Here is an 84,788-nt window from a genome sequence, read left to right as displayed (position 1 = left end):
CAGGGGCCGTCCAGCCGGGCGTGGAGGGCGGCCAGGGCGGCGCGCGTCCGCTCCCCCAGCTCCCGTCCGCGGCGGCCGGCGGGCAGCCGGGCGACGCCCGCGCCGAAGCCGGGCCCCCGGGCGGAGGCGGGGCCGGCGGCTTCGGCGGTGAGCACCACGACGGCGTGGGTCTCCTCGGCGGCGCGGGCGGGCGCGGCCGGGGTGCGCGGCCCGGTGCCGCGGACGTCCCCGGGGTGGGTGCCCGCGTCCGCCGCGCGGCCCGCGCAGTGCAGGATCTCGGCGGGGCCGACGAGCACCGTGTCCTGGGGGTCGTGGACGGTGTCGCGCCAGGTCTCGTCGCTGACGATCATCAGCCCCTCCTGCGCCGCCGCCTCGCACACCTCGCTCAGCAGCTCGGGCGGCGCGGTGGTGCCGGTGACGTCGTCGGCCACGGACAGCAGCAGCACCCGCGGGTCGCCGCCGGCGGCGCGGGCCCGGCCCACGGCCTCCAGCAGCGCGAAGGGGTCGGGCACCCCGCCGCACTCGGCGGGCACGGGGACGGGGTGGAGGGGGCGGCCGAGCAGCCGGACCTGCTCGGCGTGCCAGGCGGCGCCGGGCCGGGGCAGCACCACGCCGGCGCTCGCGTCGTCCCCGCAGGCGGCGGCGAGCAGCGCCAGGAGCAGCAGGGGCGCGGTGGGCGCCGCCACGACCTGGCCGGGGGCGGTGGGCAGGCCGCGCCGGTGCCAGTAGCCGCCGGCCGCGTCGGCCACGGCGGCGGGCACGGCGCCGGGTGCGGTGCCGGGTGCGGTGCCGGGTGGGGGGGTGTGGGTCCGCTGCATCCGTGCCTCCGCCTCAGGTGTGCCGCCGGAACCGCTGGAGTTCCTGCTCTATGCCGTGCCCCCGGGTGCGCACCAGGGCCCGCGCCAGGTCGGAGAGCTTGCGGTTGGTGTGCTGGGAGATCCTGCGCAGCAGGGCGAAGGCCTCCTCCGCGTCGCAGCCGAGCACGTACATCACGATGCCGCAGGCCTGGTCGACGACGGGCCTGCTGCGCAGGGCGCTCTCCAGGTGCTCGACCTCCGCCAGCGCCTCGCGGTAGCGCAGGTCCCGGGCCAGTCCGGTGGCGGCCAGGTCGCCCAGCAGCGCCGCCGAGCCGCGCACGGTCTCCGTCAGGGGCCGGGGGCGGAACGCGAAGACGGTGATGGCGAGCGTGAGGGCGTCGCGGCGGTAGGGCAGGGTGGCGCTGGCACGCAGGCCCATGTCCAGGGCCCTGGCGCGGTAGCGCGGCCAGCGCTCCTCCAGCAGCAGGTCGTCCGCCCCGGTGGGGCGGCCGGTGCGGAGGGCGTGGAGGACCGGCCCGTCCCCGGTCTCCCACTCCACGGCCAGGAGCGCCGACAGGTCCGGGTGGGTGACGGCGGCGGGCGCCTCGGGGTCCTCGCCGCCGGTGTGGGCGGTCGCGGCGGCGCCGCAGCAGCCGGGGACGCAGCGGACGATCTGCTCGGCCAGCCGGGCGAGGCTCCGGGCGGAGGAGGCGGCGTCGAGCACCGGCTCCGGCCGTTCCGGAGCGGGCTCGAACGGGATCGCTTCGCATCGGTCCGGCATGGTGGTGCTCGGTCCTTTCCCTGGGCTCCGGCCGGGGCCGGGCGTCCGGTTCCGAGGTTCGGCTGCCCCGGACGGCGACGGGGAAACGGCCTGGTCGGGGCGGGGTCTCCCGAACGGCTCCCACCGCCCCGGGCGTCCTTCCCCGGTGTCATCTTCTCGACAAAGAGTGACGAGTCATACTTTTCCGCGTGACCAACGAGACCTGCGGCGGTTCGCGGGTTACGTTGATCGCATGGCGCAGGCCGAGGAATTCGGAGCCGAACTGGCGGACTTCCGCCGACGGGTGGAGGAGCTGCGTTCGGCGCGTGCCCTGCCCGACGCGGACCAGCTCCCCGCCCTGGACGCGGCCCTCTTCGAACTCCAGCACGTGGCCGAGGTGCTGTGGCCGCGGTACGAGGAGCTGGCGGCGGCCGGGCGGCACCGGGGCGGCCGCCAGGAGCACCACGAGCACCAGTTGCTGCGCGCCCTGTTCCAGCGGCTGCCGGTGGCGGTGGCCCTGCTGGACCGGGACGGGGTGGTGCGGCGGTTCAACTTCGCCGCGACCCAGCTGTTCGGGGTGCGCGCCGGGTACGCCACCGGGCGGTCGCTGACCGGCTCGCTGGCCCACGACTCGCGGGCGGTCTTCCGCTCCCAGGTCGCCGCGGTCGCCCGGGGCGAGGCCGTCCTCAGCCTGGCCGTCCACCTGCTGCGCCCGCCGGACCGCGGGCGGGCCGGCGGGGAACTGCGGGCCACGCTGACGGCGCTGCGGCCCCCGCACGAGCCGCGCACGATCGTCCTCGCCGTCTTCCAGCGGGCCGCGGCCCCCGCCCCGGTGCCGCCCGCGCCCGGCGCGGGGGCGGCGGAGCGCGCCGAGCCCCGCCCCGACCTGGCCGAGGCCACCCGCAACGCCGAGCTGATGGACCTGCTGGACGCGGTGACGGCGGCGCTGATCCTGGCGGACTCCCCCAAGGAGGTGCCGCAGCGGGCGGCCGGCGCGCTCTACGGGCGGTTCGCCGACTGGGTGGTCGTCGACGTCGTCGTGCCCGGCGGGACCCTGCGGCGGGCCGCCGTCCTGGCCCCGGCCGGGCGGCTGCGGGAGGAGGTCGCCGAGCAGGACCCGGCCTCGTGCCCGCTGGTGGTGGACGCGATACGGCGGGGCGGCGAGACCCTGCGGGTGCGGCTGGAGGACTCCGCCGGGTTCGGCCGGGACGCCGCGGGCGCCCCCGTGCTGGTGCGGGCCGGGGCGACCTCCCTGCTGTGCGTGCCGCTGGCCGACGGCGAGGGCGGACCGGCGCTGGGCGCGCTGACGCTGCTGCGCACCGGTGGGCGCCGCCCGTTCGAGCTGGCGGAGGCCGGCGCCGTGGACCGGATCGCGCGGCACCTCGCCCTGGCGCTGCGCGGCCTGTGACGCGCCCCCGGGACGCGCGGGGCGGACCGGGGACGCCGGGCGCGGGGAGCGCCGGGAACGCGGGAGCCGCCGGCCTGCACGGGCCGGCGGCTCCCTTCTCCCCTCATCCCCCTACGCGGCCCGCGAGCCGGCGTAGGCCTTCTCCTGCTCCCGCTCCTGGTCGGCCTCCACCTCCGCGTGGAGGCGGTTGCAGGTGCGGCTGATCAGCCGGGAGACGTGCATCTGGGAGATGCCGAGCTGCTCGGCGATCCTGCTCTGCGTCATGTCGCAGAAGAACCGCAGGTAGAGGATCTTGCGCTCGCGCTCCGGCAGCTTGCGCAGCCGGGGCTTGAGCGACTCCCGGTAGACGACGAGGTCGAAGCCGGGCTCGGAGCTGCCGAGGGTGTCGACGAGGGCGTAGCCGTCGTCGGCGCCGGGCAGTTCGGCGTCCAGCGAGAGGGTGCTGTAGCTCTCCAGGGCCTCGGAGCCGATCCGCACCTCCTCCTCGGTGAGGCCGCTGTGCTCGGCTATCTCCTTGATCCCGGGGGCGCGTCCGTCGAGGGAGTGGCTGAGCTGGCGGGCGGAGGCGCGGACGCGGTTGCGCAGCTCCTGCACCCGGCGCGGCACGTGCAGCCCCCACATGTGGTCGCGGAAGTGGCGCTTGATCTCGCCGACGATGGTCGGCACCGCGAAGCTCTCGAACGCGCTGCCGCGCGCCGGGTCGTAGCGGGTGACCGCCTTCACCAGGCCGAGGGCCGCCACCTGCTCCAGGTCCTCCAGGGACTCCCCCCGGTTGCGGAAGTGCCGGGCGAGCCGCTCGGCCATGGGCATCCAGGCCCGCACGACCTGTTGCCGCAGCTCGTCGCGTTCCGGGCCGTCAGGGAGTTCGGCTATGCGCCGGAATTGGGCGGTGGTGTCAGGGGCGTCGTCGTGAGGGTGCCGCGCGTGCTTGGCTCGTGCTCGTACGGGGGTCATGTGCGGTCTCTCCCGAACTGTGGACTGGGCTGTGGGGGATACCGCGGGAACGGGCACAGGCGGGCCGAGGCTCGATCACCCGGGGCGGGGAGGTCATGCTGCTCACGCCGCTCCCGCGGATGTGCCTGCGGTCCGAAGCACGAGGGTTCGGATGCCCGGGCCCCACCCCTTCAAACGATGTTTTTCGCACCGGCACCCGGTTACCCGGTGTCCGGAGCACCCGGTCATGCGGAAGGGCACCCCAGATGGCACCCGAGGCGACGGAGTACGGCTACTTCCTGGCCTGTGAGGACCACGGTCCGGAGGCGCTGGTGGAGCAGGCGCGGATGGCCGAGGAGGCGGGGTTCACCTCGCTGTGGATCTCCGACCACTACCACCCGTGGAACGACGTCCAGGGGCACAGCCCGTTCGTGTGGTCCGTCATCGGCGCGGTCTCCCGGGTCACCTCGCTGCCGGTGCAGACCGCGGTCACCTGCCCGACCGTGCGCGTCCACCCGGCGGTGGTCGCCCAGGCCGCGGCCACCAGTGCCGTGCTGCTGCGGGGCCGCTTCCGGCTGGGCGTGGGGACCGGAGAGGCGCTGAACGAGCACATCCTGGGGGATCCCTGGCCGCGGGCGTCGGTGCGGATGGAGATGCTGGAGGAGGCCGTCGAGGTCATCCGGCGGCTGCTGACCGGCGAGGAGGTCAGCCACCGCGGCCGGTACTACACGGTGGAGAACGCCCGGCTGTACGACGTGCCCGACGAGCCGGTCCCCATCGACGTCTCGGGCTTCGGCCCGGCCGCGATCGAGCTGGCGGGGCGGATCGCGGACGGATTCGTCACCACGATGCCGGACGCCGAGGGGCTGGAGCGCTTCCGCCGCGGCGGCGGGGAGCGCGGTGGGCGGCGGCCGGCGTTCGCCGGGACCAAGGTCTGCTACACCCGCGACCGGGACGAGGCCGTCCGCATCGTCCACCGGCGCTGGCCCAACATGTTCCTGCCGGGCGAGCTGGGGCAGATCCTCCCCACCCCCGCCCACTTCGAGCAGGCGTCCCGGCTGGTGACCGAGGAGACGGTGGCCTCCTCCGGGCTGCCCTTCGGGGACGACCCCGAGGAGCACGTGCGCGCCCTGCGGGCCTTCGCCGACGCCGGGTTCGACGTGGTGCACGTCAACCAGATCGGACCGGACCTGGAGGGGTTCTTCGCCTTCTACCGGGACGAGGTCCTGCCGCGGCTCAGGGGCTGACGAGCGGGGCCGGGGGCCGGACGGCCGGAGGGGGCCGGACGGCCGGGCACGGGGGAACACCGAGGAACCGCAGGACCGAGAGGAGCCGCCCGATGAGCCGGAAAGTGTCCGACCACGTGCTCTCCAGGCTGCGCGAGTGGGGGGTGGAGTACGTCTTCGGCTACGCCGGCGACGGCATCAACGGCCTCCTCGCCGCCTGGGCGCGCGCCGGGGACCGGCCCCGGTTCGTCCAGTCCCGGCACGAGGAGATGTCCGCGTTCGAGGCCGTGGGCTACGCCAAGTTCAGCGGGCGGGTCGGGGTGTGCGCCGCGACGTCCGGCCCCGGGGCGATCCACCTGCTCAACGGCCTGTACGACGCCAAGCTGGACCACGTGCCGGTGGTGGCGGTCGTCGGGCAGACCGACCGCAGCGCGATGGGCGGCTCCTACCAGCAGGAGGTGGACCTCCACACCCTCTTCAAGGACGTGGCCTCGGAGTTCGTCGAGACCGTCACCGTCCCCCAGCAGCTCCCGGGTGTGCTGGACCGGGCGATCCGCACCGCGTACGGCCGGCGCTGCCCCACCGCCGTGATCATCCCGGCGGACGTCCAGGAGCTGGACCACACCCCGCCCGCCCACGCCTTCAAGATGGTGCCCTCCAGCCTCGGCATGAGCGACTTCTCGGCCGTCCCGTCCGACGAGGCGCTGGAGCGCGCCGCGGAGGTCCTCAACGCCGGCGAGCGGGTCGCCCTGCTGGTCGGCCAGGGCGCCGCCGGGGCGCGGGCGGAGGTGGAGCGGGTCGCCGACGTCCTCGGCGCCGGGGTGGCCAAGGCCCTGCTCGGCAAGGACGTCCTGCCCGACACCCTGCCGTATGTGACCGGCGCCGTCGGGCTGCTGGGCACCCGGCCCTCCTACGAGCTGATGCGCGACTGCGACACGCTGCTGACGGTCGGCTCCAGCTTCCCCTACTCCCAGTTCATGCCGGAGTACGGGCAGGCACGGGCGGTGCAGATCGACATCGACCCGCACATGGTCGGGCTGCGCTACCCGTACGAGGTGAACCTGGTCGGCGACGCCCGCGCCACGCTCCGAAGGCTGCTGCCGATGCTGCGCCGCAAGGAGGACCGCTCCTGGCGGGAGGGGATCGAGGCGGCGGTCCGGCGCTGGTGGGAGGTGATGGAGCGGCAGGCCCGGCTCTCCTCCGACCCGGTCAATCCGCAGTACGTGATGCACGCCCTGGACCCGCTGCTGCCCGACGACGCGATCATCAGCGTCGACTCGGGTTCGGCCACCGACTGGTACGCCCGCCACATCCGGATGCGCGGCACCATGCGCGGCTCGCTGTCGGGGACGCTGGCCACCATGGGCTGCGGGGTGCCGTACGCCATCGGCGCGAAGTTCGCCCACCCCGGCCGTCCGGCGGTCGCGCTGGTGGGGGACGGCGCGATGCAGATGAACGGGCTGGCCGAGCTGATCACGATCGCCAGGTACCGCTCCGAGTGGGAGGACCCGCGGCTGGTCGTGGGGGTGTGGAACAACCGGGACCTGAACCAGGTGACCTGGGAGATGCGCGCGATGAGCGGGTCGCCGCAGTTCCTGCCGTCGCAGGAGCTCCCCGACGTCTCCTACGCCGGCTTCGCGTCCTCCCTGGGCCTGACCGGCATCCGGGTGGAGCGCCCGGAGGACGTCGAGGACGCCTGGCGGCGGGCGCTGGAGGCCGACGGTCCGGCGGTCGTGGAGTTCGTGACCGATCCGGCGATGCCGCCGATCCCGCCGCACGCCACCTGGGACCAGGTCGAGGCCATGGTGTCGGCGATCGCCAAGGGCGACCCCGACCGCCTGTCGGTGATCAGGCAGGGCGTGAAGGCCAAGGCGCAGGAGTTCCTGCCGGGGGGCGCCGGCGGGAGCGCGCCGCGGCGCGGGTGAGGCGGCCCGCGCCGTCCGGGGACGGGGGTGTGGAGAGGGTGCGGCTCTCCACACCCCCTCTTCTCCCGCTCCTTACGGCTTCTCCCGCTCTCCCCGCTCTCCCGCCGGCTCCCGGGGCCGTGGTGGCCCCCGGGTCCGGCCCTCAGTCCAGCAGGGCGGCGAAGCCGCCGGAGCGGGCCAGGTCCTCCAGTTCGTCCAGCGCCCGCCGGGCGTGTCCGGCGGCCTCCGGGTCGCGTCCGGCCAGTCCCTCGGCCTCGAACTCGTCCTCGTCCAGGCGCAGCACGGCGGACCGGTCGGCCGACACCCACAGGTCCAGCTCCAGGTCCCAGGTGGTCAGCGTCCCGCCCTCGACGCGGGCCGGGCGGGTGACGTCGCAGTACCAGCCCTTGAGGGAGCCGTCCGCGGCCCGCACCTCCTTCACCGAGAACCAGCGGTCGCGCCAGTAGTGCTCGGTGAACACGTCGCCCCGCTCGAAGCGGACGAAGCCGAAGTCGCGGACCGGCGGCCCGGCCCAGGGCGCCCGCACCACCGCGTGGACGCCGTCGTCGCGCAGCGCCTCCGCCGGGTAACTCACCCGCCTGTCACGGGATTTGAGGAGGACGACGGTCACTTCGCCGCCCGGTTCCAGGGGGCGGCCGGCCGGGGATCCGCGGTCCGGGGATCCGTGGTTCGGGGATCCGTGGTTCGGGGACTGGGTGTTCGGCTGGGTGCTCACGGTCCCACCCTTTCCCGCCGCGCCCGGGGAGCGCACGCGTTTTTCGGCGCGCGGACGGGCCCCGGCGGTTCCCGGTCCCGGCGCGGAGCGGCTCCGGGCACGGTCCCTGACCTCCGTGCCCGGAGCCTTCTCACTCCCCCACAGGGCCGCTCGCTCGGCCGCGGTCCGGGTGCCCCCGCCCGCGAAGGGCAAACACCCGTCCCGTTGTCCTCCCGTCTCTCACTCGGTCCGCGCCCGGGCGCCCTCCCGGGTGCGGCCCGCCGAGACCGAACGTTCCGGGTGGCGCCTCAGGTACTCGTTCTCCAGCTGCTCCGTGCGCCTGGTGTGCGCGGCGAGCGCGTCGGACGACCCGTGCAGCAGGGTGTCGTGCCGGGTGCGGTGCAGGGACTGCAGTTCCTCCAGCAGCTCGGCGTCCGACAGCCTTCCCGGATCGATTCCCATGTCCCAGCTCCCCGGGTCGCTTCCCATCTCGCGTGCCATGTGCCGGTGACCTCCTGGCTCGGTCCTGTTCGGTGGCCTCTGTGCGGCCTTCCGCGTCGTCTTCCGTGTCGTTTGCACCGGTTCGGGTACCCGAAACTCCCCATTCAAGGAGGGAGCCCATGGAACTCGGATTCCTCAGCCCGATCCTCGACCGGCCCGGCCCCTGGGCCTCGGTCTACTTCGACACCCCGCTGGCGACCGAGGACGCGGCCACCCGCCACGAACTCAGCGCCCGCGAGGCGTGCGAGCAGCTCAGGAGTCAGGGCGCGGACGACCTCACCTGCCGCGCGGTGTACGAGACGCTCGCCGCCCTGCCCCGCACCTCGCAGCCGTCGGGGCGGGCGGTGTTCGCCACCGGGGGCGAGGTGGTGCTCACCCGGGACCTGGCCGCGCCGCCGCCCGGCGGCGCGGAGGTCACCTGGGGCCCGCTGCCGCACACCACCCCTCTGCTGGACCTGATGGACGCGGCGCCGCCCTGCCTGGTGGCCCATGTGGACCGCACCGGCGCGGACCTGGAACTGCGCGACTCCTCCGGCCGGCACCAGGTGGGCCAGGTGCAGGGCGAGGAGTACCAGCTGCACATCTCCCCGTCGATCTCCTGGCACGAGCGGCACTTCCAGAACTCGGTGGAGAACACCTGGGACCGCAACGCCGCCCTCATCGCGGAGGAGCTGCGCCGGCGCCGCAGCGAGACCGGCGCCGAACTGCTGGTGCTCGCCGGGGACGGCCGCGAGTGCCACGCCGTCCAGGACCGGCTGGCGCCCGAGCTGCGGGAGGTGTCCGTGCTCGCCGAGCACGGGGTCCGCGGCGCGGGCCGCAACCAGGCCAAGAGCGAGCGCCTGCTGGACGAGGAGGTGGAGTCGGTCCGCGCCGAGCGGCTGCGCCGCCACGCCTCCGAGGTCATGGAGCGGTTCCAGGCCAGGCGGGTGCCGACCGACGACGGCCGGGTGGGAGCCGCCGAAGGCGTGCCGGCGCTCGTCGACGCGGCGCGCGAGCACCGCATCGACACGCTGCTGGTCCGCCCCGACGGGCCCGACCTGCACCGCGAGGTGTGGGTGGGCGACGAGCCGGACCAGGTGGCGGTGCGCCGCAGCGACGTGCGGTACCTGGGCCACTCCCGTCCCGTCAGCGTCCGTGCCGACGACGCGCTGGTGCGGGCGGCGGTGGCCACCGGCGCCGAGGTGGTCTCCGTGAGCCCGCTCGCGGACGAGCCCGGCGCCCCCGGAGGACTGCCCGTGGGCGGGCTCGGCGCACTGCTGCGCTGGCCCTACGGCGGACCCCCGGCGGAGGGCGCGACGGGAGGCCGGCCGGTGACGGGCTAGACGCGCGGGCTCCCTCCCATGTCCATCATGCGAAACGGTTCTGCTCGGATGGCGAGACAGACCGCTACAGTGCGGCCATGACCGAAGCGAACGCCGTCTACACCCACGGCCACCACGAGTCCGTACTGCGCTCCCACCGGTGGCGCACCGCCGCCAACTCCGCGGCCCACCTCCTGCCCGAACTGGCCCCCGGCCGGTCGGTGCTGGACGTGGGCTGCGGCCCGGGCACCATCACCGCGGACCTGGCCGCGCTGGTGGCGCCCGGCGAGGTGACGGCGGTGGACGCCTCCGGGGACGTCCTGGAGGAGGCGCGGGCCACCGCCGCCGGGCGCGGCCTGACCAACGTCCGCTTCGCGCGCGCCGACGTCCTCGCCCTGGACTTCCCGGACGGCTCCTTCGACGTCGTCCACGCCCACCAGCTCCTCCAGCACGTGGCCGACCCGGTGGCGGCGCTGCGCGAGATGCGCCGGGTGTGCCGTCCGGGCGGGGTGGTCGCGGCACGGGACTCCGACTACGCGGCCATGGCCTGGTACCCCGAGGTGCCCGGGCTGGACGGCTGGCTCGACCTGTACCGCCGGGTGGCCCGGGGGAACGGCGGCGAACCGGACGCGGGCCGCAGGCTGCTGTCGTGGGCCCGCGCGGCGGGCTTCCCCGACTCCGACATCACCGCCTCCGCGAGCGCCTGGTGCTTCGCCGACGGCGCCGACCGCGCCTGGTGGAGCGACCTGTGGGCGGAACGCACCGTCGCCTCCTCCTACGCCTCCCTCGCCGTCGGCGGCGGGCACGCGGAGCGGGAGGAGCTGGAGCGGATCGCCGCCGCGTGGCGCGAGTGGGGCACGCGGGAGGACGGCTGGTTCATGGTGCCCCACGGGGAGATCCTGTGCCGGGTCCGGTAGCGGGCCGGGCGGGGCGCCGGACGCGCCGCGCGGACGCGCCTGACATCGCGCACGTCCCCAACTAGGCTCGCCCGTATGGAGATTCTGGGGGCTTCGCTGCGCGTGTGTGTCGACGACCTCGACGCGGCGGTCGGGGTGTACGAGCGGATCACCGGCTCCGAGGCCGCGCGGTTCTCACAGGGGCCCGTCTCGGCGGCGGCCGTCGGCCCCTTCCTGCTGCTGAGCGGACCGCCCGGCCCCATGGAGATCCTGCGGAAGGTCACCGCCACCCTGGCGGTGCCGGACGTGGACGAGGCCGCGGCCACGCTCGCGGAGGTCGGCGCGGAGGTCGTCGCCGGGCCGTCGCCCACCCCCATCGGCCGGAACCTGGTGGCCCGTCATCCGGACGGCTCGGTCTTCGAGTACGTCGACCGCCGGGAGGCGGGCCGGTAGCGGATCCCCGCACCGGCCGCGGCGCGGGGATCCGCGAGAACGCCCCCGGGACGTCCCGAAGGAGTGCCGGGGGCGTCCGGGGCGCCTCAGGAGACGTCGATCACGATCTTCCCCCGGGCGCGGCCGGACTGGCTGAGCCGCCACGCCTCGGCGGCCTCGGCCAGCGGCACCGCCTCGTCCACGGCGACCGTCAGCTTCCCGGCGTCGGCGAGGTCCGCCAGCGCCGTGAGGTCGTCCCGGTCGGGCCGTACGAACAGGTAGCGCCCGCCCTTGGCCGCCACGTCGTGGTCGATGATGGACAGCACCCGGGAGGAGTCGCGCAGCACCTGCTGCGAGACCTCCACCGCGCCGTCGCCGACGAAGTCGAACGCCGCGTCCACGCCGTCGGGCGCCAGGGCGCGGACCCGGTCCGCCAGTCCCTCCCCGTACACCACCGGCTCGGCCCCCAGCTCCCGCAGGAAGCCGTGGTTGCGCTCGCTGGCGGTGCCGATGACCCGGGCGCCGCGGGCGACCGCGATCTGCACGGCCAGCGAGCCCACACCGCCGGCCGCGGCGTGGACCAGCACCGTGTCGCCCTCGCCGACGTCCAGCCGCTTCAGCGACTGGTACGCGGTGAGCCCGGCCAGCGGCAGCCCCGCCGCCTGCCGCCAGTCCAGCGCGGCGGGCTTGCGGGCCAGGGTCCGCACCGGCGCGGCGACCAGCTCGGCGTACGTGCCGTTCTGCGCCCAGTCCTTGCGGAGGTAGCCGATCACCTCGTCGCCGGGGGCGAACTCGTGCACCTCCGGCCCGGTCCGCTCCACGACGCCCGCCACGTCCCAGCCGGGGATCAGCGGGAAGTGGGCGTCGAGGATCGCGTCGAGGTAGCCGGCGCCGACCTTCCAGTCCACCGGGTTCACCCCGGCCGCCTTCACCCGCACCAGGATCGCGTCCGGCCCGAGTCTGGGCTCGGGGAGGTCCATGAGCGTCAGGTCGTCCGGTCCGCCGTATTTCTTCAGAGCGATTGCCTTCATGCCCTGCACAACTCCCCCGGCGGGGGTGATCATTCCTGCCGCCGCTCCGCAGGACCGCGGTCCCGTCCCGCCCTACGGGGCGCCCGGCGCGGACGGGCGGGGCACCGCGACGGCGACGGCCGCCGCGTAGCCCTCCGGGGCCCCGACGTCGGTGAGCGTCCAGCCGGGGACCTCCGCGGGCACCGCCAGACTGCCGACGTAGGTGACCGACGGGTCCTCGCCCAGGCCCGTCCCGGTCCCCTTGAGGTACGCCTCCTTCCGGGTCCAGCAGCGGGCGAAGGCGGCCGGACGGTCGGCGGACGGCAGCCTGCCGATCTCGGCGCGCTCGCGCGGGTGGAGGGCGCCCGCGGTCTCGGCGACGACGGCCGCCGTGGGATACACCTCGACATCGGCTCCCACGGGGGCGTCGTCGAAGGCGATCAGCACCACGTCACCCGCGTGCGACAGCGAGAAGTACACCGGGTTGCCGGGCACGGCGGGACGGCCGTGCGGTCCGCCGCACAGCGGGCACGCCTCGCGCGTCAGCGGGACGGCGGCCGGGTCGGTGCCCAGGAGCGCGGCGAGTTCGCGGCGCAGGGCCGTGTGGGCGACCCGGTAGCGGTCGCGGTCGGTCTCGCGGAGGAACGCCGCGCACCGGGCCCGCTCCTCCTCGGACAGGACCGCGCCGTCGCGTACGTCGGCCGCGTGCTCGGACACCCTCAGTACGTGCAGCTTCACGGCTTCCTCCAGTGCGCGGCGGGACGGCTCGGACGGTTCAGGGGCGCCTGAGGCAGGTGTAGGTGCCGAAGAGGCGTCCCTCGTACTCCGTCTCCACTATCTCGAACCCGGCCGCGTCCAGCATCGGCTCCAGCAGCCACCGGAAGGTGCTGTACTCGGTGCGCAGGTGCTCGGCGTAGTCCTGTCGGGTGTATCCCCGCGCGGGGTCGTCGGCCGCGCCCGCCATCCACTCCTCCAGAACGGCCCCGGCCTCGGCCGGCCGGAAGTCGAAGACGAGGTCGCGCAGGCGCAGCACTCCGCCGGGCCGCAGCAGGCGGGCGATCCGGTCCAGGGCCACGGCCTTCCAGAAGTCGGGCAGTTGGTGGAGGGCGTGGCGGGTGTGCACGGCGTCGGCGGGCGGGCCCGGGTGCTCGTAGCCGAGGAAGCCGGCCCGCACGCACTCCAGGTTCGCCGTCCCCTCCTCGGCGGCCCGGGCCCGCAGGTGCTCCAGCATCGCGGGCGAGACGTCCACGGCCACCACCCGTGCGAACTCCCGCGCCGCCGCCAGGGCGAACCGCCCGGTTCCGGCGCCCAGGTCGACCACGGTGGCGTCCTTCCCCGCGCCGTGGCGGCGCAGCGCGGCGATGTCCGGCGCGGGGTCGGGGTACCCCTGCTTGCGGTCGAACCCCGCCACGAGGGCGGGGTCCAGGTGCTCGGGGCCGGCGTGCTCCAACTCGTCGATCACCCAGGGCTCGTGGGCGGCGGACGGGGCGCCGGGAGTGTCGGTCATGAGGCCGATCGTGGCACGGCCGCCACAGGGCCGCCCACCGTTCATCCGGACCGGCCGGGCGCGTGACGGGCCGTGTACCGGGCGAAGGGCTCGATGCCGGCCTCGGCGCGCCGTTCGTCCATCCGGCCGGGGTCGGCGCACGGCCAGGGGACGGGGGCCCCGTCGCGGACGCCCGCGATCTGAGTGCCGCAGATCTGCGGGCGGCCCTCGTTGACCAGGACGCGGTCGCGGAGGAACGCCAGCCGGTAGGCGCTGTCCTCGCCCCGCTCCACGGCCTCCGCCATGAGGGCCAGGGCCCGGCGCTGGACGCCGAGGTCGCGGTCGGCGTGCTGGGCGACGAGCCAGGCGGCGGTGGCCGCCTCCTCGCCGACCGCCGCGGCGCTCGGCCAGCCGTACTCGTCCATGATCTCCGCCAGGCGGTCGCCGTGTTCGGCCGTCAGCCGCCGCCACGCCAGCTGCTCGGCGAAGTCCTCGCTGAGGCCCAGGTGGGTCGAGCGGCCGTCCTTCTCGGCCATCGCGCGCAGTTCCGCCGCCACCTCGGCCCGGGCGTCGCCGGGCGCCTGTCCCGCCTGTCTCGTCTGTTTCGTCTGCGCCGACTGCTCTGTCCGCGCCGACTGCGCCGTCTCCGCCATCTCCGTCTCTCCCTCCGGTCGGCCGGCCTCAACGATAGGCGCCGGAAACGGCGGAGAGATCGTTCCGAAGGGCGGTGACAGAGGGGGCCGGAGCCGCGAGAATGGATCCACGCGCTCCGGCCCCCGCTCCGTTCCGCGGCCCCCGGTTCAGGCGGTGAAGCCGCCGTCCACGGCGATGGAGGCCCCGGTGACGTACCGGCCGCCGGGTCCGGCCAGATGCGCCACCGTCGCGGCGACCTCCTCCGGCCTCCCGTAGCGCCCCAGCGCCGTGAGGCCGCTCTGGTACTCGGCGTTCGGCCCGTCCGCCGGGTTCATCTCGGTGTCGATCGGGCCGGGGTGGACGAGGTTGGCGGTGATGCCGCGCGGGCCGAGTTCTCTGGCCAGGGCTTTGGTCAGGCCGGTCAGGGCGGCCTTGCCGGTGGCGTAGAGGGACGCGCCGGGGAAGGCGACGCGCTCGGCCATGCAGCTCCCGATCGTGACGATCCGTCCGCCCTCCCCCATGTGGGCGACGGCGGTCTGGCAGGCCAGGTAGGGGGCGCGGACGTTGACGTGGAGCACCCGGTCGACGTCCTCGGCCGCGATCTCCCCGATCGGGGCCATGACTCCGGTCCCGGCGTTGTTCACCAGGATGTCCAGGCGCCCGAACTCCGCCACGGTGGTCTCCACGGCGGCGCGGACGGCGGCCGGGTCGGCGCTGTCCGCGTGGATCGCCCGGGCCCGGCGGCCGGCGGCCTTGATCCGCTCCACCACCCGCTCCGCGCGCTCCCGGGAGTGCTGGTAGGTCAGTGCCACGTCGGCGCCGTCCCGGGCGAGCCGCAGCGCCACGGCCTCTCCGATGCCGCGGCTGCCGCCGGTCACCAGTGCCGCCTTGCCGTACAGGTCGTTCGTTCCGGTCGTGTCGTTCGCTGTCTCGGACATGACTCGATCGTCGTGCGGCGCGGGCCCGGAGTCCGGCGGCATTCGGACCCGGCGTTCGGGCACGTCGTTCGGCTGCGGGTCGCGGGCCACGTCGGATGTGGGGGCGGCAGTGGCCGTCACCGTGCCTCCGCGGGCGGGAGTGGGCGGGAGCGGTTGGCTGTCCGGGGCGGTGACAACCTGCACGTTCACGCCGTACCGGCGGTGCTTGTGGGAGTAGTCGGCCCGTCCGTCACCGCCCCGGTCGCACTCGGCGAGCGTGCCGTCCAGCAGAACGAGTCGGGGTCGCGCGCCGTACAGCATGAGCGTCATGTCGTGCGAGAACCGCCTGGCCTGCCGGACGCGGCGCAGGCTGGTCGCGGAGTAGGCGTCGAGCAGCTCGTCGGAGCCGGTTTCGGTGTGGTGGGCCAGGGCCCGCGCGAAGGTGACCACGTCGCCGACGGCGAGGTTGGGGCCCTTGGCACCGGTGGGCGGCACGATGTGTGCGGCGTCACCGGCGAGGAAGAGGCGGCCGTGCCGCATGGCTCGGGGACGTAGAAGCGGCGTCCCGTAATCACGACAGGAGTGTCATGACACCGTAACCGCGCTTCCCCGGGGGTCGCCGCACCGTTCAGGATGGTGATGGACAAGGCAGAGACCAGCCGGAATGACCAATCCGGCCCGGCCACATCACCATCAGCAGGGGGAGTCCCACTATGCTTCGCACGCACCGCCGCAAGTCCGTCCTCGCCGCCGCGGCCCTGGTGGCCACGACGATGCTGCTGACCGCCTGTCAGGGAGAGGGCACGGAGAACGGCGGCAAGTCGACCGCGGCCACGACCGCGGCCACGGCCTCGGCCGCCAAGGGGAAGTCCGACGACGGCGGGAGCGGCACCGGTGCCGACAGCAAGTCCCCGTCGGGCGAGAGGGGCTCGAAGAGCGGCATGGTGTCGGGCAAGTGGGTCGGCACGGTCTCCTACCTCGCCCCCGGCAAATACACCGTCACGGGCGCGAACGGCGTGGAGCAGGCGTTCTTCACCTCCGAGGACACCGACATCGAGGGCGCGGGCAAGATCTGCGGTGACGCGGACGGCCAGGCCGCCACGCCGTGCACCGAGGAAGAGCTCGAAGCCGCGGCCAAGAAGGGGTTCAAAGCGACGGTCGACGTCAAGAACGGAGTGGCTGTCAGCATCATCGAGGAGCACACCGACAGCGGCACCGGTACCAGCGGCGGCAACGGTATGGGCGAGGGGGAGAGGTCGGGGCTCTTCTCCGGCACGCTCGGGTACATGGCCCCGGGCAAGTACTCCCTCAGCCGCGACGGTGACGAGCGTGCGTTCTTCACCGCCACCGACACCGTCATCAACGGCGCCGGCTGGATCTGCGGTGACGCGGAGACCATCACGCCGTGCACCGAGGAGGAGCTCGAAGCCGCGGCCAAGAAGGGCAGCGTCGCCGTCGTCGTCCAGGTCGAGAACGGGGTCGCCGTCACCATCGACGAGGAGCACAACTGATCGCGGACCCGAGCGGGGCAACGGGTCGACGTGCTCTCCACGACGCTCCGCGACGGCACCTTCCGCGAACTCCGAATTCCACGTCCCGCCCGACGGGAACGCGGCCCGTCCTTCCCGTTTACAGATCCGGTGCCGTCCCTGATCCCTTCGGCACTTCTTTGCTGAACCGTTTTCATCCTGAGTAGTTGCAGGTCAGCAGGGTGTGGACGGCTTGGACTGCCGTGCCGATGCGGCGGGTGGAACAGCGGGCTCGCCGCAACAGCCGCCAGGTTTTGAGCTGGGTGGAGGCGCGTTCTCCCGGAGCTCGGAGTCGGGCGTGGTCACGATTGAGCCTTTTCAGCGTGGCCACCGGATGGATGACGAGGCCGCTGCCCGCAACGCACGAGGCTCCTGTGCCGTTGAGAGAGGTGTTCGACATCTCAACTCATCAGCGCAGGAGCCTCGTTGGTTCCCTGTCCTGCCGCACTCGACCTGCCTCACGCCCTGGTCGAGCGGGCCACCCTGCTCATCGTCACCCGTGAGGGTGACCGCCGCTGCAAGCTCCCACCGCACCAGCGTGCTCTCGTCGCCCTGGTCCACCTCCGGCGGCACGACACCCTCGCGCAGACCGCCGCGGGCTTCGGCATATCCGTCGGCACCGCCCACGCCCACGTCACCACCGTCGTCCGGCACCTGGCGGACACAGCGCCGGGACCGCTGAAAACACTGCGGGAGACCGACCCCGACCACGCCCTGGTGGACGGCTCCCCCGCCGAGCGCGACCGGATCGGCGACGGACGGGCCGACTACTCCTCCAAGCACCAGCGGCACGGCGTGAACGTGCAGGTCGTCACCGATCCCGCCGGAGAGATCCTCTGGCTGTCGCCGGCACTGCCGGGCCAAACCCACGACCTGACCTCCCCCGGCCTCCGGCCGGGCGGTGCCCCCGGCCCGCACCCACAAGATCATCCGAATCCGTGAACGCCAAGGAGTCCCGGTCCTCGCCGACATGGCCTACACCGGTGCAGGCAACCGGGTCACCACCGCCGAACGCCGCCCGCCCAACGGCGAACTCACCCCCACCGAGCGGACGGTCAACCGAGCCCTGTCCGCCGCCCGGGCACCCGCCGAACGCGGAATCGCCCGCCTGGAGTCCTGGCGGATCTTCCGACACGCCCGCTGCAGCCCCAACCTCATGGCCGTCCTCGCCGAAGCCGTCCTCACCCTGGAGCGACACCGCTGAAAAGACTCACTGGATCCTGAGGATCTGGGAACGGACATCTCGTGGTCATGAAGAACTATCCGCCGCAGTTCAAGGCGGACGCGGTCGCGCTCCACCAGTCGCGGCCCGAAGCGACGATCCGGCAGGCCGCGGCCGAGCTCACCCGCGGCAGCCTCGCCGGAGCGGTCCTGCACACCGATCACGGCGCCCAGTACACCAGCGCCGCCTTCGCCGACGCCCGCCGCGCAGTGGGCGTCCGCCAGTCCATGAGCGCGGTCGGCAGCTCGGCGGACAACGCGCTCGCCGAGTCCTTCAACGCGACGTTCGAACGCGAGACCCTCCAGGGCCGCAAGCACTGGTCCGGCGAGCGCGGGGCCCGCCTCGACGCGTTCCGCCGGCTGCACCGCTACAACACCCGACGCCGCCACTCCCACCTGGGGCGCCGCAGCCCGGTCGCCTACCAGAACACCTTCCGAACGACATCCACTACGCTGACGCCAGCCGCATGACCCGTATTCAGGATTCGGGGACAAGGCCCGCCCGGCGGTCTCCCACGCCTCCGCCCACTGGGCGCGAGCCTCGTCCCCGGAGTGGCTGCGGGCCGCCAGCATCGCCGCGCGCAGCCGCAAGTTGCCCTGGACGCACAGCGCCGACCGATTCCCGCGCCGGGCGTCGTCCTCCACGTCCACCAAGGCGCGTTCCACCAGCCGCAGCCCGACCTCGTGCCGGCCGGTGTTGAAGCACGACTGTCCGCGCAGGTAGGAGGTCAGAATGACCATGTACGGGTCGCCGGACCGCTCCGCGCTGTACTGCATGCGGAACACCAACGGACTCCTGCGCCAGTACTTCCCGAAGGGCACCGACCTGAGCGTCCACAGTCCCGAAGACCTCGAACACGTCGCCCAGGAACTCAACGGCCGCCCACGCAAGACGCTCGGCTGGGATACCCCAGCCGAGCGTCTACGTGATCTACTCACCACCTGAAGCCAAGTGGTGTTGCGACGACCCCTTGAACCCAAGCTCCACGGCGGGGGCCTTGCACGTCTGCGGCGCGGCCGGGGCCTGGTGCCCGCCGAGGGGGATGCGGGTGAACGGGTCGCGGGCCGCCTCCCGATGGGCTGCCGGGCGCGGATGTCGCTCATGTACGTCCTGATGGTGTTCACCTCGAGACCGCGGTCCACCAGGTGCCGGGCGTACTCGGCGAACGTGGCCGTCGTGCACGGCTCGGCGGCCCGCCCCTCGCGCCGGCACCACTTCTCGAACCCGCGCCAGGCGGTGTCCCGCGCGTCTTCGGTGTTCTCCGGCGGGGCCTCGTCCAGCGCGCGGGCGGTCCCCGCGGAGATCCGGAAATCGGCCTCGGTCCACCGCGGTACTTCACCGGCGGTGGGCGGCGTCTCGCCCGGCCGCATCGCCCGGCCGCAGCACCGTGTGCTGATCCAGCACGTACCGCGGTCGCCGCTCCTGCCTCTGCTCGGGAAGCCGGGCCCCGTCGTCGTCCACCGGCTCGGCGTCAACAACCTCGACGGGGTCCGGGGTCCGGTGACGCGGTCCCTATGCTCGGGTCCCATGACGCCCGAGGAGCTGGTGCCGCCCGTGCTGCCCGTCGTCCGCACCGTCTCCGGCTACCCGGGCGGGCCGCAGTGGCTGGACCGGCTGCCGGAACTGGTACGGGAGTTGCTGGAGCGCTGGGAGCTGACACCCGGCAGGCCGTACACCGGGGGAAGCTGCTCGTGGGTGGCGCCGGTGCGGCGGGCCGACGGCTCGGACGCCGTGCTCAAGGTGAGCTGGCCGCACCCGGAGGCGGCCGGGGAGGGCGAGGCGCTGCGGCTGTGGGACGGGCGGGGCGCCGTGCGGCCGTACGAGCACGACGCCGGGCGGTACGCCCTGCTGCTGGAGCGCTGCGTGCCCGGCACCGGGCTGAAGGACGCCGCCGAACTCCCGGTGGAGGAGCGGCTGGTGGCCGGGGCCGGGCTGCTGCGCGAGCTGTGGGACGTGCCCGTGCCGCCGGAGACGGGCCTGGACCGGATGGCGGACGTGACCGCCGAGTGGGCGGTGATCGCCCAGGAGCGCATGGACCGGCTCCGGCCCCCGGGTTTCGATCCCGCCCTGGTGGCGCTGGGGGTGCGGCTGCTACGCGAGCTGCCCGCGACGGCCGGCCGCGAGACCGTGGTGCACGGCGACCTCAACCCCGGCAATGTGCTGGCCGCCGGGCGGCGGTCCTGGCTGGCCATCGACCCCAAGCCGATGGTGGGCGACCCGCTGTACGACCCCTGGCCGCTGATCGAGCAGATCGACGCCCCCTTCGGCCGCCCCGCCCCCCGGTCGGTGGTCGCCGCGCGGTCCGCGCTCGTCGCCGGCGTGCTCGGCGAGGACGTGGTGCGGCTCCGGGCGTGGGCGGTGGCGCGGCGCGTGGAGTCGGCGCTGTGGGCCGCGGCGGAGACGGGCGACCTGGAGGCCGGCGCCGCGATGATGCGTCAGGTGCGGACGCTGGCGGACCTCGCGGGACTGTAGGGCCCGGCGTTCACTCCCCCGCCGTGCCGTCGGCCGGTTCGCGGGCGATGTCGAGGTGGCCGGCGTGGCGGGCGTACTCCTGGAGGACGTGGAAGAGGATCCGGGACAGGGCCGGGGCCTCCTCCTCGGTGGCGAAGCGGCCCCCGACCGCGGCGCGGTCGGCCGGGCCGGCGGAGGCGGCGATCCCGCGGGAGCGGGCGCGCTGGGCGCGGAAGCGCTCCACGACCTGCCCGGCCGTCAGTCCGCCGGGGACGTGCCGGCGGCCGTCGGCGTCCTGGTCGGCCCAGGGGCCCTCGACGGGCTCGGCCGGGAAACCCCGGCCGGGGGCCTCCCGGACGGAGTTCGGGGACAGCGGCGTGCCATGCGCCTCAGGTGCCGGAGCAGCTCCAGCGGCGTCCAGCCGGAGGGCAGCCGGCTGCGGCGCAGCCCGGCCCGGGGAGTTCGTCGAGCTTCCGCAGGACGGTGTCGCGGTGGTAATCGCGGTGGTAATCGAGGTGGGCGAGCAGCAGGCCGCCCGGGTCGGGCGGGGCGGTGTGCTGGGGTTCGGGCAGCGGGTCGCCGCTCGCCGGGGTGCCGGTCATGCCAGGGCCGTCTCCTCCAGGGTCAGGACGCACGCGTCGGCGTCCAGGGTCGCGGGCACGCCCAGCGGGAGGGTGAGGGTCGTCGGGCCGTGGCCGAAGCCCGCCTCCTCCACCATGGGGACGCCCAGCGGGGCGAGCCGGTCCAGCAGCACCGCGCGGACCTCCTCGTAGGGGCCGCAGTCGTGCCAGGAGCCCAGCACGATCCCCGTCACGCCGTCCAGCGCACCGGAGCGCAGCAGGTGGGTGAGGTACCCGTCGATGCGGTACGGCCTCTCCCCGACGTCCTCCAGCAGCAGGATGCCGCCGCCGTCCGGGCAGGCGGGCCGCCGCCCGCGGACGCCGACGTCGCCGGCGAGCAGGGACAGGCAGCCCCCGAAGGTGGTGCCGCGGGCGCGGCCGGGCACCAGGGTGCGCGCGCCGGCCGGGGCGATCGCGGTGGCCGTCTCCGGTTCGAGGAGGGTGCGGCGCAGGTGGTCCTGGGTCGCGGCGTCCTTGAGGAAGGAGACGGTGGCGGGCATCGGGCCGTGCAGGGTGGCCAGGCCCAGCCGGTCGGCGACGGCCGCGTGCAGCGCAGTGAGGTCGCTGTAGCCGACGAACGCCCTGGGGCCGGCCGCCCGCAGCGCCTCCCAGTCCACCAGGTCCGCCATCCGCTGGGCCCCGTAGCCGCCGCGGGCGGCGAGGACGGCCGTGACGGCGGGGTCGCACCAGGCGTCGGTGAAGTCGCGGGCCCGGTCGGCGTCGGCGCCGGCGAGGTGGTCCAGGCGCGGGTGGACGTCGAGGACGTGCGGCATGACGACCGGGTCCAGGTCCCAGCCGCGCAGGACGTCCACCCCGGCGTCCAGCCGTTCGCGGGGCACCGGCCCGCTGGGGGCCACGATCGCCACCCGGTCGCCGGGTCGCAGCCGCGGGGGCCGGACGAGGGCGGTGCGGGAGGGTTCGGCGGGGGTCATCGGGTCAGCTCCAGCGGGGGCACGTCCGGGCGGTCGAAGCCGAATACCTGGGCGTACAGGGCGAGTTCGGCCTCGACGGCCCGGACGACGGTCTCCGCCCGGCGGAAGCCGTGGCTCTCGCCCTCGAAGGCGAGGTACGCGTGGGGCACTCCGCGCCCGGCGACCGCGGCCAGGAAGCGGTCGCACTGGGCGGGCGGGCAGACCGGGTCGTCCAGGCCCTGCAGGAGCAGGAACGGCGCGGTGACGCGGTGGGCGTGGCGGAGGGGGGAGCGGTCGCGGTAGCGGTCGGGGTGCTCCTCGGGGGAGCCGATCAGGGAGACCAGGTACCGCGACTCGAAGTCGTGGGTTCCGCCGGCCGCCCAGTCGTCCAGGTCCAGGACCGGGTAGCTGATCGCCGCGCAGGCGTACAGGCCCTCGGTCCGCGGCGAGGTGAGGGAGACGGCGGCGGTCCAGCCGCCCGCGCTGCCGCCGCGTATGGCGAGCCGGGCGGGGTCGGCGGCGCCCTCCGCGGCCAGGGTCCGCGCGACGGCCGCGCAGTCCTCGACGTCGACCACGCCCCACTGCTCCCGCAGCCGCTCGCGGTAGGCGCGGCCGTAGCCCGTCGAGCCCCCGTAGTCGACCTCCACGACGCCGATGCCGCGCGAGGTGAAGTAGGCGATCTCCAGGTCCAGGGCGAGCCCCGCCCGCCCGGTGGGGCCGCCGTGGGCCCGGACGACGTACGGGGGCAGTTCGCCGTCGGGCGCCCGGTGCGCCGGGTTGCGCGGCGGGTAGAGCTGGGCGTGGATCTCGCGCCCGCCGGGCCCGTGGAAGACCCGCACCTCGGGCTCGGGGTAGTGGGCGGGGTCCACGGGGTCGGTGTGCCGGGAGCCGACCACCAGGGCGTGGCCGGTGCGGGTGTCCAGTTCCACCACCTCGTGGCCGCGGTGCGGGCCGGCGGCGACGCCGATGACGCGGGTGCCCGCGGAGGCCAGCGTCGGGGCCCACTCGGTCCAGGGTCCGGGGGTGTCGGCCAGTTCGCCGGTGCGCGGGTCGAGGACGCCCAGGCGCGGGGACCCGGCGCCGTGGAGGACGGCGACCAGGCCGCTGTCCAGCGGCTCGAACCACTGGAGGCCGATCTTCCACAGCGGTCCGCCGAACTCCTCCGGGCGGGGGCAGAGGGCGGTGCGCTCCCCGCTGTCCGTGTCGAGCCGGTACAGGTTCCACCAGCCGCTCGCGTCGCCGGTGAACAGCAGCGAGCCGTCCGCGGCCCAGCCGGCCTGGGCGACCGACTCCCCGTCCCCGCCGGCGGCGGTCCGCACGCCGGTCAGGGCGCCGTCGCCGGTGACGTCGGCGAGGCGGACGTCCGTGCCGTCCCAGGGCATCCGGGGGTGGTTCCAGGCCAGCCACGCCGCGCGCCGGCCGTCCGGGGAGAGGCGGGGGCCGGTGACGAAGCGGTCGGCGCCGTCGGTCAGCTCCCGCACCCGGGCGCGGTCCTCGGCGGCCGAGCCGTCCAGGGGGACGGCCGCGAGGACACGGCGGACGTCGGTGGGCCGGGCGCCGGTGAACTCCTCCAGGACGCACCACACCTCGCCCCGCTCCGGCAGCAGCACCGGGTCGGCCCAGCGCAGTCCCCCGCCGACCGGGGAGAGGGGGGTGAGGGGGCGGGGCCGGGAGCCGGGGGCGTCCGGCTCGAAGGCGTACAGCCGCTGGTCGGGGTGGTGGACGAAGACGATCAGCGGCCCGTCCCCGGCGCGCGCCGTCCCGGCCCACGGCCGGCCGCCGTACTCGATCACCCGGCTGCGGACGTCCCACGGCCCGGGCAGCGCCGGTTCGGCCGGCCCGGCGCCGTACGGGCGCAGCCGCATCAGGGCCCGGCGTCCGCCCTCGGCGGGGCGGGGCTCGGTCCACCACACCTCCTGGCCGACGGCGCCCGCGTACTCGGGCCGGCCGTCGTGCTCGGCGACCAGGCGGGCGTCGATCGGGGACGTCCAGGTGCCGTACGGGGCGGTGGCGGGCGTCATCGGGCGGCTCCCTCTCTTCCCTGTCTGCGGTTCGTCGGATGCGGGCCGGTTCGTGCCCCGGGCGCGCGTCCGGGGCGGGCGGCCTCAGAGGTTGAACAGGGCCCGGTCGAGGACCCGCACGCCGAAGTGGAGGGCCTCGACGGGGACGCGCTCGTCGACGCCGTGGAACATCGCCTGGTAGTTGATGTCCTCGGGGAGCTTCAGCGGCGAGAAGCCGTAGCCCGCGATGCCCAGCGGGGCGAACTGCTTGGCGTCGGTGCCGCCCGTCATGCAGAACGGGACGACGTGGGCGTCGGGGTCGAAGTGCTCCAGGGACTCGCGCAGCACGGCGAAGGTGCGCGAGTCCACCGGCGCCTCGACGGCCGGGCCCCGGTGGTAGAACGCCCACTCCACGTCCGGGCCGGTCAGCTCGTCCATGGTGGCGGTGAACTCCTCCTCGGTGCCGGGGAGCATCCGCCCGTCCACGTACGCCGTGGCGCTGCCGGGAATGACGTTGATCTTGTAGCCGGCCCTGAGGCCGGTGGGGGCGGCGCTGTTGCGCACGGTCGCCTCGACCAGCCTGGCCGCCGGGCCGAGCTTCCCCAGCAGGGCGTCCACGTCGAAGTCGGGGGCGTCGAAGTCGGGGACGTCCAAGCCGTTGAGGCGGGACAGCTCGGCGAGGGCCGCCCGCACCGTCGGGGAGAGCCGCACGGGCCAGACGTGCTCGCCGATCCGGTGGACCGCGGCGGCGAGGCGGCTCACCGCGTTGGCGTGGTTGATCTTGGAGCCGTGGCCGGCGCGTCCGGTGGCGGTGAGCTCCATCCAGGCGGTGCCGCGCTCCCCGGCCGCGACCGGGTAGAGCCGCAGGCCGTCGCCGGCGTGGAAGGTGTAGGCGCCGGACTCGCCGATGCCCTCGGTGCAGCCCTCGAAGAGCCCGGGGTGCTCCCGGGCGAGGAAGTCGGCGCCGTACTGGCCGGTGTCCTCCTCGTCGGCGGTGAAGGCGAGGACGATGTCGCGGCGGGGGCGCACCCCGGCGCGGGCCCAGGCGCGGACGGTGGCCAGGACCATGGCGTCGGTGTTCTTCATGTCGACCGCGCCGCGGCCCCACACCACCCCGTCGCGGATCTCGCCGGAGAAGGGGTGGACGGCCCAGTCGGCGGGCTCGGCGGGCACCACGTCCAGGTGGCCGTGGACGAGGAGGGCGTCGGCGGACGGGTCGGTGCCCTCGATGCGGGCGACGACGTTGGTGCGTCCCTTGACCTTCTCCAGCAGCCTCGGTTCGAGGCCGGCGTCGGAGAGGCGCTCGGCGACGTACTCGGCGGCCTTCCGCTCCGTGCCGTCGCCGTTGCCGAGGTTGACGGAGTCGATGCGGATCAGCTCGGAGGTGAAGGCGACCGCCTCGTCGAGGGCCTGCCGGTCGATGCGCTCAGCCATACTGCTCCTCCACGGCGGACGAGACGACCGTGGTGACGGCCTTGAACGTGCGGATGCCCTCGTACATGGACGGCGAGGTGTACGCCACGCGGCGCTCGCCCGTCCGCTCCACGCCGGGGACGAGGGTCGCCGCGCCGGTCAGGTGCTCGGCGTCGAACTCCAGCTCCACGGTGCGGGGCCGCGGCCCGGCGGGCTCGCGGCGGACCGCCAGCGCCGCCGCCTCCTTCGCCGCGGCGCGGATGTCGGCGGCGGTGCGGGCGGGAGTGCGGCAGACGGCCGCGTACCGGGAGACGCAGTCCTTGACGGCGACCCCCAGCGCGTCCGGGGCGTAGCCGCGGGCGTCCTCGCAGGTGCGGTCGTCGCCGGTGACGAGGACGACGGGGACGCCGAACTCGGCCGCCACCGCGGCGTTGAGCCGTCCCTCGCTCGCCCGCTCGCCGTCCAGCCACACGCCGGTGACGGTGTTGGCGAGGTAGGTGTGGGCGAGGACCCCCTCGGTGCCGGCGCCGGTGTGGTAGCCGACGAAGGCGACGCCGTCCACGTCGCCGTGCTGGATCCCCTCGACCATGCTGAGCGCCTTGTGGCGGCCGGTGAGCATCCGGGCGCGGTCGTCCAGCCGCTCCAGCAGCAGGTTCCGCATGGTCCAGTGCGCCTCGTTGACCAGCACCTCGTCCGCTCCGCCGTCGAAGAACCCGGCGATCGCCGCGTTGACGTCCGAGGTGAGCATCGGACGGCAGCGTTCCCACTGGGGCGTCCCCGGCAGCACGTCGGCGGGCCAGGTCACCCCCGTGGCGCCCTCCATGTCCGCACTGATGAGGATCTTCGTCATGGCACGCCACGTTACGCGCCGCCCGGGCGAGGTCAAAGCCCCCGGAAGGAGTGCCGCCGCGCCGCGTCCCCGGCCGTCCGGGCCGGGCCGGGACGCCTGCCCGCGCCCGGCCGGTGTCAGCCGTTCCGGCCGACCACCAGCCAGTTCGCCGGGAGGTCCAGCCGCGAGCCGTCCGGTTCGAACTCGGTCGTGGACAGCGGGAGGGAGCCGGCGGCCAGCACCCGCAGCCCGGCCTCGCCGAACGGGGCGGCCAGTTCGGGCGGCCCGCCCTCGGGGCCGTGCTTCCCGGCCAGGTGCGGCAGGTCGGACAGGCCGGGCGCGTCCAGGGGGCCGGGGAGCTCGGTGGGGTCGGCGGCCCCGGCGCTCCGGGCCAGGGCGGCCCGGGCCGTGGGGGCGGCCTCCACCACGAAGGCGCGCCCGCGCTCGCCCACGAGGACGGCGACGGACTCCACGACGCGCGGCCGGCGGTCGGGCTCGCTGCGCTGGAGGACGCCGCGCAGGTAGACGTTGGCGTCCCCCAGCTCCTCGTGCAGGCGCCGCATGGCGCCGGGGTCGGCGGCGTCGAGCTGCCGGAAGTCGGGGGCGGAGCGGTGCCCCTCGCCCTCCCCCACCACGGTCCGGGCCTGCTCCAGGGCGTCGGCCGACCGGTCGATGCCGACGCACGGGTGGAAGCGTCCGGCCAGGAAGACCGTCCGGGCGCCGTTGCCGCAGTCGGCGTCGACCAGCGGCAGGTCCGGGTCGAAGTACTTCTCGAATATCGGCAGGTGGACGGCGGCCGTGATCGCGGGATCGCTGCTCCAGTTGCCGTCCCAGGTGTCGCCTGCGCGGCCGTCTCGGGACGTGGCGTGCACGGGTCTCTCCCTCCACCGTCGTCGTGGGGCCGCTTCGCGGCCGCCGGGACAGCCCTCGTACCCCGTTCGGCGCGGATCGTGCCTCCCTGTCCCGGAGGGTGCCGACGGGTGCCCCGGCGGGTGCGGGGCCCGGTCCGGCCGCCCGGCCGGCGGGGGCGGCCGGGCGCTCATCCCTCCAGTTCGGCGGCGAGGTTGGCGAGGAGTTCGCCGTGGATGCGGGCGAGGCCCCTGGGGGCGAAGGTCCGCTCGAAGAAGCCGCCGATCCCGCCCGCCCCCTGCCAGGTGGTGGTGACGGCGGCCCGCGCGCCGCGTCCGCCCGGTCCGGGGGCGACGGTCCAGGTGTTGACCATGGTGGAGTTGCGGTCGCGTTCGACGAGCCGCCGCCCGCCCGGCTCGTCCACCTCCATCAGGCAGTCCCGCACGCGCTTGGAGGTGGCCTGGAGCCTCCAGTGGACGAGCGTCCCCCTCCCCCTGCCGCCCTCGCGCACCTCGTACTCGCCGTACTGGCCGGGCAGCACCCGGGCGCGGACGCCGCCGTAGTCGGCGAGCGCGGCGAAGACGTCGTCCGGGTCGGCCGCGATGTCGCGCCGTGCGGTGGCCTCGACCTGCGCCATGGCTCCTCCTGGGTGTTCGGGTGACCGGCCGTCAGCCGGTGTGCGGCCGGGGGTCGTCGTGCTCTCCGGCAAGCCAATCACAGGCGCCCCGGCCGCACCGGATCGACGCCCCCGAAGGGAACAGATGTTCTATTCTTGGGGGGCAGAGCGAGGAGGCCGCATGCGCTGGGACAACCTGAACCACGACGGACCGGACGCGAGCGGCACCACAGGCGCCCTCTTCGGCGCCGACGTGGTGACCCGCACGTTCGACACCCCCGAGTTCCGGGGCATCACCTTCCACGAGGTACGGGCGCGTTCGATCATCAACCGGGTGCCCGGCGCCTCCCGGATGCCGTTCGAGTGGACCGTCAACCCCTACCGGGGCTGCTCGCACGCCTGTGTGTACTGCTTCGCGCGCCGCAGCCACGCCTACCTGGACCTGGACACCGGGCTCGGCTTCGACACCCAGATCGTGGTGAAGACCAACGCCGACCGGCTGCTCCGCCGCGAACTGGCCTCGCCCCGCTGGCACGGCCAGCACATCGCGATGGGCACCAACGTCGACTGCTACCAGCGCGCCGAGGGCCGCTACCGGCTGATGCCCGGCATCCTGGCGGCCCTCCGCGACTTCGCCAACCCCTTCTCCATCCTCACCAAGGGCACGCTGATCCTCCGCGACCTGGACCTGCTCCGCTCGGCCCGCGCCGTGGCCGAGGTGGGCATATCGGTGTCGGTGGCGTTCCTGGACGAGGAGCTGTGGCGCGCGGTCGAGCCCGGCGCCCCCGCCCCCGAGCGGCGGCTGGAGGTGGTGCGGACCCTCACCGAGCACGGCATCGGCTGCGGGGTGCTGATGGCCCCGGTGGTCCCGTTCCTCTCCGACAGCCCCGCCGGGCTGCGCGCGACCGTCCGGGCGGTCGCGGCGGCCGGCGCCACCTCCGTCACCCCGCTCGTCCTCCACCTGCGGCCGGGCGCCCGCGAGTGGTTCATGGCCTGGCTGGCCCGCGAGCACCCCGGCCTGGTGCGCCACTACGAGGCGCTGTACGCCGACGGCGCCTACGCCCCCCGGTGGTACCAGCGCCGGATCACCCGGCAGGTGCACGAACTGGCCCAGGAGTACGGCATCGGCCCGGCCGGGCCGGGCGCGCACCGCGCCGTCCCCGTGCGCTGCGCCCCGGAGCCCGGGCCGGGCCCGGTCCAGCTCACCCTGCTGTGACGGGCGCCGGGGGCGCGCACGCCCCCGGCGGTCCCACACGGCGTCAGCCCCCGGCGGGCGTACCGGCGTCCGCCCCTTACGCGCACCGCGCCCCGTGCTTCCGGTGACACCCCGGGACCTCCTTCGAACGGGTTCCGCCATTGGCACCAGCGGACCGGCGGCAACCCTTCCCGCGCGTTAGAGTAAGCGTGCTCGCCGACATGGTCGGCCTGCTTCCACTCGCCACCTCCGGGGCCACCGCTCCGTCGTCGTCCGGCGCCCCGGGGGTGGCACACCCCGAAAACTTCCGTGACCCCTGAAGACCATCCGGGAACCGCCGAGCGGCGGGGACCGCCGGGAGAGAGGCGCGCACGATGGCCGTCTTCAAACTGCAGCTCAAGGACGGGCGGGAGAAGCTGATCGAGGCCGGTCGGGCCGGGCGCACCGCCGACGGCCAGATCGTCATCGAGGACACCGATTCCCTGGGCGTCTGGGACTGCCTGGAGGAGTATCCCGCCGAGGAGGTGAAGGCCGTCTGGCGGCGCGGTCCCGCGGAGAGCGGGATCTACACCTGGATCGCGCAGCCCGTCGAGGGCCGCTGGTGGAGCTACTGACGCCTCACTTCCGGCCGTCGAGCTGCCTCCTGAGGGTGGCGGCGAAGTCCTCGGCGGCCATCAGCCGGGCGCGCAGCGTCTCGCACCGGGCGTCGGCCACCTTGCGGTAGGCGTCCAGCCTCTCCCGCAGCCGCTCGCGCTCGGCGTCCGGCAGCGGCTCGCCGGAGGAGAGCCGGTCGGTGATCCGCAGCAGGTCCCGCATCTCCTCCAGGGAGAAGCCCAGCGGCTTCATCCGCCGGATGACCATCAGCCGGTCGACGTCCGAGTCGGTGTAGAGCCGGAAGCCCCCCTTGCTGCGGGCGGAGGGGACGACCAGACCGACCTCCTCGTAGTGCCGGATGGTGCGCAGGGACAGGCCCGTGCGCTCGGCCACCTCGCCGATCTGCATCCGCCGCTGGGTCATCGCCGCGCTCGTTCCCTTGCCATCTGCCATCGCCTTCCGAAGTGGTGAACGGGAACCGCGCGTGGCGCGGATCACAGGACGCCGGGCGTCGTTCACCTGTGATTCACAGCTCGGCGACCCTACCCATCCCTTACGTCAGGGTAAGGTTGATCCCGCGCACGGGCGGACCGGCCGCCCCTGCGGACCTTCCGGGCAATGATGCCCGACCGGCGGCGCACACCGGCCGCCGGGTTCGTCCGGCCCCGGCCGCCCGGATACGGCGGCGCGGTGCGGCCGCACCCCCTGCCCCGCTCCGGTGACGGAGTCGCGCACGACGCGCGCACGCCGTTGTCCGCGCGCCCGAACGGAAACGGACGCATGCCCGCTGATACCGCCGCGGCCCCCAGGCCGCGCTTCTCCCGCCCCGAGTGGCTGTCCTCGGCGAAGGTGTTCCGCACCGAGGTGCTGGCCGGCCTGGTGGTCGCCCTGGCCCTGATTCCCGAGGCGATCTCGTTCTCGGTCATCGCCGGGGTCGACCCCGCCGTCGGCCTGTTCTCCTCGTTCACCATGGCCGTGGTGGTCTCGGTCGTGGGCGGCCGCAAGGCGATGATCTCCGCCGCCACCGGTGCGGTCGCCCTGGTCATCGCGCCGCTCAACCGCGAGCACGGGCTGGGCCACCTGGTCGCCGCCGTCATCCTGGGCGGCCTGATGCAGATCGCGCTGGGCGCGCTGGGGGTGGCGAAGCTGATGCGCTTCGTGCCGCGCAGCGTGATGGTCGGCTTCGTCAACGCCCTGGCGATCCTGATCTTCATGGCCCAGGTGCCGGAGATCACCGGCGTGCCCTGGCCGGTCTATCCGCTGATGTTCGGCGGCCTGGCCCTGATGGTGCTCCTCCCCAGGATCACCACGGTGGTGCCCGCCCCGCTGGTGGCCATCGTCGTCCTCACCTCGATCACGGTGGCCGCCGGCATCGCGGTGCCCACCGTCGGCGACAAGGGCGAGCTGCCCTCCGCGCTGCCCGCCCCCGGCCTGCCCGACGTGCCGTTCACGGTGGACACCCTGACCACCGTCGCCCCCTACGCCCTGGCGCTGGCGCTGGTCGGGCTGATGGAGTCGCTGATGACGGCCAAGCTGGTGGACGACATCACCGACACCCGCTCCGACAAGACGCGCGAGTCGATCGGCCAGGGCGTCGCCAACGTCGTCACCGGCCTCTTCGGCGGCATGGGCGGCTGCGCGATGATCGGCCAGACCATGATCAACGTGAAGACCTCCGGCGCCCGCACCCGGCTGTCGACCTTCCTCGCCGGGGTCTTCCTGCTGATCCTGGTCGTCGTCCTGGGCCCGGTGGTCTCCACCATCCCGATGGCCGCCCTGGTCGCGGTGATGGTCCTGGTCTCCTTCGCCACCTTCGACTGGCACTCCGTCCACCCGAGGACCCTCAGGCGGATGCCCGTCGGCGAGACCGGCGTGATGGCCGTGACCGTCGCCGTGGTGGTCGCCACGCACAACCTGGCCATCGGCGTGGTGGCCGGCGTCATCACCGCCATGATGGTCTTCGCCCGCCGCGTCGCCCACCTCGCCGAGGTGACCTCCGTCGTCGACCCCGACGGCAGGACCGTCGTCCACGCCGTCACCGGCGAGCTGTTCTTCGCCTCCTCCAACGACCTGGTCCACCGGTTCGACTACGCCGGCGACCCCGGCCACGTCGTCATCGACCTGACCGGCGCCCACATCTGGGACGCCTCGTCCGTGGCCGCCCTGGACGCGATCGAGACCAAGTACGCCGCCCGCGGCAAGAAGGTCACCATCACCGGGCTCAACGAGGCCAGCGCCGAGATGCACGGCAGGCTCGCCGGGCGGCTCGCCGACGCCCACTGATCCCCCGGCGGCACGCCACCGGATGCCCGGCCCCTCCGGGAGGGGCCGGGCATCCGGTGCGTCCGGCGCCGGAACCCACGGCGCGCCGTCCGGCGCGGCAGGGGCTGCGATCCGCCGCGGGCGGGGGCGCCGACCGGGCGCCCCGCGTCACCGGGCCGTACGGAGCGGCGGGTTGACGGCGGTGGCCTTGAAGAAGGTGTAGTGGAAGGTCCCCCCGTCCTCCGCCGTCCGGTACAGGTCGACGATCCCCCGCCGCCAGTCCTCCTCGGTGGCCAGTCCCCTGAGCACCGCCTCGTCCCCGACGCCCTCGAAGAGGGGGATGAAGGTGTCGCGGACGAAGCCGTCGACCGTCTCGGGCAGTGTCCGGTCGGCGTAGACGGTCCGCGGTCGCACCGCGACATCGCCGTATCCGGCGGCGGTCAGCAGCGGCTGGAGCCTCCGGCCGATCAGCGCGTCGCCGCCCGCCGCGGCCTGGAGGCGCACCTGGCAGTCGATCACGGCACGGGCGTGGGGGCTGTCGGGGTGGAAGACGACCGACCCGTGGTCCCCCTCGATCACGGTGGCCGTGCCGCCCGGCCGCAGCAGGCGGCGCAGCCTGCGCAGCGCCCGCTCCGGTTCCGGCAGGTGCTCCAGCACGAAGCAGACGAAGAGGTGGTCGAAGGAGCCGTTCGGGAACGGCAGGTCGTACAGGTCGGCGCGGTGCCACTCCACCCGGGCGCCGGGATGCCGGTCCGCCACCCTGGCCCGGGCCCGCTCCAGGGAGTCGACGTCGACGTCGACCGCGGTGATGCGCGCCCCGGGGCTGTTGGCGACCAGGTGCACCGTCTGGGCGCCGACCCCGCAGCCGACCTCCAGCACCCGGCTGCCGGCGGGGTAGGCCGTGCCCTCGTGGAGCAGAGCCGCCAGGGTGTCCGCCTGGTCGCTCAGCCGGCGGGTCTCCCGCGCGGAGTAGCCGTGCACGTACTCGACCGTCATCTTGCCCTTCTCCTCGTCTCCGGCCCGGACGGCCCGTGCCCGTCCGGTGCCCGCGCGTCCCACTCTGGTTCCACAATGGCCCGGTGGACAGAGCCAATGGAACCTCCATCGACAGGTCCAGAACGGTGCGGGACGAGGCCGTGCGGGACGGTGCCGCCGGAGCCGACTTCCTCCAGCTCGACATCCGCGAGGCGCCGCCCGGCGGGCTGTCCGACTGGCTGGCCCGGCGGCTGCGGCAGGCGATCCTCGACGGTCGTCTGCCGGTGGGCAGCCGCCTGCCCGCCACCCGGGTGCTGGCGGCGGAGCTGCGCGTGTCCCGGGGGGTGGTCACCGACGCCTACCGGCGGCTGGGCGAGGACGGGCACGTCGCCGGGCGCGGGCGCGCCGGGACGGTCGTGGTCGCCGCTCCCGTCCGAATCCCCGCTCCCCCGCCGCCCCCCGGGCCCGCCGGGCCGCCGTCGCCGGAGGAGGTCTTCGCCGCCGCGCCCGGCCCGGACGTCTTCGACCGGCTGCGGGCGGTTCCCGCGCGGCTCGACCTGACCCCCGGCACCCCGGATCTGGCGGCCTTCCCCCGGGCCGCCTGGCAGCGCGCCGAGCGCCGGGCCCTGGACGGGCTGGTCCCCTCCGACCTGGGGTACGGCGACCCGCGCGGGGTGCCCGCGCTGCGGCTGGCCGTCGTGGACTGGCTGGCCCGCAACCGCGGGGTGCGGGCGGATCCCGGCGAGGTGCTGGTCGTCTCCGGCACCGCCCAGGCGCTCACCCTGTTCGCTCAGGTCCTCCACGACGAGGGGGTGCGCGAGATGGCCGTGGAGGACCCCGGGTCGCTCGGTGCGCGGATGCACCTGAACGCCCGCGGGCTCGCCACCCCGCCGGTCCCCGTCGACGGCGGCGGGATCCGCGTCGGCGCGCTGCGCGCCACGGGCGCCCCGGCCGTCCTGCTCACCCCGGCCCACCAGTTCCCCACCGGTGTGGTGCTCGGCGGTGACCGGCGCCGCGAGCTGATGCGGTGGGCCGCCGGGGGCGGGCTGGTCCTGGAGGACGACTACGACGCCGAGCACCGCTACGACCGTCCCCCGGTGCCCGCCCTGAAGTCGATGCTCCCGGACCACGTCGTCTACTCCGGCAGCGTCTCCAAGCTGCTGGCTCCCGCCCTGCGGGTGGGCTGGGTGCTGGCCCCGCCGCGGTACCGGGACGCGCTGGCGGACGCCAAGCGGTACGCCGACCTGGGCAACGCCGCCCTGCCGCAGCTCACCCTGGCGCGGCTGATGGCGTCGGGCGAGCTGGAGCGCCATCTGCGCCTGCTGCGGGGCCGCCACCGCCGGCGCCGGGACGCCATGGTCGCGGCGGTCCGGGCCCACCTGCCGGGTGCGGTCGTCCACGGCGCCGCGGCGGGGCTGCACCTGACGGTCGTCCTGGGCTCCCCTTCCGGATCCGCCGCGGACCCGCCGTTCGCCGACACCGATCTCGCGGCGGCCGCGCTCGCCAGGGGCGTGAAGACGCACCCGCTGTCCTGGCACACCCAGTTGCCGTCCCCGCCGGGGCTCGTGCTGGGATACGCGGCCAGGACGCCGGGCGAGATCGGCGAGGCGGTGGCCGTCCTGGGCGAGGTGGTGCGCGGACTGCGGTGAGGGGCGGGCCGGTTCACAGCCGGCGCAGCGCCTCGTCGGCCGCGGCGCGCAGCTGAGGGTGCTCCCGGGCGGCGAGGAGCACCAGCCGGGCGCGGGCGTCGCCGAGCGTGCCCAGCCCCTCCACGCAGGCGCGGGCCACCGGCCAGTGGTGGACCGGGCCGGCCAGCAGCCGGTCCAGGACGCGGATCAGCACCGGCGCGGAGGAGGGCGCGCGCAGGGCGGCCAGCAGCCTCACGGGGTGGAGGGCGTAGGCGGTGCGCAGTTCGTTGTCGGCGAGCGCCGCCGCGGCGCGGGCGGTGCGCGGGTCGTCCAGGAGGAGCAGGGCGCGGGCGGCGGCGGCGCAGCGGGGCGGGTCGCGGTGGTTGAGGAGGAAGACCAGCGTCTCGAAGGCGCGGCGGTCGCCGGCCCGGCCGAGGGCGCAGGCGGCCAGTTCCCGGGCCCACAACGGGCGTGCGGGGGCGGTGAGTTCGGCGGCGAGCGCGTCGCGGGCGGCGGGGGTGTCCTGCCGGGCCAGGGCCAGGAGCCTCTCGAACTCGGCCGGTTCGGCCTCGGCCCTCAGCCGTGCCGCCTGTTCGCCGTCCACCGCGTCGGCCCGTCCCACGTCCGTGCTCCCTCCCTGTGGCCCGTGCCACATCCCCGGAAGCGGTCTACCCACTGGCGTTCTTGTTACCCCCTGGTTAGCCTGCTCATCGGAGCGGCACCCCCGCTCAGCCGGACGGTCTGGTGACGCGGCCGTCCGTGTGCAGTCGGTTCAGCACGCACGTACGCGGTCCGAGCACGGCCCCGGGACAGGGCCGTCTCCGCCCGGGGCACAGCCCGCGGCACGCCTCGCGTACGGCGCGGGCCGGCGCGGTCGCGCCCGCCCCTTCTTCCTCCTCTGCATCTCCCCGTGCAGTCGTCACCGTCTCTTCCTCCCCTGGAGTCCCGTGATGGACCGTCCCACCTTTCCCACCGTGGCCGTGGTCGGCCTCGGCACCATGGGCACCGGCATCGCCGAGGTCCTGGCCTGCTCGGGCCGCGAGGTCATCGGCATCGACACCGACGAGAACGCCGCCCGCCGGGCCGTCGCCGCCCTGGAGGCGTCCACCGCGCGCGCCGTGGAGCGCGGGCGGATCACCGAGCGGGAGCGGCGGGACGCCCTCGCCCGCTTCCGCGCCTTCGGCGATCTCCAGGCGGCCGCCGAGGCCGACCTGGTCGTCGAGGTCGTCCCGGAGGACTACGGCCTCAAGCACCGGGTGATCACCGCGCTGGACGGCATCGTCAAGCCGTCGGCCGTCATCGCCACCGGCACCAACGCGCTCTCCGTCACCCGGCTCGCCGCCGACTCCGCGCGCCCCGAGCGGGTGCTGGGGATGCACTTCTTCAACCCCGCGCCGGCGATGAGGCTGGTGGAGATCGTCTCCAGCGTGCTGACCTCCCCCGAAGCGGTCGCCGCCGTCACCGACCTCGTCCACGACCTGGGCAAGGAGCCCGTCGCCGTCGGCGACCGGCCCGGTTTCGTCGCCGACGGGCTGCTGTTCGGCTACCTCAACCAGGCCGCGGCGATGTACGAGTCGCGGTACGCCACCCGTGAGGACATCGACGCCGCGATGCGGCTGGGGTGCGGGCTGCCCATGGGTCCGCTCGCCCTGCTGGACCTGATCGGCGTCGACACCGCCCGCACCGTGCTGGAGGCGATGTACGCCGAGTCCCGCGACCGGCTCCACGCTCCCGCGCCGATCCTGGGGCAGCTCAGTGCCGCCGGTCTGACGGGCCGCAAGGCCGGACGCGGCTTCTACACCTACGAGGCGCCCGGCTCGTCCGCCGTCGTGCCGGACGACCTGACGCCCCGTGCGGGCGGGACCTCCGGGACGCCGCGCGAGGTGCGCTCCGTCGGCGTGGCGGGGTCGGGCACCATGGCGAGCGGCATCGCCGAGGTGTTCGCCAAGGCGGGCTACGACGTGGTGCTGGCCGCGCGGAGCGAGGAGAAGGCGGAGAAGGCCAGAGCCCGGATCGCCTCCTCGCTGGAGCGGTCGGTGCGGAAGGGGCGGATGACCGAGGAGGCCCGCGACGCGGCCCTGGCCCGGATCACCCCGGCCGGCTCGCTGTCCGCGCTGGCGGACGTCGACCTCGCGGTCGAGGCGGTGGCCGAGGACCTGGAGGTCAAGAAGGGCCTGTTCGCGGCGCTGGACGGGATGTGCAAGCCGGGCGCCGTGCTGGCCACCACCACCTCCTCGCTGCCCGTGGTCGCCTGCGCCCGCGCCACCTCGCGCCCGCAGGACGTGATCGGCATGCACTTCTTCAACCCCGCGCCGGCGATGAAGCTGGTCGAGGTGGTCCGCACCGTGCTGACCTCCGACGACGTCCACGCCACCGTGCGCGAGGTGTGCGGGAGGATCCGCAAGCACCCGGTGGACTGCGGCGACCGGGCGGGCTTCATCGTCAACGCGCTGCTGTTCCCGTACCTGAACAACGCGGTCAAGATGGTGCAGGAGCACTACGCGAGCATGGACGACGTCGACACCGCCATGAAGCTCGGCGGCGGCTACCCGATGGGCCCGTTCGAACTGCTCGACGTGGTCGGGCTGGACGTGTCCCTGGCGATCGAGCGGGTGCTGCACCGGGAGTTCCGCGAGCCGGGCCTGGCCCCCGCTCCGCTGCTGGAGCACCTGGTGGCGGCGGGCTGCCTGGGGCGCAAGACCGGGCGGGGCTTCCGCGAGTACGCGGGGCGGTGATCCCGGCGGTCCCGGCCTTCCCGCCCCACGCGGACCCCGGGTGGGGCGGGCTGCTGGAGCCCGGTGGAGCGTCCGCGGGACGCAGGGCTCCGTGTAACGTTCCACACATGTCCCAGCCCGTGAAACCCGCCCGTCCGCACGTGCCGAACCAGCGTCTGAAGATGCGTCGGGAGCTGGCCGCCGCCGCGATGGAGCTCTTCGCCACCAAGGGCTACGAGGAGACCACGGTCGACGAGATCGCGGCGGCGGCCGGCGTGGCCCGCCGTACCTTCTTCCGGCACTTCCGCTCCAAGGAAGAGGCGATCTTCCCCGATCACGACGACACCCTGGAGCGCGCCAAGGCGGTGCTGGACGCGGCGCCCGCCCACGAGAACCCCCTGGACACCGTCTGCCGGGGCATCAAGGAAGTCCTGAGGATGTACGCGGACTCCCCGGAGATCTCGGTGGCGCGCTACAAGCTCACCCGCCAGGTGCCCACGCTGCGGGAGCGGGAGATCGCTTCCGTGTCGCGCTACGAGCGGCTGTTCACGCGCTACCTGCTGGGCCACTTCGACGAGGCCGCCTCCCACCGGGAGGGCGACGACGGGTTCGACGAGCCGCTGCTCGCCGAGGTCGCCGCGTCGGCGGTGGTCACCGCGCACAACCACGTGCTGCGGCGCTGGCTGCGCGCGGGCGGCGAGGGCGACGTGGAGGCCCAGCTCGACCGGGCCTTCGCGGTCGTGCGGCGGACCTTCGGCACCGGTTTCGTCGCCGGCCGGCCGGTCTCCCGGGGACGGACGGGCGCCACGGCCGCCGGGGGCGGGGGCGCCGGGGACGAGGTGCTGGTGGCGGTGGCCCGTACCGGCGCTCCGCTGGCGGAGGTCATGCGCACGATCGAGCAGGCCCTGCGGCAGAGCTGAGGGTCCCGCCCAGCGAGCGCCCCGCGAGAGCGGCCGAGCCCGGCACGGGGCGACAGGAAACGACACGGAACAACGGAACACGACAAGCGCGTGCGGCCGTCTCATGACGAGACGGCCGCACGCGCTCATTCGTGCACGGTGAATGCCACCTGAGAGAAATTGTTGGCACGCAGTGTCTTGTCTGCTGGCACGCAGTGCCATAACGTGAGCCGTGTCCGGGCACTGTCCCAGCGGTCACTCCGTACGTCCGGACGCCTGCGTCACAGGCCTTCAGCGCTACCGCGCCGAGCCGCAGCACCACCGCCGAACCGACGGCACCAGCAGCTCACCGAGAACCAGACAGACCCCAGCGACCCCTCAAGCGTCCCGACACGCTCGCCGGAGGCCCACGTGAAGGAAATCCTGGACGCGATCCTCGCGTCGGACAGCACGCCCGCAGACTTCGAGAACCTCCCCCTCCCCGAGTCGTACCGCGCGGTGACCGTCCACAAGGACGAGACCGAGATGTTCGCCGGCCTGACCACCGGCGAGAAGGACCCGCGCAAGTCCCTGCACCTGGACGAGGTGCCGGTGCCGGAACTGGGCCCGGGCGAGGCCCTGGTGGCGGTCATGGCCAGCTCCGTGAACTACAACTCGGTGTGGACCTCGATCTTCGAGCCCCTGCCGACGTTCGCCTTCCTGGAGCGCTACGGGCGCACCTCCCCGCTGGCCAGGCGCCACGACCTGCCGTACCACATCATCGGCTCCGACCTGGCCGGCGTGGTGCTGCGCACCGGCCCCGGCGTCAACGCCTGGCAGCCCGGCGACGAGGTCGTCGCGCACTGCCTGTCGGTGGAGCTGGAGAGCGCCGACGGCCACGACGACACCATGCTCGACCCCGAGCAGCGCATCTGGGGCTTCGAGACCAACTTCGGCGGCCTGGCCGAGATAGCCCTGGTGAAGTCCAACCAGCTCATGCCCAAGCCCGCCCACCTCACCTGGGAGGAGGCCGCCGCGCCGGGCCTGGTGAACTCCACCGCCTACCGGCAGCTCGTCTCCCGCAACGGCGCCGGGATGAAGCAGGGCGACAACGTCCTCGTCTGGGGCGCCTCCGGCGGCCTGGGCTCCTACGCCACCCAGTTCGCGCTGGCCGGCGGCGCCACCCCGATCTGCGTGGTCTCCAGCGAGAAGAAGGCCGGGATCTGCCGCTCCATGGGCGCCGAGGCGATCATCGACCGCTCCGCCGAGGGCTACCGGTTCTGGAAGGACGAGCACACCCAGGACCCGAAGGAGTGGAAGCGCTTCGGGGCGCGCATCCGCGAGCTGACCGGCGGCGAGGACGTCGACATCGTCTTCGAGCACCCCGGCCGCGAGACCTTCGGCGCCTCCGTCTACGTCACCCGCAAGGGCGGCACCATCGTCACCTGCGCCTCCACCTCCGGCTACATGCACAGCTACGACAACCGCTACCTGTGGATGAACCTCAAGCGGATCGTCGGCTCGCACTTCGCCAACTACCGGGAGGCGTGGGAGGCCAACCGCCTCATCGCCAAGGGGAAGATCCACCCCACGCTGTCGAAGACCTACCCGCTGCACGAGACCGGCCAGGCCGCCCACGACGTCCACCGCAACGTCCACCAGGGCAAGGTCGGCGTGCTGTGCCTGGCCCCGCGGGAGGGCCTGGGCGTGCGCGACCCGGAGACGCGCGCCAAGCATCTCCCCGCCATCAACCGCTTCCGGAACGTGTGAGGTCGCCCCATGGCCGAACCCCGTGACGCGAGCGCGTCGAGAAGCTCCACCCCCTCGTCCGGTTCCCCCTCGCCGTCCACCCCCTCGGGCGTGACCGAACCACAGGCCGCCACCCCCGGACGCCCCGCCCCGGCCACCCCGTCGGGCGTGAACGAGCCGAAGGGCGCGCCGGCGTCGAAAGGGGTGAGGAGGAGGGAGCGAGGAACGAGCGACCGTGCGGCGAACCCCGTCGACACCGGATCAATGGGGTCCCCTCCCAGCGGTGGCCGGGGGAGCCCGGAGGCGAGTGAACACAGAAAAAGAGACCGCCCCTGGCTGATGCGGACCTACGCCGGCCACTCCACGGCCGAGGCGTCCAACGAGCTGTACCGGCGCAACCTCGCCAAGGGGCAGACCGGGCTGTCGATCGCGTTCGACCTGCCGACGCAGACCGGCTACGACCCCGACCACGTCCTCGCCCGCGGCGAGGTCGGCCGGGTCGGGGTGCCGGTCTGCCACCTCGGCGACATGCGGCGGCTGCTGAAGGACATCCCCCTGGAGCGGATGAACACCTCGATGACCATCAACGCCACCGCCATGTGGCTGCTGGCGCTGTACCAGGTGGTCGCCGAGGAGCAGGGCGCGGACGTCGCCAGGCTGTCGGGGACGACGCAGAACGACATCGTCAAGGAGTACCTCTCGCGCGGGACGCACGTCTTCCCGCCGGGCCCCTCCCTGCGCCTGACCACCGACGTGATCGCCTACACCGTGACGCACATCCCCAAGTGGAACCCGATCAACATCTGCAGCTACCACCTGCAGGAGGCCGGGGCCACCCCCGTGCAGGAGATCGCGTACGCCATGTCGACGGCCGTCGCGGTCCTCGACGCCGTGCGGGACTCCGGGCAGGTGCCCCCGGAGAGGTTCGGCGACGTGGTCGCCCGCATCTCCTTCTTCGTCAACGCGGGCGTCCGCTTCGTCGAGGAGATGTGCAAGATGCGGGCCTTCACCCGCATCTGGGACCGGATCACCCGTGAGCGGTACGGCGTGGAGGACCCCCGGCAGCGCCGCTTCCGCTACGGCGTCCAGGTCAACTCGCTCGGCCTGACCGAGGCGCAGCCGGAGAACAACGTCCAGCGGATCGTGCTGGAGATGCTGGCCGTCACCCTCTCCAAGGACGCCCGCGCCCGCGCGGTGCAGCTCCCCGCCTGGAACGAGGCGCTGGGTCTGCCCCGGCCCTGGGACCAGCAGTGGTCGCTCCGCATCCAGCAGGTCCTCGCCCACGAGAGCGACCTGCTGGAGTACGACGACCTGTTCGCCGGGTCGCACGTGGTCGAGGCCAAGACCGCCGAGCTCGCCGAGGGCGCGTGGGCCGAGATCGAGCGCATCCAGGAGATGGGCGGCGCCATGGCGGCCGTCGAGTCCGGGTACCTCAAGTCGCGGCTGGTCGCCTCGCACGCCGAGCGCCGGGCCCGCATCGAGTCCGGCGAGGAGAAGATCGTCGGGGTCAACTGCTTCGAGTCCACCGAGCCGAACCCGCTCACCGCCGACCTGGACACGGCCGTCATGACCGTGGACCCGGCCGTCGAGGCCCAGGTGGTGGCCTCGCTCCACCGCTGGCGCGAGACGCGGGACGAGGACCGCGCCCAGCGGGCCCTGGCCGAGTTGAAGCGGGCCGCCGCGGGCGAGGTCAACCTGATGCCGGCCACCCTGGAGTGCGCCCGCGCCGGGGTGACCACCGGGGAGTGGGCCTGGGCGCTGCGGGACGTCTTCGGCGAGTACCGGGCCCCCACCGGGGTGAGCTCGGCGCCGGTGGCGGTCCCCGCCGAGGAGGGCTCCGCGCTCGCCGCCGTGCGCGCGAAGGCGGAGGCCACGGCCGCCGAGCTGGGCTGCGGCAGGCTGCGGCTGCTGGTCGGCAAGCCCGGTCTGGACGGGCACAGCAACGGCGCCGAGCAGATCGCCGTACGGGCGCGCGACGCGGGCTTCGAGGTGGTCTACCAGGGCATCCGGCTCACGCCCGAGCAGATCGTCTCGGCGGCCGTCGCCGAGGACGTGCACTGCGTCGGGCTGTCGATCCTCTCCGGCTCCCACGCGGAGCTGGTGCCCGACGTGCTGGACCGGCTGCGCCGGGCGGGCGCGGGGGACGTGCCCGTCATCGTCGGCGGCATCATCCCGCCCGCCGACGCCGAGGCGCTGCGCTCCATCGGAGTCGCGGCGGTCTTCACCCCGAAGGACTTCGGCATCACGGAGATCGTCGGCCGTATCGTCGACGAGATCCGCACAGCGAACAAGCTCGACCCCCTGGAGGTCCCCGCATGACCACCGACTCCTCCGCAGCGGCCGCCGGCGCGGGCGTGAACCGCCTGCGTCCCCGCCGCTCCTGCCTGGCCGTGCCCGGGAGCAACCCGCGCTTCCTGGAGAAGGCCCAGGGCCTCCCGGCGGACCAGGTCTTCCTGGACCTGGAGGACGCCTGCGCGCCGCTGGCCAAGCCCGAGGCCCGCCACACCGTCGTGAAGTTCCTCAACGAGGGCGACTGGACGGGCAAGACCCGGGTCGTGCGGGTGAACGACTGGACGACCCACTGGACGTACCGCGACGTGGTCACGGTCGTCGAGGGCGCCGGTCCCAACCTGGACTGCATCATGCTGCCGAAGGTGCAGGACGCCTCCCAGGTGAAGGCGCTGGACCTGCTGCTGACCCAGATCGAGAAGACGATGGGCTTCGAGGTCGGCCGCATCGGCATCGAGGCGCAGATCGAGAACGCCAAGGGCCTGGTGAACGTCGACGAGATCGCGGCGGCCTCGCCCCGGCTGGAGACCATCATCTTCGGCCCGGCCGACTTCATGGCCTCGATCAACATGAAGTCCCTGGTCGTGGGCGAGCAGCCGCCGGGCTACCCGGCCGACGCCTACCACTACATCCTGATGCGCATCCTGATGGCGGCACGCGCCCACGACCTCCAGGCGATCGACGGGCCGTACCTCCAGATCCGCAACGTGGACGGGTTCCGCGACGTGGCCCGGCGCGCCGCCGCCCTGGGCTTCGACGGCAAGTGGGTGCTCCACCCGGGCCAGGTCGAGGCCGCCAACGAGATCTTCTCGCCCTCCCAGGAGGACTACGACCACGCCGAGCTGATCCTCGACGCCTACGAGTACTTCACCTCCGAGGCGGGCGGCAGGAAGGGCTCGGCGATGCTCGGCGACGAGATGATCGACGAGGCCAGCCGGAAGATGGCGCTGGTCATCGCGGGCAAGGGCCGGGCCGCCGGCCTGAGGCGGACCTCGAAGTTCGAGCCGCCGGCCGACTGATCCCTCCCCCCTCGGGAACGGGCCGTCCCGCGCCCGCCGCCCCTCCTCGGGAGCTTCCCTGGAAGCTTCCCCGGGAGCGGCCCGGGACCGGGGCGGCCCGCCGCCCGCCGCTTCGTCCACCACACCACCGGAGAGTCACACCATGCAGTTCGGCCGCACCTACGAGGAGTTCGAGGTCGGGGACGTCTACAAGCACTGGCCGGGCAAGACGGTCACGGAGTACGACGACCACCTCTTCTGCCTGCTGACCATGAACCACCACCCGCTCCACATGGACGCCAACTACGCCGAGCGGACGACGGACTTCGGCCGGAACGTGGTGGTCGGCAACTACGTCTACTCCCTGCTGCTGGGCATGTCCGTGCCGGACGTCTCCGGCAAGGCGATAGCCAACCTGGAGGTCGAGTCGCTGCGGCACGTGGCGCCGACCTTCCACGGCGACACGATCTACGGCGAGACCACCGTCCTGGACAAGGTCCCGTCGAAGTCCAAGTCCGACCGCGGCATCGTCCACGTCGAGACCCGGGGCTACAAGCAGGACGGAACGCTGGTGTGCGTCTTCCGCCGCAAGGTGATGGTGCCCACCGCCGAGTACATCGAGAAGCGCGGGGGAGAGCAGCCCGGCCGTCCCGAGCTCCGCGAGGCCGGGAACTCCGAGAAGAAGGGCGGCGAGTGAGATGGGGCGCCTGGCGCGGACCGAGGGACTGACGGACGTCCAGAGGGAGATCGTCTCCACCGTCCGCGACTTCGTCGACAAGGAGATCATCCCCGTCGCCACCGAACTGGAGCACCGGGACGAGTACCCGACCCAGATCGTGGAGGGCCTGAAGGACCTGGGGATCTTCGGCCTGATGATCCCCGAGGAGTACGGCGGTCTCGGGGAGTCGCTGCTCACCTACGCCCTGTGCGTGGAGGAGATCGCCCGCGGCTGGATGAGCGTCTCCGGCATCATCAACACCCACTTCATCGTCGCGTACATGCTCAAGCAGCACGGCACCGACGAGCAGAAGGAGTACTTCCTGCCGAGGATGGCGGCCGGCGACGTCCGGGGCGCCTTCTCGATGTCCGAGCCGGGCCTGGGCTCGGACGTGTCGGCGATCACCACCAAGGGCGTGCGCGACGGCGACGAGTACGTCCTGACCGGCCAGAAGATGTGGCTGACCAACGGCGGCACCTCCTCGCTGGTGGCGGTGCTGTGCCGGACCGACGAGGGCCACCCCGCGGGCACGGCGCCGCACAAGTCGATGACCACCTTCCTGATCGAGAAGGAGCCCGGGTTCGGCGAGGTCAAGCCGGGCCTGACGATCCCCGGCAAGATCGACAAGATGGGCTACAAGGGCGTCGACACCACCGAGCTGATCCTGGACGGCCTGCGCGTCCCGGCGAACCGCGTCCTGGGGGGCGTCACCGGCCGCGGCTTCTACCAGATGATGGACGGCGTCGAGGTCGGCCGGGTGAACGTGGCCGCGCGCGGCTGCGGCGTCGCCCAGCGCGCCTTCGAGCTGGGCATCGCCTACGCCCAGCAGCGGCACACCTTCGGCAAGCCCATCGCGCAGCACCAGGCAATCCAGTTCAAGTTGGCCGAAATGGCCACCAAGGTGGAGGCGGCGCACGCGCTGATGGTCGGCGCCGCCCGGAAGAAGGACTCCGGACAGCGGAACGACCTGGAGGCGGGCATGGCCAAATACCTCGCCTCGGAGTACTGCAAGGAGGTCGTGGAGGACGCGTTCCGCATCCACGGCGGTTACGGTTTCTCCAAGGAGTACGAGATCGAGCGGCTCTACCGCGAGGCCCCGATGCTCCTCATCGGTGAAGGCACTGCCGAGATCCAGAAAATGATCGTGGGACGCCGACTCCTGGAGGAGTACAGGATCCAGGGGTAGAATGACCCCTTCGGGGTGTTTTTCCTTGAACGGGAAAACACCCCGGCCGGGTCCTCATCGGGGAGTCCCCGGTCCGGACCGGCGCTCTGGCTTGCCCAGTTGCCACCGGTAACCGATAGCATCCCGGGAAAGCCGCCGTCCCCCGTGTATACGCGGCACCCTCCGCTACGAAGGTCATCAATGCCCCACAGCCCATCCTCTGCACAACGCGGCCGAATCCGTCTCGCGCGCGGAGCATCGCCGTGGCTCCTCCCGACCGTGGCCACCGCCGCCCTCACCCTGGCCCGCGCCAGGCGCTCGAGAGGCGCGGCCGTGGCCGCCGTGCCCGCCACCGCCCTGGCGGCGGGCATGCTGTGGTTCTTCCGCGACCCCGAGCGCGAGATCGCCCAGGGCCGTGTCCTCTCCCCGGCCGACGGCGTGGTGCAGAGCATCATGCCGTGGAAGGACGGACGCACCCGCGTCGCGATCTTCATGAGCCCGCTGAACGTCCACGTCAACCGCGCCCCGCTGGCGGGCACGGTGACGTCCGTCGAGCACGTCCCCGGCGGATTCGTCCCGGCGTTCAACAAGGAGAGCGAGAACAACGAGCGCGTCGTCTGGCACTTCGACACCGAGCTGGGCGACATCGAGATGGTCCAGATCGCCGGCGCCGTGGCCCGGCGGATCGTCCCGTACGTCGAACAGGGCGCCAAGGTCGAGCAGGGCGAGCGGATCGGCCTGATCCGCTTCGGCTCGCGCGTGGACCTCTACCTCCCGGAGGGCGTCGAGGTCGACGTCGAGGTCGGCCAGCCCACCACCGCGGGGGTGACTCGCCTTGACCGTGATTGATCCCGGCAACCGCACCTGGGTGCCCGAGGCGGAGATCGAGGACCCCGCCGAGGAGATGGACGCCATGCCGCTGTCGATGCGGCTGTCGATAGCCGACGCGCTCACCCTCGGCAACGCCACCTGCGGCTTCATGGCGGTGTACTTCACCACCACCGGCGTGCTGATCCCGCACCTGACCGGCAACGGCGACGGCGGCATGGCGCGGCACAGCGCCGCGACCGCCGTGATGCTGATGCTGCTGGCGTCGGTGTTCGACCTCTTCGACGGGCTCGTGGCGCGCAAGCTGCGCAGCTCGGCGATGGGCGCGGAACTCGACAACCTCTCCGACCTGATCAGCTTCGGGCTGGCGCCCGCGTACTTCGTGCTGGTCTGGGGGATGGTCACCAACGACGCGCACCAGGGGGTCTCGGCCCTCGCCGGGATCGTGGTGCTGCTGGCGGTGGTGCTGAGGCTGGCCAGATTCTCCTGCGTCACCCTGCCCAACGGGGTGTTCCAGGGCATGCCCAGCCCCTTCGGTGCGCTGACGGTCGTCTCGATCGTCCTGCTGGAGCTCCCGTTCGTCCCGACGCTGCTGGCGATCGTCGGGGTGGCCTGGCTGATGGTGAGCCGGGTGGAGTACCCCAAGCCGCGCGGCCTGCTGGCCGTGGCGATGCTCGGCTGGATCGTGCTGAGCATGGGCCTGCTGACGGCCTGGGCCTTCGACGCCCCGGGCGGTGAGCTGCTGCTGCAGACCGGCTGCGCGCTCCAGCTCCTGCTGGGCGCGGTGATCCCGCTGTTCGCCACCGCGCGGCGGGTGAACACCTTCCGCGACAACCGCCGCGAGGCGCGGGCGGCGGCCAAGGCGTAGAACCGGGCAGAGGGCGGCCGGTTCCTCTCGGGCGCCGGACGGGTCGTACGGACCTGTCCGGCGCCCGAGGCGTTCTGCTCCGCCTTCCCGGATGCCCCGTGCGGCGGGCGGCACACCCGCCGGGCCGGACGGGCCCCGGGAGGGACGGGCGGGGACGTCGGCGGGCCCGGGCTCCTCCGGCCCGGGCCCGCGGACGCCCGCGCGGCACGGCCCGCGTGCCGCGCCGCCTCACTCCCCGAAGGAGAACGCCCCGGCGTTCCGCGAGACCTCCGCCCCGCGGTGCACCCTCAGGCCCCCCTCGGCCTTCGCGTCGGGCTTGAGGATGAAGCTCTCCCGCGTCGAGGGCAGGTCCGGGTCGGAGAAGTCGTGCCGGATGCCGAAGCCGCCGTCGTAGGAGTCCAGGGAGAGCAGCGCGTCCACCACGCCCCGCCGGGTGAGGTCCTTGTCCTCGCACGCCTGCTTGAGGGCCGCGCCGAAGGCGGAAGCGGCGCTCCAGCCGGCGGCCACGCCGTTGTCGAGGACGTCCTCCGGGTACGCCTCGGCGTACGCCCGGGCGAGCCGGGAGGGCTCCGGCTCCTCCGACCCGATGGGCAGTGTCGAGGCGGCCACGTAGTAGTCCTTCTGCAGGACCTTCCCCGCCTGGGTCCTCAGCAGCTGCGGGGCGAAGGCCGAGTTGTTGCCGACGACGGGCACGTTCAGGCCCCCGGCCGCCGCCACGCCGACCAGGGACGCCGCCTGCCGCGGCCCCGCGCTGACCAGCACGGCCTTCACGCCGGCCTTCCTGAACGCCGCGACCTGGGCGGACATGTCCTCGTCGGTCGGCTTGATCTTCTGCTCGACGATGGTCAGCCCGGCCTTCTCCGCCGCGTACCGGGAGCCCTCCAGGGCGTTCTCGCCGTAGTCGCCCTCGAAGTAGACGTGGCCCACCTTGTCGCCCTCGGAGATCCTCTTCTCCGCCAGGAGGAAGTCGACGGCGTTGACCGTCTCCACGTCGTAGGTCGCGCCGATGGTGCGGATGTACTCGCTGCCGAGCAGGTCCGCGGACCACGCCTGCGGCAGCACCAGCAGCCTGTGCCGGCCGTCGATCCGCTCCTTGACCGCGCTGACGAACGGCGAGCCGAGGAACTGCACGAAGCCGACCACCTCCGGCTGGAGCTCGGTGTAGGCGGGGATGGCCCTGCCCGCGTCGTAGCCGTGGTCGCGGACGGTGAGCTTCAGCTTGCGCCCGCAGATCCCGCCGTCGTCGTTGATCCGCTCGACGTAGAGCTGCTGCGCCTGGGTGACGCTCTTGCCCAGGGAGGCGTAGACCCCGGTCATGTCGGTGAGGGCGCCGATGTGGATGGTGTCGTCCGTGACGCCCTTGTCGGTCCTCACTCCCCCGGCGCCCGTGCCGCCGGAGCCCTTCTCGGCGGCCTTGCCGCTGCATCCGGCGGCGAGGAGGGCGAGGAGGGCGGCGGCCACCGCCGCCGTGCGTGGTGTGCGCATCTTCATGATCTCTCTGCCTCGGCTTTCGTGAGGGGTCCGCGGCGGGCGGCGAGCCGCGCCAGGCCGCCCGGCAGGAACAGCACGACGGCGACGATCGCGGCGCCGTACAGGTAGCGGGACATCTCGCCCGGCGCGATCCCGCCCGTGCCGGGGGCGGAGACCAGGGGCAGGGCCTCGCTGTAGCGGGTGAGGATCTGGGGCAGCAGGGTGACGAAGGCGGCCCCGGCGACGGCTCCCGCGACCGAGCCCAGACCGCCGATGACGATCATGGCCAGGTACTCCAGGGAGAGGACGAGACCGAAGTACTCGGGCACGGTCTGCTGGAAGACCAGGGCCAGCAGCACCCCCGCCAGGCCCGCGTACATCGAGGACAGGACGAAGACCGCCGCCCGGTGACGGGCCACCGGCACGCCCATCACCCCGGCCGCGGTGCGGTGGTCGCGGATGGCGTTCATCGCCCGGCCGGGACGGCCGCGCAGCACCCCGCGGGCGAAGAACGCGCAGCCGGCCAGCAGCACCAGCCCCACGTACCAGAGCTTCTCCATCGCCTGGAACGGCACGGCGGCGACGACGGTCTCGGTGTCGTCGAAGACGAGGCCGAACAGCGACAGCGGCGGCACGGCACGGCCGTTGTAGCCGCCGGTCAGGTCGTGGGCGTTGAACAGCACGTGCTGCCCGACGAAGATCAGCCCCAGGGTGGCGATGCCCAGGTACGCCCCGCTCAGCCGTCCGGCGATCGGGCTGAACGCGCCGCCCGCCGCGCCCGCCAGGAGCACCGCGAGCACCACCGCCAGCCAGCTCGGCAGCCCCAGGCCGGTCAGCTCCCCGTTGCTCCCGTCCCCGGCCAGGACGCAGTAGCCGTAGGCGCCGACGGCGAGGAAGAAGGCGTGGCCCAGGGAGAGCTGGCCGGTGGCGCCGGTCAGCAGGGTCAGTCCGATGGCGCCGATGGCGGCGGCCATGGCCAGCAGCCCGGCCTGGAGCCAGAAGCGGTCGAGGTAGAAGGGCAGGGCGAGCAGCACCAGGCCCCCGGCGGCCGCCGCGTACCCGGCCCGGCGGCGCGCGGGGCGCAGGGCGGGGCGGTCCGGGGCGGGCGGGGCCGTGACGGACTCAGACACGGGACGACTCCCTCGTTCCGAACAGGCCCGCCGGGCGCACCAGCAGGACCAGGAGCATCACCAGGTACGGCGCCAGGTCCCCCACGCCCCGGCCCAGGAAGGCCAGGTCGCTCTGGTAGCCGGTGGCCAGGGACTGGGTGACGCCGACGACCAGCCCGCCCACCAGGGCGCCGGTGGTGGAGTCCAGGCCGCCCAGGATCGCGGCGGGGAACGCCTTCAGCGCCGCCATGGAGGTGCCGCGCTCCAGCCCCGGGGTGGGGAAGACGGCCAGGAAGAGGGCGGCCACCGTGGCCAGCCCGCCCGCCACGGCCCAGGCCGACAGCGAGACCCGGCCCAGCCGGATGCCCATCAGCGCCGCGGTCTCCGGGTGCTCGGCCACCGCGCGCGTCGCCACGCCCCAGGAGGTGAAGCGGAACGCGAGGAGGAAGGCGGTGATGACCAGAGCGGCGGTGACGAACGCGGCCACCCGGGTGTGCGGGACGCTGATCCCGCCGACGGTGAGCACCCCGTCGCCCCACGGGTCGCCCATGGGGTGGACGCGGGAGCCGATCCGCCGGGTCAGCTCGGCGAGCAGGACGATGTCGACGCCGATGGTGACGATGGCGAGCACGCCGTGGTCGCGTCCGCGGCAGCGGCGGATCACCAGGAACTCGATCAGCGCGCCCAGCAGCGCGGCGCCGGCGACGCCGGCCAGCAGGGCGGGCCAGAAGCCGATGTCGTCGGAGAGCACGGCGGTGACGTAGCCGCCGGCCAGCAGCAGGGAGGCGTGGGCGAAGTTCACCACCCCGGTCGCCCTGAAGACGATCACGAAGCCGAGGGCGATCAGGGCGTGGACCGCGCCGATGGACAGCCCGTTGAGCAGCAGTTCCGCGAAGGTCGTCACGCCGCCTCCTGCCGGCCGAGGTAGGCGCGGACGACCGCCGGGTCGCGCTGCACCTGTTCGGGCGTGCCGCCGGCGATCCGCCGGCCGAAGTCGAGCACGGTCACCGCGTCCGCGAGCCGCATCACCACCCCCATGTCGTGTTCCACCAGGACGATCGAGATGCCGAGCCCGTCGCGGACGCCCGCGATGAGCGAGGCGGTGCGGCGGCGCTCCTCGGCGGTCATGCCGGCCACCGGCTCGTCGAGCAGCAGCACCCGGGGTTCCGCGCACAGCGCGCGGCCGAGCTCCACGAGCTTCTGCAGCCCGTAGGGCAGCGTCCCGGCCGGGCGGCCGAGGTGCTCCTCCAGGCCGGTGAAGGCGGCGATCTCCCGGACCCGTTCGCGGTGCCGGGCCTCCTCGCGGGCGGCCGAGGGGAGCCGGAGCCCGGCGGCCAGGAACCCGGCCCGGGTCAGCCGGTGGCGTCCCAGCATCAGGTTGTCGGCGACCGTGGCGTGCGGGGAGAGCGCGATGTTCTGGAAGGTGCGGGCCACGCCCCGGGCGGTGATCCCGTGCGGGGGCAGGCCGGTCAGCTCCTCGTCGCCGAGGCGGACGCTGCCGAAGGTCGCGCGGTGGACGCCGGAGAGGACGTTGAAGGTGGTGGACTTCCCCGCGCCGTTGGGCCCGATGACCGCGTGGACGCTGCCGGGTTCGACGGTGAAGGAGACGCCGTCCAGCGCGGTGAGCCCGGCGAAGCGCACGGTCAGGTCGCGTACCCGCAGCGGCGGGACGTCCGGGGCCGTCACGCCGTCCACCTGCGCAGGGCGGGGGCGGCGGGGGCGGGCGTGCCCGGACCGGCCGTGTCGTCGGCGATCCCCAGGTAGCGGCGGCGCACCTCGTCGGAGGCGGCGAGCTCGTCCGCGGGGCCGGACAGGGCCACCTCGCCGACCTCCAGGACCACCGCCGACGAGGCCAGCCGCAGCGCGATCGCCGCGTTCTGCTCCACCAGCAGCACCGAGGTGCCCTGGGCGTTGATCTCCCGTACGGTCCCGGCGATCCGGTCGGCCATCAGCGGGGCCAGGCCCAGCGAGGGCTCGTCCAGGAGCAGCAGCCTGGGGCGGGCCATCAGCGCGCGGCCCATCGCCAGCATCTGCTGCTCGCCGCCGGAGAGGAGCCCGGCCCTCTGGTGCGCCCGGTCGGCCAGCACCGGGAACAGTTCGTGGACCCGCTCCCTGGCCTCCGCCGCGGCGCGGCGGCCCCCGCGAGCGCCCAGGGCGCCGGCGCGGAGGTTGTCGGCCACCGTCATCCGGGCGAACACCTGCCGCCCCTCGGGCACCTGCACCACCCCGGCGGCCACCACCTCGGCGGGGGTGAGGCCGTCCAGGCGCCGCCCGGCGAAGGCGATCGTGCCGGAGCCGATCGTCCCGCCGTGGAAGCGCAGGGTGCGCGAGACGGCCCGCAGCAGGGTCGTCTTGCCGGCGCCGTTGCCGCCGAGGACGGCGACCACCGCGCCCTCGGGTACGTCCACGGAGACCCCGCTCAGCGCCCGTACCGGGCCGTAGCCCACGGACACCCCCCGGACCTCCAGCGAAGCGGCCGTCATCGGCCCTCCTCCCCACTCCGTCCGCCCCCGGCGGGCCTCCGCCGGGGATCTCGGCGCTCACCCCAGCACCGGCCGGGGCCGCCGTCCACGGCCGCCGGCCGGATCCGCTGCCCGTGACCAGAGGTGCGCGGGCCGGGCTGTGCACCGGCACAGCGGAAGCAGCGGCTCCGCCGTGGGCGGGCCGGGCGATTCGGGCGGGTCCGGACGGTCCGGGCGGTCCGGGTCGCTTCGGGGGCGCGACGCGCCGGAGCCCGGACCACGGGGGTGGTCCGGGCTCCGGTACTGCTCCGGGGTTTCCTTCCGGCGGGGCGCCGGGTCAGCGGCGGCTCACAGCCGCTCGGCCGCCAGCCGCTCGGCGACCCGCTCCAGCAGGGGGCCGGCCTGCGCCATGCAGACGGCCGGGTCCGGTTCGACGTCGGTGAGCGCGTAGGCCGCCTCGATCCCGGCGGCGCGCAGCTCGTCCTCGCCGATGGCCAGGCGTCCGCACACCGCGACCGTGCGGCGGCCCGCCCGGCGCGCGGCGGCGGCCACCCCGGCGGGGGCCTTGCCGCGCAGGGTCTGGGAGTCCAGCGAGCCCTCGCCGGTGATCACCAGGTCGGCGCGGTCCAGGGCGGCGCCGAAGCCCAGCACCTCCATCAGCACCTCGATGCCGGGCCGGAAGTCCGCGTCCAGGGCGACCAGCGCCCCGTAGCCGACGCCGCCGGCCGCGCCCGCGCCGGGCCGCTCCGCGCACCGGGCGGCGTGCGGGCCGAGGACCGCCTCCAGCACCCGGACGTAGTGGGCGAGCGCGGCGTCCAGGGCGGCGACGTCCTCGGGTCCGGCGCCCTTCTGCGGGCCGTAGACGGCCGCGGCGCCCGCCGGTCCGGTGAGCGGGTTGTCGACGTCGCTCGCCAGGACGATCCGGGTGTCCTTCAGCCTCGGGTCCAGGCCGGTCAGGTCCGCCGTGGCCAGCTCGCGCAGCGGTCCGCCGCCCGGTCCGACCGGCCTGCCGTGCCCGTCGAGGAAGCGGGCGCCGAGCGCGGCGAGCATCCCCGCGCCGCCGTCGGTCGTCGCCGATCCGCCGACGCCGAGGACGATGGTGTGCGCGCCCGCGTCCAGGGCGGCGAGCAGCAGTTCCCCCGTGCCGTACGTGGTGGCCGACATCGGGGCGAGGACGCCGGCGGGCAGTTTCTGGAGGCCGGACGCCTGGGCCATCTCCACCACGGCGGTGCCGTCCCGCAGCGCGTAGGAGGCGGTGACCGCCTTGCCGATCGGCCCGGTGACCGCCGTCTGGCGGAGGGCGAAGCCCCCGGCGACCGCCGCCGCGACGGTGCCGTCGCCGCCGTCGGCGACGGGCAGCGCCTCGACCGCCGCTCCGGGGCGAACGCGGCGGAGTCCGGCCGTCACGTGCTCGGCGACCTCCACGGCGGTGAGGGAGCCCTTGAACTTGTCCGCGGCGATCAGCACGCGGCCTGTCTCGGTGTGTGTTCCGTCCACAGCGTCTCTCTTGTTCTCGAACAGGCTGTCGCGCCGCCTTGACCCTACCGATTGCCGGGCAGACGGGACCACGGCACGCCACGGGCGTCTCCCGCCGCGTCCGGCGTGCCCGCACGGCGAAAGACAACGAACCACCCCATAGTGAGACGATATGAGCACCGATGTGACCACCCCCTCACCAGGCCCAGAGCCGGAGACCGCCCGCGAGGACCCGCCGCCGGACACCAAGGTGATCGCCATCGGTGTGGCGGCGGTGCTGGCCGTGGTCGCCTGGGCCGCCCTCGGCACGGACTCCTTCTCCACGGCGTCCGGCGCCGCCCTGGACTGGGTGCTGGACAACTTCGGCTGGCTGTTCACCCTGGCCGCCAACCTCTTCCTGGTGCTGTGCGCGGTGTTCGCGGCCAGCCGCTTCGGCCGGATCAGGCTGGGCAGGGACACCGACAGGCCGGAGTTCGGCAACCTCGCGTGGATCGCGATGATGTTCAGCGCCGGCATGGGCATCGGCCTGATGTTCTACGGCGTCGGCGAGCCGCTGACGTACTACGTGGAGCCGCCCCCCTTCGGGGACATCGAGAGCGGCAGCGGCGCCGCCGAGCGCACCGCGCTGGAGTACTCCTTCTTCCACTGGACGCTGCACCCCTGGGCGATCTACGGCGTGGCCGGCCTCGGCCTGGCGTACGCGACCTTCCGCAAGGGGCGCGGCAACCGCGTCAGCTCGGTCTTCGTCCCGCTCATCGGCGAGCGCCGCGCGAACGGCTGGCCCGGCCGCCTCATCGACCTGCTGGCCGTCTTCGCCACCGTCTTCGGCACGGCGACCAGCCTGGGCCTGGGAGCCCTCCAGGTGGCCAAGGGCCTCGACCTCACCGTCGGCTGGGAGGACACCAGGGAGCTCGAACTGCTGATCATCGCGGTGCTGTCGGCCGCGTTCGTGCTCTCGGCCTTCTCCGGGCTGCACCGGGGCATCAAGTGGCTCAGCAACCTGAACGTCGGGCTCGCCGCGGCCCTGATGCTCTTCGTCTTCCTCCTCGGCCCGACGGTGTTCATCCTCGACGCGATCCCGGCCGGGGTCGGCGCCTACCTCCAGGACCTGGTCGTGCTCTCCTCCCGGACCGGCGCCTTCGGCAACAAGGAGTGGCTGGGCACCTGGACGATCTTCTACTGGGCGTGGTGGCTGTCGTGGGCCCCGTTCGTGGGCACCTTCATCGCCCGCATCTCCCGCGGCCGCACCGTCCGCGAGTTCCTCGTCGGCGTGCTGCTCGTGCCCAGCGGGGCCACGATCGTCTGGTTCTGCGTGATGGGCGGCAGCACCATGCGGCTGGACGCCACCGGCGAGGCCGACCTGGCCGGAAAGCTGGCGGACGGCGTGGAGGCGTCGCTGTTCGGGCTGCTGGACGCGCTGCCGCTGTCCGCGGTCACCTCGGTGATCGCGATGGTCCTGGTGATGACCTACTTCATCACCAGCGCCGACTCCGCCTCCCTGGTGATGGGCTCGCTGACCTCCGGCGGCGCCCTCCACCCGCGGAGCTGGCTGGTCGTCACCTGGGGCGTGCTGATGGCGGCGGTGGCCGCCGTGCTGCTGGTGGCGGGGGGCCTGGACGGCCTCAAGGCGGGGACGATCCTGGTGGCCCTGCCGTTCGCACTGGTGATGATCGCGCTGTGCTGGGCGCTGGCGAAGGAGCTGCGCGAGGACCCCGGCGCCGGGCCGCCGCGCCACCACCCGCTGTACGGGGTGCGCGACGCCGTCCGGCGGATGGTCGGCGAGGCCATCGGCGAGCACACCGCCCGCAGCCACCGGTGGCCGCGGCGGGACGGGGACGGGCCGCCCCCGAAGGCGTCCGGGAGCCGGTGAGGAGGGGCCGCGGGGCCGACTGCCGGCTCCCGGGTCCGTCCCGCTCCGGGCGGGCGGCTCCCGGGCGCACCGCGCGGTGCGCCCGGGAGCCGCCCGGGGCTCAGCCCTCCTCGATCCGGGGCTTGGCGTCGATCTCCCTCAGCCGCGCGTCCGCCTCCCCGGTGCGCTCCTCCGTGCGGTGGCCGCGGGCCACGTAGTCGCGCACCACCGCCTCGACGGCGTCGCGCGGATTGCCGATCCCGGCCAGCACCATGACCTCGACGACCAGTTCCGCGTCGAGCGCGATCTCCACCTTCGCCATGCCCGTACCCACCCCTCTCTCGTCAACCGGGGTTGACACCCCCCGGCGTGTCACCTTAGGTTGACACCATGGCCGGATCGGATGCAAGGGAAGCGGTCGACACCGCGGAGGCCGCCATGGACCGCGATCCCCGCGTGGGGCTGCGGGCGGTCGCCGCGCTGCGGCGGCTGGTGGAACGACTGGAAGCGCTGCAGGTGGACAACGCGCGCAGGCAGGGCTGGTCCTGGGAGGAGATCGGGGCCGCCCTCGGAGTCAGCAGGCAGGCCGTGCACAAGAAGCACGCCAGGAGGTAGGCGGGGATGTTCGAGAGGTTCACCCGGCAGGCCCGCACCACGGTGGTGGGGGCGCAGGTGGAGGCCCGCAGGCTCGGGCACGACTGGATCGGCACCGAGCACCTGCTCATCGCCGTGCTGCGGCGGCCGGACGAGCCGGGCGCGGCGACACTGGCCCGGCTGGGCGTCGACGCGGAGGCGGCACGGGCGGCCGTGGAGCGGCTGACGGACCGGAGCGGGGACGGGATCGGCGAGGAGGACGCGGAGGCGCTGCGGGCGCTGGGCATCGACCTGGAGGAGGTGCGGCGCCGGGCTGAGAAGGCCTTCGGCCCCGGCGCGCTGGACCGGACGCCGGAGCCGCCGCGGGAGCGGCGCGGGCTGCGCTCCGTCCTGCCCTTCCGGCGCGGCGGCCGGGACCGGCGGCGCGACCAGGGCCACATCCCCTTCACGCCGCGCGCCAAGAAGGCGCTGGAGCTGTCCCTGCGCGAGGCGCTCGCGCTGAAGGACGGTCACGTCGGCTGCGAGCACGTGGTGCTGGGGCTGCTGCGCTCCGACGACCGGGTCACCGGCGACCTGTTCGCCCGGCTGGGCCTGGAGCCCGAGGCCGTGCGCTCCCAGGTCATCGCCGATCTGCGCCGCGCCGCGTAGGCCGGCGCCCGGCGCGCCGCGCGCGGACGCTCACGCTCAGCCCGCCTCGCGCAGGCGCCGCCAGACCGCCTTCGCCGCGTTGTGCCCGGACATGCCGTGGACGCCCGGCCCCGGCCAGGTCGCCGACGAGCACAGGTAGACGGCCGGGTGGCGGGTGGCGTACGGGACGCGGGCGAGCTTGGGCCGCAGCAGGGTCTGGAGTCCGCTGAAGGCGCCGCAGGCGATGTCGCCGCCGACGTAGTTGGCGTTGCGGACGGCCAGTTCGGGCGGGCCCGCGGTGGCACGGGCCAGCACCAGGTCGCGGAAGCCGGGCGCGAAGCGCTCGATCTGCCGCTCGATCGCCTCGGTGGCGTCCCCGCTCCAGCCGCGCGGCACATGGCCGTAGGCCCAGAAGACGTGCTTGCCCTCCGGCGCCCGGGAGGGGTCCACCAGGGTGGGCTGGGCGGTGATCAGGAAGGGCGTCCGCGGCTGCTCGCCCCCGACGGCGGCGCGCAGCGCGGCGTCGATCTCGCGGCTGGACGGGCCGAGGTGGACGGTCCCGGCCCGGCGGGCGTCCTCGGAGGTCCACGGGACGGGCCCGTCCAGGGCATAGTCGATCTTGAAGACGGCGGCGCCGTACCGGAAGCGGCGGTAGGCGTCGCCCAGCCCGGCGATGCGGGCCAGCGCGGTGGGCGAGGTGTCGAAGACGTAGGCGCGGGCGGGCGGCAGCTCGTCCAGCCGCCTCACCTCCACCCCGGTGTGGATCTCGCCCCCCAGGTCGCGCAGGTACGCGGCGAGCGCGTCGGAGAGGGACTGGGAGCCGCCGCGCGGCAGCGGCCAGCCGACCTCGTGCGCGGCCAGCGCGAAGACCAGGGCGATGCCGCCGGTGGCCAGTGAGGTGGGCGCCCCGATGGCGTGGGCGGCCAGGCCGAACAGCAGCGCGCGGGCCCTGTCGTCGCGGAAGCGGCGCGCCAGCCAGTCCACCGGCTGGAGGCCCAGCGCGCCGAAGCGGGCCAGGGTGACCGGGTCGCGGGGCAGCCCGTCCCAGGGCACCTTGAAGAACTCCGGGATCAGGGTGTGCCAGCGCCCCAGGAACGGCGCCGTCAGCCGCCGGTACGTCCCCGCGTCGCGCGGCCCGAACGAGGCGGCCGTCTCGGCCGCGGACCGGGACAGCAGCCCGGCCGTCCCGTCGGGGAAGGGGTGGGCCATGGGCAGTTCGGGGTGGAGCCACTCCAGTCCGTACCGGTCCAGCGGCATGGCGGAGAAGGCGGGCGAGCCGACGCCCAGGGGGTGGACTGCCGAGCAGGGGTCGTGCCGGAAGCCGGGGAGGGTCAGCTCCTCGGTGCGCGCCCCTCCCCCTACCGTCTCCCCCGCCTCGAACAGCTCGACGGAGAACCCCCGCCTGGCCAGTTCCACGGCGGCGGTCAGCCCGTTCGGCCCGGCCCCCACCACGACCGCGTCTCGCATCGACGGCACCTTGGATCTCCCCTCACCCTCGAGGCCGGCCGGCAGAGGCCAGTAGGGAGAGGATACGACGCACCGTCACCTCGTCCCGGGCGGCCGTGAAGGGCAGGGCGTTGCCGCCGGCGAGGCGGAACGGCTCACCGGTCAGCGTGGCGTGGCCGCCGCCCGCCTCGGCCACCAGCAGCAGGCCGGCGGCGTGGTCCCAGGCGTTCTCCCATGAGAACGCCACCGCGTCCAGCGCTCCGCGCGCCACGTTCAGGTACTCCAGCCCCGCCGAGCCGCACGGCCGCGGCGCGACCCCCTCGGTGTCCAGGGCGAGCAGGGCCCGCTTCTGCTCGTCGGTGGTGAAGTCCGGGTGGGAGCAGGCGACCTCCAGCACCGCGTCCGGCGCGGGACCGCCGGAGCGCAGCGCCTCGCCGTTCAGGTACGCCCCCTCGCCGCGCCGGGCGACGGCCAGCTCCCCGCGGGCCGGGGCGTACGTCCAGGAGGCCAGCAGCTCGCCGCCGTGGGCGAGGGCCACCAGGGTGCAGAAGCCCGGGTCGCCGTGGACGAACTGCCGGGTGCCGTCCACCGGGTCCACGATCCACACCGGGGCGTCGCCGCTCAGCGCCCGGTACGTCGCCGGGCTGGCGTGCACCGCCTCCTCGCCGACGACCACCGAGCCGGGCAGCAGGGCGGTCAGGTCGGCCGTCAGCCGCTCCTCGGCGCGGTGGTCGGCGACGGTGACCAGGTCGTGCGGGCCGGTCTTCTGCACCACCTCGTCCGTGGCGAGCTGCCGCCAGCGGGGCAGGACCTCCTTCTCCGCCGCCTCGCGGACCGCCTCCTCGACTGCCGTCACCAACGCGTCATTGATCATCCCCCCATGGAAGCACGCCGGGCGGCCCTCCCGCCGGACGGCGGACGACGGCGGGGTGAACGGGCGGCGCCGGGTCCGGGCCGGAAAACGCGGTCGAGGCCGGGGGTCCGCTGCGTAGGCTCGGGCACATGAGCACGGACGGCACGGACGCGGCGAGAAGCCGGAAGCCCCTGGTGGCGATCCTCAGCGGCGCGGGGATCTCCACGGACTCCGGGATCCCCGACTACCGGGGTCCCGACGGGGTGTGGCGCAAGGACCCCGACGCCGAGAAGCTCGTCACCTACTCGTACTACATGTCGGATCCGGAGATCCGCCGCCGCTCCTGGCGGATGCGGCTGGAGGGCCCGGCGCTGCGGGCGAGGCCCAATGTCGCGCACGAGGCGGTGGTGCGGCTGGAGCGGTCCGGGGTGCCGGTCCGGGTGATCACGCAGAACGTGGACGGGCTCCACCAGATGGCCGGGATGCCCGACCGCAAGGTGCTGGAGCTCCACGGCACCGCGCGGGCCGTGGTGTGCACCCGGTGCCACGCCCGGTCGGGGATGGAGGCGGCGCTGGAACGGGTGCGGGCGGGGGTCCCGGACCCGGAGTGCGACCGGTGCGGCGGCATCCTGAAGTCGGCCACCGTGATGTTCGGGGAGGCGCTGGACCCGATGGTGCTCGCGGAGGCGGTGTCCATCGCCAAGGCGTGCGAGGTGTTCGTCGCGGTCGGCACCAGCCTCCAGGTCCAGCCCGCCGCCTCGCTCGCCGGGATCGCGGCCGAGCACGGCGCCCGCCTGCTGATCGTCAACGCCGAGCCCACCCCGTACGACCCGCTCGCCGAGCGGGTGGTCCGCGAGCCGATCGGGCGGGCGCTGCCGGCGCTGCTGGAGGAGCTGGCGGAGGGCTGACGCCCCTCCCCCGCCCGGCAGGCCCGTCGTCCCCGCCCGTCGGTCCGGCGTCAGTCCGCGCGGCCGCAGGTGCCGCGCGGCAGGAAGCGGCCCTGTCCGGCGCGCCCGACGTACTCGCCGCGGTCGACGACCGCCTCGCCGCGCACCAGGACGGTCTCGGCCCGGCCCGTGACGCGCATGCCCTCGTAGACGGAGTGGTCGACGTTCATGTGGTGGGTGGCGGCCGAGATGGTGTGCTCGGCGGCCGGGTCGTAGACCACCACGTCGGCGTCCGTGCCGGGGGCGAGGGTGCCCTTCCGCCCGGCCAGGCCGAACATCCGCGCCGGGGCGGCGCAGGCCAGCTCGATCCAGCGGCGGCGGGAGATGCGCCCGGTCACCACGCCCTGGTGGAGCAGGTCCATCCGGTGCTCGATGCCCGGCAGCCCGCCGGGGATGCGGGTGAAGTCGCCGCGGCCCTGCTCCTTCTGCCCGGCGAGGTTGAAGGGGCAGTGGTCGGTGGAGACCACCTGGAGGTCGCCGGTGCGCAGTGCCCGCCACAGGGCGTCCTGGTGGCCCTCCTCCCGGGGGCGCAGCGGGGTGGTGCAGACGTACTTGGCGCCCTCGAAGCCGGGCCGGGCGAGGTCGGCGGCGGAGAGGAAGAGGTACTGCGGGCAGGTCTCGCCGTGGACCGGCAGCCCCAGGTCGCGGGCCGCCACCAGCTCCTCCACGGCCTGCCGCGCCGAGACGTGCACCACGTACAGCGGCGCCCCGGCGACGCGGGCGAGCTGGACCGCGCGGTGGACGGCCTCGGCCTCCAGCAGGGGGTGGCGCACCTCGGCGTGGTGGCGGGGCGCGGTGCGCCCGGCGGCGAGGGACTGGGCGGCCAGGACGTCGACGGCGGCGCCGTTCTCGGCGTGCACCATGACCAGGGCCCCGTTGCCGGCGGCGCGCTGGAGGGCGAGGAGGATCCGCCCGTCGTCGCCGTGGTGGACGCCCGGGTGCGTCATGCACAGCCGGAAGGAGGTGATGCCCTCCTCCACCAGCAGGTCCATCTCCTTCAGGGTGTCCTCGCGGACGTCGGAGAGGACCATGTGGAAGGCGTAGTCGACGGCGCACTGCCCGTCGGCCTTGGTGTGCCACAGGTCCAGCCCCTCCCGCAGGCCGCGGCCGCGGCCCTGGACGGCGAAGTCCACGACGGTGGTGGTGCCGCCCCAGGCCGCCGCGCGGGTGCCGGTGGCGAAGGTGTCGGCGGAGAAGGTGCCGCCCGAGGGGAAGTCCAGGTGGGTGTGGACGTCGACGCCGCCGGGGACGACGTACCGGCCGGTGGCGTCGATGACGCGGTCGGCCGTCCAGCCCTTGGCGCAGGCGCTGCCGTGCGCGGCCAGGGCGGCGATCCGCGGCCCCTCGATCAGGACGTCGGCGTACAGCTCCTCGGCGGCGGTGACGACGAGTCCGCCGCGGACGACGGTACGGCCCATGCGTCCATCTCCTCCGGGTCCGCGCCGTGGTGGTCCCGAGTGCGACCGTAGGCCCGGCCGTCCTCCGCGGCAACCCGGGCGCCGCCGGACCGGCGACCCCCAACCTGTCATGCACCGGACGGAAGTCCGCGCGCGCCGCTACGCTTCCGCCCCATGGACGACAACCTGCGCGAGATCGTGCTGGGCGTGCTCGCGGCCGGCGTCACCACCTCGCTCGGCTGGTTCGGCCGCACCTACCTGTGGCACCGCCGGCTCCGCCGCACCCGGCGCTTCCTCGGGCTGCCGCCCCACTCCGAGTGCCTGCTGGTGGTCGGCCGCAAGGCCAGTGCCGGAGAGGGCACGGTGTCCCGCGACGACGCCTTCGCGCTGCTGGAGCTGTCCGCGCTGATCAAGGACTGCGGCGCGCACGCGCAGGTGCTGTCCCACGACACCGTCCGGCAGGGCATCGGCGAGCGCACCGAGTTCTGCATCGGCGGTCCCGGTTCGAACCGCCGCGCCGCGGCCCACCTCCACTCCCTGCTGCCGGGGGTCCGGGTGAACACCGACGCCGAACCGGGCCCGGACCAGGCGTCGTTCACCGTCGGCGGCGAGCGCCACCGCATGGAGAAGGGGTCGGTGGAGTACGCCCTCCTGGCCCGGCTCACCGCGGGCGAGGGCACCCATCCGGTCTTCGTCGTCTGCGGCCAGCGGGCCGTCGCCAACCAGGCCGCCGCCCGCTACCTCGCCCGCCACCACGCCCGGCTGGCCCGCAGGTACGGCGTGGACGGCGTCTTCTGCCTGCTGCTGAGGGTCGTCAACTCCCAGGCGTACGGCCCCGACGTCGTCGAACTCGTCGCCGACGTCACCCAGGCCGCCACCAGCCCGCAGGCCCCGCCGCAGGGCACGGGCGGCGGGAGACGCCGCGCCCGGAACTGACGGGGACCGAGGACGGTGAAGTCCCGCCGTACGGCGGGGAACCGCGGCGGGACTTCGCGCTGATGCGCCGGTGATGCCGCCGGCGGCGTCACCCAGGGCGGAATCCCGCCTTCTACCCTGTTGAGCCAGGTACTGACCCAGGTGCGAACGACCACTCCCCGTACCCGGTGCAGGCGGCAGCACGGAGAGGAGTCCCTATGGGCGAGAGCAGGCCGGTCTACCAGCGGATAGCCGACGACCTCAGGCAGCAGATCGACGAGGGCGTCCTGGCCGTGGGCGCCCGGATCCCGTCCCGCTCCGAGCTGAAACGCACCTACGCCGCCAGCGACCAGACCGTGGACCGGGCGGTGCGCGTGCTCAAGGCCGCGGGCTACGCGGAGGGGCAGTTCGGGCGCGGGGTGTTCGTCACCGACCGCCGCCCCCTGGGGAACCTGCTGCGGACGCCGGAGACGGCGGACTCCCCGTTCGCCGCCCGGATCAGCACCGGCGCCGCCACGACGCCGCTGCTGTGGGAGGCCACCTCCGCCACCACGGTCGCCCCGCCGCGGATCGCCGAGCGGCTGGGGATCGCCGCGGGCGACCGCGTGATGTGCACCCAGTACGAGTACCTCGCCGACCGGCGCCCCCTCCAGCTCGCCACGAGCTGGGAGCCCCTGGCGCTCACCGAGGGCACCGACGTGGTCTTCCCCGAGCGCGGCCCCTACGCCCGGCGCGGCGTGCGGGAGCGGTTCGCGGCCATCGGGGTACGGGTGGTGGAGGCCACCGAGCTGGTGGGTTCGCGCCCGGCTACCACGGCGGAGTCGGAGACGCTGGGCTGCTCGCCGGGGCAGTGCGTGACGGTCATCGAGCGCACGCACCGCGCGGCGGACGGCCGGGCCGTGGAGACCTCCGACATCGTGGTGCGCGCGGACCGCTGGCGGCTGGAGTACCGGATCGCCTTCGCCGACTGACGCCCCGCCGGCGCCCCCGCCGCGGCCGCCCGTCCGTCCGGCGTCCGCGCTACGCCTCGGACGCCTCCGCGTACATCTGCGACAGCTCCGGGGTGCCGCTGAGCGCCCACTCGCGGCCCGCCTCCACCGCGTCGAGCTCCCGCCCGGAGGCGAGCCGCACCACCGGACGGCCGCTGGGCCACACCTGCCACCGCGCCCCCGGTACCGTGCGGACGACGACCGTGCCCAGGTACAGGCCCGCGTCGTTGCCGAGCCAGGGCAGTATCTCGGGGTCGTCCCGCCACAGCGGCAGGAGCTGGTCGAGGGCGGCGAGGGACTCGACCGTGTCGTCCAGTTCGATCCCCGCCGCCCCGGCCTGCGCGCGCAGCAGCTCGCACTCGGAGAGGAGCTGCGCCACTCCCTCGGCGTCGTGGGAGTCCTCTCCCATCACCGCCACACCGCGGGACGGGCCGTACCGCTTGCGCCAGTTGTCCAGGAAGGGGATGTTCATACGGCTCAGGGTGTCATCACGGACGCGATGAGCACCACAGGCACGCGGAGGGGCCGTGCGGCCCGCCCCTTCCGCCGGAGGGACGCCGCACGGCCCCGCCCCTCATGCCGTGCGCCGGGCCCGCCCGGCCCGCGCGCCCCGGCTCACACCTGGAGGTCGACGACGACCGGGGCGTGGTCCGAGGCCCCCTTGCCCTTGCGCTCCTCGCGGTCGACGTAGGCGTCCTTCACCGCCGCCTCGAAGGCCGGGTTGCCGTAGACCAGGTCGATGCGCATGCCCTTGTTCTTGGGGAACGCGAGCTGGCGGTAGTCCCAGTAGGTGTAGGGGCGGTCGTACTTCAGCGGGCGCGGCACGACGTCGGACAGGCCCACCGCCCGCAGGTCGGCCAGCGCCTGCCGCTCGGCCGGGGTGACGTGGGTGGCGCCCTCGAAGACCGCCGGGTCGTAGACGTCCTCGTCGGTCGGGGCGACGTTGTAGTCGCCGAGGACCGCGAAGGGCCGCTCCCCCGCCTCCCGCCCGGCCAGGTCCCGCAGGGCCGCGAACCACTGGAGCTTGTACTCGAAGTGGGGGTGGCCCACCTCGCGGCCGTTGGGCACGTACACCGACCACAGGCGCACCCCGCCGCAGGTCGCGCCGACCGCGCGGGGCTCCTGGACCCCCTCGTACTCCGGCCCGCCCGGCAGGCCCGTGACCGTCTCCTCCAGGCCGACCCGGGAGACGATCGCCACGCCGTTCCAGCGCCCCGTGGCGTTCACCGCCGCCTCGTAGCCGAGCTCGCGCAGCGGCTCGGCGGGGAACGCCTCCGCCGTGCACTTCAGCTCCTGGAGGCACGCCACGTCCGTGCCGGTGTTCTCCAGCCAGGCCAGCAGCCGCGGCAGCCGTGCGGTGATCGAGTTGACGTTCCAGGTGGCGATGCGCATGGCAGCGAATCTACCGCCCGGCGCCGACAGTCCGCCGACAGTCCGGGGACGGGCCGCGGACGGCCGGGCGGTTCGCGGCGCCCGCACGGGCGCCCGCTCAGAGCGCGGCGCTCTCCCCGGGCGCCAGCCGCACGTGCTCCGCGCCGCCGGTGCCGGGGCCCTCGGGGCCGAGCATCCGGCCGTAGACCGCGTACCCGAAGCCCGACAGCAGCCCGTCGTGGACGTCGTACGCGATCCTCGGGCCCACCTCGCGGACGTAGTCGACGACCTCGGAGAGCTTGCTCCAGGGGGCGTGCACCGGCAGCAGCAGGGTGTCCACCGGGCGGTCCGGCACGGTCAGGGCGTCGCCGGGGTGGAAGACCGCCCCACCGGGGGTGTCCGGGCGGGTGACGGCGTAGCCGACGTTGGTGATGCGGGGGATGTCCGGGTGGATGACGGCGTGGAGTTCGCCGTGCACCTCCACCTGGAAGCCCGCGGCGGTGAAGGCGTCGCCGTGCCCCACGGTGTGGACGCGGCCGGGGAAGGCCGCGGTCAGCCGCTCGGCGACGCTGCGCAGGGTCCAGATCTCCGCGGCCGGGTTCGCCTCCAGCGCGGCGCGCAGCCTGCCCTCGTCGAAGTGGTCGGGGTGCTCGTGGGTGACGAGGATCGCCTCGGCGCCGACCGCGGCGTCCTCCTCGCTGAAGCCTCCCGGGTCGATGACGAGCGTGCGGCCGTCGTGGCGCAGGGCGACGCAGGAGTGGCCCTTCTTCGTGAGCTCCATGGGGATCATTGTGCTCTCCGCGGGATCAGCCGCGCGGAGCGGTCCGCGCGGTGCGGCACGGGCCGGTGCGCCGCCGGTGTGGCGGCGGCGCACCGGCCCGTGCCGTGTGGCCGCGCGTCTCCGGTGGGCCGGGCGAGGGGCCCGGTCAGCGGAGGGCGTCGTTGGTGCGGGCGGTCCAGATCGCCAGGGCGGCGAGGAGGGAGCAGGCGCCGCCGAGCCACAGCACGCCCTGGAGCGTGAGCGTGTCGACGATGACGCCGCCGACCAGCGCGCCGAGCCCGATGGACAGGTTGAACACCGCCACCCACAGCGAGGAGGCCGCTTCCACCGCACGCGGGGCGGACTTGATCATCCAGGTCTGAAGGCCCACGGACACGCCGCCGTAGGACAGACCCCAGACGATCAGCAGGACGGCGCCGCCGACCGCGGTCCGGCCCAGCAGCAGGAAGAGCGGCATCGCGACCGCCAGGGCCACGGAGATGACCAGCACGCTCCGGTGCACCCGGCGGGAGAGCGCCGAGCCGGCGACGAAGTTGCCGATCATGCCGGCCATGCCGAACCCGAACAGCAGCGGGCCGACGTAGCGCTCGTCGATCCCCGACAGCTTCTGCAGCGCCGGGCTCACGAACGTGTAGGCGGCGAAGTGCCCGAACACGATGAGCACCGTCGCGATGATGCCCACGCGCGCCCCCGGGTTGCGGAGCTGCTCCATCAGCAGCTTCGGCCGGATGGCCTGCGAGGCGGCCAGGCCCGGCAGCACCGCCAGCAGGGCGACGAGGGTGACGAGCGCCAGGGCGCTCAGCGAGGAGAAGGCGATGCGCCAGCCGGTGAGGTCGCCGACCAGGGTGCCGAGCGGGACGCCGAACACGTTCGCGGCTCCGACGCCGCCGAAGATGACCGCGGTGGCCCGCGGCACGTCCTCGGGGGTGACGAGCCGGACGGCCAGGCCGCTGGCGACCGCCCAGAAGCCGCCGATGGCGATGCCGACCAGCACTCGGGAGCCCACCAGGACGGCGAAGTTCGGCGCCAGGGCCGAGGCCAGGTTGGAGACGGTCATCAGGGCCATCAGGCCGAGCAGCAGGACGCGCCGGTCCATCGATCCGACGAGCATCGGAACCAGCGGGGCCGCGAACGCGGCGACGATGCTGGGCACCGTCACCATCAGCCCCGCCGTCCCCTCGGAGACCGACAGCGCGGACCCGACGGAGGTCAGCAGGCCGATCGGCAGCTGCTCGGCGGTCACCAGCAGGAAGGTGCCCAGCGCCACCGCGCAGACCGCCATCCAGCGGCTTCTCTCCGGGGCCTTGGGTTCCTGGGTCTGGACGGGGGTCTGTTCTGCGGTCGTCAACGGAGCCTCCTCAACAGTATGGGAGCGATCGCTCCCATACCGGGGACACTAGTATGGGAGCGCTCGCTCCACAAGTTGGGTAAGGTGAACACATGGCACGCCCCCGACAGTTCGACGAGAAGAACGCGGTCACGTCGGCGACCGAGCTGTTCTGGCGACGCGGCTACCACGCCACCTCGGTGCGCGACCTGGGCGACGAGCTGAAGCTCACGCCCAGCAGCCTGTACCGGACGTTCACGGACAAGCACACGCTGTTCCTGCGCGCGCTCGACCACTACCGGGCCACCGAGTCGGCCCAGGCCCGGCAGCGGCTGGACGCGGCGGACCGCCCCGTGCGGGAGGTGCTGCGGGAATGGATGCTGTGGCTGGTCACCTGCCCGGCGGGCGACAAGTCCGGCCGCGGGTGCTTCGTGGTCAACACCGCCACCGAACTGGGCACCACCGACGAGAAGGTCCGCCTACGCACCGAGGCCGCCTTCGAGACCACCCGGCAGGCCCTGCGCTCGGCGCTGGCCGCAGGCCGTGACCGTGGCGAGCTGTCCGCCGACCTCGACATCGACGACGCCGTGGAACTGCTGTTCACCACGGTGCTCGGCCTGCGGGTACGAGAACGCGCCGGCCACGACACCGAACGTCTGACCACCGCGATCGACCTGGCGATCCGGGCTCTGGGGCCCGCGCCCGCGGAACCCGCCTGAGCACCGGGAGACACTAGGCCGGCGCGCCGAGCCACGCGGTGGCCACCTCGACCAGACCCGGAGCCCCCGCCCCGCGTCCCTGCGCACTCCAGAGCACGTAGCCGTCGGGGCGGATCAGGAGCGCCGGAGCCGGCATCGCGGAGGCGGACTCCGGCACCACCTCGACGACGGACAGCCGGTCGGACCAGGGCGTGACCAGGGCGGCCTGGTCGGCCGCCTGGGCCGTGTGGATCAGCAGCGGGCTCCCGTCGCGCAGCAGGGCGGCGAGGCTCGTCGGGCCCTGGGCGGTCTTCAGCCGGGCGTCCGGGGCGAAGGTGCCCGCGAGGGGGTCGCCGGGCACATGGACGTCGTAGCGGATGTCGGTGCCGCTGAGCATTCCGGTGAGGAACCCGTTCACCTGCGGCAGGCGCATCGTCTCGCGGAACAGTTCGCGCAGCGAGTCCGTGAGCACCCCCGGGTGCATGAGCGCCACCTGGGCCCGCACGTTGTACAGGACGCGCGCCGCCACGGGATGCCGCTCCGCGTGGTAGGTGTCGAGCAGGCCGGCCGGCGCCCACCCCTTGACCTCGGCGGCGAGTTTCCAGCCCAGGTTGAGGGCGTCCTGCAGACCCGTGTTCAAGCCCTGTCCGCCCATGGGGAAGTGCGCGTGGGCGGCGTCCCCGGCCAGCAGCACGCGGCCGCTGCGGTAGCGCTCGGCCTGGAGGGCGGCGTCGCTGAACCGGGTGAGGTCGCGGGGCTCCGCCATCGGCACGGGGCGACCCGCGATGCGTTCCATCTCCCCCTGCAGCTCCTCGAAGGTCACCGGCGCCCGGCGGTCCGGCGCGGGCCCCCGGAAGTCGTACGTGCACACCCGGCTGTGTCCGCCGGGGTTCAGCCACACCAGGGTCCAGCCCCGCGGCGTGCGCTGCCAGCCCGCCGGAGCGGTCCACGGGTCGAGCAGGCGCACCTCCCCCATCAGCGCCGACACGGTGGCGGGCGTACCGGTGAAGGGGATCCCGGCGGAGCGGCGGACGACGCTGCGCACCCCGTCGCAGCCGACCACCCACCGCGCGGTGACGTGGTTCCGGGTCCCGTCCGCGCCCTGGAGGTCCACGCGGACGCGGTCGCCCTCGTCATGGACGCCGGTGCACTCCTGGCCGCGCAGGATCCTCGCGCCCAGTCCGCCGGCCCGCTCGGCGAAGACGTGCTCGGCGTACGCCTGGGGGCTGCCGACGATGACGGGGCCCTCCGCGCTCACGTGGGCGAGGTCGAGGTCGAACATGCCCGCGAAATGGAAGGGGACACTGGTCCGCCCACCGCGCGCCGGCCGCGGCTGCACGGCCTCGCGCAGCCCGCGGCGGTGCAGGCTCTCCACCGTACGGGCGTGCAGCGTCCCGGCCTTCGACACTCCGGAGGGCACCGGGAGCTTCTCCACCACCAGGGGCCGGACGCCCTGCAGCGCCAGCTCGTGGGCGAGCAGCATCCCGACGGGGCCACCGCCCACGATGACCACCTCGCAGGTGACCGGCTCGTCCGCGGAGGCGGCTGACGGCTGCTTCACTGGGCTCTCCTCACCTTCGTGCCGAGCGGGTGGGTGCGGGCGCGGCGCCCGCACCCACCCCCCGATCGCCGGGTGCCGGCTGGGGGTTGTACCGCACCCGGACGGTTGCGGCTCCGCGGGAGCATTGCTACGTAGATACTCGTATCATCGTAGAGAAGTGATCCGCAAGGCGAACGGTTCATACAGTCCGCGTAGCTTCGTACTATGGCTGTCATGGCCCTCCGCCACCCGAAGACCGATGAGATCCGGCTCGAAGACGTGTTCACGGCCTTGAGCAACCCGATGCGCCTCAAGGTCGTGCGCACGCTCGCCGAGTCCGGCCCGACTCCGTGCGGAAGCCTCCTCGACGGCGTCCCCAAGTCCACGCTCACCCACCACTGGCGAGTCCTGCGTGAGGGAGGGCTCATCCGGCAGGAGGCCGTGGGCCGCGAGTACACCCTGACGCTGCGCAGGGACGACCTCGAACAGCGTTTTCCCGGGCTCCTGCAGGCCGTGCTGCGGGCCGCACGGGTTTCGGCGCCGCGGTGAGCCGGAACGGCGGACGCCCCGGGGCCGGCCCCGGGGCGTCCGCCGTGCCTCGGATGCGTCAGGGCAGGCGGACCGACTGGCCGTGCCGGAAGAAGTCGGCCGGGTCCCAGTACGCCTTGGCCCGCTGGAGACGGGCGTAGTTGCCGCCCCAGTAGAGGTCGTGCCAGGGCACCGAAGAGGTGTTGTACCGCGCGTTGCCGAGATCGATGTCGCAGTAGTTCACGAAGCAGCCCGAGGTCTGCTCGTCCGGAACCGGTACGCCGCCCTTGTCCGCGTACGTGTCCCGGTACAGGCCGCGCAGCCAGGCCAGGTTGACCGCGTCGTCCTCCGCCTCGGTCCAGTTGGTCTGGTACAGCACCTTGAACGTGGAGTCTCGGTGCGCCTGCGCGGTGTCCCCGGGCGCCACCGCGTTCACCTGCGCGCCGTAGGAGCTCACCACGACCTGCGCCATCGGGTTGTCCAGCTGCCCGGCCCGCAGGTGCTCGTAGAGGGTGGCGATCTGGGCCTCGGTGAAGCCGCGCCGGTGATAGGCGGACTTCTGGTCGCCGCGCAGCGTGGGGTTGGTCATCACCTGGTTGCTCGTGCCGAGGTAGTGCGTGGCCTTGAGCCAGCTCCAGCGCCGCGGCACGAAGAAGTTGGCGAGCGGCCCGTGGTCGCTCGAGTTGTCCGAGGGCCGCTCGGGCGAGACGGACATGCCCCGGGTGACGTGGTCGAGGTACTCCTCGAGCACGGCGTCCGCGTCCGGGGTGTCTCCGGTGACCTGCGTGAGCAGCCCGATCTCCCCGCCGGATATGTGGTTGAGGTTGAGCAGGGAGACCAGGCCCGCCGTGTTCCCGCCCGGTTCGGCGTGGGTCTCGTGCCAGGTGCAGAAGTTGCGCACCAGCGTGGTGAAGTCCGCCTGCTTCATCTTCGCCCACGGCCAGGAGACGGCACTGACGAGGACCTCGGCCGGCGGCTTCGGCAGGAGGGCGGAAGGGTCGGTCCCCGAGGCGTTCGGGGAGCGGAACCAGTAGCGGGTGACGATTCCGAAGGTTCCGCCGCCGCCACCCGTGTGCGCCCACCACAGGTCGTGGAGGCGGCCGGTGTCGTCGCGGGTGGCGACCACCGCCCTGGCCTTTCCGGAGCGGTCCACCGTCACCACCTCGACCGCGTACAGGTGGTCCACGATCAGGCCGTCGCGGCGGCACAGCAGCCCCCAGCCGCCCCCGGCGACATGTCCGCCCGCCCCCACCGAGTAGCACATGCCGCCCGGGACGGTCACGCCCCAGCCGCGGTACAGGCGGTCGTAGATGTCGCCGAGATTGGCGCCCGGCTCGACCGCGAACGCGTTCTTGTCCGCGTCGAAGTACACGCGGTTCATCTCCGACATGTCGACGATCACGTCGACGTCGGAGTTGTAGACGAACTCCTCGTAGCAGTGGCCGCCGCTGCGGACCGTCACCCGTCTCTTCGCCGCCGCGGCCTCCGCGACGACGCCGACGACCTGCTCGGTGGTGGACACCAGGTGGACGCGGTCCGGCGACGACGTCCAGCGCTGGTTCAGGCCGACCGTGAGATCCGCGTAGCGGGGGTCCCCGGGCCGGACCGCGGTCGCGGCGAAGGGGGCCGCCTCCGCCGTCGTACCGCTGGAGGCGGCCAGGGCCGGCCGGGCGAGGCCGAGCGCGGAGGCTCCGGCCGCCCCGCCCGCGACGGCCAGGACGGAACGGCGGGTGGGCTGTTCTTCCTTGCGTGACATGGGAACTCCCGAATCAGGGGTGTGGTCGACCGTGCGTGCCTGCACATCGCTCAGGCTCCGCGGGCTACTCCAGGTACTCGTCGCCGAATTCGGGGCCCACCTCGTAGCCGTAGGCCACGTCCTTGAGACGCTGTTCCTCCGAGGGCGGCGGCGTGTCCCCGTCCGCGGGGACACCGACGTTCAGGAAAAACCTTTCCTTCCCTCCGGGAAGGGTCATGAAGAGCATCTTCGCGGGTTCCGCGGAAACGTTCTTGAAGGCGTGCTCCGTGCCCCGCGGAACGTAGACGAAGGTGCCCGCCGGGGCCTCGTGTCTGCCGTTCCTGTCCCGGAATTCAACGGTGCCCTCCAGGACGTAGAAGGCCTCTTCCTCCCAGTGGTGGACGTGCAGCGGCGGACCGCCGCCCTCCGGTACGAGCGCCTCGATGAGGAACAGCGACTTCCCGGTGTTGTGCTCACCCGACTTCACGGTGTAGCGGTCCCCGAAGGCCCACCGGCTCGGTCCCTCCCCGGGCGGGACGATGACGACCTCGTTCTTGTTCTGGCCCGCGAAGAAGCCCAGGCTCATCGGCCCTCGCCCCCGTACAGCGCGTCCAGCTCCTTGACGTCGGTCTCCGACAGGCGCAGGCCGGCCGCCGCGATGTTCTCCTCCAGGTGGTCCGGGCTGGAGGTGCCGGGAATGCAGCAGATGTTCGGGGAGTGCTGCAGCAGCCAGGCGAGGGCCACCTGGTAGGGAGTGGCCTCCAGGCGCTGCGCCACGGCGTGGATGACCTGGGCGTCCAGCGGCACGTGCCTCGGCACCTTCGTGTCCGTCGCCGGGTCCTTCTCGTGCTGGAGGGTGAACGTGCCCAGCGGGAAGAACGGCATGAAGGCGATCCCCTCCTCGGCGCAGGTCTGCACGAGGTCCTCGTGGAGGCGGCGCACGACGTTGTACTCGTTCTGCACGCAGACGACCGGAGCGATCCCCCGGGCCTCGGCCAGCTGCCGGGCGGTGACGTTGCTGACCCCGAGGTGCCGGATGAGGCCCTGCTCGCGCAGTTCGGCGAGCGCACCGAAGGGCTCGGCGATCGAGTCTCCGGGGCCGAGGCCGCCGCCCTCCTCCACGATCCGCAGGTTCACCACGTCGAGGTGGTCGCGGCCCAGGCCGCGGAGGTTGTCGTACACGGCCCGGCGCAGCTGCTCCGGCTTCAGAGCCGCCGGCCAGGCCTTGTCCGGAGTGCGGAAAGCCCCCACCTTCGTCACGATGACCAGGTCGTCGTCGTACGGGTGGAGGGCCTCGCGGATGATCTCGTTCGCGACGTACGGACCGTAGTAGTCGCTGGTGTCGATGTGGTTGACGCCCAGCTCCACCGCGCGCCGGACCACCGCCACCGCCCGCGCCCGGTCCTTCGGCGGACCCCAGACCCCGGGGCCGGGAAGCTGCATGGCGCCGAATCCCATCCTGCGGATGACGAGTTCACCGGCCAGGGCGAACTCCCCCGCCGCGGCCGCGGGCTCGGTACCGGCGATTGCGTCGTTGACGGACATGACCTGCTCCTCAGAGGTGTGATGATGTCGGCTGTGGCCCGGCGGCGCCGGTCAGCCGCGGATGACGGTCTTGCTGCGCATCAGGAACTCGCCGAGGTAGCCGTCGTGCGGCACTCCGCGGTCCATCCAGTGGGTGGGGTGGTCGCCGACGTACACGTTGGCGATGGTCCGGTCGGCGACCAGCTCGTCGATCAGCTCGTCGTCCGGCGGCGCGCCGTCGTCGGCCGGCACGCCGACGACGAGCGAGTCGCCCAGGGCGCCGGCGCCGTCGGCGCGGTTCCAGGGCACCACCCACACGCAGGGAAAGGGCAGTTCGGCGGTGTGCCAGCTGCCCTGGAGGCCGGGCGTCTCGAAGACCGCGGGGCGCAGCACCGCGCCGCCGCCGGTGAGTTCGTCCACGATGCCCGCGCCGCCGAGGTGCGCGGTGGTGCCCCTGGCACGCTCCAGCAGATGCCGCTCCAGGGCCCGCGCCCGGTCGAGCGGCTGCACGGGCAGCTCCGCCTTCTCGTCCTCGGCCGGCAGGCTGGGCAGCGCGCCGAGACGCTCGGCCAGCGCACGGGCCACCGGCGCGGGATCGCCCTCGACGAAGACCGCGGTCGCGTTGACGCACTTCATCCCGCCGTGGTGCGCGATGGAGTCCACCATCGTGTCCAGGTGCGCGCGCCAGTCCAGTCCGGCCGTGACCAGGATCTTCGCCCGGCCCGGCCCCTGTACCAGCACGTTGGGGTCGCCGGCGTACTTGCGGACGACGTCGTCGCCGCCGTACACCAGCGCCAGGTCGGCGCCGGTGAGCAGCTCCCCGGCCACCGCGTGGTCCGTGGGCAGCAGCACCACGTGGTCGTCGCCGAATCCGGCCGTGCGCAGCGCGGCGACCAGCCGGTGCGGGGTGAACGGCTCCCGGCGGGAGGGCCGGACCGCGACGCGGAAGCCGAGCGCGAGGGCCTCCAGCCACAGCGCGTGCGGGGCCGGATGGTTGCCCGCCGCGTTCACGGCGAGCACCTCGCCGCGCCGCGTCCACACCGCGCTGCCGGTGCGAGTGCGTGCGTCCTGCCAGTCCAGCACGGCACCGCCGGGCAGCGCGCCGTAGGCCCCGGCCAGAGCGCGGCGGGCCGAGTCGGCGATCTCGTCGGCGGCGGAGCGCACGGCGGGCAGCGGGATCCCGGAGACCCGGGCGACGGTGCGCTCGTACGCGTCGTACGTCAGCCCGTGCACCTCGTCCTCGCGGAAGACGCGGGCCGCGCGGGCGAGAGCCGCCAGGCGCCGCTCCCGCGGCAGCGGCGTCGCCCTGTGCAGGGCGGTGAGGGCCCGGCTGACGAACAGCCGGGGCACCAGGCCGAGCTCGGCGACCGCCGTGCCGGCGGTGTCGGTGACGGTCTCGCGGTTGCGCGTGCGGTACGGCCCCCGGGGGCCCAGCGCGTCCAGCGGGTACGGCTCGGGCTGGGGCATCAGTAGACCCCCTCGATGACCTTCTCGTCATCGAACTCCCGCACGGGGGCGATGTCCGCGACCGCGTCGCCGACCTGGCCCGGCAGGGGGCGGATGCGGGTGGCGACGTCCCGCTCCACGTTGTTGGGCAGGAACAGGCTCTTTCCGACGTAGTGCATCACGACGCGGCCGCGCTCGCCGTACTCGACCGGCCGGCGCTTCTCCAGGTCGACCACGTTGTAGGTCATGTACGGCGAGAACGGGTCGTAGACACAGGGGTCGTCGTCGCCCAGGCCGGGGCGCTCGGTGACGTGGCCGAGCGTCATGGTGTTGCCGAACCCGCTGCACAGCACGGTGTCCGGGAACAGCTCGGTGCGGTACAGGTTCCGTGTGTCGGGGTCGAGCTGGGTGCCCACCCACATGATGGCCTTCACCTTCTCGCGGACGAGGTCGACGAGTTCGTCGCGGCGGCACAGACGCTCCAGCACGGGCGGCGTCAGCATGAGCACGCCGATGTCCTGGGAGCGCAGCGGATGCTGGAGCTGGTCGATGAGGTGCTCGGTGTACCGGTCGGACTCGGCCTGGTCGCCCCGCGCGATGACCTTCTTCACCCACCGCGGGTCGACGTCGACGGCGAAGGACAGGCCGCCGCGCCGGGCCACCAGCTGCTGGAAGGAGGCGCCGACCATGTGGGGGCCGGACGGGATGGCCAGCAGCCAGTTCACGTCGCGTGGCACGCCGTGCGCGTCGAGCTGGGCGTCGCTGTGGGCCAGCAGCATGTCCAGCCACTCCTGGAGCATGACGACGCGCTTGGGCGCACCGGTGGTGCCGCCGCTGTCGAAGACGCCGACGATCCCGGGGCGGCGGCCGTAGCCACGCGGGATCAGGTCCTCGGCGCGCACGTCCCGCAGCTCGTTGGCGAAGTTGGGGAAGAGCTTCAGGTCGTCGAAGGTGCGGATGTCCTCGACGGGGTCGAAGTCCAGCCGGCCGAGGCGGTCGAGCCAGAACGGCGCGCCGGTCTCCTTCGAGAAGTGCCAGCGGATCGCGGCGCGGAGGAATTCGTCGGGATCAGGCGTGGTGCCGTAGGGCAGTTCGAGAAGGGGGTCTGCGGCAGACATCGGGGAGCTTCCTTTCGGCCAGGTCCGGCGGGGCGTGTCGCGGCCCCGGATTCAGTCGGCCCGCGGCGCCTCGGCGAGTCGGTCGAGGAGTTCGTCGGCCCAGTCGCGCGTGTAGGAACGGAAGTGGGGGAATCCGCCGTCGTACGGGTCGCCCGTCCACACGAAGTCGGCACCGGGGTTGTGCACGTCGGCGCCGGACGCGGTGAAGAGGTGCGGGCTGCCCTGCACCCGGGGGCCCCGTGCCACGGCGAAGTCACGGTGGACCGCCGCGCGGGCCGTGCCCTGTGCCAGGGCGTCGGCGAGCGCCGCCTCGTCCACGAGCGGGCACGCGGCGGCCACGGCGAGGATCTCGGAGGTGAGACTGATACAGCGGCCCTGCCCGTAGAAGGCGCGGCGCAGGGCGGTGTCCAGCTGATCGCTCGCGGGCAGCCCTCCGACGGTCGGCGCCTTCGCGGCCTGTACGGCTTCCAGCGCCGGCAGTGTCGTCGCCGGGTAGCGCCAGTCCGGGCCGGGCCACAGGCGCCAGCCGAGCGCGGGCACCAGCGCGCCGATCGCCACCGTCTCCGCGTCGATGATCGGCTTGGGTGTGGGTTCGGAGTTGAACAGCTCCAAGGGGAAGGCCCTGTGATCGACCAGGAGTTCCCGGCCGCGCTCGGCAGCGGCGGTGTGCAACGTGTCCAGCGCCAGCGTCGCCCACGGGCAGCCGATGTCCGACCAGACGGTCACGACGGCTTCGTCGGTCGAGTGGAGCGCGGTGGTGTCTGCCTGGACGGTCATGGCGGGAACGCTCCTGCCGGTCGGCGCAACGGGGCGGGTCGGACGGCCAGCATTCTGAGCACAGGGGCGGTCGCCCCCGCACGGCTCGGCCGCGGACTCTGTCACACGCCGCAGACTTCGTCAGAAGCGCCCTGGCAACGTGACGAAGTCGGCCGCCGCCGGTCGACACCCGGCGGGTCATGGCGCACCGCGCACGGGGAAGGGCCGGACACCGTGTGGTGTCCGGCCCTTCCCCGCTTCGAGGCGGTGACCAGTGCGGAAGCCCCGGCAGCGTCGCGCGTCAGGCCGCCGCGCAGCCCCGCTTGAGCGCCGCCGCGACCTCGACGGTGCGGCGCGTCTGGTACTCGATCGCGGCGAGGGTGGCCTCGTCGACGGCTCCCCCGTCGTACGAGACATGGCCGGTGCCGTACGGGTTGCCGTTCTTGACGTGGAACTGGACGGGGTCCGTGTAGCCGGGCGGGACGATGATCGCGCCCCAGTGGTAGAAGGTGTTGTTCAGCGCGAGCAGCGTGCTCTCCTGACCCCCGTGCGTCTGCGTCGTGGAGGTGAACGAGGAGACCACCTTGTTCGCCAGCCTCCCCTGGGCCCACAGGCCGCCCGCGGTGTCGATGAACTGCTTGAGCTGCGAGGCGGGCAGGCCGAAGCGGGTCGGCGTGCCGAAGAGGACGACGTCGGCCCACTCCAGGTCCCCCACGTCGGCGACCTGGATGTCCTTGGTCTGCTCGTGGTGCGCGGCCCACGCCGGGTTGGCGTCGATGGCGGCCCTGTCGGCCAGTTCGGCCACCCTGCGCAGCCGCACCTCCGCGTGGGCCTTCTCCGCGGCGTCGGCCGCGGCCCGCGCGAGCGTGTGGACGTGGCCGGTGGAGGAGTAATAGACGATGGCGACGTTCGTCATGGAGGCATTCCCTCTGCTTCGTGGTGTCCGGTGGCCGGCATCGCGGCTCATGACGGCAGCGGAGCCTTCCGGAACGGCAGAAGAGCGGCAATCCCGGCCGTGCTACTTCGTCAGATGCGCCTCCCCCGCGCCGCGCCGAGTTGACGGACTACGCGCTTTCGCGACGGACTGAGCGCCATCACGACGGACTAAGCGCCGGCGCGTTGCCGCCCGGGACGTCCTGCTTCGACAGTGGTGTCCGCCCGACCGGGCCCGGATGCGAGCCCGCCGGAGGACGCACGTCGGGATGCCCGCAGCCGCGGCCCCACCGGGCGGGAACCCCGCCGGCGCGCACGCACCGCCCGTACCCGCTTCGCACACGGCCACGCCCGCCATCAGCCGGAGTCGTTCCGGCACGCCCCGCCGAGGGAATTCGATGACCGACATTGAGTCCTACCTTCGCTCCCTGCCCGCTCTCCAACAACCCGACTGGGCCCGCCACCCCCGCCTGGACACGGCTCGCGCACACCTGCGGCGCATGCCCGCCCTCGTGGACGTCGAGGCGGTGCACCGCCTCAGGTCCCTGCTGAGCGAGGCCGCGGCCGGCCACCTGCAGATCGTCCAGGCCGGCGACTGCGCCGAGGACCCGGCCGAGGCGACCCCCGAGGACGTCGCCCGCAAGACGGCGCTGCTCGACGTGCTCGCCGGGACGATGAAGCTCGCGTCCGGCAAGCCGGTGCTACGGGTGGGCCGCCTCGCCGGGCAGTACGGCAAGCCCCGCTCGCGTCCGACCGAGACCGTGAACGGCGTCGAACTGCCCGTCTACCGGGGTCATCTGGTCAACCGGCCCGAGCCCGACGCCGAGCTGCGCCGCCCCGACCCCGACCACCTGCTCTCCGGCTACCGGGCCGCCAGCGACACCATGCACTACCTGGGGTGGCGAGGCACCGCCGGCCGCCGTTCGGAGTTCGGCGTGCCGGTGTGGACCAGCCACGAGGCACTGCTCCTCGACTACGAACTGCCCATGCTGCGCCGCGAACCCGACGGTTCGCTGCTGCTGGCCTCCACCCACTGGCCGTGGGTGGGCGAGCGCACCCGGCAGCCGGACGGCGCCCACATCGCCCTGCTCGCCGCCGTGTCCAACCCGGTCGCCGTCAAGGTCGGGCCGGGCATGACGCCCGAGGAGCTCCTCGCCCTGTGCGAGCGCCTGGACCCCGAGCGCAGCCCCGGCCGGCTCACGCTGATCGCCCGGATGGGTGCGGAGAACGCGCCGCGCAGGCTGCCCGCCCTGGTCGAGGCCGTCACCGCGGCCGGCCACCCGGTCCTGTGGCTGTCGGACCCGATGCACGGCAACACCGTGTCCGGCCCGGAAGGGCTCAAGACGCGCATGGTCGAGACCGTGGTGCGCGAGGTCCAGGCGTTCCAGGACGCGGTGCGGGCCGGCGGCGGCGTCGCGGCCGGCCTGCATCTGGAGACGACCCCCGAGGCGGTCACCGAGTGCGTCTCGGACGCGATCGAGCTGGACCGCATCGGCGACAAGTACCTGAGCTTCTGCGACCCGCGGCTGAACCCCCAGCAGGCCGTCGAGGTGGCCTCGGTCTGGCGGGGCTGACCCCGTACCGCGTCACTCGACTCGCCCATGGCACGAGGAGGTTGGAGAGGTGCAAGGAACACTCGCCCTGGTCACCGGGGCGGCCGGCGGTATAGGAGAGGCCGTCGCCCGGCTGCTGGCCGAGCGCGGGGCACAGGTGGCCGCCGTCGACCTGGACGCCGGACGGATCACCGCCACGGCCGCGAAGCTGCGCGCGGACGGTCTGGAGGTGACCGGCTTCGCCGCCGACGTCACCTCCAGCTCCGCCGTGGAGAAGCTCGTCGACGACGTCGAGACCGGGCTCGGCCCGGTGCGGCACCTGGTGAACGCCGCCGGCGTGCTCCGTCTCGGCCAGGCGCGCGCCCTGTCCGACCAGGACTGGAACGCCACGTTCGCGGTGAACGCCACCGGCGTGTTCCATGTGTCGCGGGCCGTGGTCAACCGCATGGTCCCCCGCGGCGCCGGTGCGATCGTCACCGTCGCGTCGAACGCCGCGGGCACCGCCCGCGCGGAGATGGCGGCCTACGCGGCGTCCAAGGCCGCGGCCACCGCGTTCACCAAGTGCCTGGGCCTCGAAGTGGCGCACAGGGGCATCCGCTGCAACGTGGTGGCCCCCGGCTCCACCGACACCCCGATGCTGCGCGGCATGCACGCCGGCGACACCGCCGCCGAGGCGTCGATCGCCGGCAACCCGGGGCAGTACCGGGTCGGCATTCCGCTGGGCAAGGTCGCCCGTCCCGAGGACATCGCCCGCACCGTCGCCTTCCTGCTGTCGGAGGACGCCGGGCACATCACGATGCACGAACTGACCGTGGACGGCGGGGCCACCCTCGGTGTCTGAGAACGAAAGGAAACGCCCCATGCCCGGCATCCCCCCGGTGGAGCCCTACCCCATGCCCACCGCGGAACAACTCCCCGAGAACACGGTCGACTGGCAGCTCTCCCCCCGGCGCGCGGTGCTGCTCCTGCACGACATGCAGGAGTACTTCCTCAGACCGTTCCCGCGCACCACCGGCCTCGGCCGGGCCCTGGTGGACAACACGGCGCGGCTGCGCGCGCGGGCCAGGGCACTGGGCGTCCCCGTCGCGTACACCGCGCAGCCCGGCAGCATGACGCCGGAACAGCGCGGACTCCTCAAGGACTTCTGGGGCCCGGGCATGCGGGCCACGCCCGAGCACCGCAGGGTGGTCTCCCCGCTGGAGCCGGACGACGGCGACTGGACGTTCACGAAGTGGCGCTACAGCGCCTTCTTCAGGACCGACCTGCTGGCCCGGATGCGCTCGCAGGGCCGCGACCAGCTGGTCGTCTGCGGGGTGTACGCGCACGTGGGCGTGCTGATGACCGCGGTGGAGGCGTACACGAACGACATCCAGCCGTTCCTGGTGGCCGACGCGGTGGCCGACTTCTCCGCCCACTACCACCGGCTGGCACTCACCTATGCCGCCGAGCGTGCCGCGAAGGTCGTGACGGCCGACGCGGCACTGACCGAGCTCGGCGCGGCGACCGCGGCAGCGCACTGAGCGCGCCCCCGGCGAAAGGACCCCCATGACAAGACAGGACGGCGCGCCGGCTCTGCTGTCGCGCATCCTGAACGGCTCGGCGGAGGCGTTCGCCCTGCTGCACCGCCCGGAGGCGGCGGGAGACGACGCCCTGGAGGTGCTGACCGGTGAGATGACCCGGGTCGGCGCGCTCGCCGACCTCGAACTCGACGAGGCGCAGGACGCCGGCGCCGGCCAGGAACTGCTGGTGCTCATCCCCTACCGGCAGCTGGCCGAACGCGGCTTCGCGGCTCCGGACGACGGCAGTCCGCTGCTGGCGATGCGGGTGCGCGAACAGGCCTCGCTCCCGCTGTGCGAGAACCTGGGGCTGCTGCCGAACGACCCCGTGAAGGTGGCCGGGGGCCACTTCGACATCGACGACGACACGTACGCCGAGACGGTGCGCCGCGTCGTCGCCGACGAGATCGGTACGGGCGAGGGCGCCAACTTCGTGATGAAGCGGTCCTTCACCGCCCAGCTGCCGGACTTCGGCGTGCCGGCCGCGCTGTCGTTCTTCCGCCGTCTCGTCGAGCGGGAGGCGGGCGCGTACTGGACGTTCCTCGTCCACACCGGCGAGCGGACCCTCGTCGGAGCCACTCCCGAGCGGCACATCAGCGTCCGGGACGGCCGGGCGGTGATGAACCCCATCAGCGGCACCTACCGCTACCCCGCGTCCGGCCCCGACCTGGACGGGGTTCTCGCCTTCCTCGCCGACAGGAAGGAGGCCGACGAGCTGTACATGGTCGTCGACGAGGAACTGAAGATGATGGGCCGGATCTGCCCCGAGGGCGGTCGCGTGGTGGGCCCGTACCTGAAGGAGATGGCGCGTCTGGCGCACACCGAGTACTTCATCGAGGGCCGGACCGACCGCGACGTGCGCGACATCCTGCGCGAGACACTGTTCGCACCGACGGTGACGGGCTCCCCGCTGGAGAGCGCCGCCCGCGTCATCAGCCGCTACGAGCCGGCGGGACGCGGTTACTACAGCGGCGTGGCCGCCCTCATCGGACGCGACGCCGCGGGCGGGCGCACCCTGGACTCCTCGATCCTGATCCGCACCGCCGACATCGACACCGCCGGAGTGATGCGGATCGGCGTGGGCGCCACGCTGGTGCGCCACTCCGACCCGGCCTCGGAGGTGCAGGAGACACGCGCCAAGGCCGCGGGGCTGCTGGCGGCGCTCGGCGGGGCCGAACCCACCCGGTTCGGGTCGCACCCGGCGGTGCGTGAGGCGCTCGACTCGCGCAACGACGGCATCGCGCGGTTCTGGCTGAAGGGCACCGCCGGTCCCGCCCGGCCCGTCGGCCCGCCGACCGGACGCAGGGTTCTGGTGGTCGACGCCGAGGACACGTTCACCGAGATGATCGCCCACCAGATCCGTTCGCTGGGCTGCGAGGTGGACGTGCGCCGCTTCGACGAGCCGTACGACTTCGACGCGCACGACCTGGTGGTCATGGGCCCGGGGCCGGGCGACCCGCAGGATACGGCCCATCCCAAGATCGCACATCTGCGCTCGGCGGTGGCGCGACTCCTTGAGGAGCGCAGACCGTTCCTCGCCGTCTGCCTGAGCCACCAGGTGCTGAGCATGCTGCTCGGCCTGGAACTGGTGCGCCGCCCGGTGCCCAACCAGGGTGCGCAGCACGAGATCGACCTGTTCGGCAGGACGGTGCGGGTGGGCTTCTACAACACCTTCGCCGCCCGATGGGACGCGGACTCCTTCGAGCATCCCGCGCACGGCAGGGTCGAGGTGAGCCGGAACCCGGCGACGGGCGAGGTGCACGCGCTGCGGGCCGCCGGGTTCGCGTCGATGCAGTTCCACGCCGAGTCCGTGCTGACCGTGGACGGGCCGAGCATCATCGGCTCGCTGCTCCAGGAGGTGTCCGGCACATGCACGCGGTGATCGTCTGGTGGGACCTGGAGGACTCGCGGCAGACCATCGAGTCACTGCGCGGATTCCTGCGCGACGAGGCGGTGGAACGCTTCTCGCACGTGCCCGGCCTGCGGCTGAAGTTCTGGATCTCCGACGCGGCCGCCGACCGGTGGGGAGCGGTGCTGCTGTGGGAGTCGCGGCAGGCGGCGCAGGCCGTTCTGCCCAACCTGGCCGCCCCGCTGATCGGCTATGCGCCGACCGAGCGCCACGCCTTCGACGTGGAGGCCACCGTGGAGGGCGAGTTCGCCCTGGCCGCACTCGCCGGACGCGGCCTGGCGCTGGAACCGGCCGGCTCCTGAGCCCACCGCCGCGCCGGTCGGACCCCCTGTCCATGGGCGTACGGCACCGGATGTGCGATGCCGACGCACTCGGACGGCCCGGCTCGTCACCGGCGCGGCGGTGCGCGGACCCCGCACCCGTCCTCCCCCGACACGAGAGGCAGCACCCATGACCGGACCCGCGGCCGTCCTCGTCGGCATGCCCGGAGCGGGCAAGACCACCGTCGGCCTGGCGCTCGCCGGTCTGCTCGGCGTCCCCTTCCGCGACACCGACGACGATGTGGCACGGCTGGCCGGGCGGCCCACGCCGGACGTCCTGAGGGAGGAGGGCGAGGCGGCCTTCCGCCTGCTGGAGCACCGGGCGGCCGTCGCCGCACTGACCGAGCACACCGGTGTCCTCTCGCTGGGCGGCGGGGCCGTGCTCCACGCGGGCACGCGGGCACGGCTGGCCGGGTGTCGCGTGGTGCACCTGCGGGCCGGTCTCGACACGCTCGCCCGGCGGATCGGCGACGGCGACAGCCGCCCCCTGCTGGAGGGCGACCCCCGGCCCCGGCTCGCGCGGCTGATGCGTGCCCGGCTGCCCCTGTACCGGCAGCTGGCTGCGGTGTCGGTGCACGCCGAACACCGTGCCCCGCACGAGATCGCGGAGGAGATCGCCGCGGCACTCGCCACGGCCACCTGACGCCCGGCCCCCCGTGACACACGCGAGGCCGCCCATCGACCGCCCATCGACGAAGGACAGGCAATGATCACCGCCATGGCGCCGCCCCGGGCGTTCGACGCCCGTATACCCGGCTCGAAGTCACTCACCAACAGAGCTCTGCTGCTCGCCGCCGCGGCCGGCGCGACCAGTGTTCTCACCGCTCCGCTGGTCAGCGAGGACACCCTGGTCTTCCGCGACGCGCTGACCCGGCTGGGCGCCCGAGTGGAGTCCTCGGAGGACGGCGGCGCCTGGCGGATCACCGGCCTGGGGCGCGGTCCGGTCGGCGCCGGCCGGATCTGGTGCGCGGACGCCGGTACGGCCGCCCGCTTCCTGCCGCCGCTGGCGGCCACGGGCCACGGCGACTTCGTGTTCGAGGGCAGCACACAGCTCACCGCCCGTCCCGTGGCCCCGCTCGCCGACGCACTGCGCCGGCTGGGCGCCGAGGTCGCCACCGCTCCCGGCGGGACGCTGCCCCTGCGGGTGGCGGCACGCGGGCTCGACGGCGGCAGACTGGACGTCGACGGCAGGCTCAGCAGCCAGTTCCTCAGCGGGCTGCTCATGGCGGGCCCGCTGCTCGGCTCTCCTCTGCTGGTCCGGGCGCGCGGTCTGGTCAGCCGCCCCTACGTCGACATGACGCTCGCGCTGATGCGGCACTTCGGCGCTGAGGTGGCCGAGGACGCCCCGGGTGAGTTCACCGTCCGTCCCACCGGCTACCGCGCCGCCGATCTGCGCATCGAACCGGACGCCTCCACCGCCTCGTACTTCTTCGCCGCGGCGGCCGTCACCGGGTGCAGTGTGACGGTGGACGGCCTCGGCCGGGAGAGCCTGCAGGGCGACGTGCGCTTCGTCGACGTGCTCGAACGCACCGGGGCCCGGGTGCTCCGCGGCCGGAGGGCGACCACGGTCACCGGGACCGGCGTGCTCAGGGGCGGGTTCGCGGTCGACATGGGGGAGATCTCCGACACCTTCATGACGCTGGCCGCGATCGCGCCGCTGGCCGACGCCCCGATCACCGTGCGCGGCATCGGCCACGCGCGGCTGAAGGAGTCGGACCGGATCGAGGCGGTCGCGCGGAATCTGCGGGCGTCGGGCGTGCGCGTCGAGACCGGCCCGGACCGGATCACCGTGCACCCGGGCAGTACGTCACCCGCGCGCATCGCCTGCCACCGCGACCACCGGATCGCCATGGCGTTCTCCGTGCTGAACCTGCGCACCGGGAACCTCACCCTCGACGATCCCGGCTGCGTCGCCAAGACGTTCCCCGGCTTCCACGAGGAGCTGCACCGGCTCTTCCCGCAGCACCCGCTGCCGCCGCCCACCGCGCGTGCGTAGCGGCGAACCCACGATCACGGTTCCACCGGCCCGAAGGGATTCGACGAGACATGGCACACATGGTGATAGCCGGGGGCGGCATCGGCGGGCTCGCCACGGCGCTGTCGCTGGCCCGGCTCGGACACCGCGCCACGGTGCTGGAGCGCAGCGACACCTTCGCGGAGATCGGCGCGGGCATCCAGCTCGGCCCCAACGCCTTCCACGCCCTGGACCGCCTCGGCGTCGGCGAGAGCGTGCGCGAACGAGCGGTGTTCATCGACGAGTTGCGGTTCATGGACGGCACCACCGGCGAGAAGGTCGCCGCCATGGAACTGACCGGCGCCTACCGCGAGCGGTTCGGCAACCCGTACGCGGTGGTGCACCGCGGGGACCTGTACCAGCCGCTGCTCACCGCCTGCCGGGAGCTGGACGGGGTCGAACTCGTCGCCGGCGCCGCGGTGCGGAGCTACGAGCAGGACTCCGGTCAGGTCACCGTGCGGACCGCCGACGGGCGGACGTTCCGGGGTGCGGCGCTGATCGGCGCGGACGGCATCCGCTCCACCGTGCGCGCGGTGATGCTGGGCGACGGCGAGCCCCGCGTGTCGGGGCACACGATCTACCGTTCGGTGATCCCGATCGAGAAGGTGCCGGAGGAGCTGCGCTGGAACACCGTCACGCTGTGGGCCGGCCCGAAGTGGCACTTCGTCCACTACATCATCGGCGGCGGCAGGTACCTCAACCTCGCGGTGACCCGCGACGACGGCGCGACCGTGCCCGTGGCCGGGCGGGAGGCCGCACGCGCACACGTCCTCGCCCAGTTCCCCGGCATCGGCGCCACCGCCCGCCGCCTGCTCGAACTCGGCGAGGGGTGGCGCGAGTGGGTGCTGTGCGACCGCGATCCGGTCCGGACCTGGACCGACGGACGCGTCGTCCTGGTCGGTGACGCCGCGCATCCGATGCTGCAGTACGCGGCCCAGGGGGCCTGCCAGGCGCTGGAGGACGCTGTGGTCCTCGGCGATCTGTTCGACGGCATGGGGGCGGACGACGTCGTGCAGCGTCTGGAGAAGTTCAACGCCGTGCGCCGCGAACGCGCGGGACGCACCCAGCTGATCGCCCGCCGCATGGGAAGCGAGCTGTACCACCCGGCGGGTGAGGAGGCCAAGGCGCGCAACGCCATGCTCTCCGCGCTGACGCAGGGCGAGATGTACGACAAGGTGTCCTGGCTGCACGGCGACCGCGGCTTCACCGACAGCGGCCTCGGGGGGACCCGTTGAGCAGGTTGCGCTGGCTGACCGCGGGGGAGTCGCACGGTCCCGCACTGGTGGCGACGCTGGAGGGGCTGCCCTACGGGGTGCCGATCACCA

The 84,788-nt window shown here is 73.9% G+C and carries 81 protein-coding genes and 5 pseudogenes; 40 read left to right on the top strand and 46 right to left on the bottom strand.

Going from position 1 to position 84,788, the window contains the following annotated elements; all coding sequences use genetic code 11:
• The coding region (locus ABD358_RS23480) for an aminotransferase class I/II-fold pyridoxal phosphate-dependent enzyme (protein ID WP_344633102.1) at positions 1-818 on the bottom strand (818 nt) is incomplete at its 3' end.
• 13 nt (positions 819-831) lie between these two features.
• Positions 832-1,578, bottom strand: coding sequence for an ANTAR domain-containing response regulator (locus ABD358_RS23475; RefSeq protein ID WP_344633101.1), 747 nt, complete (start codon positions 1,576-1,578; stop codon positions 832-834).
• A gap of 232 nt (positions 1,579-1,810) precedes the next feature.
• Here ABD358_RS23475 and ABD358_RS23470 point away from each other — a divergent pair, with 232 nt between their 5' ends.
• The gene (locus tag ABD358_RS23470; protein WP_344633100.1) at positions 1,811-2,965 is read left to right on the top strand and encodes a PAS domain-containing protein; all 1,155 of its coding nucleotides are present in this window, start codon (positions 1,811-1,813) and stop codon (positions 2,963-2,965) included.
• Positions 2,966-3,076: 111 nt separating this feature from the next.
• On the opposite strand, the gene ABD358_RS23465 is transcribed toward ABD358_RS23470, so the two are convergent.
• Positions 3,077-3,919, bottom strand: coding sequence for a SigB/SigF/SigG family RNA polymerase sigma factor (locus ABD358_RS23465; protein ID WP_344633099.1), 843 nt, complete (start codon positions 3,917-3,919; stop codon positions 3,077-3,079).
• Between the two features lie 245 nt (positions 3,920-4,164).
• Here ABD358_RS23465 and ABD358_RS23460 point away from each other — a divergent pair, with 245 nt between their 5' ends.
• Entirely contained in the window at positions 4,165-5,145 is a 981-nt protein-coding gene (locus tag ABD358_RS23460; RefSeq protein WP_344633098.1) for a TIGR03557 family F420-dependent LLM class oxidoreductase, read from the top strand.
• Positions 5,146-5,237: 92 nt separating this feature from the next.
• Positions 5,238-7,049, top strand: a complete 1,812-nt coding sequence (locus ABD358_RS23455) for a thiamine pyrophosphate-requiring protein (protein WP_344633097.1) — start codon at positions 5,238-5,240, stop codon at positions 7,047-7,049.
• Positions 7,050-7,191: 142 nt separating this feature from the next.
• Here the strand turns inward: ABD358_RS23455 and ABD358_RS23450 are convergent, their stop codons facing one another.
• Both ABD358_RS23450 and ABD358_RS23445 read right to left on the bottom strand, forming a co-directional pair.
• Positions 7,192-7,677, bottom strand: a complete 486-nt coding sequence (locus ABD358_RS23450) for a ribonuclease FAU-1 family protein (protein ID WP_344633110.1) — start codon at positions 7,675-7,677, stop codon at positions 7,192-7,194.
• A 306-nt stretch (positions 7,678-7,983) separates the two neighbouring features.
• Positions 7,984-8,244 (bottom strand): DUF6158 family protein, encoded by a 261-nt coding sequence (locus ABD358_RS23445; protein ID WP_344633096.1) that lies wholly within the window; start codon positions 8,242-8,244, stop codon positions 7,984-7,986.
• 119 nt (positions 8,245-8,363) lie between these two features.
• On the opposite strand from ABD358_RS23445, the gene ABD358_RS23440 reads away from it, so the two are divergent.
• From ABD358_RS23440 to ABD358_RS23430, 3 genes are all read left to right on the top strand, one after another.
• Positions 8,364-9,566: a baeRF2 domain-containing protein gene (locus tag ABD358_RS23440; RefSeq protein ID WP_344633095.1), complete on the top strand. Its 1,203-nt coding sequence runs from the start codon at positions 8,364-8,366 to the stop codon at positions 9,564-9,566.
• Positions 9,567-9,643: 77 nt separating this feature from the next.
• Positions 9,644-10,462 carry a methyltransferase domain-containing protein gene (locus ABD358_RS23435; RefSeq protein WP_344633094.1) on the top strand — a complete coding sequence of 273 codons (819 nt, stop codon included), beginning with the start codon at positions 9,644-9,646 and terminating at the stop codon, positions 10,460-10,462.
• Between the two features lie 75 nt (positions 10,463-10,537).
• The gene (locus ABD358_RS23430) at positions 10,538-10,894 is read left to right on the top strand and encodes a VOC family protein (RefSeq protein ID WP_344633093.1); all 357 of its coding nucleotides are present in this window, start codon (positions 10,538-10,540) and stop codon (positions 10,892-10,894) included.
• A gap of 86 nt (positions 10,895-10,980) precedes the next feature.
• On the opposite strand, the gene ABD358_RS23425 is transcribed toward ABD358_RS23430, so the two are convergent.
• From ABD358_RS23425 to ABD358_RS23395, 7 genes and pseudogenes are all read right to left on the bottom strand, one after another.
• A complete protein-coding gene (locus tag ABD358_RS23425; RefSeq protein WP_344633092.1) occupies positions 10,981-11,904 on the bottom strand; it encodes an NADP-dependent oxidoreductase in 924 nt (307 codons plus the stop codon).
• A gap of 72 nt (positions 11,905-11,976) precedes the next feature.
• Positions 11,977-12,621 (bottom strand): 4'-phosphopantetheinyl transferase family protein, encoded by a 645-nt coding sequence (locus ABD358_RS23420; RefSeq protein WP_344633091.1) that lies wholly within the window; start codon positions 12,619-12,621, stop codon positions 11,977-11,979.
• A gap of 37 nt (positions 12,622-12,658) precedes the next feature.
• Entirely contained in the window at positions 12,659-13,390 is a 732-nt protein-coding gene (locus ABD358_RS23415; protein WP_344633090.1) for a class I SAM-dependent methyltransferase, read from the bottom strand.
• 41 nt (positions 13,391-13,431) lie between these two features.
• Positions 13,432-13,905: a DUF6624 domain-containing protein gene (locus tag ABD358_RS23410; RefSeq protein ID WP_344633109.1), complete on the bottom strand. Its 474-nt coding sequence runs from the start codon at positions 13,903-13,905 to the stop codon at positions 13,432-13,434.
• 264 nt (positions 13,906-14,169) lie between these two features.
• The gene (locus ABD358_RS23405) at positions 14,170-14,940 is read right to left on the bottom strand and encodes an SDR family NAD(P)-dependent oxidoreductase (RefSeq protein ID WP_344633108.1); all 771 of its coding nucleotides are present in this window, start codon (positions 14,938-14,940) and stop codon (positions 14,170-14,172) included.
• 57 nt (positions 14,941-14,997) lie between these two features.
• Positions 14,998-15,222, bottom strand: a pseudogene (locus ABD358_RS28500) (IS5/IS1182 family transposase); the annotation flags it as partial.
• A gap of 96 nt (positions 15,223-15,318) precedes the next feature.
• A pseudogene (locus ABD358_RS23395) lies at positions 15,319-15,459 on the bottom strand (FAD-dependent monooxygenase); the annotation flags it as partial.
• Between the two features lie 173 nt (positions 15,460-15,632).
• Here ABD358_RS23395 and ABD358_RS23390 point away from each other — a divergent pair.
• Complete coding sequence (locus tag ABD358_RS23390) at positions 15,633-16,430, top strand: hypothetical protein (protein WP_344633089.1); 798 nt, start codon at positions 15,633-15,635, stop codon at positions 16,428-16,430.
• Between the two features lie 172 nt (positions 16,431-16,602).
• On the opposite strand, the pseudogene ABD358_RS23385 reads toward ABD358_RS23390, so the two are convergent.
• Positions 16,603-16,758, bottom strand: a pseudogene (locus tag ABD358_RS23385) (IS5/IS1182 family transposase); the annotation flags it as partial.
• Between the two features lie 116 nt (positions 16,759-16,874).
• On the opposite strand from ABD358_RS23385, the pseudogene ABD358_RS23380 reads away from it, so the two are divergent.
• The 4 genes and pseudogenes from ABD358_RS23380 to ABD358_RS23365 all read left to right on the top strand — a co-directional run bounded on the left by ABD358_RS23380 (position 16,875) and on the right by ABD358_RS23365 (position 20,142).
• Positions 16,875-17,652, top strand: a pseudogene (locus ABD358_RS23380) (transposase).
• A 47-nt stretch (positions 17,653-17,699) separates the two neighbouring features.
• Positions 17,700-18,140: an integrase core domain-containing protein gene (locus ABD358_RS28495; protein WP_425576402.1), complete on the top strand. Its 441-nt coding sequence runs from the start codon at positions 17,700-17,702 to the stop codon at positions 18,138-18,140.
• Between the two features lie 310 nt (positions 18,141-18,450).
• Positions 18,451-18,644, top strand: a pseudogene (locus ABD358_RS23370) (transposase); the annotation flags it as partial.
• Positions 18,645-19,197: 553 nt separating this feature from the next.
• On the top strand, positions 19,198-20,142 hold the full coding sequence (locus tag ABD358_RS23365) for an aminoglycoside phosphotransferase family protein (protein WP_344633088.1): 945 nt from the start codon (positions 19,198-19,200) through the stop codon (positions 20,140-20,142).
• 10 nt (positions 20,143-20,152) lie between these two features.
• Here the strand turns inward: ABD358_RS23365 and ABD358_RS23360 are convergent, their stop codons facing one another.
• The 8 genes from ABD358_RS23360 to ABD358_RS23325 all read right to left on the bottom strand — a co-directional run bounded on the left by ABD358_RS23360 (position 20,153) and on the right by ABD358_RS23325 (position 27,380).
• A complete protein-coding gene (locus ABD358_RS23360) occupies positions 20,153-20,494 on the bottom strand; it encodes a mycothiol transferase (protein ID WP_344633107.1) in 342 nt (113 codons plus the stop codon).
• Positions 20,495-20,510: 16 nt separating this feature from the next.
• Complete coding sequence (locus ABD358_RS23355; RefSeq protein ID WP_344633087.1) at positions 20,511-20,723, bottom strand: hypothetical protein; 213 nt, start codon at positions 20,721-20,723, stop codon at positions 20,511-20,513.
• Positions 20,720-21,673: a S66 peptidase family protein gene (locus ABD358_RS23350; RefSeq protein WP_344633086.1), complete on the bottom strand. Its 954-nt coding sequence runs from the start codon at positions 21,671-21,673 to the stop codon at positions 20,720-20,722. The genes ABD358_RS23355 and ABD358_RS23350 overlap by 4 nt, the downstream gene beginning before the upstream one ends.
• Positions 21,670-23,673, bottom strand: a complete 2,004-nt coding sequence (locus tag ABD358_RS23345) for a S9 family peptidase (RefSeq protein ID WP_344633085.1) — start codon at positions 23,671-23,673, stop codon at positions 21,670-21,672. The genes ABD358_RS23350 and ABD358_RS23345 overlap by 4 nt, the downstream gene beginning before the upstream one ends.
• An 84-nt stretch (positions 23,674-23,757) precedes the next feature.
• Positions 23,758-25,086: a M20/M25/M40 family metallo-hydrolase gene (locus ABD358_RS23340; protein ID WP_344633084.1), complete on the bottom strand. Its 1,329-nt coding sequence runs from the start codon at positions 25,084-25,086 to the stop codon at positions 23,758-23,760.
• Positions 25,079-25,915 (bottom strand): M55 family metallopeptidase, encoded by an 837-nt coding sequence (locus ABD358_RS23335; RefSeq protein WP_344633083.1) that lies wholly within the window; start codon positions 25,913-25,915, stop codon positions 25,079-25,081. Before ABD358_RS23335 ends, ABD358_RS23340 begins: the two co-directional genes overlap by 8 nt.
• Positions 25,916-26,031: 116 nt before the next feature.
• A complete protein-coding gene (locus ABD358_RS23330) occupies positions 26,032-26,766 on the bottom strand; it encodes a class I SAM-dependent methyltransferase (RefSeq protein WP_344633082.1) in 735 nt (244 codons plus the stop codon).
• Positions 26,767-26,933: 167 nt separating this feature from the next.
• Positions 26,934-27,380: an SRPBCC family protein gene (locus ABD358_RS23325; protein ID WP_344633081.1), complete on the bottom strand. Its 447-nt coding sequence runs from the start codon at positions 27,378-27,380 to the stop codon at positions 26,934-26,936.
• A 160-nt stretch (positions 27,381-27,540) separates the two neighbouring features.
• Between ABD358_RS23325 and ABD358_RS23320 the strand changes: the two genes are divergently transcribed.
• Together ABD358_RS23320 and ABD358_RS23315 are read left to right on the top strand one after the other, a co-directional pair.
• Positions 27,541-28,575 carry an Rv2578c family radical SAM protein gene (locus ABD358_RS23320; RefSeq protein ID WP_344633080.1) on the top strand — a complete coding sequence of 345 codons (1,035 nt, stop codon included), beginning with the start codon at positions 27,541-27,543 and terminating at the stop codon, positions 28,573-28,575.
• Positions 28,576-28,928: 353 nt separating this feature from the next.
• Positions 28,929-29,168 carry a hypothetical protein gene (locus tag ABD358_RS23315; protein ID WP_344633079.1) on the top strand — a complete coding sequence of 80 codons (240 nt, stop codon included), beginning with the start codon at positions 28,929-28,931 and terminating at the stop codon, positions 29,166-29,168.
• Positions 29,169-29,172: 4 nt separating this feature from the next.
• Here the strand turns inward: ABD358_RS23315 and ABD358_RS23310 are convergent, their stop codons facing one another.
• Positions 29,173-29,571: a MerR family transcriptional regulator gene (locus ABD358_RS23310; protein ID WP_344633106.1), complete on the bottom strand. Its 399-nt coding sequence runs from the start codon at positions 29,569-29,571 to the stop codon at positions 29,173-29,175.
• A gap of 357 nt (positions 29,572-29,928) precedes the next feature.
• Here ABD358_RS23310 and ABD358_RS23305 point away from each other — a divergent pair, with 357 nt between their 5' ends.
• Positions 29,929-31,431 carry a SulP family inorganic anion transporter gene (locus ABD358_RS23305; protein ID WP_344633078.1) on the top strand — a complete coding sequence of 501 codons (1,503 nt, stop codon included), beginning with the start codon at positions 29,929-29,931 and terminating at the stop codon, positions 31,429-31,431.
• A 147-nt stretch (positions 31,432-31,578) separates the two neighbouring features.
• Here the strand turns inward: ABD358_RS23305 and ABD358_RS23300 are convergent, their stop codons facing one another.
• Complete coding sequence (locus ABD358_RS23300; protein WP_344633077.1) at positions 31,579-32,469, bottom strand: methyltransferase domain-containing protein; 891 nt, start codon at positions 32,467-32,469, stop codon at positions 31,579-31,581.
• A gap of 20 nt (positions 32,470-32,489) precedes the next feature.
• Between ABD358_RS23300 and pdxR the strand changes: the two genes are divergently transcribed.
• Positions 32,490-34,034, top strand: coding sequence for a MocR-like pyridoxine biosynthesis transcription factor PdxR (gene pdxR / locus ABD358_RS23295; RefSeq protein ID WP_344633076.1), 1,545 nt, complete (start codon positions 32,490-32,492; stop codon positions 34,032-34,034).
• A 13-nt stretch (positions 34,035-34,047) separates the two neighbouring features.
• On the opposite strand, the gene ABD358_RS23290 is transcribed toward pdxR, so the two are convergent.
• On the bottom strand, positions 34,048-34,635 hold the full coding sequence (locus tag ABD358_RS23290; RefSeq protein ID WP_344633075.1) for a HEAT repeat domain-containing protein: 588 nt from the start codon (positions 34,633-34,635) through the stop codon (positions 34,048-34,050).
• 328 nt (positions 34,636-34,963) lie between these two features.
• Between ABD358_RS23290 and ABD358_RS23285 the strand changes: the two genes are divergently transcribed.
• The 9 genes from ABD358_RS23285 (at position 34,964) to pssA (ending at position 46,220) form a co-directional block, all read left to right on the top strand.
• Positions 34,964-36,748: a 3-hydroxyacyl-CoA dehydrogenase family protein gene (locus ABD358_RS23285; RefSeq protein WP_344633074.1), complete on the top strand. Its 1,785-nt coding sequence runs from the start codon at positions 34,964-34,966 to the stop codon at positions 36,746-36,748.
• A 107-nt stretch (positions 36,749-36,855) separates the two neighbouring features.
• The gene (locus ABD358_RS23280; RefSeq protein WP_344633073.1) at positions 36,856-37,647 is read left to right on the top strand and encodes a TetR family transcriptional regulator; all 792 of its coding nucleotides are present in this window, start codon (positions 36,856-36,858) and stop codon (positions 37,645-37,647) included.
• A gap of 390 nt (positions 37,648-38,037) precedes the next feature.
• Positions 38,038-39,375 carry a crotonyl-CoA carboxylase/reductase gene (gene ccrA / locus ABD358_RS23275; RefSeq protein ID WP_344633072.1) on the top strand — a complete coding sequence of 446 codons (1,338 nt, stop codon included), beginning with the start codon at positions 38,038-38,040 and terminating at the stop codon, positions 39,373-39,375.
• A gap of 243 nt (positions 39,376-39,618) precedes the next feature.
• On the top strand, positions 39,619-41,673 hold the full coding sequence (locus ABD358_RS23270) for a protein meaA (RefSeq protein ID WP_344633071.1): 2,055 nt from the start codon (positions 39,619-39,621) through the stop codon (positions 41,671-41,673).
• Positions 41,670-42,662, top strand: coding sequence for an HpcH/HpaI aldolase/citrate lyase family protein (locus ABD358_RS23265; protein ID WP_344633070.1), 993 nt, complete (start codon positions 41,670-41,672; stop codon positions 42,660-42,662). Before ABD358_RS23270 ends, ABD358_RS23265 begins: the two co-directional genes overlap by 4 nt.
• A 142-nt stretch (positions 42,663-42,804) precedes the next feature.
• Complete coding sequence (locus ABD358_RS23260) at positions 42,805-43,338, top strand: MaoC family dehydratase (protein ID WP_344633069.1); 534 nt, start codon at positions 42,805-42,807, stop codon at positions 43,336-43,338.
• Between the two features lies 1 nt (position 43,339).
• On the top strand, positions 43,340-44,545 hold the full coding sequence (locus ABD358_RS23255; protein WP_344633068.1) for an acyl-CoA dehydrogenase family protein: 1,206 nt from the start codon (positions 43,340-43,342) through the stop codon (positions 44,543-44,545).
• A gap of 180 nt (positions 44,546-44,725) precedes the next feature.
• Positions 44,726-45,373 (top strand): phosphatidylserine decarboxylase, encoded by a 648-nt coding sequence (locus ABD358_RS23250; protein ID WP_344633067.1) that lies wholly within the window; start codon positions 44,726-44,728, stop codon positions 45,371-45,373.
• A gap of 19 nt (positions 45,374-45,392) precedes the next feature.
• On the top strand, positions 45,393-46,220 hold the full coding sequence (pssA, locus tag ABD358_RS23245; protein WP_344633105.1) for a CDP-diacylglycerol--serine O-phosphatidyltransferase: 828 nt from the start codon (positions 45,393-45,395) through the stop codon (positions 46,218-46,220).
• 228 nt (positions 46,221-46,448) lie between these two features.
• Here the strand turns inward: pssA and ABD358_RS23240 are convergent, their stop codons facing one another.
• The 6 genes from ABD358_RS23240 to ABD358_RS23215 form a co-directional block, all read right to left on the bottom strand.
• Positions 46,449-47,711: an ABC transporter substrate-binding protein gene (locus ABD358_RS23240; protein ID WP_344633066.1), complete on the bottom strand. Its 1,263-nt coding sequence runs from the start codon at positions 47,709-47,711 to the stop codon at positions 46,449-46,451.
• Complete coding sequence (locus tag ABD358_RS23235; RefSeq protein ID WP_425576401.1) at positions 47,708-48,820, bottom strand: branched-chain amino acid ABC transporter permease; 1,113 nt, start codon at positions 48,818-48,820, stop codon at positions 47,708-47,710. The genes ABD358_RS23240 and ABD358_RS23235 overlap by 4 nt, the downstream gene beginning before the upstream one ends.
• Positions 48,813-49,703 (bottom strand): branched-chain amino acid ABC transporter permease, encoded by an 891-nt coding sequence (locus ABD358_RS23230; RefSeq protein ID WP_344633065.1) that lies wholly within the window; start codon positions 49,701-49,703, stop codon positions 48,813-48,815. The genes ABD358_RS23235 and ABD358_RS23230 overlap by 8 nt, the downstream gene beginning before the upstream one ends.
• A complete protein-coding gene (locus ABD358_RS23225; protein WP_344633064.1) occupies positions 49,700-50,485 on the bottom strand; it encodes an ABC transporter ATP-binding protein in 786 nt (261 codons plus the stop codon). The genes ABD358_RS23230 and ABD358_RS23225 overlap by 4 nt, the downstream gene beginning before the upstream one ends.
• Positions 50,482-51,282, bottom strand: coding sequence for an ABC transporter ATP-binding protein (locus tag ABD358_RS23220; RefSeq protein ID WP_344633063.1), 801 nt, complete (start codon positions 51,280-51,282; stop codon positions 50,482-50,484). The genes ABD358_RS23225 and ABD358_RS23220 overlap by 4 nt, the downstream gene beginning before the upstream one ends.
• 327 nt (positions 51,283-51,609) lie before the next feature.
• Positions 51,610-52,758 (bottom strand): glycerate kinase, encoded by a 1,149-nt coding sequence (locus ABD358_RS23215; RefSeq protein WP_344633062.1) that lies wholly within the window; start codon positions 52,756-52,758, stop codon positions 51,610-51,612.
• A gap of 151 nt (positions 52,759-52,909) precedes the next feature.
• On the opposite strand from ABD358_RS23215, the gene ABD358_RS23210 reads away from it, so the two are divergent.
• The gene (locus ABD358_RS23210) at positions 52,910-54,607 is read left to right on the top strand and encodes a BCCT family transporter (protein WP_344633061.1); all 1,698 of its coding nucleotides are present in this window, start codon (positions 52,910-52,912) and stop codon (positions 54,605-54,607) included.
• A gap of 100 nt (positions 54,608-54,707) precedes the next feature.
• Here the strand turns inward: ABD358_RS23210 and ABD358_RS23205 are convergent, their stop codons facing one another.
• The gene (locus ABD358_RS23205) at positions 54,708-54,908 is read right to left on the bottom strand and encodes a type II toxin-antitoxin system VapB family antitoxin (protein WP_344633060.1); all 201 of its coding nucleotides are present in this window, start codon (positions 54,906-54,908) and stop codon (positions 54,708-54,710) included.
• A gap of 68 nt (positions 54,909-54,976) precedes the next feature.
• Here ABD358_RS23205 and ABD358_RS23200 point away from each other — a divergent pair, with 68 nt between their 5' ends.
• Both ABD358_RS23200 and ABD358_RS23195 read left to right on the top strand, forming a co-directional pair.
• A complete protein-coding gene (locus tag ABD358_RS23200; RefSeq protein ID WP_344633059.1) occupies positions 54,977-55,201 on the top strand; it encodes a hypothetical protein in 225 nt (74 codons plus the stop codon).
• 6 nt (positions 55,202-55,207) lie between these two features.
• Positions 55,208-55,828, top strand: coding sequence for a Clp protease N-terminal domain-containing protein (locus ABD358_RS23195; protein ID WP_344633058.1), 621 nt, complete (start codon positions 55,208-55,210; stop codon positions 55,826-55,828).
• A 36-nt stretch (positions 55,829-55,864) separates the two neighbouring features.
• On the opposite strand, the gene ABD358_RS23190 is transcribed toward ABD358_RS23195, so the two are convergent.
• Both ABD358_RS23190 and ABD358_RS23185 read right to left on the bottom strand, forming a co-directional pair.
• Positions 55,865-57,274, bottom strand: a complete 1,410-nt coding sequence (locus tag ABD358_RS23190) for a phytoene desaturase family protein (RefSeq protein ID WP_344633057.1) — start codon at positions 57,272-57,274, stop codon at positions 55,865-55,867.
• 22 nt (positions 57,275-57,296) lie between these two features.
• Positions 57,297-58,127, bottom strand: coding sequence for an inositol monophosphatase family protein (locus tag ABD358_RS23185; protein WP_344633056.1), 831 nt, complete (start codon positions 58,125-58,127; stop codon positions 57,297-57,299).
• Positions 58,128-58,255: 128 nt separating this feature from the next.
• Here ABD358_RS23185 and ABD358_RS23180 point away from each other — a divergent pair, with 128 nt between their 5' ends.
• A complete protein-coding gene (locus ABD358_RS23180; RefSeq protein ID WP_344633055.1) occupies positions 58,256-59,014 on the top strand; it encodes an SIR2 family NAD-dependent protein deacylase in 759 nt (252 codons plus the stop codon).
• Between the two features lie 50 nt (positions 59,015-59,064).
• Here the strand turns inward: ABD358_RS23180 and hydA are convergent, their stop codons facing one another.
• A complete protein-coding gene (gene hydA / locus ABD358_RS23175; RefSeq protein ID WP_344633054.1) occupies positions 59,065-60,471 on the bottom strand; it encodes a dihydropyrimidinase in 1,407 nt (468 codons plus the stop codon).
• A gap of 153 nt (positions 60,472-60,624) precedes the next feature.
• On the opposite strand from hydA, the gene ABD358_RS23170 reads away from it, so the two are divergent.
• Complete coding sequence (locus tag ABD358_RS23170) at positions 60,625-61,386, top strand: hypothetical protein (RefSeq protein ID WP_344633053.1); 762 nt, start codon at positions 60,625-60,627, stop codon at positions 61,384-61,386.
• Positions 61,387-61,583: 197 nt separating this feature from the next.
• On the top strand, positions 61,584-62,336 hold the full coding sequence (locus tag ABD358_RS23165; RefSeq protein ID WP_344633052.1) for a GntR family transcriptional regulator: 753 nt from the start codon (positions 61,584-61,586) through the stop codon (positions 62,334-62,336).
• Between the two features lie 49 nt (positions 62,337-62,385).
• On the opposite strand, the gene ABD358_RS23160 is transcribed toward ABD358_RS23165, so the two are convergent.
• The 4 genes from ABD358_RS23160 to ABD358_RS23145 all read right to left on the bottom strand — a co-directional run bounded on the left by ABD358_RS23160 (position 62,386) and on the right by ABD358_RS23145 (position 65,854).
• The gene (locus tag ABD358_RS23160; protein WP_344633051.1) at positions 62,386-62,826 is read right to left on the bottom strand and encodes a DUF6278 family protein; all 441 of its coding nucleotides are present in this window, start codon (positions 62,824-62,826) and stop codon (positions 62,386-62,388) included.
• Between the two features lie 143 nt (positions 62,827-62,969).
• Positions 62,970-63,746 carry an exodeoxyribonuclease III gene (locus ABD358_RS23155; protein WP_344633050.1) on the bottom strand — a complete coding sequence of 259 codons (777 nt, stop codon included), beginning with the start codon at positions 63,744-63,746 and terminating at the stop codon, positions 62,970-62,972.
• Between the two features lie 97 nt (positions 63,747-63,843).
• Complete coding sequence (locus ABD358_RS23150; protein ID WP_344633049.1) at positions 63,844-64,506, bottom strand: MBL fold metallo-hydrolase; 663 nt, start codon at positions 64,504-64,506, stop codon at positions 63,844-63,846.
• A gap of 145 nt (positions 64,507-64,651) precedes the next feature.
• The gene (locus ABD358_RS23145) at positions 64,652-65,854 is read right to left on the bottom strand and encodes an MFS transporter (RefSeq protein WP_344633048.1); all 1,203 of its coding nucleotides are present in this window, start codon (positions 65,852-65,854) and stop codon (positions 64,652-64,654) included.
• A gap of 92 nt (positions 65,855-65,946) precedes the next feature.
• Here ABD358_RS23145 and ABD358_RS23140 point away from each other — a divergent pair, with 92 nt between their 5' ends.
• Positions 65,947-66,552, top strand: a complete 606-nt coding sequence (locus ABD358_RS23140) for a TetR/AcrR family transcriptional regulator (RefSeq protein WP_344633047.1) — start codon at positions 65,947-65,949, stop codon at positions 66,550-66,552.
• Between the two features lie 13 nt (positions 66,553-66,565).
• Here ABD358_RS23140 and ABD358_RS23135 read toward each other — a convergent pair whose 3' ends face one another.
• Positions 66,566-68,092 (bottom strand): FAD-dependent monooxygenase, encoded by a 1,527-nt coding sequence (locus ABD358_RS23135; protein ID WP_344633046.1) that lies wholly within the window; start codon positions 68,090-68,092, stop codon positions 66,566-66,568.
• Positions 68,093-68,305: 213 nt separating this feature from the next.
• On the opposite strand from ABD358_RS23135, the gene ABD358_RS23130 reads away from it, so the two are divergent.
• A complete protein-coding gene (locus ABD358_RS23130; protein WP_344633103.1) occupies positions 68,306-68,620 on the top strand; it encodes an ArsR/SmtB family transcription factor in 315 nt (104 codons plus the stop codon).
• A 58-nt stretch (positions 68,621-68,678) separates the two neighbouring features.
• Here ABD358_RS23130 and ABD358_RS23125 read toward each other — a convergent pair whose 3' ends face one another.
• The 7 genes from ABD358_RS23125 to wrbA form a co-directional block, all read right to left on the bottom strand.
• On the bottom strand, positions 68,679-70,355 hold the full coding sequence (locus ABD358_RS23125) for an FAD-binding oxidoreductase (RefSeq protein WP_344633045.1): 1,677 nt from the start codon (positions 70,353-70,355) through the stop codon (positions 68,679-68,681).
• Between the two features lie 64 nt (positions 70,356-70,419).
• Entirely contained in the window at positions 70,420-70,920 is a 501-nt protein-coding gene (locus ABD358_RS23120) for a cupin domain-containing protein (protein ID WP_344633044.1), read from the bottom strand.
• Positions 70,917-71,879, bottom strand: a complete 963-nt coding sequence (locus ABD358_RS23115) for an oxidoreductase (RefSeq protein WP_344633043.1) — start codon at positions 71,877-71,879, stop codon at positions 70,917-70,919. The genes ABD358_RS23120 and ABD358_RS23115 overlap by 4 nt, the downstream gene beginning before the upstream one ends.
• Positions 71,880-71,930: 51 nt before the next feature.
• Positions 71,931-73,325, bottom strand: coding sequence for an aldehyde dehydrogenase family protein (locus ABD358_RS23110; RefSeq protein ID WP_344633042.1), 1,395 nt, complete (start codon positions 73,323-73,325; stop codon positions 71,931-71,933).
• Positions 73,325-74,422 carry a phenazine antibiotic biosynthesis protein gene (locus ABD358_RS23105; protein ID WP_344633041.1) on the bottom strand — a complete coding sequence of 366 codons (1,098 nt, stop codon included), beginning with the start codon at positions 74,420-74,422 and terminating at the stop codon, positions 73,325-73,327. Before ABD358_RS23105 ends, ABD358_RS23110 begins: the two co-directional genes overlap by 1 nt.
• A gap of 51 nt (positions 74,423-74,473) precedes the next feature.
• On the bottom strand, positions 74,474-75,199 hold the full coding sequence (locus tag ABD358_RS23100) for a DsbA family oxidoreductase (protein WP_344633040.1): 726 nt from the start codon (positions 75,197-75,199) through the stop codon (positions 74,474-74,476).
• Positions 75,200-75,479: 280 nt separating this feature from the next.
• The gene (gene wrbA, locus ABD358_RS23095) at positions 75,480-76,094 is read right to left on the bottom strand and encodes an NAD(P)H:quinone oxidoreductase (protein ID WP_344633039.1); all 615 of its coding nucleotides are present in this window, start codon (positions 76,092-76,094) and stop codon (positions 75,480-75,482) included.
• 415 nt (positions 76,095-76,509) lie between these two features.
• Between wrbA and ABD358_RS23090 the strand changes: the two genes are divergently transcribed.
• From ABD358_RS23090 to ABD358_RS23055, 8 genes are all read left to right on the top strand, one after another.
• Positions 76,510-77,685, top strand: coding sequence for a 3-deoxy-7-phosphoheptulonate synthase (locus tag ABD358_RS23090; RefSeq protein WP_344633038.1), 1,176 nt, complete (start codon positions 76,510-76,512; stop codon positions 77,683-77,685).
• A 49-nt stretch (positions 77,686-77,734) separates the two neighbouring features.
• On the top strand, positions 77,735-78,505 hold the full coding sequence (locus tag ABD358_RS23085; protein ID WP_344633037.1) for a 2,3-dihydro-2,3-dihydroxybenzoate dehydrogenase: 771 nt from the start codon (positions 77,735-77,737) through the stop codon (positions 78,503-78,505).
• A 19-nt stretch (positions 78,506-78,524) separates the two neighbouring features.
• The gene (locus tag ABD358_RS23080; protein WP_344633036.1) at positions 78,525-79,184 is read left to right on the top strand and encodes an isochorismatase family protein; all 660 of its coding nucleotides are present in this window, start codon (positions 78,525-78,527) and stop codon (positions 79,182-79,184) included.
• Positions 79,185-79,209: 25 nt separating this feature from the next.
• Positions 79,210-81,102, top strand: coding sequence for an anthranilate synthase family protein (locus tag ABD358_RS23075; RefSeq protein WP_344633035.1), 1,893 nt, complete (start codon positions 79,210-79,212; stop codon positions 81,100-81,102).
• Complete coding sequence (locus ABD358_RS23070; protein WP_344633034.1) at positions 81,090-81,431, top strand: hypothetical protein; 342 nt, start codon at positions 81,090-81,092, stop codon at positions 81,429-81,431. Before ABD358_RS23075 ends, ABD358_RS23070 begins: the two co-directional genes overlap by 13 nt.
• Positions 81,432-81,579: 148 nt before the next feature.
• On the top strand, positions 81,580-82,092 hold the full coding sequence (locus ABD358_RS23065; protein WP_344633033.1) for a shikimate kinase: 513 nt from the start codon (positions 81,580-81,582) through the stop codon (positions 82,090-82,092).
• Positions 82,093-82,155: 63 nt separating this feature from the next.
• Positions 82,156-83,445 carry a 3-phosphoshikimate 1-carboxyvinyltransferase gene (aroA, locus tag ABD358_RS23060; RefSeq protein ID WP_344633032.1) on the top strand — a complete coding sequence of 430 codons (1,290 nt, stop codon included), beginning with the start codon at positions 82,156-82,158 and terminating at the stop codon, positions 83,443-83,445.
• A gap of 50 nt (positions 83,446-83,495) precedes the next feature.
• Positions 83,496-84,698 carry a 3-hydroxybenzoate 6-monooxygenase gene (locus tag ABD358_RS23055; protein WP_344633031.1) on the top strand — a complete coding sequence of 401 codons (1,203 nt, stop codon included), beginning with the start codon at positions 83,496-83,498 and terminating at the stop codon, positions 84,696-84,698.
• The last annotated feature ends 90 nt before the right edge of the window (positions 84,699-84,788 follow it).

It is taken from the genome of Streptomyces glaucosporus, from assembly GCF_039533345.1.
GTDB lineage: Bacteria > Actinomycetota > Actinomycetes > Streptomycetales > Streptomycetaceae > Streptomyces > Streptomyces glaucosporus.
The sequence above is the reverse complement of the archived record's forward strand: the minus strand, read 5'-3'. Positions and strand labels throughout refer to the sequence as shown.

What these genes read in the sequence shown, in the direction of transcription:
- ABD358_RS23475 (WP_344633101.1), bottom strand. Translation starts at nt 1,578, where the DNA reads ATGCCGGACCGATGCGAAGCGATCCCGTTCGAGCCCGCTCCGGAACGG.
- ABD358_RS23470 (WP_344633100.1), top strand. Translation starts at nt 1,811, where the DNA reads ATGGCGCAGGCCGAGGAATTCGGAGCCGAACTGGCGGACTTCCGCCGA.
- ABD358_RS23465 (WP_344633099.1), bottom strand. Translation starts at nt 3,919, where the DNA reads ATGACCCCCGTACGAGCACGAGCCAAGCACGCGCGGCACCCTCACGAC.
- ABD358_RS23460 (WP_344633098.1), top strand. Translation starts at nt 4,165, where the DNA reads ATGGCACCCGAGGCGACGGAGTACGGCTACTTCCTGGCCTGTGAGGAC.
- ABD358_RS23455 (WP_344633097.1), top strand. Translation starts at nt 5,238, where the DNA reads ATGAGCCGGAAAGTGTCCGACCACGTGCTCTCCAGGCTGCGCGAGTGG.
- ABD358_RS23445 (WP_344633096.1), bottom strand. Translation starts at nt 8,244, where the DNA reads ATGGCACGCGAGATGGGAAGCGACCCGGGGAGCTGGGACATGGGAATC.
- ABD358_RS23440 (WP_344633095.1), top strand. Translation starts at nt 8,364, where the DNA reads ATGGAACTCGGATTCCTCAGCCCGATCCTCGACCGGCCCGGCCCCTGG.
- ABD358_RS23435 (WP_344633094.1), top strand. Translation starts at nt 9,644, where the DNA reads ATGACCGAAGCGAACGCCGTCTACACCCACGGCCACCACGAGTCCGTA.
- ABD358_RS23430 (WP_344633093.1), top strand. Translation starts at nt 10,538, where the DNA reads ATGGAGATTCTGGGGGCTTCGCTGCGCGTGTGTGTCGACGACCTCGAC.
- ABD358_RS23425 (WP_344633092.1), bottom strand. Translation starts at nt 11,904, where the DNA reads ATGAAGGCAATCGCTCTGAAGAAATACGGCGGACCGGACGACCTGACG.
- ABD358_RS23415 (WP_344633090.1), bottom strand. Translation starts at nt 13,390, where the DNA reads ATGACCGACACTCCCGGCGCCCCGTCCGCCGCCCACGAGCCCTGGGTG.
- ABD358_RS23410 (WP_344633109.1), bottom strand. Translation starts at nt 13,905, where the DNA reads ATGGCCGAGAAGGACGGCCGCTCGACCCACCTGGGCCTCAGCGAGGAC.
- ABD358_RS23405 (WP_344633108.1), bottom strand. Translation starts at nt 14,940, where the DNA reads ATGTCCGAGACAGCGAACGACACGACCGGAACGAACGACCTGTACGGC.
- ABD358_RS23390 (WP_344633089.1), top strand. Translation starts at nt 15,633, where the DNA reads ATGCTTCGCACGCACCGCCGCAAGTCCGTCCTCGCCGCCGCGGCCCTG.
- ABD358_RS28495 (WP_425576402.1), top strand. Translation starts at nt 17,700, where the DNA reads ATGAAGAACTATCCGCCGCAGTTCAAGGCGGACGCGGTCGCGCTCCAC.
- ABD358_RS23365 (WP_344633088.1), top strand. Translation starts at nt 19,198, where the DNA reads ATGACGCCCGAGGAGCTGGTGCCGCCCGTGCTGCCCGTCGTCCGCACC.
- ABD358_RS23355 (WP_344633087.1), bottom strand. Translation starts at nt 20,723, where the DNA reads ATGACCGGCACCCCGGCGAGCGGCGACCCGCTGCCCGAACCCCAGCAC.
- ABD358_RS23350 (WP_344633086.1), bottom strand. Translation starts at nt 21,673, where the DNA reads ATGACCCCCGCCGAACCCTCCCGCACCGCCCTCGTCCGGCCCCCGCGG.
- ABD358_RS23345 (WP_344633085.1), bottom strand. Translation starts at nt 23,673, where the DNA reads ATGACGCCCGCCACCGCCCCGTACGGCACCTGGACGTCCCCGATCGAC.
- ABD358_RS23340 (WP_344633084.1), bottom strand. Translation starts at nt 25,086, where the DNA reads ATGGCTGAGCGCATCGACCGGCAGGCCCTCGACGAGGCGGTCGCCTTC.
- ABD358_RS23335 (WP_344633083.1), bottom strand. Translation starts at nt 25,915, where the DNA reads ATGACGAAGATCCTCATCAGTGCGGACATGGAGGGCGCCACGGGGGTG.
- ABD358_RS23325 (WP_344633081.1), bottom strand. Translation starts at nt 27,380, where the DNA reads ATGGCGCAGGTCGAGGCCACCGCACGGCGCGACATCGCGGCCGACCCG.
- ABD358_RS23320 (WP_344633080.1), top strand. Translation starts at nt 27,541, where the DNA reads ATGCGCTGGGACAACCTGAACCACGACGGACCGGACGCGAGCGGCACC.
- ABD358_RS23315 (WP_344633079.1), top strand. Translation starts at nt 28,929, where the DNA reads ATGGCCGTCTTCAAACTGCAGCTCAAGGACGGGCGGGAGAAGCTGATC.
- ABD358_RS23310 (WP_344633106.1), bottom strand. Translation starts at nt 29,571, where the DNA reads ATGACCCAGCGGCGGATGCAGATCGGCGAGGTGGCCGAGCGCACGGGC.
- ABD358_RS23305 (WP_344633078.1), top strand. Translation starts at nt 29,929, where the DNA reads ATGCCCGCTGATACCGCCGCGGCCCCCAGGCCGCGCTTCTCCCGCCCC.
- ABD358_RS23285 (WP_344633074.1), top strand. Translation starts at nt 34,964, where the DNA reads ATGGACCGTCCCACCTTTCCCACCGTGGCCGTGGTCGGCCTCGGCACC.
- ABD358_RS23280 (WP_344633073.1), top strand. Translation starts at nt 36,856, where the DNA reads ATGTCCCAGCCCGTGAAACCCGCCCGTCCGCACGTGCCGAACCAGCGT.
- ABD358_RS23270 (WP_344633071.1), top strand. Translation starts at nt 39,619, where the DNA reads ATGGGGTCCCCTCCCAGCGGTGGCCGGGGGAGCCCGGAGGCGAGTGAA.
- ABD358_RS23265 (WP_344633070.1), top strand. Translation starts at nt 41,670, where the DNA reads ATGACCACCGACTCCTCCGCAGCGGCCGCCGGCGCGGGCGTGAACCGC.
- ABD358_RS23260 (WP_344633069.1), top strand. Translation starts at nt 42,805, where the DNA reads ATGCAGTTCGGCCGCACCTACGAGGAGTTCGAGGTCGGGGACGTCTAC.
- ABD358_RS23255 (WP_344633068.1), top strand. Translation starts at nt 43,340, where the DNA reads ATGGGGCGCCTGGCGCGGACCGAGGGACTGACGGACGTCCAGAGGGAG.
- ABD358_RS23250 (WP_344633067.1), top strand. Translation starts at nt 44,726, where the DNA reads ATGCCCCACAGCCCATCCTCTGCACAACGCGGCCGAATCCGTCTCGCG.
- ABD358_RS23240 (WP_344633066.1), bottom strand. Translation starts at nt 47,711, where the DNA reads ATGAAGATGCGCACACCACGCACGGCGGCGGTGGCCGCCGCCCTCCTC.
- ABD358_RS23220 (WP_344633063.1), bottom strand. Translation starts at nt 51,282, where the DNA reads ATGACGGCCGCTTCGCTGGAGGTCCGGGGGGTGTCCGTGGGCTACGGC.
- ABD358_RS23210 (WP_344633061.1), top strand. Translation starts at nt 52,910, where the DNA reads ATGAGCACCGATGTGACCACCCCCTCACCAGGCCCAGAGCCGGAGACC.
- ABD358_RS23205 (WP_344633060.1), bottom strand. Translation starts at nt 54,908, where the DNA reads ATGGCGAAGGTGGAGATCGCGCTCGACGCGGAACTGGTCGTCGAGGTC.
- ABD358_RS23200 (WP_344633059.1), top strand. Translation starts at nt 54,977, where the DNA reads ATGGCCGGATCGGATGCAAGGGAAGCGGTCGACACCGCGGAGGCCGCC.
- ABD358_RS23195 (WP_344633058.1), top strand. Translation starts at nt 55,208, where the DNA reads ATGTTCGAGAGGTTCACCCGGCAGGCCCGCACCACGGTGGTGGGGGCG.
- ABD358_RS23190 (WP_344633057.1), bottom strand. Translation starts at nt 57,274, where the DNA reads ATGCGAGACGCGGTCGTGGTGGGGGCCGGGCCGAACGGGCTGACCGCC.
- ABD358_RS23185 (WP_344633056.1), bottom strand. Translation starts at nt 58,127, where the DNA reads ATGATCAATGACGCGTTGGTGACGGCAGTCGAGGAGGCGGTCCGCGAG.
- ABD358_RS23180 (WP_344633055.1), top strand. Translation starts at nt 58,256, where the DNA reads ATGAGCACGGACGGCACGGACGCGGCGAGAAGCCGGAAGCCCCTGGTG.
- hydA (WP_344633054.1), bottom strand. Translation starts at nt 60,471, where the DNA reads ATGGGCCGTACCGTCGTCCGCGGCGGACTCGTCGTCACCGCCGCCGAG.
- ABD358_RS23170 (WP_344633053.1), top strand. Translation starts at nt 60,625, where the DNA reads ATGGACGACAACCTGCGCGAGATCGTGCTGGGCGTGCTCGCGGCCGGC.
- ABD358_RS23165 (WP_344633052.1), top strand. Translation starts at nt 61,584, where the DNA reads ATGGGCGAGAGCAGGCCGGTCTACCAGCGGATAGCCGACGACCTCAGG.
- ABD358_RS23160 (WP_344633051.1), bottom strand. Translation starts at nt 62,826, where the DNA reads ATGAACATCCCCTTCCTGGACAACTGGCGCAAGCGGTACGGCCCGTCC.
- ABD358_RS23155 (WP_344633050.1), bottom strand. Translation starts at nt 63,746, where the DNA reads ATGCGCATCGCCACCTGGAACGTCAACTCGATCACCGCACGGCTGCCG.
- ABD358_RS23150 (WP_344633049.1), bottom strand. Translation starts at nt 64,506, where the DNA reads ATGGAGCTCACGAAGAAGGGCCACTCCTGCGTCGCCCTGCGCCACGAC.
- ABD358_RS23140 (WP_344633047.1), top strand. Translation starts at nt 65,947, where the DNA reads ATGGCACGCCCCCGACAGTTCGACGAGAAGAACGCGGTCACGTCGGCG.
- ABD358_RS23130 (WP_344633103.1), top strand. Translation starts at nt 68,306, where the DNA reads ATGGCCCTCCGCCACCCGAAGACCGATGAGATCCGGCTCGAAGACGTG.
- ABD358_RS23125 (WP_344633045.1), bottom strand. Translation starts at nt 70,355, where the DNA reads ATGTCACGCAAGGAAGAACAGCCCACCCGCCGTTCCGTCCTGGCCGTC.
- ABD358_RS23120 (WP_344633044.1), bottom strand. Translation starts at nt 70,920, where the DNA reads ATGAGCCTGGGCTTCTTCGCGGGCCAGAACAAGAACGAGGTCGTCATC.
- ABD358_RS23115 (WP_344633043.1), bottom strand. Translation starts at nt 71,879, where the DNA reads ATGTCCGTCAACGACGCAATCGCCGGTACCGAGCCCGCGGCCGCGGCG.
- ABD358_RS23110 (WP_344633042.1), bottom strand. Translation starts at nt 73,325, where the DNA reads ATGCCCCAGCCCGAGCCGTACCCGCTGGACGCGCTGGGCCCCCGGGGG.
- ABD358_RS23105 (WP_344633041.1), bottom strand. Translation starts at nt 74,422, where the DNA reads ATGTCTGCCGCAGACCCCCTTCTCGAACTGCCCTACGGCACCACGCCT.
- ABD358_RS23100 (WP_344633040.1), bottom strand. Translation starts at nt 75,199, where the DNA reads ATGACCGTCCAGGCAGACACCACCGCGCTCCACTCGACCGACGAAGCC.
- wrbA (WP_344633039.1), bottom strand. Translation starts at nt 76,094, where the DNA reads ATGACGAACGTCGCCATCGTCTATTACTCCTCCACCGGCCACGTCCAC.
- ABD358_RS23090 (WP_344633038.1), top strand. Translation starts at nt 76,510, where the DNA reads ATGACCGACATTGAGTCCTACCTTCGCTCCCTGCCCGCTCTCCAACAA.
- ABD358_RS23080 (WP_344633036.1), top strand. Translation starts at nt 78,525, where the DNA reads ATGCCCGGCATCCCCCCGGTGGAGCCCTACCCCATGCCCACCGCGGAA.
- ABD358_RS23075 (WP_344633035.1), top strand. Translation starts at nt 79,210, where the DNA reads ATGACAAGACAGGACGGCGCGCCGGCTCTGCTGTCGCGCATCCTGAAC.
- ABD358_RS23070 (WP_344633034.1), top strand. Translation starts at nt 81,090, where the DNA reads ATGCACGCGGTGATCGTCTGGTGGGACCTGGAGGACTCGCGGCAGACC.
- ABD358_RS23065 (WP_344633033.1), top strand. Translation starts at nt 81,580, where the DNA reads ATGACCGGACCCGCGGCCGTCCTCGTCGGCATGCCCGGAGCGGGCAAG.
- aroA (WP_344633032.1), top strand. Translation starts at nt 82,156, where the DNA reads ATGATCACCGCCATGGCGCCGCCCCGGGCGTTCGACGCCCGTATACCC.
- ABD358_RS23055 (WP_344633031.1), top strand. Translation starts at nt 83,496, where the DNA reads ATGGCACACATGGTGATAGCCGGGGGCGGCATCGGCGGGCTCGCCACG.